At 64.6% G+C, this 115,343-nt stretch carries 78 protein-coding genes and 3 tRNA genes (2 of these 81 cut by a window edge); 31 read left to right on the top strand and 50 right to left on the bottom strand.

From position 1 onward, the window contains the following. Window positions 1-580 carry the start of a M1 family aminopeptidase gene (locus EJV47_RS12460; protein ID WP_126693481.1) on the bottom strand. It extends 941 nt beyond the left edge of the window, so only the first 580 of its 1,521 coding nucleotides appear in the window; it begins with the start codon at window positions 578-580; its stop codon lies beyond the left edge, outside the window. A 229-nt stretch (window positions 581-809) separates the two neighbouring features. Here EJV47_RS12460 and EJV47_RS12455 point away from each other — a divergent pair, with 229 nt between their 5' ends. Both EJV47_RS12455 and EJV47_RS12450 read left to right on the top strand, forming a co-directional pair. Next, a complete protein-coding gene (locus EJV47_RS12455) occupies window positions 810-1,979 on the top strand; it encodes an esterase-like activity of phytase family protein (RefSeq protein WP_126693480.1) in 1,170 nt (389 codons plus the stop codon). Between the two features lie 337 nt (window positions 1,980-2,316). After that, a complete protein-coding gene (locus EJV47_RS12450; protein ID WP_126693479.1) occupies window positions 2,317-3,366 on the top strand; it encodes an SDR family NAD(P)-dependent oxidoreductase in 1,050 nt (349 codons plus the stop codon). Window positions 3,367-3,372: 6 nt separating this feature from the next. Here EJV47_RS12450 and EJV47_RS12445 read toward each other — a convergent pair whose 3' ends face one another. After that, window positions 3,373-4,455: an aminotransferase-like domain-containing protein gene (locus tag EJV47_RS12445; protein ID WP_126693478.1), complete on the bottom strand. Its 1,083-nt coding sequence runs from the start codon at window positions 4,453-4,455 to the stop codon at window positions 3,373-3,375. Window positions 4,456-4,755: 300 nt separating this feature from the next. After that, window positions 4,756-6,252: a tail fiber domain-containing protein gene (locus EJV47_RS12440; RefSeq protein ID WP_126693477.1), complete on the bottom strand. Its 1,497-nt coding sequence runs from the start codon at window positions 6,250-6,252 to the stop codon at window positions 4,756-4,758. Window positions 6,253-6,593: 341 nt separating this feature from the next. On the opposite strand from EJV47_RS12440, the gene EJV47_RS12435 reads away from it, so the two are divergent. Both EJV47_RS12435 and EJV47_RS12430 read left to right on the top strand, forming a co-directional pair. After that, window positions 6,594-7,262, top strand: a complete 669-nt coding sequence (locus tag EJV47_RS12435; protein WP_126693476.1) for a pirin family protein — start codon at window positions 6,594-6,596, stop codon at window positions 7,260-7,262. A gap of 256 nt (window positions 7,263-7,518) precedes the next feature. Next, complete coding sequence (locus EJV47_RS12430; RefSeq protein WP_126693475.1) at window positions 7,519-8,508, top strand: dioxygenase family protein; 990 nt, start codon at window positions 7,519-7,521, stop codon at window positions 8,506-8,508. 448 nt (window positions 8,509-8,956) lie between these two features. Here the strand turns inward: EJV47_RS12430 and EJV47_RS12425 are convergent, their stop codons facing one another. Both EJV47_RS12425 and EJV47_RS12420 read right to left on the bottom strand, forming a co-directional pair. Further along, a complete protein-coding gene (locus EJV47_RS12425; protein WP_126693474.1) occupies window positions 8,957-10,576 on the bottom strand; it encodes a hypothetical protein in 1,620 nt (539 codons plus the stop codon). Window positions 10,577-10,828: 252 nt separating this feature from the next. Beyond that, window positions 10,829-11,536 carry a hypothetical protein gene (locus EJV47_RS12420; protein WP_126693473.1) on the bottom strand — a complete coding sequence of 236 codons (708 nt, stop codon included), beginning with the start codon at window positions 11,534-11,536 and terminating at the stop codon, window positions 10,829-10,831. Window positions 11,537-12,114: 578 nt separating this feature from the next. On the opposite strand from EJV47_RS12420, the gene EJV47_RS12415 reads away from it, so the two are divergent. Both EJV47_RS12415 and EJV47_RS12410 read left to right on the top strand, forming a co-directional pair. Continuing rightward, complete coding sequence (locus tag EJV47_RS12415) at window positions 12,115-12,345, top strand: DUF433 domain-containing protein (protein ID WP_126693472.1); 231 nt, start codon at window positions 12,115-12,117, stop codon at window positions 12,343-12,345. After that, complete coding sequence (locus EJV47_RS12410) at window positions 12,342-12,722, top strand: DUF5615 family PIN-like protein (RefSeq protein ID WP_165903733.1); 381 nt, start codon at window positions 12,342-12,344, stop codon at window positions 12,720-12,722. The genes EJV47_RS12415 and EJV47_RS12410 overlap by 4 nt, the downstream gene beginning before the upstream one ends. A 433-nt stretch (window positions 12,723-13,155) precedes the next feature. Here EJV47_RS12410 and EJV47_RS12405 read toward each other — a convergent pair whose 3' ends face one another. The 3 genes from EJV47_RS12405 to EJV47_RS12400 all read right to left on the bottom strand — a co-directional run bounded on the left by EJV47_RS12405 (window position 13,156) and on the right by EJV47_RS12400 (window position 14,313). Beyond that, window positions 13,156-13,878: a hypothetical protein gene (locus EJV47_RS12405; protein ID WP_126693471.1), complete on the bottom strand. Its 723-nt coding sequence runs from the start codon at window positions 13,876-13,878 to the stop codon at window positions 13,156-13,158. 68 nt (window positions 13,879-13,946) lie between these two features. Then, on the bottom strand, window positions 13,947-14,081 hold the full coding sequence (locus EJV47_RS28890) for a hypothetical protein (protein ID WP_279389060.1): 135 nt from the start codon (window positions 14,079-14,081) through the stop codon (window positions 13,947-13,949). 40 nt (window positions 14,082-14,121) lie between these two features. After that, window positions 14,122-14,313, bottom strand: coding sequence for a hypothetical protein (locus EJV47_RS12400; RefSeq protein ID WP_126693470.1), 192 nt, complete (start codon window positions 14,311-14,313; stop codon window positions 14,122-14,124). 418 nt (window positions 14,314-14,731) lie between these two features. Between EJV47_RS12400 and EJV47_RS12395 the strand changes: the two genes are divergently transcribed. Further along, on the top strand, window positions 14,732-16,000 hold the full coding sequence (locus EJV47_RS12395) for an AAA family ATPase (protein WP_165903732.1): 1,269 nt from the start codon (window positions 14,732-14,734) through the stop codon (window positions 15,998-16,000). Between the two features lies 1 nt (window position 16,001). After that, window positions 16,002-16,610, top strand: coding sequence for a DUF4276 family protein (locus EJV47_RS12390; RefSeq protein ID WP_165903731.1), 609 nt, complete (start codon window positions 16,002-16,004; stop codon window positions 16,608-16,610). 233 nt (window positions 16,611-16,843) lie between these two features. On the opposite strand, the gene mfd is transcribed toward EJV47_RS12390, so the two are convergent. Beyond that, window positions 16,844-20,410, bottom strand: a complete 3,567-nt coding sequence (gene mfd / locus EJV47_RS12385; RefSeq protein WP_243651136.1) for a transcription-repair coupling factor — start codon at window positions 20,408-20,410, stop codon at window positions 16,844-16,846. Window positions 20,411-20,608: 198 nt separating this feature from the next. On the opposite strand from mfd, the gene EJV47_RS12380 reads away from it, so the two are divergent. From EJV47_RS12380 to EJV47_RS12370, 3 genes are all read left to right on the top strand, one after another. Next, window positions 20,609-21,613 carry a LamG-like jellyroll fold domain-containing protein gene (locus EJV47_RS12380; protein ID WP_126693467.1) on the top strand — a complete coding sequence of 335 codons (1,005 nt, stop codon included), beginning with the start codon at window positions 20,609-20,611 and terminating at the stop codon, window positions 21,611-21,613. Between the two features lie 154 nt (window positions 21,614-21,767). Beyond that, entirely contained in the window at window positions 21,768-22,511 is a 744-nt protein-coding gene (locus EJV47_RS12375) for a metal-dependent hydrolase (protein WP_165903730.1), read from the top strand. A 400-nt stretch (window positions 22,512-22,911) separates the two neighbouring features. Continuing rightward, complete coding sequence (locus EJV47_RS12370; RefSeq protein WP_126693465.1) at window positions 22,912-23,892, top strand: NYN domain-containing protein; 981 nt, start codon at window positions 22,912-22,914, stop codon at window positions 23,890-23,892. Between the two features lie 113 nt (window positions 23,893-24,005). On the opposite strand, the gene EJV47_RS12365 is transcribed toward EJV47_RS12370, so the two are convergent. Both EJV47_RS12365 and EJV47_RS12360 read right to left on the bottom strand, forming a co-directional pair. Next, on the bottom strand, window positions 24,006-24,494 hold the full coding sequence (locus tag EJV47_RS12365) for a PaaI family thioesterase (protein WP_126693464.1): 489 nt from the start codon (window positions 24,492-24,494) through the stop codon (window positions 24,006-24,008). Window positions 24,495-24,577: 83 nt separating this feature from the next. Continuing rightward, window positions 24,578-25,036, bottom strand: coding sequence for a GNAT family N-acetyltransferase (locus tag EJV47_RS12360; protein WP_165903729.1), 459 nt, complete (start codon window positions 25,034-25,036; stop codon window positions 24,578-24,580). A 138-nt stretch (window positions 25,037-25,174) separates the two neighbouring features. Here EJV47_RS12360 and EJV47_RS12355 point away from each other — a divergent pair, with 138 nt between their 5' ends. Then, window positions 25,175-25,672: a YajQ family cyclic di-GMP-binding protein gene (locus EJV47_RS12355; protein ID WP_126693462.1), complete on the top strand. Its 498-nt coding sequence runs from the start codon at window positions 25,175-25,177 to the stop codon at window positions 25,670-25,672. A 102-nt stretch (window positions 25,673-25,774) separates the two neighbouring features. After that, window positions 25,775-26,542 (top strand): TerC family protein, encoded by a 768-nt coding sequence (locus tag EJV47_RS12350; protein WP_243651134.1) that lies wholly within the window; start codon window positions 25,775-25,777, stop codon window positions 26,540-26,542. Between the two features lie 78 nt (window positions 26,543-26,620). On the opposite strand, the gene EJV47_RS12345 is transcribed toward EJV47_RS12350, so the two are convergent. The 4 genes from EJV47_RS12345 to EJV47_RS12330 form a co-directional block, all read right to left on the bottom strand. Continuing rightward, window positions 26,621-27,574: a J domain-containing protein gene (locus tag EJV47_RS12345; RefSeq protein WP_126693461.1), complete on the bottom strand. Its 954-nt coding sequence runs from the start codon at window positions 27,572-27,574 to the stop codon at window positions 26,621-26,623. Further along, window positions 27,571-27,993 (bottom strand): hypothetical protein, encoded by a 423-nt coding sequence (locus EJV47_RS12340; RefSeq protein WP_126693460.1) that lies wholly within the window; start codon window positions 27,991-27,993, stop codon window positions 27,571-27,573. Before EJV47_RS12340 ends, EJV47_RS12345 begins: the two co-directional genes overlap by 4 nt. 88 nt (window positions 27,994-28,081) lie before the next feature. Next, window positions 28,082-30,721 (bottom strand): T9SS-dependent M36 family metallopeptidase, encoded by a 2,640-nt coding sequence (locus tag EJV47_RS12335; RefSeq protein WP_126693459.1) that lies wholly within the window; start codon window positions 30,719-30,721, stop codon window positions 28,082-28,084. 121 nt (window positions 30,722-30,842) lie between these two features. Continuing rightward, window positions 30,843-31,388 (bottom strand): RNA methyltransferase, encoded by a 546-nt coding sequence (locus tag EJV47_RS12330; RefSeq protein ID WP_126693458.1) that lies wholly within the window; start codon window positions 31,386-31,388, stop codon window positions 30,843-30,845. Between the two features lie 305 nt (window positions 31,389-31,693). On the opposite strand from EJV47_RS12330, the gene mutS reads away from it, so the two are divergent. The 4 genes from mutS to EJV47_RS12310 all read left to right on the top strand — a co-directional run bounded on the left by mutS (window position 31,694) and on the right by EJV47_RS12310 (window position 35,258). Continuing rightward, complete coding sequence (gene mutS / locus EJV47_RS12325) at window positions 31,694-34,372, top strand: DNA mismatch repair protein MutS (RefSeq protein WP_243651144.1); 2,679 nt, start codon at window positions 31,694-31,696, stop codon at window positions 34,370-34,372. A gap of 257 nt (window positions 34,373-34,629) precedes the next feature. Continuing rightward, a tRNA-Gly gene (locus tag EJV47_RS12320) sits at window positions 34,630-34,705 on the top strand. Window positions 34,706-34,860: 155 nt separating this feature from the next. Then, window positions 34,861-34,936, top strand: a tRNA-Gly gene (locus tag EJV47_RS12315). Between the two features lie 241 nt (window positions 34,937-35,177). Beyond that, window positions 35,178-35,258: transfer RNA gene (locus tag EJV47_RS12310), tRNA-Leu, on the top strand. Between the two features lie 45 nt (window positions 35,259-35,303). Here EJV47_RS12310 and EJV47_RS12305 read toward each other — a convergent pair. The 3 genes from EJV47_RS12305 to xrtX all read right to left on the bottom strand — a co-directional run bounded on the left by EJV47_RS12305 (window position 35,304) and on the right by xrtX (window position 38,172). Continuing rightward, on the bottom strand, window positions 35,304-36,932 hold the full coding sequence (locus EJV47_RS12305; protein WP_165903728.1) for an SBBP repeat-containing protein: 1,629 nt from the start codon (window positions 36,930-36,932) through the stop codon (window positions 35,304-35,306). Window positions 36,933-37,145: 213 nt separating this feature from the next. Continuing rightward, window positions 37,146-37,658 (bottom strand): XrtX-associated membrane protein, encoded by a 513-nt coding sequence (locus tag EJV47_RS12300; RefSeq protein WP_126693455.1) that lies wholly within the window; start codon window positions 37,656-37,658, stop codon window positions 37,146-37,148. After that, window positions 37,651-38,172, bottom strand: coding sequence for an exosortase X (xrtX, locus tag EJV47_RS12295; protein WP_126693454.1), 522 nt, complete (start codon window positions 38,170-38,172; stop codon window positions 37,651-37,653). The genes EJV47_RS12300 and xrtX overlap by 8 nt, the downstream gene beginning before the upstream one ends. Window positions 38,173-38,582: 410 nt before the next feature. On the opposite strand from xrtX, the gene EJV47_RS12290 reads away from it, so the two are divergent. The 3 genes from EJV47_RS12290 to EJV47_RS12280 all read left to right on the top strand — a co-directional run bounded on the left by EJV47_RS12290 (window position 38,583) and on the right by EJV47_RS12280 (window position 46,561). Then, window positions 38,583-45,143, top strand: a complete 6,561-nt coding sequence (locus tag EJV47_RS12290; protein WP_126693453.1) for an Ig-like domain-containing protein — start codon at window positions 38,583-38,585, stop codon at window positions 45,141-45,143. Between the two features lie 247 nt (window positions 45,144-45,390). Further along, window positions 45,391-45,921: a GNAT family N-acetyltransferase gene (locus EJV47_RS12285; protein WP_126693452.1), complete on the top strand. Its 531-nt coding sequence runs from the start codon at window positions 45,391-45,393 to the stop codon at window positions 45,919-45,921. Window positions 45,922-45,946: 25 nt separating this feature from the next. Then, window positions 45,947-46,561 (top strand): FMN-binding negative transcriptional regulator, encoded by a 615-nt coding sequence (locus EJV47_RS12280; RefSeq protein ID WP_126693451.1) that lies wholly within the window; start codon window positions 45,947-45,949, stop codon window positions 46,559-46,561. Window positions 46,562-46,624: 63 nt separating this feature from the next. On the opposite strand, the gene EJV47_RS12275 is transcribed toward EJV47_RS12280, so the two are convergent. Further along, window positions 46,625-46,843 carry a PID-CTERM protein-sorting domain-containing protein gene (locus EJV47_RS12275; protein ID WP_126693450.1) on the bottom strand — a complete coding sequence of 73 codons (219 nt, stop codon included), beginning with the start codon at window positions 46,841-46,843 and terminating at the stop codon, window positions 46,625-46,627. Window positions 46,844-46,916: 73 nt separating this feature from the next. After that, window positions 46,917-52,592 (bottom strand): fibronectin type III domain-containing protein, encoded by a 5,676-nt coding sequence (locus tag EJV47_RS12270; protein ID WP_126693449.1) that lies wholly within the window; start codon window positions 52,590-52,592, stop codon window positions 46,917-46,919. A gap of 376 nt (window positions 52,593-52,968) precedes the next feature. On the opposite strand from EJV47_RS12270, the gene EJV47_RS12265 reads away from it, so the two are divergent. Then, window positions 52,969-53,955, top strand: coding sequence for an AAA family ATPase (locus EJV47_RS12265; protein WP_126693448.1), 987 nt, complete (start codon window positions 52,969-52,971; stop codon window positions 53,953-53,955). A gap of 345 nt (window positions 53,956-54,300) precedes the next feature. Here EJV47_RS12265 and EJV47_RS12260 read toward each other — a convergent pair whose 3' ends face one another. Continuing rightward, entirely contained in the window at window positions 54,301-57,108 is a 2,808-nt protein-coding gene (locus tag EJV47_RS12260; RefSeq protein WP_165903727.1) for a fibronectin type III domain-containing protein, read from the bottom strand. A 212-nt stretch (window positions 57,109-57,320) separates the two neighbouring features. Further along, complete coding sequence (locus EJV47_RS28030) at window positions 57,321-58,382, bottom strand: sigma-70 family RNA polymerase sigma factor (protein ID WP_165903726.1); 1,062 nt, start codon at window positions 58,380-58,382, stop codon at window positions 57,321-57,323. A 388-nt stretch (window positions 58,383-58,770) separates the two neighbouring features. On the opposite strand from EJV47_RS28030, the gene EJV47_RS12250 reads away from it, so the two are divergent. Next, window positions 58,771-59,583 (top strand): class I SAM-dependent methyltransferase, encoded by an 813-nt coding sequence (locus EJV47_RS12250; RefSeq protein ID WP_165903725.1) that lies wholly within the window; start codon window positions 58,771-58,773, stop codon window positions 59,581-59,583. 163 nt (window positions 59,584-59,746) lie between these two features. On the opposite strand, the gene EJV47_RS12245 is transcribed toward EJV47_RS12250, so the two are convergent. The 4 genes from EJV47_RS12245 to EJV47_RS12230 all read right to left on the bottom strand — a co-directional run bounded on the left by EJV47_RS12245 (window position 59,747) and on the right by EJV47_RS12230 (window position 67,210). Beyond that, entirely contained in the window at window positions 59,747-61,018 is a 1,272-nt protein-coding gene (locus EJV47_RS12245; RefSeq protein WP_126693445.1) for a lipopolysaccharide biosynthesis protein, read from the bottom strand. Window positions 61,019-61,250: 232 nt separating this feature from the next. After that, window positions 61,251-62,483, bottom strand: coding sequence for a glycosyltransferase (locus EJV47_RS12240; RefSeq protein ID WP_126693444.1), 1,233 nt, complete (start codon window positions 62,481-62,483; stop codon window positions 61,251-61,253). Window positions 62,484-62,643: 160 nt separating this feature from the next. Continuing rightward, window positions 62,644-64,293 (bottom strand): T9SS type A sorting domain-containing protein, encoded by a 1,650-nt coding sequence (locus tag EJV47_RS12235; protein ID WP_165903724.1) that lies wholly within the window; start codon window positions 64,291-64,293, stop codon window positions 62,644-62,646. Window positions 64,294-64,417: 124 nt separating this feature from the next. After that, window positions 64,418-67,210 carry a TonB-dependent receptor gene (locus EJV47_RS12230; protein ID WP_126693443.1) on the bottom strand — a complete coding sequence of 931 codons (2,793 nt, stop codon included), beginning with the start codon at window positions 67,208-67,210 and terminating at the stop codon, window positions 64,418-64,420. A 147-nt stretch (window positions 67,211-67,357) separates the two neighbouring features. On the opposite strand from EJV47_RS12230, the gene EJV47_RS12225 reads away from it, so the two are divergent. Then, a complete protein-coding gene (locus EJV47_RS12225) occupies window positions 67,358-68,251 on the top strand; it encodes a YicC/YloC family endoribonuclease (protein ID WP_126693442.1) in 894 nt (297 codons plus the stop codon). A 321-nt stretch (window positions 68,252-68,572) separates the two neighbouring features. Beyond that, complete coding sequence (locus EJV47_RS12220) at window positions 68,573-69,115, top strand: hypothetical protein (RefSeq protein WP_126693441.1); 543 nt, start codon at window positions 68,573-68,575, stop codon at window positions 69,113-69,115. A gap of 189 nt (window positions 69,116-69,304) precedes the next feature. Here the strand turns inward: EJV47_RS12220 and EJV47_RS12215 are convergent, their stop codons facing one another. From EJV47_RS12215 to gcvH, 3 genes are read right to left on the bottom strand one after another with little or no spacing between them, the layout of a single operon-like run. Beyond that, a complete protein-coding gene (locus EJV47_RS12215) occupies window positions 69,305-70,618 on the bottom strand; it encodes a M28 family metallopeptidase (protein WP_126693440.1) in 1,314 nt (437 codons plus the stop codon). A gap of 10 nt (window positions 70,619-70,628) precedes the next feature. After that, window positions 70,629-71,015 carry a VanZ family protein gene (locus EJV47_RS12210; RefSeq protein WP_126693439.1) on the bottom strand — a complete coding sequence of 129 codons (387 nt, stop codon included), beginning with the start codon at window positions 71,013-71,015 and terminating at the stop codon, window positions 70,629-70,631. Between the two features lie 29 nt (window positions 71,016-71,044). After that, a complete protein-coding gene (gene gcvH / locus EJV47_RS12205) occupies window positions 71,045-71,425 on the bottom strand; it encodes a glycine cleavage system protein GcvH (protein ID WP_126693438.1) in 381 nt (126 codons plus the stop codon). 456 nt (window positions 71,426-71,881) lie between these two features. Here gcvH and EJV47_RS12200 point away from each other — a divergent pair, with 456 nt between their 5' ends. From EJV47_RS12200 to sov, 4 genes are all read left to right on the top strand, one after another. Further along, a complete protein-coding gene (locus EJV47_RS12200) occupies window positions 71,882-72,367 on the top strand; it encodes a hypothetical protein (RefSeq protein ID WP_126693437.1) in 486 nt (161 codons plus the stop codon). Between the two features lie 130 nt (window positions 72,368-72,497). After that, entirely contained in the window at window positions 72,498-74,771 is a 2,274-nt protein-coding gene (locus EJV47_RS12195; RefSeq protein WP_126693436.1) for an NADP-dependent malic enzyme, read from the top strand. Between the two features lie 238 nt (window positions 74,772-75,009). Next, window positions 75,010-75,615, top strand: a complete 606-nt coding sequence (gene ruvA, locus EJV47_RS12190; RefSeq protein ID WP_126693435.1) for a Holliday junction branch migration protein RuvA — start codon at window positions 75,010-75,012, stop codon at window positions 75,613-75,615. Window positions 75,616-75,653: 38 nt separating this feature from the next. Beyond that, on the top strand, window positions 75,654-83,225 hold the full coding sequence (gene sov, locus EJV47_RS12185; RefSeq protein ID WP_243651132.1) for a T9SS outer membrane translocon Sov/SprA: 7,572 nt from the start codon (window positions 75,654-75,656) through the stop codon (window positions 83,223-83,225). Window positions 83,226-83,595: 370 nt separating this feature from the next. Here the strand turns inward: sov and EJV47_RS12180 are convergent, their stop codons facing one another. The 4 genes from EJV47_RS12180 to tatA (EJV47_RS12165) all read right to left on the bottom strand — a co-directional run bounded on the left by EJV47_RS12180 (window position 83,596) and on the right by tatA (EJV47_RS12165) (window position 87,935). After that, window positions 83,596-85,698, bottom strand: a complete 2,103-nt coding sequence (locus tag EJV47_RS12180) for a LysM peptidoglycan-binding domain-containing protein (RefSeq protein WP_126693434.1) — start codon at window positions 85,696-85,698, stop codon at window positions 83,596-83,598. A 29-nt stretch (window positions 85,699-85,727) separates the two neighbouring features. Beyond that, entirely contained in the window at window positions 85,728-87,212 is a 1,485-nt protein-coding gene (gatA, locus tag EJV47_RS12175; protein ID WP_126693433.1) for an Asp-tRNA(Asn)/Glu-tRNA(Gln) amidotransferase subunit GatA, read from the bottom strand. A gap of 108 nt (window positions 87,213-87,320) precedes the next feature. Further along, window positions 87,321-87,716, bottom strand: coding sequence for a Sec-independent protein translocase subunit TatA/TatB (gene tatA / locus EJV47_RS29040; RefSeq protein ID WP_126693432.1), 396 nt, complete (start codon window positions 87,714-87,716; stop codon window positions 87,321-87,323). Between the two features lie 21 nt (window positions 87,717-87,737). Continuing rightward, entirely contained in the window at window positions 87,738-87,935 is a 198-nt protein-coding gene (gene tatA / locus EJV47_RS12165) for a twin-arginine translocase TatA/TatE family subunit (protein ID WP_126693431.1), read from the bottom strand. Window positions 87,936-88,225: 290 nt separating this feature from the next. On the opposite strand from tatA (EJV47_RS12165), the gene EJV47_RS12160 reads away from it, so the two are divergent. After that, a complete protein-coding gene (locus EJV47_RS12160) occupies window positions 88,226-89,164 on the top strand; it encodes a GAF domain-containing DNA-binding protein (RefSeq protein WP_165903723.1) in 939 nt (312 codons plus the stop codon). Window positions 89,165-89,440: 276 nt separating this feature from the next. Here the strand turns inward: EJV47_RS12160 and EJV47_RS12155 are convergent, their stop codons facing one another. The 7 genes from EJV47_RS12155 to EJV47_RS12125 form a co-directional block, all read right to left on the bottom strand. Then, window positions 89,441-90,871, bottom strand: a complete 1,431-nt coding sequence (locus EJV47_RS12155) for a murein hydrolase activator EnvC family protein (protein WP_126693429.1) — start codon at window positions 90,869-90,871, stop codon at window positions 89,441-89,443. Beyond that, entirely contained in the window at window positions 90,849-91,628 is a 780-nt protein-coding gene (gene lolB1 / locus EJV47_RS12150; RefSeq protein WP_126693428.1) for a lipoprotein insertase outer membrane protein LolB1, read from the bottom strand. Before lolB1 ends, EJV47_RS12155 begins: the two co-directional genes overlap by 23 nt. After that, window positions 91,621-93,444, bottom strand: coding sequence for a tetratricopeptide repeat protein (locus EJV47_RS12145; protein ID WP_243651130.1), 1,824 nt, complete (start codon window positions 93,442-93,444; stop codon window positions 91,621-91,623). The genes lolB1 and EJV47_RS12145 overlap by 8 nt, the downstream gene beginning before the upstream one ends. 96 nt (window positions 93,445-93,540) lie before the next feature. Continuing rightward, the gene (locus EJV47_RS12140) at window positions 93,541-94,551 is read right to left on the bottom strand and encodes a sugar phosphate nucleotidyltransferase (protein WP_126693426.1); all 1,011 of its coding nucleotides are present in this window, start codon (window positions 94,549-94,551) and stop codon (window positions 93,541-93,543) included. A 318-nt stretch (window positions 94,552-94,869) separates the two neighbouring features. Then, a complete protein-coding gene (dut, locus tag EJV47_RS12135) occupies window positions 94,870-95,304 on the bottom strand; it encodes a dUTP diphosphatase (RefSeq protein WP_126693425.1) in 435 nt (144 codons plus the stop codon). Window positions 95,305-95,333: 29 nt separating this feature from the next. Continuing rightward, window positions 95,334-96,842, bottom strand: coding sequence for a lipopolysaccharide biosynthesis protein (locus EJV47_RS12130; protein ID WP_126693424.1), 1,509 nt, complete (start codon window positions 96,840-96,842; stop codon window positions 95,334-95,336). 124 nt (window positions 96,843-96,966) lie between these two features. Continuing rightward, a complete protein-coding gene (locus EJV47_RS12125; protein WP_126693423.1) occupies window positions 96,967-97,755 on the bottom strand; it encodes an enoyl-CoA hydratase/isomerase family protein in 789 nt (262 codons plus the stop codon). A 270-nt stretch (window positions 97,756-98,025) separates the two neighbouring features. Between EJV47_RS12125 and mscL the strand changes: the two genes are divergently transcribed. Together mscL and EJV47_RS12115 are read left to right on the top strand one after the other, a co-directional pair. Continuing rightward, window positions 98,026-98,451 (top strand): large conductance mechanosensitive channel protein MscL, encoded by a 426-nt coding sequence (gene mscL / locus EJV47_RS12120; RefSeq protein WP_126693422.1) that lies wholly within the window; start codon window positions 98,026-98,028, stop codon window positions 98,449-98,451. Between the two features lie 292 nt (window positions 98,452-98,743). Continuing rightward, entirely contained in the window at window positions 98,744-99,190 is a 447-nt protein-coding gene (locus EJV47_RS12115) for a hypothetical protein (protein ID WP_126693421.1), read from the top strand. 249 nt (window positions 99,191-99,439) lie between these two features. On the opposite strand, the gene EJV47_RS12110 is transcribed toward EJV47_RS12115, so the two are convergent. The 10 genes from EJV47_RS12110 to EJV47_RS12065 form a co-directional block, all read right to left on the bottom strand. Then, entirely contained in the window at window positions 99,440-99,964 is a 525-nt protein-coding gene (locus tag EJV47_RS12110) for an OmpA family protein (RefSeq protein WP_126693420.1), read from the bottom strand. Window positions 99,965-99,989: 25 nt separating this feature from the next. After that, complete coding sequence (locus tag EJV47_RS12105; protein ID WP_126693419.1) at window positions 99,990-100,610, bottom strand: hypothetical protein; 621 nt, start codon at window positions 100,608-100,610, stop codon at window positions 99,990-99,992. Window positions 100,611-100,663: 53 nt separating this feature from the next. Beyond that, on the bottom strand, window positions 100,664-101,452 hold the full coding sequence (locus tag EJV47_RS12100) for a hypothetical protein (protein ID WP_126693418.1): 789 nt from the start codon (window positions 101,450-101,452) through the stop codon (window positions 100,664-100,666). 257 nt (window positions 101,453-101,709) lie between these two features. Then, window positions 101,710-102,147, bottom strand: a complete 438-nt coding sequence (locus EJV47_RS12095; RefSeq protein WP_126693417.1) for a hypothetical protein — start codon at window positions 102,145-102,147, stop codon at window positions 101,710-101,712. A 300-nt stretch (window positions 102,148-102,447) separates the two neighbouring features. Then, a complete protein-coding gene (locus EJV47_RS12090) occupies window positions 102,448-105,450 on the bottom strand; it encodes a 7TM diverse intracellular signaling domain-containing protein (protein WP_126693416.1) in 3,003 nt (1,000 codons plus the stop codon). 651 nt (window positions 105,451-106,101) lie between these two features. Beyond that, window positions 106,102-108,825: a T9SS type A sorting domain-containing protein gene (locus EJV47_RS12085; protein ID WP_165903722.1), complete on the bottom strand. Its 2,724-nt coding sequence runs from the start codon at window positions 108,823-108,825 to the stop codon at window positions 106,102-106,104. Window positions 108,826-109,421: 596 nt separating this feature from the next. Beyond that, window positions 109,422-112,529 carry a translation initiation factor IF-2 gene (gene infB, locus EJV47_RS12080; protein ID WP_126693414.1) on the bottom strand — a complete coding sequence of 1,036 codons (3,108 nt, stop codon included), beginning with the start codon at window positions 112,527-112,529 and terminating at the stop codon, window positions 109,422-109,424. A 147-nt stretch (window positions 112,530-112,676) separates the two neighbouring features. Next, the gene (gene nusA, locus EJV47_RS12075) at window positions 112,677-113,969 is read right to left on the bottom strand and encodes a transcription termination factor NusA (RefSeq protein ID WP_126693641.1); all 1,293 of its coding nucleotides are present in this window, start codon (window positions 113,967-113,969) and stop codon (window positions 112,677-112,679) included. 110 nt (window positions 113,970-114,079) lie between these two features. Next, complete coding sequence (locus EJV47_RS12070) at window positions 114,080-114,553, bottom strand: ribosome maturation factor RimP (RefSeq protein ID WP_243651128.1); 474 nt, start codon at window positions 114,551-114,553, stop codon at window positions 114,080-114,082. Between the two features lie 111 nt (window positions 114,554-114,664). Then, window positions 114,665-115,343 carry the final stretch of a DUF7948 domain-containing protein gene (locus tag EJV47_RS12065; RefSeq protein WP_126693413.1) on the bottom strand. It continues 2,771 nt past the right edge of the window, so only the last 679 of its 3,450 coding nucleotides appear in the window; the start codon falls outside the window, past its right edge; its stop codon occupies window positions 114,665-114,667.

Raw genomic sequence — 115,343 nt, 5'->3', positions numbered from 1 at the left:
CGTAGAGCGAGCGGTAAAACTCCGTCCAGAGCTTGCCGCGGAACGTCTGCTCGGTGGCGCCCGCGGCGAAGGTGTTGTGCAGCCGGAAATCCGGCGGAAAGCCCACCCAGCGCACGGTGGCCCGCATTTCCGGGTCTTCGACGGCCGTTTTGGTCAGAGCCTCGGGCACGGCAAACAGGGACTCGCCCAGCACGTGGAAGTAGGTGTCGGCCACGTAGGGACGGCTGAACTGCGCCTTGGTGTACTGCGCCGCGTCCTGCTTCACCCGGTACGAAAAGCGCACGTCGCGGCCCCGCGGGTGGTACACCACGATGCGGCTGCTGTCGGGCACCACGCGGAAACGGTAGCCGGGCTCCGCGCCCGTGAGGCCCGTGAGGCAGCGCAGCAGGTCTTTCTCGCCCCACACCTCGTTGGCGAAGTGGAAGTAGGTGGAGTCGGCGGGGCGGGTGGTGCGGGCCTGCACCTGCACCCGCAGGCCCTCCGCGGCCAGCTGCGGGCTGTAGTGCACCTGGTAATCGAGGCGGGACTGGGCCGGGGCCAGCAGGGGCAGCAGGCCGGCAAGGAGCAGCAGCAGTTTCATAGCAGGGCGGGTTACGGAGCGGGGGGAGCCCCAGCAGGGCGGGGGAGTGGGCGACGCCGGCAAAGCTAGGCTTCCCGGGCTTCGGTTGTTTCACACGTTGATGTGAGTCAGCGGCTTGCCGTTCGCAGATTAATGCCGGATTAATTTATAACATTGGCGTAACCGGCCCGAGGCGCTGCCGGGGCGTTCTTTGCCGGACTTTTCCTTCCCCTTTTTTTCTCCTCTCCCAATGGCTGCCCACACCTTCCGCGCCGCACTGCTGCTTCTCTCCCTCCCGCTGGGCCTCGCCGCCTGCAACGACGACGACGACAGCGGCAGCAACACCGGCCTGCCCACGCAGGTATCCTCGCTGCGCTTTATCGGCGAGAAAATCGTGCCCTACAACCAGCAGTACAGCAATACCCGGCTGGGCGGCTTCTCGGGCATCGATTACCGCGCCGACAACGACACGTACTACCTGATGTGCGACGACCAGGCCAGCGCGCCGATGAGCCGCTTCTACACGGCCCGGCTGACCTTCGACCAGAACAGCTTCTCGGACATCAGCTTCACCAGCGTCACGCCCCTGAAGCGCCCCGACGGCTCGGCCTTTGCCACCCTCGCCGCTGACCCGGCCAACAGCCTCGACCCCGAAGGCATCCGCTACGACGCCAGCACGAACCGCCTTATCTGGTCGAGCGAGGGCATCCGCAACGTCACGGCCTCGCCGGCGGTGCTCGTGCAGCCCTTCCTGCGCGAAGCCAACCCCGACGGCTCGTACGTGGGCGACTTCGCGCTGCCCCCGCTGTTCCGCATCCAGGCCACCGACAACGGCACCCGCTCCAACGGCTCGTTTGAGGGCATGAGCCTCACGCCCGGCGGCAAGTTCGTCTTCACCGCCTCCGAGGAGCCGCTCTACGAAGACGGCCCCCGCGCCTCCAGCACCCAGGCCGGCGCCACCATTCGCCTGCTGAAGTACGACCGCGCCACCCGGCAGCCCGTGGCCCAGTTCGCCTACAAGCTCGACGCGGTGCACGCCGCCCCGGTGCCCAGCACGCAGTTTCAGCTCAACGGCGTGGTGGAAGTGCTGGCCCTGACGGAAACCAAGCTGCTGGCCATGGAGCGTTCCTTCGCCGTGGGCGCCACGCCCGACTACAAGGTGAAGATTTACGAAATCGACCTGAGCGCCGCTACCGACGTGGCCGGCCTCACGGCCCTCACCGGCACCAACTACACGCCCGTCACCAAGCGCCTGGTGCTCGATCTGGCCACCACCGGCATCAGCCGCGTCGACAACCTGGAGGGCATGACCTTCGGCCCGAAGCTGGCCAACGGGCACTACTCCCTGGTAATGGTGTCGGACGACAACTTCGGTGCCACCCAGGTTTCGCAGTTCCTGGCTTTCGAGGTCATTCCGTAGTCCGATTCTCACCCCATATCTGCGCAAGCGGCGGCCGGTACTCCGGCCGCCGCTTGTTGCTTTTCGGGGCCGTTTGCGCACCAGGCAACAGCCGCCGCAAACGGGAAGCCGGGCGCCGCTCTGCTAATCGGCGGGTAACGAACCGGGGAAGAGGATGAAAAAGCTGAATCCGGCGCCGGATTCACTCGTGTGGAATAAGCAGTACAGCCCGAAGCTTATAAGGCCGGCGCTGACAAGACCGCGCCGCCCGGGCGTCGCGGCGACAATCTGGGCTATACCCCGGCGGGTGGGGGCAGCGTATGGAAGCAAGCCGCTCACGACTTCAAACCCGCTGATTATGCATCAACGCGTTACTTACCGGGCGGCTGCGACGCGGCTGGCCCTGGGGCTGTTCACTTGCCTGCTGCTGGGCTGCCTGGGCAGCTGCGCTACCCACCGCGTCGGGGCGGCGGGGCAGCGGCGCATTCAGGGCAAAACCTACGTCATCATCGGGGCCAGCAGCGGCTTCGGGCGGGGCATGGCCGAGGAGCTGGGCCGCTGCCGGGCCAACGTGGTGCTGGCCGCCCGCCGGGCCGAGCTGCTGGAGGAAGTGGCCGGCAAGGTGCGCGCCGCCGGCGGCACGGCCCTGGTGGTGCCCACCGACATCAGCCAGCCCGAGCAGGTGCAGCGCCTGGCCGAAGCCGCCGTCAGGCAGTACGGCCGCGTCGACGTGTGGGTGAACGACGTGGGGGTGGGGGCCATCGGGCGGTTCTGGGAAATGCCGCTGGCCGACTACTCCCGGCTGGTCGACGTGAACCTGAAGGGCATTATCTACGGCAGCTACGCGGCCGTGCGGCTGTTTCAGCAGCAGGGCGGCGGGGGCACCCTTATCAACCTGGGCTCGGTGGAAAGCCACGTGCCCCTGGCCTACCACGCCGTGTACGCCGCCACCAAGGGCGCCGTCCTGAACTTCGACCAGGCCCTGCGCCAGGAATTGCGCCTGGCTGGCCAGCGCAACATCGAGGTGGTGACCATTGAGCCCTGGGCCGTGGACACGCCCTTCTGGACGCACGCGGCCAACTACAGCGGCGGCACCCCGCGCATGGCCGCCATGGACCCGCCCAGCAAGGTCGTCAACGCCATGGTGCGGGCCTCGCTGCGGCCCCGGGCCGAGGTGCGGCCGGGCTGGAAGGCCCGCGCCGCCGTCACCTCGCACCGCCTGCTGCCCCACCTGACCGATCGGCTGTCGGCAGGCGTGGTGCACCGCTCCCAGATCAAGACCGCGCCGCCCGCCCCGGCTACCCCGGGCGCCGTGCACGCGCCCATACCTGCCGGCCGCGGCGTCGACGACGGGGTGCGGGCGCGCATGAAGGCCGAGAATAAGCAGCGCAAGCAGCAGAAACGCTAGGGCGACTTAGGGGGCGGTGGCTGGTTGCGGCAAAGCTGCCAGCTCCCGGGCTACGCGCCGCAGGCCCTCCGCCAGCTCGGCTTCGTCGTGGATGGCGCCCAGGGCCAGGCGCAGGCCCGGTTGCGGCTGCTCGGGGCTGACCTGGTAGCTGGCGCTGCTGAGCACTTCCACGCCCTGCGCCTGCAGCCGCGTCAGCAGGGCGGGCAGGTCGGTGCCGGCGGGCAGGGGCAGCCAGATATGGAAGCTGGCGGGGCGGGTGAGGTAGGGCAGGGTGCCGAGCACGCGCTGCACCACCGCCTGCCGCTGCCGGGCCACTTCCTGCTTGCGGGCAATAAGCCGGGCAAGGGTGCCATCGGCAAGCCAGCGGCTGGCGAGGCGGGCAAACAGCACGGCCGAGCCGCTGCTGGCGCGCATGGCATCGGTGAGGGCGGGGCGGTAGGCGGCGGGGGCCAGCAGGTAGGCCAGCTTCAGGCCGGGGCCCACCGGCTTGCTCATGCTGTACACGAAAAAGCCGCGCTCCGGGGCCAGGTGGGCCAGGCTGGGCAGCTCCCGGGGCTCCAGGAAGCCGTAGGCCCCGTCGTCGAGCAGCAGCAGATCGTGCTGCCGGGCTACGGCCACCAGTTCCTGCCGCCGGGCCAGGGGCATCACCGTGGTCAGCGGGTTGTGCAGGGTGGGCATCAGGTACACGGCCCGCACGGACTGCCGGCGGCACAGCTCGTCGAGGGCCGCGGGCAGCATCCCGTCGGCGTCCATCGGGCAGGGCAGCACGGTGATGCTGAGCTGGGCGGCCAGGCTCAGAAAGCCGTTGTAGGTCACGGCATCGGCTACCACGGTGCGGCCGGCCAGGCGGGCGGCCAGGGCCACGGCCAGCAGGGCCTGGTGCCCGCCGGTGCCCAGCTGCACCTGCGCGGCCTCCACCGGGTAGTCGGGCAGGGCAAGCCAGGTGGCCGCGGCCTGCCGGTCGGCGGGGTAGCCGTCGGGCGGGGCGGTGTCGAGGTAATCCGGGGCAGGGGGCAGGGCGGCCAGGGCGGCCCGGAACTGCTCGTGCTGCTCGGGCAGCACGGGGTAATTGTAGCGCAGGTCAATCATGGCGGGGCGGGGGCCGGGCAGCGACGGTGGCCCCGGCGCCCCGAAAGTAAGCGCGGCCGCGGAACCATCGGCGGGGCGCTGGGCGCGGGCCGGGGTAAGCGCAGCCGCCAACGCCGGCTGCGGGGCGGGCGCCGGGCTGGCTTTCCGGCTGCCGGCTGCAGGCCCGCACCACCGCGCGGGCGGCCGTTAAATGGCCAGCGTTGAACGGCAATCAGCCCGACGCTGTCGGGCGCACCCCGACGTACCAACAACGCCCGCGCGGTGGCGCGGGCCTGCGGGGCGGGGCGCCACCGCGCAGAACTACCGCCGGGCCTGGGGCGTGAGCTGGGCTTCGAGGCGGCGCAGGCGTTCCTCCAGGGCGGCCGTGGCCGCGGCGGTCTGCTGCACCTGCTGCTGGGTGGCCTGCTGCTGGCGCAGCCGGGCGTTTTCGGCTTCCAGGGCCAGCACGCGGCGGTACAGGGCCTGAATGGCAATCAGGTTGACCCCGTCGAAGTCGGCCTGGTTGATGGTAGAGTCGTTGCCGATGCGGCCGACGGCGTCGTGGCCGAAGGCCTGGTAGAAGTCCTGGGCCATGGGGCCGTAGTGGCGCATGGTGTCGGGGCTCTGGCCGCGGTAATTCCAGGAGCCCAGGCGCAGGCGGTTGATGCGGGCCAGGAACTGGTTGCCGTCGGCCAGCACCACGCGCTCCTTTTTGGTGGAATCGGAAATGACCTGCCAGGCGTTGCCGCCGGCCACCAGCTGCACGCCCACCGTCAGGGTGGGATTGGTGAACAGGCGGTAGCCGCCCCGGTAGCGGGCCGAAAACTGGTTGCTGGCCGTGGCCCGCAGCGAGTCGTTGACGGAGCCGTCGCCCAGGGTGAGGGTGCCGCTGTAGCCGGCGGCCGAGGCGTAGCGGCCCAGGGCAATGGCGTTGTTGGCGTTGGCAATGCACCGCTCGCCCAGGGCCAGGGCCGCCGTGCCCTGGGCCTTGCACAAGTAGCCCGCGGCCACGGCATAGGTGCCGCCGATGCGGCACTGGCGCCCCGCCGCCAGCCCGACCGAAGCGTCCGCCGCGTTTTCCCGGCCCAGGACCGTGTTGTAGGAGCCGCGCACCTCGTTATCATAGCCGCTGCTCAGGCTGTAGTTGCCCGCCACGAGGTTGTTGTAGCCGAAAGCCGCCGAGTAGAAGCCCATGTTGCCGGCGTCCCACTGGCTGCCGTCGACGCCGCCCGCCCGCAGGGAGCCGAAGTAGCTGGTCCACATCAGCCGGTCGCCGGAGCCGCTGATGGGGGGCACGGCGGGACCGTAGCCGATGCTGGTGCGCACCAGCAGGCCCGCGTCGGCGTCGAACAGGTGCAGGCCGGCGCCGTTGTCGTACGTGTTGGAGGGGCGGATGGCGGTGGAGAGGCGCACCAGCCCGTTGCCGTCGATGCGCAGGCCGTTGGTGCCGGGCGTGGTGGCCGAACCGCCCACCAGCCGGAAGGAGGCCAGGTTCAGGTTGCGGGTGAGGGTGTGGTTGCCGAGGTTGTCGCCGGCCTTGGTTTTGTCGGGGAGGTAGAGCCACTGGCCGCCCACGGCGTACCAGAAGCCCCGGCGGCCGTCGGTCTGGAACACCATCAGCCCGTCGGGCGGGCTGCTGATGCTGGCGCGCTGCAGCGAGTCGAGGCGCGGAATGAGCAGGCCCTTGTCGGTGCTGCTGATGTCCAGGGCCGCTTTGGCGTTGGGCGAGCTGGTGCCGATGCCGACGGCGCCGGTGGTTTGGGCAAGGGCCAGCAGCGGAGCCGCGCACCCGGCCAGCAGGAGTAACAGGTGTTTCATAGCAGTAGGAGGTTAGGCGGTTCGCTAAGCTACGCACACCCGCGCCATGCCGCGCCGCAATGGCTGCCAACGGCCCGCGGTGGGTGGTAAACGGCCGGATTTGGGCAGGAAGCCGGCCCCGCGCCCGGCTGCGGCGGCTGGGGGGCCGGGCGCGGCGGACCGGGGCCGGCCGGGGGCGTTGGGCCACGAGCCCAGGCGTTTAGTGCGGATTGGTCGAGGAAGATGGGGCAACCGTCGAGTGGGCTGGGGCGGGGGGGCGGGCCGGGCGCATCTTTGGGTAGCGGGCAAGGCTGCCCGCCGCCCCGGCCCGGCCCGGCGGGGCGTTCTAGCTGCCCGCCGCCATGCTGACATTTCCGCCCCTCGTCTACCATTCCCGGTTTCTGAAGGCCGACCGCCGCAGCCTCGTGCGCGGGGCGGGCAGCGAGGCGTACCAGACCGCCTTCGAGCAGTCCGCCCGCCTCGACGATTTGTTTCTGCGGCCCGGCGCCTCGGTGGAGGTAGACGCGGCGGGGCTCGGCGGGCAGCTGCTGGTGCTGCCCATCGTGGGCGGGGCGCTGCTCACGGCGGCCGGGGCCGCGGAAACCGCCCTGGTGCCGGGCGGCGTGTACGCGGTGCCGGTGGGGCCGGGCCAGGCGGCCAGGCTGACCAACCCCTTCGAGCACGAAACGGTGAACCTGCTGCTCATCCGGGCGCCCGTGCCGGCGGCCGCGGGGCCGGCGCTGCAGGAAGCCGAGCTGCCGCTGACGGCCCGCAACGTGCTGGTGGCGCCCACGCCCGCTGCCTGGCCGCTGCGGGTGGGCCTCTACGACAGCCGCGTGAAGGGCCGCATCCCGGTGAGCCGGCCGGCGGGTTTCGCGCTGTGCTACGTGCTCAACGGCTCGTTTGAAATCGAGGACCGGCTGGTGGAGCACCGCGACGCGCTGCTGCTCTGGAACACCGCCGCCGTCGAGTTTGAGGCGTTGTCGGAAACGGCCCTGCTGCTTTACCTGGAGTTCGGCGCTGGGCACTAGCGGGCCAGCGGGCCGCCACTGCTTTACGAATTACCGGGCAGCGCCGCGTCGAGGGCCGCCGGGCTGGCCCGGGGGCTGCCGGGCGGTAGTCGCCTGACCACGGAAACGACTTCCGGCAACCGTGGCTGCGCCTGCCTGCGGGGTGCCCCGGCTCCGCCCGGCCCGACGGTCGGCGGCGCCCGTTGACATCGACTTCCGGGTAACCCCCGGCACGGAACTTACTTTTTCCTTCACGTATGCCAACACCTTTCCGCGCATGAACAGAAAAGAATTCCTCTCCAAGAGTTTCGGCTTCCTCGGCATGGCGCTGGTGGGCCCCTCCTTGCTGGGGGGCAGCGACGCCGCGGCCTGCACGGTGGCCAGCACCGAAACGGCCGGGCCGTTTCCGACGATTAACCCGGCCAACCTTGTGCGCACCAACATCATCGGTACCCGCACGGGCGTGCCCTTTACCATCAACATCACGGTGAAAAACGTGCTCGGCAACTGCGCCGCCGTGGCGGGCCTGCTGGTGGATATCTGGCACTGCGACAAGGACGGCAACTACTCGCAGTACGGCGGCACGCAGATGCAGCAGGCCAACTACACCACCCAGGACTTCCTGCGGGGCCGGCAAATCACCAACAGCAGCGGGCAGGTCACGTTCACCAGCATCTTCCCGGGCTGGTACACCGGCCGCGCCACCCACATCCACGTGCACATCTACACGGCCGCGGGTACCAGCCTGCTCATCTCGCAGATTGCCTTCCCGGAGGGCGCCGGCTCGGCCGTGGCGACGGTGAATGCGGCCACCGCCTCCGGCTACACCAAGGGCATGAACGGCTACACCTACAACGCCCAGGACAACGTCTTCTCCGACGGCACGGCCACGGAAATGAGCACCATCGTGGGGAGCGTGGCGGCGGGCTACGTGCTCAACTGGGACGCGTACGTGTCGTCGGCGGCGCTGGCGACCAAGAGCGCGGCGGCCATCAGCCAGTTCCAGATCCGGCAGAACTTCCCGAACCCCTGCGCCGGCCTGACCAAGATTCCGGTAGTGCTGCGCACGCCCTCGCAGGTACAGGTGACGGTGGTGTCGCTGACGGGCCAGCAGGTGTTGCGGCAGCTGGCCGGAACACTGTCGGCCGGCGAGCAGATCATCGACCTGGACGTGTCGGGGCTGGCGGCCGGGGCCTACGTCTGCCACGTGCAGGTGAGCAACCTGGGGGGGACCTTCACCCAGTCGCAGCTGCTGCGCAAGGGCTAGCCCGCGCCGACCACCAGCCACCCCGCCGCCCGGCTTCCACTGCGGAAGCCGGGCGGCGGCATTATCGAAGCAACGGGGGCCGTGCGGGCCGCCTGGACCCCGCCCCCGCGGGCCCTTGAAAATGCCTGCTGTGCATCGGCCTTCGGGCAGCAGGCAGGGGAAGCCGGACGACGTGGGGGATGTAGCCGGTGGGGCTGCCGGGGTAGGGCGCCGGGCTGAGGACCCGGCGGACGGGGGAATGGTGGTGGCCCGGCTTCGCGCTTACGGCGCCACGCCTCGCGGCCGGCTTCTACGACCAGTCCTACTTCAGCCACGCCTTTCGGACGTCCAGCGGGCAGGCGCCGGGGCGTACTTCGGCGGATGGCCGGGGTGAGACGACGGCGCCCGGCTTCCGCGGGGAAGCCGGGCGCTGGTGGCGGGGGCAAGAAGGGAGGCGGGGCGCGGCGGCTTAGGGCTGCGGGCGCGTGGCGGGGGCGGGTGCCGGGGCCGCGGCGCGGGCGGGCGGCTGGTCGTAGCGCAGCTGCTGGCCGTCCCACCACAGGTACTGGGTGGGGGCGTTGGGGTCGGCGTCGCTGTGCATGAGGCGGCGCATGCGCGGGTCGAAGTCCCGGGTCAGCAGCTCGGGAGCCAGCGGGGCTTCGCGGGCGTCGCGGCGCAGGCCGGTGGCGGTCCAGTGCAGCGGGGCCTGGGAGTGGCCCTGCTGGTTTTCGCGCACGTAGAAGCCGGTTTCGGTGACGCGCTCCACGAACACGCCCCGGGTGTCGCCGGTGGGGGTGACGGTGATGGTGGCTTCCTGCGGATTGCCGAGCAGGGCGGCGAAGTCGGCGGGGAAGGCCACAAAGGCGGTGCCGTCGCGCAGCTCGGCCCGGCCCCGGGCGCTGACGTCGGCGGTGAGGGCGGAGGGGGCGTAGGTAGCGGCGCGGGAGCCGTCGGGGCGCTCGGCCAGCTGGGTGAGGGGCTGGTTGGTCAGGGCCGGGCCGTCGACGTAGAGGCTGTACCGCTCGCCCCGGGCGTGCAGGCCGTACACCTGCCCGCGCACCCAGCCGCCCATCACCCCGCCTTCCAGCCCCAGCCCGATGTGGGTATTGACCGAGGCGGGGCTGCCGGCGGCGCGGCCGCCGGTGGTGCCGACCGTCTGGGCCGTGCCGAAGCCGTAGAACGAGTAATCCAACAGGTTGTTCTGGGCGAAATAGCCCACGCTGCCCATGGCCACGCCGCCATCGTCGCCGAAGAGGCCGCCGGTGCGGGTGGTGACGCCGGGGCTGCTGCCCACCACGCCGAAGCTGTACGTGCCCGACTGGCTGAAGCTGCCGATGACGCCCGCCCGCGGGCCGGTGCTGGCCAGGAGGCGGAAGCCGGTGCCGGCGTTGGGGCTGCTGTTGGTGCCCCGCACCCCGGCCGTGTTCGGCCCGCCGGTGGTGGAGTTGTTTTCGCCCTGCACGGCGGCAAACTGGGTGGTGTTGCTGCCCTGGATGGCTCCGTACACCCCGCTGCCGTTGAAGGAGCTGTACCCGTTCAGGGCGAAGGGGAAGGTGGCGTTGCTGACGGCGTTGAACAGGTCGCCGGCCAGGGCGGTGCTGGTGGCGCCCCAGAAAAACTCGCCCAGGCTGCTCAGGCGCCCCCGCACCACGTTGTTGGTGACGAGGTCCACGTGGTGGTTGCTGGTGGTGCCCAGCTGGCCGGTGGCGGTGAGGGTGTTGCCGGTGGTGCGCCAGCTGGTGGTGCCCAGGCTGGTCACGGTGGTGTTGGTGGCGTCGAGGCTGGCCTGGGTGACGAGGCGCTGCCACTGCGGGGCGGCGCCGGTGCCGGCGTTGAAGTAGTAGCCCGCGCCGCCGCTCAGGGCGGCGTTGGTGTTGTACACGAGCAGGCTGGGGGCCGGGCTGCCGATGGTACTGGCGTCGGTGAGGGAGCTGAGGGCCACGCGCGGCACCAGCACCCCTTTGCCGCTGCTGCTGACCTCCAGGGCGGCGGAGGCGTCGGGGGTGGCGGTGCCCACGCCCACGGACTGGGCCGGGGCCAGGGATGCGGCGGCCAGCGCGAGGCCGGCGGTGAGTACAAGGTGTTTCATGCAAGTAGGGGAGGGGGTAGGGTGGGGGATTCGAAGGTCGGACAAGGTACTTGAAAAACAAGCAGGTAGGGCAGGGGCGGATAGCACGACGCCCGACTTCCGCAGGGGAGGCCGGGCGCCGGTAACAGGCGTTGCAATAGGGGCGAAGCGGATAGGGACGGGCAACGGGGGCGGGACCCCACCCCCCGGCCCCCTCTCCGAAAAAGGAGAGGGGGTGCGTTCTGACGGCTTGGGGGAGGTTTGGGGCCGGGGTTAGCCGGCGGGCGGGGTGGTGCCGGGGTCGGGCTTGTCGTTTTTGCCGGGGCGGGTGGCGGTGTTGATGGTTTGGCGGGCCGACTGGTAGGCGGTGTGGAACTGGGGCTGGCTGCGCCGGAAGCGGACCATGAACTTGTCGACGCGGTTCTTGAGCAGGGCAGTGGCCTGGCGCAGGTCGGCGTTGATGGCTTGCTTGTGGGCTTTGCCTTCGGCGACGGTGAGGCGCGGGGCGGCCTGCTCGGCCTTGAAGGCGTTGATGGCGGCTTGCAGCTCGCTCAGCTCGTCGGCGGTGACGTCCTGCTCGGCCAGGGCCTGGGCGTGGTCGGTGGCGCGGGCGTGCAGGTTCTGGGCGATGCGCAGCAGGTCGGCGTCGGGTTTGCGGGCGAGCTGGCTCTCGGTGTAGTCGCTGTCGGTGTGCAGGCGGATGTCGGCCAGCTCGTCGGCCAGGGCGAGGAGGGCGGCGGCCATGTCGCCGGCGCGCTGGGCCAGCAGCAGCCGGGTGGCCTTCTTGACGGCGCCGGGCTGCTCGGGCGTGACGGCCGCTTGCTGCCGCTCGGCGGTGGGGTCGAGGCGGGCTACCAGGGCTGATAGCTCCTGGTGGGCCTTGCCAAAGGCTTTGTTGGGGGTGAAGAGGTCGGCGTGGTCATCGAGGACGCCGAGGGCGGCTTGAAGCATGGTTAGCTTGGCCCGTTGCTTGTCATTCATAATGCGTGGGAAAAAGGATTTAGTGAGGAAGTAAGGTATGATTATCCGGGGTTCGTAGGAATGCGCGGCGTAACTATTTGTGCGGGTCTGCTACGGGCTTGGCGGAGCCTGCTACGCGTTTGGCCGAGCCTGCGAGGCGTTGGGCGGAGGCTGCTAGGGGCTTGGCGCAGCTTGTTACGCGTTGGGCAGAGCCTGTGATGGGTTTGGCGGAGCCTGCTAGGGGCTTGGCGGAGCCTGTGAGGCGTTGGGCGGAGGCTGCTAGGGGTTTGGCGGAGGCTGTTAGGAGCTTGGCTGGGCTTGTTACGGGCTTGGTAGGGCGCTGCACCCCCCGGCCCCCTACCTCGCTTGATGCGCGACATGAAGAGGAGAGAGGGAGTGGTTGATATCTGGCGGCAGGGTTGGGGCCGCAGGGTATCAGCGGCATCATTTTCCCATCACTGCCATCAGTGGTTAGGGGCGGGCTGCTGGGGAGGCGGGGGCCGCTTTAGTAGCGCGTGGAGCCGGCTTGCTGCTAGTGCGCTGTGGGGGCGAAACCGCTGAATTTCCCGTACTTTGATTTCAGTCCTCAACCCGGCGCTATGGTTCCCCCGACGTACCAGCACTACATCTCCATCGACCCCGAAATCCGCTTCGGGCGGCCGTGCCTGACGGGTACGCGCATTGCCGTAGCCGACGTGCTGGGCTGGCTGGGCGGCGGGCAGTCGGTGGAGGAAATCATCGAGGACTTCCCCGAGTTGAGCCGGGAACAAATCCAGGCCTGCCTGCTCTACGCCGCTGACCGGGAACGGCACCTGCGCATCGCCGGATGAGGCTGCTCCTGGACGAGAACATCTCCTACCGGGTGGTAGCGCTAATTGCCGCCGCCTTCCCTGGCTCGGAGCAGGTGCGCCGCCTGGGCCTGCTCGGCCGCCCGGACCGCCTCATCTGGGACTACGCCCGCCAGCATGATTTCGTCATCGTCACCCACGACGACGATTTCGCGGAGCTGAGCGCCCTGCGCGGTGCCCCGCCCAAAGTGCTGCTCTTGCGCACCGGCAACCAGCCCACCGCCGCGCTGGCGGCGCTGCTCCTGCGGCAGCAAGCTACCATTGAGGCGGAGCTGGCGCCGGCGACGGAAACGTATTGTCTGACGCTGGGCGCCTCACCCCCCGGCCCCCTCTCAGAAAAGGAGAGGGGGAGTGGTTAGTATCTGGCGGCGGGGTTCGGGCCTGCACGGTATCAGCGCTATCATTTCCCATCACTGCCATCAGCGGTCCGGGCGGGCGGCTGGGGAGGCGGGGGCCGCTTGAGGTAGCTAGGTTGGGCAACAGCTATACTTTAGCCGCAGTAAAGCAGTCACGAAAATTGATTCGATCCACGAATGAATAGAAATCCGTAGGATCAGTTTTTCATCAAATTTCGACCATAATGCGAGTTCAACTTCAAAAAGCCTGTCCCGCTTGTGGGCACAATAGGTTTTATGGCCTGTCTATCGGTATTAGTACTTATCGTTTGGGCTTAAATGGAGCAGTACTAGTAGAAACAGATGACAGTGGCGATGTAGAAAGAGTAGAATGCGCAAGCTGTGGCCAGAGCTTCGCTGTTGATGCCTTCATTCTCGAAGGCCGTTTGGTTATTTCTCAGAAACCTGATGGTACGCTATTCTGACGAACACTTTCACTACTGTGCCACTGAGCTACTTGTTCATAGCTGATGAATTGCACAAGCGGCCGTAGAGGCTCAAAAGCAGTACGCGTCAATTTATCTGCAAACTCGCGTTGTTTGACAGAGGACGCCACTAAGCAAAGCTGCGCCCGAAAATCTTGTAGGTCGAGATATTTAGCAAAGGAATTCTGAAAGTCAGTGCTATGCTCAACCTCAAACATAGCTGCTGGTAGCTGTCGGGCATTGAACCAAAGAACATCTACAGTAGCCGCTCGGCGCAACACATGAGGATAGCTAAATGCAGGGAGGTTAGATAATGTGGTGACCTCGCGTAATGGCTGTCCTAAGAAAGGTCGATTACCGTCTTGAGCAGGAACATAGGTATCTAACCCACGCCATTGGCCGATTTCGGCTAGCAATCCTTGATAGTAAGTATGGTCAAATTCGGCCTGCTGATATTCATTTGCTTGTGGTTGTAGCTGGAGGTATTGTAGGACTAATTCGCGCATGTCACTCAACGCCCAGAGTCCTGGGCGAATCTTAAAGAAGTCGGACGAGGTTTGCACAATTCGACGGATACTCGCAAAAGGAGTACGTGTAGCCCACTTACTTACATCTGTATGTTGATTCAGATATTGTAAGGTTGCGAAACCACCATTGTGACGCATGACTTCAATAACCTGATTGCGTTGGTTCATTTCGAACAGGGTTAATCATTAATCGACTTGAAAGGCAAATCAAAACTAAAATTTAATTCTAGCGCCGCCTACCCCTCATCCTCGTCATCCGACACGGCAGCCGCGGCTACCACCGGCGGCATGGATTCTACGGGCGGCTCGTTCAGCAGCTGGCGGGCGGGCAGCACGCCGGGCACTATTGGCGAAAACAGAACGGCCGCCATTTGCTGGGGCGGCCGTTTCGTTTCTAGCAAGTCGGCAAGTCTACGCGGCGTTTTTGGGGTCGGGGTTTTCGAGGTTGCCGAGGCGGGTTTCGTGGTCGGCCAGCTTGCGGAGCATGGCGGCGTTGGTTTCGGTTTGCTGCATCAGGGCGCGCAGCATCACCTGTTGCCGCTCGTCGGAGAGGCGCAGCTGTTCCAGGGTAGAGTCGATACGCTTGAGGGCTTCGGACATCATTTCTTCGAGCTGGCTGAACCGTTCGTTGTTGGTCAGGATTGCGGCGGGCTGAGGTTTACGAAGATACGAAATGCATGGGCTGGGTGAGAATTGATTTTACTATCTGGTGTCAGCACGCGAGATGCCTCGACAAGCTCGGCATGACGTGCTGTATGGTGCTTATCACAAAGCAGACACGGGCGGCCATCATGCCCGCCCGTGTCCGCTTATGTCCCTTCATGTCCGCCGCTTACCCCTCGTCCTCCTCATCCGACACGGTAGCGGCAGCTACCACCGGCGGCATGGATTCTACGGCCAGCCCGCTCAGCAACTCGCGGGCGGGCAGCACGCCGGGCACGCCGGTGATGGTGACGAGAGGCCGGCACCCTGCACCATTCGGGACAAGGCGCGTACTTTGTGGCAAACCCCGCTACCCACCATGTCCGAATCCGAAGCCCCGCCCCAGGTGCCGCGCCTGACGTACCTGCGCATCCGCAACTACCGCGCCCTGCGCGACGTGGAGCTGCGCGACCTGACGCCGCTGACGGTGCTGGTGGGGCCAAACGGCAGCGGCAAGTCGACGATGCTGGATGCGCTGGCGTTTCTGGCGGAGGCGGTAGCGGGGAATCTGCAGCAGGCCTGGGAGAAGCGGAACCGCTTCGCGGGAATGCGGACGCGGGGAAGTGAGGGGCCGATTGAGTTTGAGGTACATATTCCGTCGACCAATAATCCGACTACTCAGCTTGCGTACACACTCGAATTTGTAGAAGCACGAGAAAAGGTGTTAGTGCTTAGTGAGCGTCTGTCTCATAAAGACGAACAAGGAATTGAACGCCTGATTTTTGATGCAGAAGGAAGTCCAGAAAGTGTCAATGACACGCTGGATGAGAGTTCGATGGTAGATGTTACCATCTATCCCAGCCAGCTAAATGGGAATCTAAATCAGTTTGGTACTGATGCAAATAGTTTAAGTCTGCCTTTCATCAGATTCTACAGCGGCGGTAGTGAGTTTGAGGAAGTCGTCAACCAAGTTTTTCTTTTTATAAAAGCTTACCGCTACATCCACCTCACCGATAACCACACCAAAGGCGTAGTCGATGCCGGGCCGCGGGAGCGGCTTTCCCCCAGCGGCGACAACCTGCCCAACGTGCTCTATTACCTGCAGCAGAAGCATCCCGAGGTGTTGCAGGGTCTCATCGGGGAGCTGCGGCGGCAGGTGCCGGCGCTGGCGGAGGTGCTGACGGAAGTAACTTCCGACGAGCGGCTGCTGCTGCGCTTCCGGGACGCGCCGTTTGAGAAGCCGCTGCCGGCGCAGTACATGTCGGATGGCACCTTGCGGCTCACGGCGCTGCTCACGCTGCTGCGGGAGCCGGAGGCGGCGGGGCTGCTGGGGCTGGAGGAGCCCGAGAACGAACTGCACCCGCGGCTGCTGCCCCGGCTGGCAGAGGAGCTGCGACGGGCCACCGAGACGCGGCAGCTGCTGGTGGCTACCCACTCGCCGGCGCTGCTGGATGCCCTGGAGCCGGCGCAGGTCTGGATTCTGCACCGGGGGCCCGACGGCTACACGCAGGCCACGCGGGTGGCCGACCTGCCCGACGTCGTGGCGATGGTGGAAGAAGGCTCCCCGCTGGGCTACCTCTGGGAGCGTAATTTCTTTGACGTGGGCGACCCGCTGGCCCCGCTTTCCCCGCAGCCAATCCGGGAGTAGTATGCGGGTCGAGTTTCTGTTGGAGGAGGAATCGGCGGAGGCGGCCCTACGCATTCTGCTGCCCCGGCTACTACCGGCGCATTATACCCCCAAGCTGCGGGTGTTCCGGGGCTGCCAGGATTTGCTCAAGCAGCTGACGACCGTGCTCAAGGGCTATAAGCGGCGCCTGGAGCAGCCGGGCCAGCAGGACTTGCGCGTGGTGGTGCTGGTGGATGCCGATGGCATAGCCGAGCGCCGGCGGCAGGAGCTAGAGCAGGCGGCTACGGAGGCGGGGCTGCTAACGTACGCGCAGGCGGCCGGGCAGCAGCCGTTCTACGTGGTGAATACCCTGGCCGTGCAGGAGCTAGAAGCCTGGTTTTTGGGTGACCCGCTGGCTATTCAGGCGGCCTACCCCCGGGTGCGGCCCCAGCACTTCAGCGGTCTGCCCGACAACCCCGATACCGTGGCGGAAGCCTGGGAAACGCTGCTGCGGGTGCTGCAAAAAGCCGATCCGAAAGCTACGAAAGCGAAAGTGCGTTGGGCCGAAACTATTGCCCCGCACCTGGATATAGCGCGGAACAGTTCACCCAGCTTCCAGTACTTCCGGCAGTGTTTGGCAAGGCTGGAATAGACGGAGGCCTTATGGGACCGTCATGTGACAACAGAATAGAAAAGCGGCGTCTGCAGGGTGCAGACGCCGCTTTTTATGTGACTGGGTACTCTCGGACTTCAGCCCGCGAGATGCCTCGACAAGCTCGGCATGACGTTCTTAGGGCTGTTCTAGCATCGGGTCAACCGCCCCTAGCCCCCCGCCGCTTGATGCGCGGAATCAGCTGAGGAGGGGAACTAGCCTGTAGCTCTAGCTTAGTCTTCGTCATCATCCGACACGGTAGCGGTGGCCACCACCGGCGGCATGGATTCCACGGCCAGCTCGTTCATCAGCTCTCGGGCGGGCAGCACGCCGGGCACGTCGGTGATGGTGACGATGAGCTGCTCCTTGCGCTCCTTCATGCTGGCGCGGCGGGGGTGGGTTTGGACGTAGTTCAGGATCTGGCCGAACTGCTCGCCCTGGAAGTAGGGCTCGTGGCCTTCGCCCGCGTCGAGGTAGCCCTTGAGGGTGTCCTTCTTGAGCGAGACTTTGCTGAAGCCCACGCGGCAGGCCTGCCAGCGCAGGCGCACGATGTCGGCCAGCTGCTCCACCTCGGGCGGCAGCGGGCCGAAGCGGTCCACCATGCTGGTGAGCAGGCGGCGCAGCTCCTCGGGCTCCCGGGCGCGGTCCAGCTTGCTGTAGAGCTGCAGGCGCTCGGAAACGGAGGCCACGTAGTTGTCGGGGATGAGGATTTGCAGGTCGGTTTCCACGTTGCACTCGCGGGGGCGGGCAAAGTCGGCAGCGTCCTTGAGGCGGCCTGTCGTGTCGCCCAGGAACAGGTCGCGGAACTCGGTTTCCTTGAGCTCCTGCACGGCTTCGTCGAGAATCTGGTGGTAGGTTTCGTAGCCCAGGTCGTTGATGAAGCCCGACTGCTCGCCGCCGAGCAGGTTGCCCGCGCCGCGGATGTCTAGGTCGCGCATGGCCACGTTGAAGCCCGCGCCGAGGTCCGAAAACTCTTCCAGGGTGCTCAGGCGCTTGCGGGCGTCGGAGGGCAGGCCGGCCACGGGCGGGGTGAGCAGGTAGCAGTAGGCTTTCTTGTTGGAGCGGCCCACGCGCCCGCGCATCTGGTGCAGGTCGGAGAGGCCGTGCATGTGGGCGCGGTTGATGATGATGGTGTTGGCGTTCGGGATGTCCAAGCCCGACTCGATGAGGTTGGTCGACACCAGCACGTCGTAGTCGTGCTCCACGAACTGCATCATGCGTTTTTCCAGCACGTCGCCCTCCATTTGGCCGTGGATGCTGGTGATGCGGGCGTCGGGCACCAGGCGCTGAATCATGGCAGCCTGCTCGGTGAGGTCCTTCACGCGGTTGTGCACGTAGAACACCTGCCCGCCGCGCTTCAATTCGCGGGCAATGGCGTCGCGCACCAGGTGCTCGTCGAACACGGCCAGCTCCGTTTGCACCGGCTGGCGGTTGGGCGGCGGCGTGCTGATAACCGACAGGTCGCGGGCGCCCATCAGGGAGAAGTGCAGGGTGCGCGGAATGGGCGTGGCGGTGAGCGTGAGCGTGTCCACGTTCACCTTCAGCTCCTTGAGCTTGTCTTTGGTCTTGACGCCGAACTTCTGCTCCTCGTCGATGATGAGCAGGCCCAGCTGCTTGAACTGCACGTCCTTGTTGGTGAGCCGGTGCGTGCCGATGAGGATGTCGGTCTTGCCCTCGGCCACCTTCTGCAGGGTGGCCTTGGCCTGCTTGGTGGTCTTGAAGCGGTTGATGTAGTCGACGGTGACGGGCAGCTCGCCCAGCCGGTCGCGGAAGGTCTTGAAGTGCTGCATGGCCAGGATGGTGGTGGGCACCAGCACGGCCACCTGCTTGCCGTCGGCCACGGCCTTGAAGGCGGCGCGGATGGCCACTTCCGTCTTGCCGAAGCCCACGTCGCCGCACACGAGGCGGTCCATGGGGTGGGGCTGCTCCATGTCGTGCTTTACGTCCTCGGTGGCCTTGGCCTGGTCGGGCGTGTCCTCGTAGATAAAGCTCGATTCCAGCTCGGCCTGCATGAAGGAGTCCTTGGCGAAGGCGTGGCCGGGCGCCGTCTTGCGCTTGGCGTAGAGGCGGATGAGGTCGGCGGCAATGTCCTTGACCTTCTTCTTGACCGCCTTTTTCTTGTTTTCCCACTCCGGCGACCCAAGCTTGGACATGGTCGGCGGCGTGCCCTCGGCGCCCGAGTACTTGGCAATCTTGTGCAGGGCGTGGATGCTCACGGTCAGCACGTCGTCGTCGCGGTACACCAGGCGGATAGCCTCCTGCTGGTGCCCGTTGATTTCCACCTGCGTGAGGCCGGCGAAGCGGGCAATGCCGTGGTCCTGGTGTACCACGTAGTCGCCGGGCTGCAGGGTGCGCAGCTCCTTGAGGGTAAGGGCCTTTTTCTTGCTGAACTTGCGCTTCTCCTGGGCCCGGTAGTAGCGCTCAAAAATCTGGTGGTCGGTGTACACCAGCAGCTTCCGTTCCTCGTCGATGTAGCCCTCGCGCAGCCCCAAAGCCAGGTGCTGAAAGCGGATTTCGCGGCCCAGCTCGTCGAAGATGGTGCGCAGCCGGTCGAGCTGCCGCATGGATTCGGCGGTGAGGATGGTGGTGAAGTCGCGCTGCTGGTTTTCGAGCAGGTTCTTGGTCAGGCGCGAAAAGTCCTTGTTGAAGGACGGCTGGGGCTTGGAGGTAAACTGCACCTGCTCGGCTTCCTTGTAGTAGAAGCGCTTGCCGAACTCCAGCACCGGAAACCGCTCCAGGTGCTTCTTGAGCGCCTTGGTCGTCTCGAACAGCTCCTCCGGCTTCGACACGATTTTGACGCCGTGGCCTTCTTCCAGCACGGTTTTGAAGTTCTGCTCGGCCTTGTCGAACTGCTCGCCCACCACGTCGAGCAGCTGGCGCACGTCCTTGGTCCAGATGGCGGTATTGGCCGGCAAAAACTCCAGGAACCCCTCGCGCTTCTCGGTGAGCAGCTTGGTTTGCACGTTCGGCACGATGCTGATCTGCTCCTTGCGCTCCACCGACAGCTGCGACTCGGGGTTGAACGTGCGGATGGAGTCGATTTCGTCGCCGAACAATTCGATGCGGTAGGGCAGCTCGTTGGCGTAGCTGAACACGTCGACGATGCCGCCGCGCACGGCGTACTGCCCGGCCTCGTACACGAAGTCGGTGCGCTCGAAGTCGTACTCGGCCAGCAGCTCGCCCAGGAAGTTCACGTCCAGCCGGTCCCCGACTTTGGTGCTGAACGTATTCTGCACCAGGCTCTGGCGGTTGATGACCTTCTCGCTCAGCGCCTCGGGGTAGGTGACGATGAGGGCGCCGCGGACCTCACCCCCCGACCCCCTCTCCAAAAGAGAGGGGGAGCCGGGCGACTCTTTTTTATCCTTTTCGTTCGTTGATTTTTTTCCGTCAGAACGCACCCCCTCTCTTTTGGAGAGGGGGCCAGGGGGTGAGGTTTTGCCGCTGAGGCGGTTCAGCACCTCGGCGCGCATGAGCACGTTGGCGTTTTCCGTCTCGTCGAAGGAGTAGGAGCGTTTGTAGGAGCTGGGGAAAGTCAGCACTTCCTCCCGCTCGCCCACCAGGTGCTGCAAATCGGAGGCGAAGTAGGCGGCTTCCTCCCGGTCGTGCAGGATGAAGACCAGATGCTCGTCGGGCCGCTCCAGGTGCAGGGTGGCGGCCACCACCGCGTCCTGGCTGCCGACGAGGCCGCGCAGGTGGAAGCGTTGGCCGGCCGCGTCCTCGACGCCGGGCTTGAGGTTCAGGGCCAGGGTCTGGATGTCGGTGTCGAGCGAGTAGAGGCGGAGGAATTCGGAGGTCTGCACGGCGAAGCGGCTAGGGGAGGGGCAAAGGTAGAAGCCCGGCCGGATGGTATTCCGGTCGGGCGCGTCTTACCATACCACGGCGGCGGGGCGAAAGTTTCCGGTAAGAGCGGGGCCGCGGGTTATATAGTTCGGGCACGATTTTGGCGCCCGATCGGTCTGTGTTCATCGAGTTCTGATTCAGACTTTTACCCTCCGCGTATGCGCCGACTACTACCATTTCTGAGTTTGCTGTTGTTGCCCATGAGCCTGCCGGCCCAAGTCAACCTGCAGCAGGGCCTCGTGGCCCATTACCCCTTCGATGGCGACGCCCGCGACGTCAGTGGCAACGGTAACCACGGTACATTGACGGGCCTAGTAATGCCGACCCTCGACCGGAACGGCTCCATCGGGCGAGCTATGCTATTCAACTCCGGCATGGGCGGGTATATCACCATGCCACATTCAGCCTCCCTCGCTACCCCAACTACGCAGCTCAGCATTGCGGTTTGGATACGCATTACCGGGGCTAGTTACGGCAGCAGCCAGGCGCTATCAGACCCCATTCTGGAAAAAGCAGATGTCGCAGGCTCTGTGAGTCAGTACGGAATGGGCTTGTATTTCAGTTGGACGGCCCGCCCTGGCTGCTACGGCATTGCGGCGAACGGCTTTGCACAGTCGCAGTGCGCCGATTTGAGTGGCGGCCAGCCGTGGAACCATACTGCCCCATGGACGCATGTAGTGCTGAGCTACGATGGTAGTATAGTTCGGCATTATTTCAATGGGCAACTACTAAGCCAGCAGGCTGCCAACGTCCGCTTTATCCCCAACACCCTACCGCTGCAGATCGGTACTATGCGGGGCGGCAGCCTGTTGGGCGTGAGTTACCTCAACGGCATTCTGGACGAGCTGCGCATCTACAACCGGACCCTGAGCGACGCGGAAATAGCTACGCTGGCCGGCGCTACCCCTACAGCTACGCGCCCAAGCCCGGGGCATTTGTCGTTGAGCGTGTATCCTAACCCGGCCGCGGAGGGCACCTGCTACCTGCAGCCCGGCCCGGAAGCCCGCGGCACCGCCAGCCTCAGCATCACCGACGCCCTCGGGCGGGTGGTGCGGCGGCAAGCGGTGAGCGTGACGCCCGGTGCAATCCTGCCCGTACCCGTTGCTGGCCTGCCCGCCGGCCTGTACGCAGTGCGGCTGCAGGGTAATGGTTGGGGCGGGTAAACGCAGTTGCTGCTACAGTAGCTTCTGTGCCAAGAATCCATTAGGCGACCTTTCCGCCCCATCCGGATGGAAAACGCCGGGGTTGGTCGGAAATACTTGCGGCCATAGCCCCGCCCGGCCGTACCTTCGGCCCATACTTCACCCAGCTCCATTAGTGCGCGGTTCTTCTCACTTAGCTATTGGCCTGATTACCGGCGTCGGCATTGCGGCCGTCGTGCCCGATGTGCGCTTTTCCCTGCCCGGCATTGCCCTGGCCGGCTTTTCCTCCCTCGCCCCCGACCTCGACCACCCCAACTCCCGCTTGAGCAAGCGCATGGGCTTCATGCAGAACTACGTGCGCTGGGCCTTTGCCGCGGCGGCCGTGCTGCTGGCCGTGTACGCCTACCTGAACCTGCCGCCCGGCCCCAACCAGCGCGTGGCCTTCACCGGCGCCCTGTCGATGTTCCTGATCGGCATGGCCATGCAAAACCAGTCGGCGCGCAAGCTGGCCCTGCTATTCACGGGCGTGGTGGCGGTGGGCGCAGGGCTGTACTGGCAGTTTCTGTGGCTGAGTTTGCTCGGCGCTTTTGTGGCGGCGGCACCATTTACCTCGCACCGCTCCTTTACGCACACCATCTGGGCTGCCGCGCTCTGGACCTATATCGGCCACCTGGCCAATAAGGATTTGGGCTGGCACGGCGTGGCTGCCTACGCCGGCGCTGGTTACCTCTCGCACCTGCTGGCCGACACGCTTACCAAATCGGGTGTGCGCTACTTGCTGCCGTTGTCGGATTACGCCGTCAAGCTGCCGCTGATATCGACCGGCTCGGCGGCGGGCAACCTGCTGGAAATCGGGATTTGTGCCGGTTACGGGTTGCTGATAGCCTTGTTGTGGTGGCAGCGCTACCAACTGGGCTGAGATTCCCTTTTTGGGAAAAACACAAACGTCGCGTCGGTTAAACCGGGCGGCAATCAACAAATTCGCCGGTTAGTGGTTGCGTATTGGCTGGGTTTTGTAACATTGCACCCTCAGGCGGAATCGTGACGAGGCTGTTAGCTTAGGCCGCAACGGGCTACTACCGGGTAGCCTGGCCCCGGCTGCAACCTTGCCCTGATGGAAGAGTCAGTAGCTAACTATCAGCCGCAAGCGCTACTATTCTTGGTATTATTCAGGGATAAATCATGGTATTTCGTTTTGAGTATCTTGCACCCCTAATCCATCCAAACTTCACTATGTCTTTGTACCTTTGGCCACTTCCGGCTACCGGGCCCGGAACCTCCGTCCTCTCCTCTTACCCTCTTGCACACACCTCGCAATCATGAGTCACATTCATAGCCCGCTGATCCGGATAGGCGTCTTTTACGACGGCAACTATTTCCTCAAGATCAGTGATTACTACTACTTCCAGCACGACCGGAAAGCCCGCATCAGCCTGGAAGGCCTGCACGAGTTCATCCGCCACCAAGTGGCCGAGGACGAAGATGCAGATGTCCGCCTGACCCAAATCACCGAGCCACACTTCTTCCGCGGCCGCCTGTCGGCCACCGAAGCCCGCGACAAGGACCGCCTGTTCCACGACCGTCTGCTCGACGATATTCTGATGAACATGTCGGTGCAAACGCACTACATGCCGCTGAAGACCCGCGACGGCCGCCTGCAGGAAAAAGGCGTGGACGTGTGGCTGGCCCTCGAAGCCTTCGACCTGGCCATGCACAAGCACCTCGACGTGGTGGTGCTCATCGCCGGCGACTCGGACTACGTGCCGCTGATCAAGAAGCTGAACACGCTGGGCACCCGCGTGATGCTGCTGAGCTGGGACTTCAAGTACACCGACTTCAAAGGCGAAAACCGCGTAACGCGCCCCTCGCAGCTGCTGCTCGAAACGGTGAACTACGCCGTGGCCATGAACGAGGTCATCGACAGCAACCGCGGCGGCGAGCTGGTGGACAACCTGTTCGTGAACCAGCCCGAGCCTTCGCCCTTCCCGAACGTGGCCACGCCGAAGCCCTACGTGCCCTCGGCCGCCGGGCCGGAAGGCTCCATCGGCATCAGCACCATCAAGAACCTCAAGAACGGCTACGGCTTCGTGGTGATGCCGCCCAACAACCTGTTCTTCTCGTACGCGGACATGGCCGACGGCCAGGACTTCAACGAGCTGCACGAAGGCGACTGGGTGGAATTCACCGTCGGCCGCAACCACCGCAACGAAGACTGCGCCCGCAACGTGCGCAAAGTCGAAGCCCCCGCTGAGGGCGAATACTCCCACGAGCCGGAATCGGCCGAGTCGGAGTCGCTCTAAGTTACACCCGCCCTTTCCAGCCCGGTACATAGCCGCCGCCGGACCGGCCCGTTTCCTTCCGCAGGAAACGGCCGCGTCCGGCGGCGGTGCGTTTGGGCGGGTACGCGGGGTGGTTATACCTCGTCGGACTTGGGCAAGCCCAGCTGTTCGGCCATGGCCTGCACAAACTCGCGCTTGGTGGCGGGGTAGCGGTTGAAGGTGCCCAGCCCCAGTGCCACTACCACGCCCCGCGCCGGGCACTCGATGCGGCCGTTGACCACCACCAGGCTCTTGCCGTGGTGCTCCACTTCGGCGTGGGCCAGCAGCTCGTCGTGGGGCCGCACGGGGTGCAGGAAGTTGAGCTTGAACTCGACGGTGGAAACAAATTCCTGGTCGATAAAGGCGCGGGTGAGGGCGGCGGCGCCCAGCACGGCATCCATCAGGCCGGCAATGGCGCCGCCGTGGGCCGCCCCGGGCGAGGACAGGTGCTGCTCCTGCACCTGCATGCGGTAGCTCACCGCGCCGGGGCGGTGCACGGTCAGGCGCATGCCGTTGGCGCGCCCGTAGTGGTTGATTTGCTCGTAGAGGGCCACCAGCGTGGCGACGTCGGGAAGCTCGGGCATGGGGTAGGGTAGGAGGGGGTGCGGGTAAGAGGGTAGGAGTCGGGCAGGGGGGCGCTGAGCCCGGGGCCGCCCGGGCAGACTGGCTAGAGCGTTTTCTGCATCAGGAAGTGGTGAATCACGCCGAACAGCGTGTGCGAAGGCTCGACGACGCGGTAGCCCAGCCGCTGGTAGAAGCCTACCGCCGCTTCGCGGGCGTGCAGGATGATTTCGGCGTAGCCCTGCTGGCGGGCGGCGGCCTCCAGATACTGCAGCAGTTGCCGGCCCACGCCGTGGCCCTGCCAGGTGGGCTCCACGGCCATGTAGCGCACCTGCGCCTGGCCGGGGCTGCTGCCGGGGCTGAGGCGGGCCACGCCGCCCACGGCGCCGCTGGGGGCACGCCAAAGGGCGTGGATGGTGGTGGGCGCCTCGTCGTCGGGGGCGCGCTCCGAGCCGGGAGGCTGCTGCCAGGGCTGGCGCAGCACGCGGTAGCGCAGCAGATAGTAGGCGGCCCAGTCGGCGGGGCTGCGGGGCGGCTCGACGGGGGAAGGAGGCTGGGTAGTCACGACAGTAACCGGGGAAAGGCAGTTGCGTATGCCCGCCGGAGGCGCGGCGCTGGTGCTTTAAGGCAAAATAGCCAACTTTGCCGGCCCAACGGCGCGGCCTGCGCCGCCCGCCACTTTTCCCACTAGCTTCCCCCGCGCATGGCATCCTTCGACATCGTCAGCAAAGTAGACCCGCAAACCCTGGAAAACGCCGTCAACAACGCCAAAAAGGAGCTGCTGACGCGCTACGACTTCCGCGACACCAAGGGCGGTATCGAACTGGACAAGGCCAACAACATCATCACCATCTCGTCGGAAAACTCGATGAAGGTGAAGTCTCTGGAGGACATTCTGATGGGCCGCATGGTAAAGCAGCAAATCGACCCGACCAGCCTGGACTTTTCGGCCGAGGAGGAAGCGTCGGGGGCGCTGATCAAGAAAAAGCTGAAGGTGCGCGCCGGCATCGACAAGGACCTGAGCCGCAAGGTGCAGAAGCTCATCAAGGACTCCAAGCTGAAGGTGGAGGCCCAGATTCAGGGCGAGCAGCTGCGCGTCACGGCCAAGAAAATCGACGACCTGCAGGCCGTCATTGCCCTGCTGCGCCAGAACGCGGCCACCATCGGCCAGCCCCTGCAGTTCGTGAACATGAAAAGCTAAATGGTCAAATGGCTGCATGGCTGAATGGCTGCTCGTTCAACGTCAGCCGGATGCTACATGGGGCCAACCATTTAACCATCTGACCATTTAACCGCCAACAAGGTGTTTGACTTCTCCGTTTTTAGCTCCCCGCAGGCGTGGGTGAGTCTGCTGACCCTCACGTTCATGGAAATCGTGCTGGGCATCGACAACATCATCTTTATTTCCATCGTCGTCAACCGGCTCGACCCGGCCCAGCAGAAGCAGGGCCGCACCATCGGCCTGGTGCTGGCCCTGCTGATTCGCATCTGCCTGCTGCTGAGTATTTCGTGGATTGTGGGCCTGAAAACCCCGCTGTTTTCCATCGACGTGCCCTGGGCCGAGCACGATTTCGGCGTGACCGGCCGCGACATTATCCTGTTCATCGGTGGCCTGTTCCTGATTGGCAAGAGCACCACCGAAATACACACCAAGCTGCAGGGCGAGGAAGAACACGGCCCCGAGGGCAAGGCCTACAGCTCCATGGGGCGCATCATCGTGCAGATTGTGCTCATCGACATCGTCTTCTCCTTCGACTCCATCCTGACCGCCGTGGGCCTGGTCGACAACGTGCTCATCATGATTGTGGCCGTGGTGCTGTCCATGGGTGTGATGCTGGCCTTCTCGGGCAAGGTGTCGGATTTTGTCAACCGCAACCCCACCATCAAGATGCTGGCCTTGTCCTTCCTGATTATGATCGGGGTGATGCTGGTAATGGAGTCCTTCCACAAGGAAATCGAGAAAGGCTATATCTACTTTGCCATGGCCTTCTCGCTGGTGGTGGAGCTGCTGAACATGCGCCTGCGCAAGCAGGCGGAGCCCGTGCAGCTGCGCGACTCCCGCTTCGACTAAGCCCGCCGGTAGTCCAAGAAACAGCGCGGCCCGCTCCGATACCTCGGGGCGGGCCGCGCTGTCGTTGGAGCCTGCCTGTCAGAGCACCGTGAGCAGGTAGAAGGCAATCAAACTTAGCATCGTGCTGATAATGGCGCAGTCGACGGTGCGGCGGGCGGAGCTGCGCGGCCAGCTGCCGAGGCCGGCGCACAGGCCCATCACCAGCGGAAACAGGAAGGCAAACCCGTAGATGGTATTCTCGGAGTAGTCGACGTAGTCCTCGCGGCCGCCCGCGGCCAGACGGCGCTGGTAGCCGCGCACTTTGCGAAACAGGGCGCTGCGCTCCACGTCGAACCGGTCGGTTTCGCTGGCATCCCGCACTTTGAACGTGGCATTGGGCGTCTGCACCCAGCAGTAGGAGCTGGATTCGCAGCGCAGCTCCTGCACCGGCTCGTTGGGGAAAGATACGGTGAGGTTACGGTCGACGACCAGCAGCAGGAAAAACGCCGCCAGCGCCCAGCACACCGGGCGGGCGTAGGGTAGCAGCCGCCGGTACGCCTGGGCGTAGGGGTCGGCGGCGGGCCGGGGGCGCTGCCCGCGCACCCGCGCATCGTGGGCGGGGCGCAGCTGCGGGCTGCTGAGCGTGGCGTAGGCGTGCTCTACTTGATGCAGGTAGGCGCGCAGGCCGGGGTCGGTGGGCACGGCGCCCAGCTGCTGGCGCAGCCGCTGGTAGGCCTGCTCAATCTGGGTGGGCGTGGCCGAGTAGGGCACACGCAGTACCTGGTAGGCATTGCCGCCGAAGGGCTGGGCAAAGCGGGGCGGGGCGGGGCGCGGCGGCTGGCGGGCGGCGGCCAGGTTGGCGTCGTAGCGGGCCCGCAAGTTGGGCTGGCGCAGCGTGTCGTAGGCCTCGTTGACGAGCAGGTAGCGGCGGTGGGCCGTCGGGTCGGGGGTGCGGTCGGGGTGGGTGAGGCGCACCAGCCGCAGATAAGCCCGGCGGATGTCCTCGGCCGAGGCCTGCTCGGGCAGCTCCAGAATCTGGTAGTACGTCGTCACGGCGTTCCGGCTTCGGCCGCCAACGCTACCACCGCGGCCGTTTGGCTGAGTACGCGCTGGCGCAGCAGCTCCAGCAGGCGGCGGTGTACCTCGGGGCGGTACTGGCGGTAGTAGGCGTACTCCTCGCTCGTGAGCAGGGCCGTAACCAAGCCGGCGGCGGTGTGCTGCAGGCGGGCGTTGCGGCGCAGCAGCTCATCCAGCAGCCGCTGCTGGTCGGCGGGGGCAGCCGTAGCCAGGGGCAGGCGGTAGTCGCGGGCAAAATCGGCCACCAGCTGCAGCAGCCGTTCGTTGTGCAGCTTCAGGATGGGGCGCAGGGCCCGGTGCAGCAAATCGTCGGCGGGCGTTTCGGGGGCCAGGGCCACAGCGGGGCGCAGCTGCCGCAGTGCGTCGTCGAGGGCAGGGGTAGCGGAATCAGGCATGGGTAACGGACCGCCCGGGGGCGGAATAAAACAACAAACGCCCGACCCGCGAGGGGCCGGGCGTTTGCCAAACAATAAGCGGGGCCAATTAGTGGCTTACCACCAGCTTTTGAGCGGCCGTGCCGGTCGAGCCGGTCAGGCGCACCACGTAGATGCCGGCGGGCAGCGCGGCGGTGCTCAGCTCCACGCCGTCCTGCTGCAGCTTGGTAGCCGCTGCCGACGTGCGCAGCACCACCTGGCCGATGTTGTTCACCAGCTCGATTTGCACCGGCTGCTGGCTGCTGGCCATCAGGCGCACCGTCACGCGGTCTTTGGCCGGGTTCGGGAATACGGCCAGGGCCTCCACGGGCAGCTTGGTCTTGGTAGCCAGCACGGCGGGCAGGTTGTAGGCGGCCGTCTGGTCGCTGATGCTCTGCGAGGAGCCCTGGCTGGCGCTGGCGCCCATGCCACGGCGGGCAAACACGCGCCAGATAAGCGCCGAGTTGGCGGCGTTGTTCAGCACCGAGTCAGCCTTCAGGATACCGTCGCGGCCCGAGATGAAGCCCGGCTCACAGCCCTGGTACTTGCAACCTTCCAGCACCAGCTTCAGGGCAATGTTGTTGCCGCCGGTAGCGGAGTAGATGTCCGGGTTGTAGCCGTACTGATCAATCAGCGCCCAGTTCAGGTCCCACAGAGCCGAGCACCAGATTTCACCGATATCGTGGGCACCCGTGTAAGGCGCAGTACCCACGTTGGCGTAGGTCAGGTTGTTGACCGAGAAGTTGGTCGAGTAGCGCATCGTGCGGATGCCCTGGCCCGTGGGCAGTTCCGAAATGGCGTAGGTTCCGATGCCGCGGGGCGTGGTACCCAGGTCACCGGGCTTGGTGGTCATCCACAGCGCGAAGAAGTCGCTCCAGCCTTCGCCCATCTGCTCGGCGTTGCCGAGGCAGCTCGAGCCGGTGCCGGTGAGGCGGTTCGACACGCCGTGGCCGTACTCGTGGGCGATGATGCCGTTGTCCAGGTCACCGTCGCGGTCGAGCAGCGAGGCCGAGCCCGTGGTGGTGCCGGCGGCCAGGGCCAGGCGCAGCTGCTCCCCGTCGGCTTTGCTGATGAAGATGGCCGGGATACGCACGCCGTTCGAGTCCGGAGCCGAGCCGCTCATGCTCACCAGCTGGGTAGCGCCCACGATGCTGTCCATCACGATAACCAGCTTGGCGCCGGCCGTCTGGGCGTTTTTCACTTTCTCGGTGAAGTTGCAGCCACCGCGCTTAATCAGGGCAATTTTGCCGTTGACCGCAGCCGGGTTAGGCAGAGCCGTGCCGCAGCCCGGGCCGGCGTACACCACCTGCGCCGTTACGGGCGACACCGTGGCGAGGCGACGACCAAAGGCGGCCGGCGCAAACGTGAACGGCCCGAGGGTGGTGCCGTTCGACAGCGAGAAGGTCAGCGACTGGTTGTTGGTTTCCCACAGGAACATCTGCATGCGGGGCTGACCACCCTCGGCGGGCGAGGCGAAGTTTGCGTTGTTCAGCCCGCGGCCGTCCTGAGCTTCGGCGCGCACGTAGTCGGAGCCGCGGCCCTGGCCGGAGTAGTTGCGGAACTGGAAGTTACGGGCCGCCTCGGTGAAGCCGTGGCGCTCCATCACGTCGTGCATCACGTTGTTCATGTAGAACAGGTTGGTGATGGCAGCGTCCTCGTTGGAGTTGGCCGAGTTGGTGGTCACGTAGGGAAAGTCGAAGCTCAGCTGCGCGCCGCCGTCCGGGTTATAGCCGGGCGTGTTGCGGTTGCGGCGGTCTTCGTAGGCGTGCACGTTGTTGCCGCGGGTGATGGTGAATTCCGCGCCGGCCACGCCGTCGGTGTCGTGCCAGCCGAAGGGCGAAGCCGTGGTGTTAGCCACGTTGGCCGTCACCTGCCGGTTGCCGTGGTTGGGGCTTTCGGCCGGCAGCGTCCACACGTTGTAGCTGTTGGGCACGTTGGTACGGCCCGCTACCGTGGGCTGAGCGGCCACCGGGGTGGTGCGCTGGGCCGCGGCCGGCATGGGCGCCGTCTGCTGGGCGCGGCGGCGTGCCAGGGCCGCAAAAGAAGCTTCCTCACGCACTACGAAGTCGGAGCTTTCCAGCAGCTGGCCGGTGCTGGCGTCAATGCGGGCGTCCCAGTAGTGCTCGGCGTCGAGCGGGTACAGGGTCACGCTCCAGGCCAGGGCCAGGCGGCCGGTGGGCAGGCGCACGTACATCAGCTTCACCGGAATTTTTTCCAGCGAGATGCCGGCCTCCGAAAAGGTCAGGCCCTCGGTGGCGGTGCCTTGCTCCACGCGCGTCAGGCCCTGCGGAGCGGGCATGCGCATGGCGCGGGCGGCAGCGGCTACGGCCTGCTCCGGCGAGAGGCCGGGCGTGGGCGCGTTGGATTTGCTGGCCGCGTCGGGCACGAAGGTGTTGTGCGACTGCACCACTCGGCCGTTGCGGTCGAAGTGCACCTCAATGACGGCGCCGTACACTTCCACGCCCTGCACGCGCTGGCGCAGGTACAGGTGGGTTACGCCGGCGTCGGCGTCGGTGTATTCCGAGGCCACGGCGGGGTTGCGCAGGTCGGCTTCCGTCAGGCCCAGCTTCACGCGGCGGGCGTTGAGGTATTCCAGGCCGCGCGTCAGGGCCGAGGGAGAGGGGGTTTGCTGCGCAAAGCCCAGGCCCGGCAGGGCCAGCAAGGCGGCCAGCGTGAGCGTCCGGCCGAAGTGCGTAAAGGAGTGTTTCATGCAGAGAACAAGAGGAAAAGCAAAAATCAACGGCCCCTTCGCCAGGTAGCTGGTGAAGGGGCCGTTAAAAATACAACTCCGCCGGGGAATTTCCGAACGGATGTTTGTAGAAGTGAAGAATTTAACCCGGCAAGGTGGTCACGCCCCACTTCGTCAGCACGTCCCACACCAGCACGCCCACCGTCACCGATACATTTAAGGAGTGCTTGGTACCGAACTGCGGAATTTCCACCGCCGCGTCGCAGTGCTGCAACACCGCGTCGTCTACCCCGAATACCTCGTTGCCGAATACCAGCGCCAGCGGCCGGTCGGGGGCGGGCTGAAACGCGGGCAGCGCGACCGAGCCGGTCGTCTGCTCCACGGCCACCACCTGCCAGCCCTGGGCCCGCAGCTGCGCCACCAGCGCCGGCACGTCGGGGGCGTGCTCCCAGGGCACCGACTCGGTGGAGCCCAGCGCCGTTTTGGTGATTTCGCGGTGCGGCGGCCGGCCGGTGATGCCGCCGAGCCACAGCTTGCTCACCGCGAAGGCGTCGCAGGTGCGGAAGGCCGCGCCCACGTTGTGCAGGCTGCGCACGTTGTCGAGCACCACGCACAAGGGGAATTTCTCCGTATTTTTGAAGTCCTCGACCGTGAGCCGGTTCAGCTCGTGGATGGTTAGTTTCCGCATGAAAGTGGCATAAGCTTGACTTCGTCGACCTTTGGTTTAGCTTGTGTGGCCGGCAGAACGAGGCCTTCCGCATAAAAACCGAACGAGCAGCCCACGAAACGTTCCGGCCCCGCCGCGCTGTTCAGATGAAGGCGCAAGCTACGGCCTCCCGCTCTTTTTTGCCCGATCTGCGGGCCGCCCGCCGGCTCCGCTCCCTACCTATTGCCGCTCCGCTACCCGTGAAGACAGCTACTGATAAGCCCGATAAGAAAGCCGTCCGCACCCACGGCACCCTCGGCCCCGCCCCCGTGGCCGATACCCCGCTGATGAAGCAGTACCACCAGCTCAAGCAGCAGCACCCCGGCGCGCTGCTTTTGTTTCGGGTGGGCGACTTTTACGAAACCTTCGGCGAGGACGCCGTCACGGCCGCCCGCATCCTGGGCATCGTCGAAACCAAGCGTGGGGCCGGCACCGCCGCCGAAACCGCCCTGGCCGGCTTTCCCCACCACTCGCTCGATACCTACCTGCCCAAGCTGGTGCGCGCCGGCCAGCGCGTGGCCATCTGCGACCAGCTCGAAGACCCCAAGCAGGCCAAGGGCCTCGTCAAGCGCGGCATCACCGAGCTGGTGACGCCCGGCGTGAGCTTGCACGACAACGTGCTGGAGCGCCGCGCCAACAACTACCTGGCCGCCGTGCACTTCGGCCGCCAGCAGCAGGCCGGCATCTCCTTCCTCGACATCAGCACCGGCGAATTTCTGGTGGCCCAAGGGGATATGGGCTACCTCGGCAAGCTGCTGCAGAACTTCGCACCCTCCGAAGTGCTGCTTTGCAAAAACAGCCGCCAGAGCTTCGAAACCGCCTTCGGCCCCGATTTCTGCACCTACGCGCTGGACGAGTGGGTCTTCGGCAACGACTACGCCCACGACACGCTCACGCGCCACTTCAAGACCACCAGTCTGAAGGGCTTCGGCGTCGACAACCTCACCGACGGCATCATCGCGGCCGGCTGCATCCTGCACTACCTGGCCGAAACCAAGCACAACGACATCGGCCACATCAACGGCATCGGGCGGCTGGAGGAGGACAAGTACGTGTGGCTGGACCGCTTCACCGTGCGCAACCTGGAGCTGCTCGCGGCCCAGCACGCCGGCGGCGTCCCGCTCATCGACGTGCTCGACCAGACCCTGACCCCGATGGGCGCCCGCCTGCTGCGCAAGTGGGTGGTGCTGCCCCTGAAGGAGCCCGCCCAGATTCAGCGCCGCCTCGACACGGTGCAGGCCCTGCACGAGCAAGCCGAGCTGCTGGAGGCCATCCGCGACCAGCTGCGTCAGATCAATGACCTGGAGCGCCTGATATCGAAGGTGGCCGTGCGCCGCGTCAACCCGCGGGAGCTGCTGCAGCTCAGCCGCGCCCTCGAAGCCCTGGCCCCGATGCGCGAGCTGCTGCACGCCACCGACGTGCGCGCTTTGCAGAAGCTGGCCGACCAGCTCAACCCCTGCGACACCCTGCGCCGGGAAATTCAAAGTAAGATCCGCCCGGACGCCGGCGTGCTCACCAACCAGGGCAACGTCATCATGGACGGCGTGGACAAGGAGCTGGACGAGCTGCGCGCCATTGCCTACTCGGGCAAGGATTACCTGCTGCAGCTCCAGCAGCGGGAGCAGCGCAACACCGGCATTTCCTCGCTGAAAGTGGCCTACAACAAGGTATTCGGCTACTACCTCGAAGTCACCAACGCCCACAAGAATAAGGTGCCCGCGGAGTGGATTCGCAAGCAGACCCTGGTGAATGCGGAGCGCTACATCACCGAGGAGCTGAAAACCTACGAGGAGAAAATCCTGCACGCTGAGGAGCGCCTGTTCGTCATCGAGCAGCGCATCTACGACGAGCTGGTGCTGACCGCCAATGAGTTCGTGAGCCAGGTGCAGCAGAACGCCCGCACCGTGGCCGTGCTCGACTGCCTGGCCTCCTTTGCCGCCACGGCGCGCCAGCACCGCTACGTGCGCCCCACGGTGGACGACGGCTCCCTGCTCGATATCCGCCAGGGCCGCCACCCGGTGATTGAGCGGCAGCTGCCCCCCGGCGAGCAGTACATCCCCAACGACATCCGCCTCGACCGCGACGAGCAGCAAATCGTCGTCATCACCGGCCCGAACATGGCCGGCAAATCCGCCCTGCTGCGCCAGACGGCCCTCATTGCCCTGCTGGCCCAGATCGGCTCCTTCGTGCCCGCCGAAGCGGCTCACGTCGGCGTCATCGACAAGATTTTCACCCGCGTCGGCGCCTCCGATAACCTCTCCAAGGGCGAGAGTACCTTCATGGTGGAAATGACCGAAACGGCCTCCATCCTGAATAACCTCTCCGACCGCAGCCTGGTGCTCATGGACGAAATTGGCCGCGGCACCAGCACCTACGACGGCATCAGCATTGCCTGGGCCATCGTGGAGCACCTGCACAACCACCCCAAGGCCCGCGCCAAAACGCTCTTTGCCACGCACTACCATGAGCTCAACGAGTTGGCCGAGCAGTGCCCCCGGGTGCGCAACTACAACGTGGCCGTGAAGGAAGCCGACGGCCGCATCCTGTTTCTGCGCAAGCTGCAGGAAGGCGGCTCCGAGCACAGTTTTGGCATCCACGTGGCCCGTATGGCCGGCATGCCGCCCGCCGTGGTCTTGCGCGCCAACGAAATCATGCACCACCTGGAGCAGGAGCGCGCCAGCGTGGGCGCTGAAGACGGTGGGGCAGGAGAGGAGCTGGTTGAAGCCGATGCCGCCCCGCAACCGGCCCCGAATGGCAAAGCCAAGGCGGTTCAGCCCCATGCCCGCCCGGTGGCCACCGCCACGGCCCCGCGTCCCACGCTGCAGCTGAGCATGTTCGAGCCCGCCGACCCGGTGCTGGAAAGCATCCGCGAGTTGCTGCAGCACCTCGACGTGAACACGCTCACGCCCATCGAAGCCCTGCTGAAACTGAATGAGCTGAAACTGGCTTTGTCCCGCAAAAGCTGACCATTGATGAAGGTGATGATTCGTTGACAGCCCCAGTTGGCTGTGGCTGAAATTGCCGGGTTGCGAGTCGCCGGACAAGCTTCCGGCTCGGTGGCAGCCTTATCAGCGAATCATCACCGCTGGTATTGATGAAAAAAAGTGCCTGAAAATGAAGCCAAAGCGGTTTTTAATCCGCGGATTTTAGAACAAGCTCTTGACATAGGCGTAACATAGTATACCTTTGTGCCATCAATCGCCGCCATGGCGAAAGACCTCAAGCGAGAGTAGCTCAGTTGGTAGAGCGCGACCTTGCCAAGGTCGAGGTCGCGAGTTCGAACCTCGTCTCCCGCTCCAAGAAAAAGACACTGCCCCGGTAGTGTCTTTTTTTATTGCTGAAAATCAGCCCCAAGAGCGCCTGCGTAATTTTTTTTTCAGCGCGGCTCTTGACAAGTAGAAATTCATTGTTGTACCTTTGTGCCATCAATCGCCGCTACGGCGAAAGACCTCAAGCGAGAGTAGCTCAGTTGGTAGAGCGCGACCTTGCCAAGGTCGAGGTCGCGAGTTCGAACCTCGTCTCCCGCTCCAAACAAAAACAGGACGTTGCCCCGGCAGCGTCCTGTTTTTGTTTTTAGGCTATGTATTCGGGGAGTCTGTTCGTTGCGCTACGTGTGGGCTGGATGAAGGGCAAACGCAGCCGATACCGGTGGAATTGCGTTACCGAATCGGGGTAAACAACGGCCACTGAATCGAAAATTTGCAGTTACTTTGTCCTTACTGCCTGGGCTTAGCCGGGAGCTGTCGACGGAAAAACAAGCCAAACAGTTGAGCCAGAGTGGTGTAATGGTAGCCACGAGGGACTTAAAATCCCTTGCCCTTGGGCGTACGGGTTCGAGTCCCGTCTCTGGTACGCAAAGCAAGCGGCCGTTCCACTGCGGGACGGCCGCTTGCGGTTTTAAGGGGCTACAATCAGCGGGTAGCTGCTGCTGTGCGGGCCGGTGAGGCGCAGGGTGTAGCGGCCGGCGGGTAGCGCCTGAGTACTCAGGCGCGTTTCCGGCGTGGTCAGGGTCTGCTGATGAACGAGGCGGCCCAGGCCATCAAGCAGGCTGAGCTGGACGGGTTGCGTAGAATTGGCTTCGGAATAATACACAGTGCATTGGCCGGAAACCACGGGGTTGGGAAAAATGCCGGCGGAGGCTATGGCCGCCGAAGAGGCGGGGCGCCCGTCGCCGGGGTAGCCACCGAAGTAGCAGGCCAGAAAGCCGCTGCCGGCCGCCGCTGGGAGCGTGTGGGGGCCAAACTGGCAGCTGCCATCGTAAGCGCCCGTGACGTAGAGGCGGAACTGGGCGTCGAGGGTACCGCCGGTACCGGTGACCAGCGCGTTGCCTGCGACGGTGGTAGCCCAGCCGGGCGTGCCGCCTGCACTGATAGTAGCCAAGGTTAGATTATTCACCACGGCCAAGCCACTGCCGCGGTTGGCGTCGGCGTTGTTGAGCAGCACGTAGCTGGTGCCCGCGGCGTCGCAGCGCACAGCGGTGGGAGAATCGTCGCCGGGGGTGGCGGGCAAGGAGCGGGCCCAGCTGACTGCGCCAGCAGGCGTGAAGCGGGCCAGAAAAGCATCCTGACCGCCGGTAGCGCCGAGGGCTTTGCCCCGGAAGCTGGTATGGCCCTGGTAGCTACCGGCCAGCAGCAGGCCCTGGTCGTCGGCGGTGAGGGTGCTGAGGTAGCCCACGCTGCTGCCCAAATCCTGTAGCCACTGCAGGCCACCATCCTGCTGGCGGAACCGGCCCACGAAGCCCATGGTGCCGGGCCCGCTCAGGGTGCTGCCGGCCAGCGCCAGGCTACCGGTGTAGTAGCCCGAGGCGTAGCAGTAGCCTTGCTTGTCGAGGGTAATGCCCTGGCCGCCGTTGAACATAGTCGGGCTCTGACCAATGTTGGCCCAGCGCAAGCCGCCCTGCCCCGAGTAGCTGGCCAGGAAAAACTGGTACCGCAGCGGATTGCTAGTCGGGACGCCCGCCGCCAGGGGCGTGGTGACGGCCCCGACCACGTAGCAGTTGCCCTGCTTATCGGCGACGATGCTGCTGCCGCCCAGGCTGGCGTAGTCCGTGCTACCGTCGCGGCGCAGCCAGCTGATCTGGCCGTTGGGGCTGCAGCGGCCTACCAGCAGCCCCGGCCACTGCTGCACGCCGGCCAGCGTCTGCCCGTTGCCGTAGCCCACGGTGCCGCGCACCGTGCCGGTGAAATAGCAGTTGCCGGCCCCGTCGAGGGCAATGGCGCGGGGCCGCACGCTGGCCCAGGCGCCGCCGAAGTAAGTGGCCCAGCGCAACGTGCCGTTGGGGGCGAATTTGGCAATGAAGGCGTCGGTGTCGCCGGGGTAGAGCGTGTGGCTGACCAGCTGGGTGGAGCCGAGCTGAACGGTGCCTTGAAAGCCGCCGATGACGTAACTATTGCCCAGCGCGTCGGTGGCAATAGCGTCGGGGCGGACGCTGAGGGCGGCGGCCCACTGCCACTGCGGCGTAGCGGCCACAGCCAGGCCGCGCAGGCCGACCAGCAGCCAGAGCGTGTACCAAAAACGGGAATGCATGGAGTTGGGGGAGGGAAATGTGTAAACGGTGCTGCACGAGCCCAGCGGGCCATCCTTCAAGGGCATTATCTACCCGCTCCGGGGTGAAAAGCCCCGGCTGCCTAACCACTCTGTTGCCCTATAAAAGAGCCAATGTGCAATTGCCAGACTTAAGTAAGCATAAAAAAAGGCCAAGTCAATGGCCTTTTTGTTAAAAAATTTATTGGAACAAGTCTATTGATGGGCTTGAGAAGTTGATTGGGCGCCCGCGTAGTACCAGCGGAGCAGCGGTACCAGGGCTGCCACCGGCAGCGGCGACACGATAAAGTCGATGAGCTGGCGGCCCAGCTTATAAAGCCAGGCCACATCGCCCGCAGCCTTGCCGACAAGTACCAGCACGGCGCTGGCCGCGAAGACGCCGCCGTACAGCCAAAAAGCCGTGCGCAACGCGCGGCGGGGCACCAGCAGGCCGATAATGAGCAGGCAGACGCCGGTATAAGCCAGGCTGTAGGTAATAACGGTGGGCAGGCTGCGCTTGGTGACGAGGCCGCTGGTGCCCTGTTGCAGGCGGGCCGCCAGCCCATCGAGGCCGAGGGCGGCGAGCAGGCGCTGCCAGGCAGCGCTAAGCCAGGCGAAGACCGGCTCGTCGTAGGTGCCGACCCAGAAAAGCAGCAGCAGCAGCAGGGCGGCCAGCAGCAGGCGGGGCCAGGTAAGGGCCGCGGGGGCGGCAGCGGCGGGCTCAGGCATCGGGCTGGGTAGCGTAGCGGCGCACCCACAGCATCCAGAGCAGGAAGATGCAGCCGTACACCACGAACGTAAACGTGTAGTGGTGGTTGAAGTCGACCGTGCTGTGGGAGTACAGGTGGTTGAGGGCCAGGGCGCCGACGCGCACGATGTTCAGCCCGTAAATGACCAGCAGGCCCGCCGCAATGAAGGGCAGCTTGCGCCGCCAGCCGCCGCCCGGAAACGCCAGCACGAAGCCCGCAAACAGGGCGTAGAGCACCAGTCCGTTGCAGGCGTCGCCCACGATGACGGCGCGCTGCCCGTTGACCGACACGGTGCGCTCGGCCGCCGAGCCTACCAGCCCGATGAGCCGCAGGGCCGCGGCGCTGACCTGGGCAATGTTGAGCGACAGCACTTCGTCGAGGCGGCCGAGGGGGCGCAGCCACAGCTCGTAGAGGAAAAACCAGAGCAGGTAGAGCCCGGCCGCCGTCAGCAGAAAGCGGCGCAGGTGCCGGGGATGGGTAGCGTAGGCTTGCATACGGTAAAAGTAGTGCCAAAATGGCCGCCGTGGGTGCCCGGGGCAGGGCATAATAGGGTGAGGCGGCGCGGCGCTGGTCGAGGAATAAACCCCAACGGCCGGGGAAGCGGGCGGCAGGGTCGATTCATAAGCAGTGAATATTGCCAGATAATAGTAGAATCAAAAAGCATTTTGTAGTTTTCAGAGAAATTTTCGGCTCCCGCACCCACGGCGCTGAGGCTTTCTTTTACAGTGCTTTACCAAGCTGGCTGACCGCTGCTTTTCCCCGTGCCACCGCGCTGGGCGCAAGCCTGGCGCGGTGCCTCTACCTGAGTGCGGCCAACCAGTTTTCCTTCTTTTTACCACCTAACCCCCTTTTCATGCACACACCTTTACGTGCTGCACGGCCCGCCGGGCCGCGTCAGTTCGCTGTGTCCCGTCCGAACAGCTGGTGGCCCCGGCTGCTGGCAGCGCTGCTGCTGGTGCTGGCCGGCACACCGGCCGCCTGGGCGCAGCTGACGGGCAGCAAAGCCATTCCCGGTGACTACGCCACGCTGAGCGCGGCCATCACCGACCTGAACACCGCCGGCGTGGGCGCCGGGGGCGTGACGTTCAACGTGGCCGCGGGCTACACCGAAACGGCCGCCAACCTGCTCATCACCGCCACCGGTACGGCTGCCAACCCGATTGTCTTCCAGAAATCGGGCACCGGGGCCAACCCGCTGATTTCGGCCGGCGTGGGCACGAGCACCACGCTCGACGGCATCATCCGCCTGAGCGGCTCCGACTACGTGACCTTCGACGGCATCGACCTGGCGGAAAACAGCGCCAACACCACCGCTACCACGCAGACGGAGTTCGGCTACGCGATGTTCCGCGCCTCCGTCACCGACGGCTGCCAGAACAACGTCATCAAGAACTGCGTGGTGACGCTGAACAAGACCAACCCCAACAGCATCGGCATCTTCGGCGCCAGCTCGCTGGCTACGGCCACGACGGCGCTGACAGTGACGGCTGCCTCGGGCATCAACTCGAACAACAAGGTGTTCGGCAACGTGGTGAGCAACGCCGCGACGGGCATTCAGTTCTCGGGCAGCTCGGCGGCCGGTTTCCTCGACTCGGGCAACGAAATCGGGGTGACGGCCGGCAACACGGTGGGCAACTTCGGCAGCTCGACCTCGAACTGGGGTGTGGGCGGCTCGAACCAGATCAGCTTCCGCATCACGGGCAACACCATCAACAGCACGCTGAACTACACCTCGGCTACGGCCTCGACGCCGGTAGCGGCCTCGACGGTGACCAGCACCCTGCGCGGCATCTACGTGGCTTCGGGTACCTCGGCCAACATCGACATCACCAACAACACCATCACGCTGGCTAGCGGCGCTACCACCAGCCAGGTGTCGGGTATCGAGAACGGGGCCGGCAACACGCCCGCCGCCAACACGGTGAACATCACGGGCAACACCCTGCGCGACTTCACCTACGCCTCGGGCACCTCGGCCACCACGTACTACATCTACAACAGTGCGTCGCCGGCCACGGTCAACATCAGCAACAACACGATTTCGAACTGCTCGGCCACCTCGACCAGCAGCAGCTCGGCCATCATCTACAACAACAGCAGCGCGGCCACCATCACGGTGCAAAACAACCAGGTGAGCGGCATCACGCGCGCCGGCGCTTCGGGCACCCAGTACGGCTACTACAACAACGGCTCGGGCACGGGCACGCAGACGCTGACCGGCAACGTGTTCAACAACATCACGGTAGCCGGCTCGACCACGTTCTACGGCCTGTACTCGACTACGGCCTCCGGCGAGACGCAGGTGCGCACGAACAACACCATCAGCAACGTGACGGGCGGCACGGGCTCGTTGTACGGCCTGTTCACGAGCTATGGTGCGGCGGCTTCGCAATTCAACGGCAATACCGTCAGCGGCCTGGCTTCGGGCGGCTCGGTGTACGGGCTGTACTTCAGCAACAGCTCGTTTAGCGGCTACAGCGCCTACGACAACGTGGTCAGCGGGCTGAGCAGCACCGGCACTTCGAGCGTGGTGTACGGCATCTACACCTCGCCGACCACGGTGAGCCTGTACCGCAACAAGGTGTACGATTTGTCGGGCACCGGCACGGGCGTGGCCGTTTACGGCATCTACACCATCGGCGGCACCACCATCACCATCCACAACAACCTGGTGGGTGACCTGCGCGCCCCGGCCGCTACCGGCCTGAACGCGGTGACGGGCCTGTACTTCAGCTCGGGCACCACCATCAACGCCTACTTCAACACGGTATACCTGAACGCGAGCAGCGCGGGCGCCACCTTCGGCACCTCGGGCATCTACTTCAGCACCACGCCCACCACGGTTGACTTGCGCAACAACATCGTGGTGAACAAGTCGACGGCGGCGGGTACGGGCGGCTACACGGCCGCGCTGCGCCGCGCTTCCGGTACGGCCGGCACGGTGCCCGCCAACCTGGCCAGCACCACCAACAACAACCTGTACTACGCCGGTACGCCCTCGGCCACGAACCTGATTTACGTGGAGGGCACCACCACGGCCACCAACGCCCAGCAGACCATTGCCGGCTACAAGGGCTTCGTGGCGCCGCGCGAGACGAACTCCGTTTCGGAGGACGTGGCTTTCCTGAGCACCACCGGCTCGGCCGCTACCTTCCTGCACATCAACCCGGCCACGGCCACGCAGGTGGAGTCGGGCGGGCAGCCCATCAGCGGCATCACCACCGACTTCGACGGCGACACCCGCAACGCCACCACGCCCGACCTGGGCGCCGACGAGGGGACCTTCACCCCGCAGGATTTGAGCGGCCCGAGCATCGTGTACACCGCCCTGGGCAACACGCCCAGCACCGCCAACCGCACGCTGGACGTGACCATCACCGACCCGAGCGGCATTGCCACCGCCGCCAACGCCCCGCGCCTGTACTACCGCAAGGCTGGCAGCAGCACCTACGCCTTCGTGAATGCCACCAGCGTGAGCGGCAACGTGTACACCTTCACGTTTGACTTCGCCGCCATCGGCGGGGTGACGGGCTTCGACCAGATTCAATACTACGTAGCGGCCCAGGACAACTCCCCGAACCAGAACGGCTCGTCGAGCCCGGTGGGCGGCACGGGCACCAACCCGCCCGGCACCACCTTCAGCGGCACGCCGAACTCGTTCTTTATCCAGGGCGCGCTGAGCGGCACCTACTACGTGGGCACCAGCACCTCGCCGGCCCCGGCCCGCACCTACGCTACCCTGACGGCCGCGGCCACCGCCTACAATAACAACACCCTGGGCGGGGCGGTGACCTTCGTGCTGCTCGACGCGGCTTACTCGGCCACTACCGGCGAAACCTTCCCGGTGGTCTTCACGGCCAACGCCGCGGCCAGCGCCACCAACTCGCTGACCATTAAGCCCAACACGGGCGTAACGGCCACCATTACGGGCAGCAGCAGCGCCAGTGCCGTGCTGCAGCTGCTGGGCACCGACTACCTGACCGTGGACGGCTCGGCCAGCGGCACCAGCTCGCGGGAGCTGACGCTGACCAGCACCAACACCGGCGGCTCGGCCGTGGTGTGGGTGGGCAGCCTGGGCGACGCGGCCGGCGCTACCAACGTCACGCTCAAGAACCTGAACGTGGTGGGCGGCAGCGTGACCAGCACGACGGCCTTCGGCATCTACGCGGCGGGCACCAGCCTGAGCACCAGCGGTACCGGCGGCGACAATGACAACCTGGTTATCCAGAACAACGTCGTTAGCTCGGCTTACCAGGCCATCTACGCCCGCGGCACGACTACCGGCGTACTCGACGGCCTGCAGGTAACCAGCAACCAGATCGGGGGCAGCACTGCCGCTACCACCGTGACCTACCGCGGCATTGACGTGGCTTCGGCCGCCGGCGCGGTTATCAGCCTGAACCGCATCGTGGGCATGCAGACGACCGGCAGCATCAGCATCTCGGCCATCGAGCTGGGTACTACGGTAAGCAACGCCGCGGTGAGCCGCAACTACATCAGCAACCTGCGCTCCACCAGCACCAGCGGCTACGGCGCCTACGGGATTAACTTCTCCAGCACCACCAATGTGACGGGCAACGAAATCAGCAACAACATGATTTCGGACCTCATCACCGACGGTGATGGTACCTCGACGACCTTTAACCCCTTCGGCATCCGCCTGACGGGCGGCACCGGCACCAAGGTGTACTACAACTCGGTAAACCTGGCCGGCGCCTTCACCAACCTCACGACCGGTGACCTGAGCGCCGCGCTGCTGGTGACCAGCAGCTCGGTAACCGGCCTGGACCTGCGCAACAACGTGCTGGCCAACTCGCTGACCGGCGGCTCGGGCACCAAGAGCTACGCGCTGTACCTGACCTCGGCCGCCAGCGTGGGCACCTTCAACTACAATGACTACTACGTGAGCGGCGCCAACGGCGTGCTCGGCTACGTGGCCGCTGACAAAGCTGACCTGGCCGCCCTGCGCGCCAGCACCACCCAGGACGCCAACTCGGTGTCGGGTAACCCGCAGTTTACCTCGGCTACCGACCTGCACGTGACCAACTCGGTGGATCTGAGCAACTCCGGTACGCCCGTGTCGGTGACGGTGGACTACGACGGCGACGCCCGCTCGGCCACCACGCCCGACATCGGCGCCGACGAGTTTGTGCTGCCCCCCAGCATCGACCTGGGTCCGGTGGCCCTCATCAGCCCGGCAGCCGGCGTGAGCTGCTACAGCACCACCGAAGCCGTGACCGTGGCCATCCGCGCCATCGGCGGCTCGGCCCTGAACTTCGCCACCACGCCCGCCACCGTGACGGTGGTAGTGACGCCCCCGAGCGGCACGGCCCAGACGCTGACCACCACCGTGAACACCGGCACGCTGGCTAGCGGCGCCGTGCAGAACGTGACTCTGCCCGGCACCATCGATATGTCGGCCGTCGGCGCTTACACCTTCGCCATTACGGCCACGGTGCAGGGCGACGTGAACACCGCCAACGACGTGCTGGCTACCGTGACGCGCACCGTAACGGCCCCGGCCGCCGGTACGCTGGCCACCAACGCCTCCTCGTTCTGCGTGAGCGGTACCGCAACGCTGACGCTGACCGGCTCGGCCAACGGCAGCATCCAGCTGCAGCAGAGCACCGACAACGTGACCTTCACCGACGTGCAGGGCGCTACCGGGGCCACCTTCACCACCCCGCTGCTGACGCAGACGACCTACTTCCGCGCCCGCACCACCTGCAACACGAACGTGGCTACCTCCAACGTGGTAACCGTGACCGTGACCAACCCGCAGGTAACCGGCACGAACTCGCCGGTGACCATCTGCTCGGGCAGCACCGCCACGCTGACGGCCACGGCCGGTACCGGCGCCACCATCCGCTTCTACGACGTGGCTACGGGCGGCACGGCCCTGGCTACTGGTACCAGCTTTACCACCCCGGCCCTGACGGCTTCGCGTCAGTACTTCGTAGAAGCCACCAGCACCTTCGCCGAAACGGCGGGTAAAGTGACGCCCAACACCAACGGGACGCTGAGCGCGGCTTCGGGCCTGATCTTCAACGTAACCACCCCGGTGGTGCTGCAGACGGTAACCGTGTACTCGGCCGGCGCCAGCGGTACGGTGTCGATTCAGCTGCAGAACGCGGCCGGCACGGTGCTGCAAACGGCTACGGGCACGGTAACGGCCGGTACCTCGGCCGCCCCGGTGGCCTCGACCATCACCCTGAACTTCAGCATCCCGGCCGGTACCGGCTACAAGCTGGTGCAGGGCGGCGGCACGAACCTGGCCCTGGTGCGCGACGACGACACGGCGGGCAACAACAGCTTCCCGTACACCTCGCCGAGCGGCAGCGTGTCGATTACGAACGGCACCCTGGCCGGCTACTACTACTACTTCTACAACTGGCAGGTAACCTCGGACTGCGTGGGCACGCGTACGCCCATCCAGGTGAACGTGACCCAGCCGGCTACGGCTACGCTGCCGGCCGCCACGGCCACCAGCTGCGGTACCTCGGGCTTCCAGCTCGGCGGCACGGTGGGCGGCTCGGCTACGGGTGGCACCTACACCACCAGCGGCACGGGCACCTTCGCGCCCAACGCCACCACGCTGAACGCCACCTACACGCCCTCGGCTGCTGACCTGGCTGCCGGCACGGTGACGCTGACGCTGACCACCTCGGGCCCGGGTGCCTGTGCCCCCGCTACGGCTCAGGTGGTGCTGACCCTGGGTACGCCGGCCACGGCCGGCTTCAGCTACGCCAATGCCAGCTACTGCAGCAGCGCCGCTGCCGCCACGCCCACGCTGACGGCCGGCGCCACCGCCGGTACGTTCTCCTCGACGACGGGCCTGACGATTAACGCCACTACCGGCGCCATCACGCCCTCCACCTCGACGCCCGGCACGTACACCGTGACCAACACCGTGGCGGCCACCAGCACCTGCCCGGCCGTAACGGCTACCACCACGGTGACCATCAACGCCGCCCCGGCTCAGCCGACGGTAACGGTGGCCTACGGCGGCCCGGGCACGGCCACGCTGACCAGCTCCTCGGCCACCGGCAACCAGTGGTACCTGAACAACCAGCCGATTCCGGGGGCTACCGGCCAGACCTACGCCGTCAACGGGGTGACCAACCCCGGCGCCTACACGGTAATCGTGACCGGTGCCAACGGCTGCGCTTCGCCCGCCTCGGCCCAGCTGACGATAACCAAGTCGCAGCAGCCGCTGACCGGCACCACCCTGCGCGTGTTCCCGAACCCGACGCCCGACGGCAAGCTGACGCTGGAACTGACCGGCTACCGCAAGGCCGTGGACGTGACGCTGCTCAACGCCGTGGGTCAGGTGGTAGCCCGCTACCACTTGCCGGCCGGCCAGACGACGCAAGCCGTTGACCTGACTGCCCTGCCCGCCGGCGTGTACACGTTGCGCGCCGTGACCGAAGGCGGCACCGATACCCGCCGCATCGTGCGCGAGTAACGGCGCCCCGGCGCTCATGCCTCAACCGCCCCGTCGGCTTTGCCGGCGGGGCGGTTTGCGTTTGGGGCGGTCCGCAGTCGGATGATTCAGTAGCCGGGGCCGGCGAGCTTATTTTAACATTGGTAAAAAGAACCGTCCGGCCCCGTCCTGACCTTTGCGGCACGCGTTGCGGCCCGGCTAGTGGAAGGTTTCGTTGACCACTGTCACCCGATTAAGGGTCGGGGCGCAGATTGTATATCCCCTGAACATGGAGCACCTTATCATCAGGCCGGCCGGCATAGCGGATGCCGAACAGTTGCAGCAGATTGGCCGCCAAACTTTCCAAGAGACATTTGCGGCCAGTAATTCCGAGGAAAACATGCGGGCCTACCTGGCCACCGGCTTTGCCCTCGACAAGCTAATGGCGGAGCTGCAGCACCCCGGCTCGGCCTTTTATCTGGCGGAGTTGGCCGGCGCCGTCGTCGGCTACCTGAAAGTGAATACCGGGGCGGCCCAAACGGAGCTGCAGGCCGAAAATGCCCTGGAAATTGAGCGCATCTACGTGCTGCAGCAGTACCAGGGGCAGCACGTCGGGCAGCGGCTGTACGAGCAGGCCTTGGCCCTGGCTCGGCAGGCCCGCGCCGACTACGTGTGGCTGGGCGTGTGGGAAGAAAACCGCCGCGCCATCCGCTTCTACCAGAAAAACGGCTTCGTCGCGTTTGATAAACACGTATTCTGCCTCGGCACCGACGAGCAAACCGACCTTATGATGAAGCTGCCCCTGACTGCCAGCTACTGATACCCTGTACTTCGCCCAACCACCCATGTACATACCCGCCGCTTTCCAGTTCACCGACTCTGCGGAGGTGGTGGCTTTCATGCAGCGCTACAGCTTCGCCACCCTCGTCAGCCACGGCCCCGACGGCCTGCCCCTGGCCTCGCACCTGCCGTTCAGTGTAGCGGCCGACGAGGCCGGCCTGCGGCTCACGTCCCATCTGGCGCGGGCCAATCCGCAGTGGCAGTCCTGGGCCGGGCAGCAGGTGCTGGTCATCTTCACCGAGCCGCACGCCTACGTGTCGCCCACGCTCTACGAGAAGCGGGAAAGCGTGCCCACCTGGGACTACATTGCCGTGCACGCCTACGGCCGGGTGCGCCTGCTGGAGGGCGAAGCCGAAACCGCCCGAGCCCTGGAGCAGCTGGTAGCTACCTACGAGCCGGCCTACCAGCAGCAGTGGGAAGGCCTGTCGGAGCAGTACAAAACCGGCATGATGCGCGGCTTGGTGGCTTTTGAGGTGGCCGTGACCCGGCTGCAGGGCCAGCAGAAGCTGAGCCAGAACAAATCGGCGGCGGAACGGGCGGCCATTGCCGCGCACCTGGCCGGCAGCCCCGACGCGGCCGCCCGCGAGCTGGCTCCCTACGTTACCAGAGCGGCCCGCTAAAAGCACAAACGCTCCGACCTGATGGCCGGAGCGTTTTTTGATTAAGCCCGGAAGGCAGCTGGCTTATGCCCGTCGCCGGCGCAAGCGGTTGAGGGCGTAGGCCGCGCCACCGGCCAGTAGCAGCGAGGCGCCGCCATCAATGGGCACGGCCGTGGGGTCGGGCTGGTTACCAGGCACGGGGCCACCCGAGCCGGGGTCGGTTTGGGCCTGGGCGGGAGCAGCCAGCAGAAGCAGGGCGCCAAGCAGCGCGGGCCGCCAGGTAAAGGAGAAAAGGTACTTCATGGAACAAGGAAGAAAAAAAGACGCATCGATTCGGTTGCGGGGCCGGCAGTAGCGCCGGCCCCGGTCCGAAGGCTTATTCTACCACCAGGCGCTTGGCCACGGTGGCGTCGCCGGCCTGTAGGCGCACGGTGTACACGCCGGCGGCCAGCGGGGCCACCTCAAACGTGAGCCGGGCGCCGGCGGCGGGCAGGGCCACCGTCTGGGTAGCCACCACCTGGCCCAGGCTGTTGAGCAGCGTAGCCCGCACCTGCTTGGCCGTGGGTACGGCCGGCACCAGCACGGTCACGTGCTGGTGGGCCGGGTTCGGGAACAGCGTCACGCTGGCGGCCGTCAGGCTCGGGGTGCTGGCCGTGGGGCGCTGGGGCGTGAAGCGCAGCTCGAAGCGGCCGGGCAGCGCCGTGCTGGCGGCCGTGAACGAGTACGTCGGCTGCTGGTGCAGGTCGATGTCCTGGCCCGTCACGGCGTCGTGCAGGTACACGACGGCCGTGCTCAGGTTCAGCAACTGGGCCGTCTGGAAGGTGTAAGTGCCCACGGCCGGTACGTTCACGCCCAGCGGCACCACGGTGTTGCTGGTCAGCGCGGGCAGGCCGTTGATGCTCAGCTCGGTGCCGGCCGCCAGCGCGTACACCGACGGCATGCCGCCCGAGTTGTGCTGCAGCTTCAGCGCGTCGTAGCGGCTGTCGACGCCGGCCGTGGCGCCGGCTTCGAAGTACACGTACGTCTCATCGGCCAGCGCGCTGCCGGCGCTGCGCAGCGTCAGCTGCACTACCGGGCGGGTTTCCGCGCCGCGGTTGAAGCTCTGCTGCGTGCTGTACGACAGCACCCGCGCCGCGTTGGTGAAGCTCAGCTGGGCCGAAGAAGCCCCTGCCGACAGGCGGACGAAGAAGCCCTGGCCCGAGCTGATGAGCGGGTTGCCGAAGCCGTTCACGTACGAGCGGTAGGCGCCGGTGTACTGGCCGGTGCTCTGGTACACGTACATGGCGTTGTCGAGGCCGGCCGGCAGCGTCATCTGCGTCCAGTCCAGCGGCGAGGGGTAGGGGTTGCCCACCAGGTGCAGCCCGCCCTGGGCGCCGCCGGCGCGGGTCAGGGAGCGGTTTACCGGCCCGTTGACCAGCGTACCGCTGAAGTCCACCTTCTGCGAGGCGGGAATGTTCACGGTGTAGCCGCGGCCCACTTCCATCGGGCTGCTCAGCGCCGAGGGCGAGAACCAGCCTTTGTCGAAGGCCGAGTACGTGGTGGCCGGGGAGGTTAGCACCCGGCTTTCATCGTAGCCGAACACGGTGGGGAAGGGCGTCACCAGGTTCGGGGCCGACGAGGAGTTGTAGTTCAAATTCACCGTGGGCGTGAAGCCGCCGGTGGCCAGGTCCGCTACGGTCGTGTTGCTGATCGGGGCCGCGTAGTGGCGGTAGCCCGCGCCGGCGTTCAGGCTCGGGTCGATGTAGCGCTGCACCGTGGCCGTGCCCAGCACCTCGCCGCCGAAGTTCTTGACCAGGGCCGTGCCCGTGGCGTCGGAAAGCAGGGTCAGCGGCTGGCCGTTGGTGTTCAGGTTGCCGTTGTTCAGCGTCAGCTCCTCCTTCACGGCCAAGGCCTGGCTGAGCGTGAGGGCTTGGCTGCCCGTCGTCAGGTTGCGCACCTGCGTGGGCAGGCCCGGCCCGGTTACCTGGGCCGTTGTCTGGCTGTTGTAGATGTAGGTGGCGCCGGGGTTGAAGGAGCGCGTACCGGTCACCTGCACCGAGCCGGTGGCACCGCTGCTGCTCAGGCCGTCGGGCGAGCAGATGCCGAGGGCGGCCCCGTCCTGCAGCGTAAACGAGCCCGGCCCGCTGATGATGGCGCAGCCGCCGGGGCTGCTGGTACCCAGCACGCCGCCGGTCTGCACCACCAGAGCGCCATTCACCACCAGGTTGCCCGACAAGTACAGGGCGCCGGTGCCGGTGATGGTCACGTTGTTGTAGGTGCCGCCCGCCAGGTTCTGCGAGCTGCTGACCGTCAGGTTCGGCGCATCAGTCTGGGCGCAGATGGTGAAGGTGCCGGTTTCGTCGTTGCTGTACTCCCACACGCGAACGTAGATGGTCGAGTTCGGCGTCAGACCGGTGGCACGGATCAGCGAGAAGGCGTTGGGGCCCGAGTCGTCGTCGCAGCCGATGAGCGTGAGGGCGCCGCAAGAGCCCGAGTACAGGGCCAGGCCCGTATCGGAGAGGCTGGTGCCGCTGCCCTGGCCGGTGGCCACCTGCACGATGCCGTTGGCGGGCACCGTCAGGGAATACCACACGTCGCCGCCGGCGTAGCTGGCGCAGCCCGGGGCGGGCGTACCAGCCGTCGGGGAAGCGGTGGCGCCCACGTTGGTGCCCGCTACAGCGGTGCCGCAGGTGCCCACGCCGATGCTGGTGATGGGCGTAGCCGAGGCGCACTCGTCATTGGCGGGCGGCGGCGCCAGGGTGGTGAACGTGGTGGTGGCCGCCGCGGAGGTTGTGCTGCCCGCGCAGTTGCCCACGATGCTCACCGTGTACTGAGTATTGGGTGTCAGGCCGGTCAGTGCCACCGGCGACGCCGTTGGGGCGGGCGAGACGGTGGTAGCCGAGCCACCCTGCGGGGTGTAGGTGACGGTGTAGCTGGTGTTGCCGTTGCCGGCCGTAAAGCTGATGCTGGCCGAGGTGCTGGTGAGGCTGCCGGCCGCCAGGGCCGTGGGCGGCGCGCACGGCGCATCGGTCTGGGCGCAGATGGTGAAGGTGCCGGTGGCGGCGTTGTTGTACGCCCACACGCGGGCGTAGATGGTCGAGCCCGGGGGCAGACCGGTGGCGCGTACCTGCGAGAAGGCGTCCACGTTCGTGTCGTCGTTGCAGCCGATGAGCGTGAGGGCGCCGCAGGAGCCCGAGTACAGGGCCAGGCCCGTATCGGAGAGGCTGGTGCCGCTGCCCTGGCCGGTGGCCACCTGCACGATGCCGTTGGCGGGCACCGTCAGGGAATACCACACGTCGCCGCCGGCGTAGCTGGCGCAGCCCGGGGCGGGCGTACCAGCCGTCGGGGAAGCGGTGGCGCCCACGTTGGTGCCCGCTACAGCGGTGCCGCAGGTGCCCACGCCGATGCTGGTGATGGGCGTGGCGCCCGCGCAGTCGTCGTTAGCCGGGGGCGTCGGCGGGGCCTGCGAGGTAAAGACCACCGTTACCGGGTTCGACACCCCGCCGTTCGAGCAGTTAGTAGTAATGGCAATGGTGTACGAGGTGTTGGGCGTCAGACCCGTCAGGTTGACCGGGCTACCCGCTACCGTAGCCGTAGACGTGTTGCCGCCGGCCGTGGGGGTCAGCGTCAGGTAGTAGCTGGTGGCGCCCGCGGCCGCGTCAAACGTCAGCGTACCCGTGCTGGCCGTAGTCGTCGAGCCGGTGTTCGTCACGAGGGCGTTGGTGACCTGGGCGCAGGGGACGTTGGGCGGCGTGGTGATGCAGATGTCAAAGTTGCCGCTGCCGGCGCCGGCCACGGCGCTGTACACGCGCACCAGGTAAGTCTGGCCGGGCGTCAGGCCGGTGGCTATCAGGGCTTCGGTGCCCGCCCCGCCGCCGCTGCTGGAGGCGTTTTGGCAGCTCACGCTGGTACCCGGGCAGCTGCCGCTGCGCAGCTCAATGACGGCGTCGAAATCAAAGGTGGGCACTACCGTAATGGTGTGCCGCGGGCCGCCGGCCACGAAGGAAAACCACACGTCGCCGTCGGCAATGGCGGTGCAGGAGCTGGTGACGGTGGAGGCCGTGGCGCCGCTGGTGGTGTAAGTAACGGCGCTGCAGGCGTCGCCGGGCTGGCCCACGGTCAGGGCCACCGCCCCGCTGCACTCGTTGTTGCCGATGGCGGTGCGGAAGCTGGTGGTAGCCGTGCCGCTCTGCCCGCCGCCGCAGTTGGTGGTGACGGTGACGGTGTACACCGTGTAGGGCAGCAGGCCGGTCAGCGTCACGGCGCCGGCGCTGGTAACCGTCTGCGAGCCGCCGCCGGGCGCGTAAGCCACCGTGTAGCTGCTGGCGCCCGGCACCGCCGCAAAGTTGATGGTAGCGCTGGTGCTGCTGATGTTGGTGGTGGGCGAGAAAGCCACGCCCGGGCAGCTCGGCGTTACCTGCAGGCGCAGGTTGTCGATGCCGATGTCGTCGTTGCCGAAGTCGGAGGTAGCCTGCAGGCGCACCACGCTGGTGGCCGAAGTGCCGCTGAACGTGACCGACTGTCCGCCGAAGGCCGAGGCCGTGCCCAGCGTCAGCAGCGGGGTGGTGCTGAACGTGGCGCCGCCGTCGGAGCTGAGCAGCACGTCCAGCTTATCGGTGCCGGTGGGGTTGATGTAATCGAAGGTCAGCGTCTTGGTGCCGGCCGCGCTCAGGTCCACAAACAAATCCAGGGAGCCGGTGCCGCCGCTGGTCGTGCCGTAGGAGTGGAAGCGGGCCGAGTAGCTGCCCTGGCTGCTGCTGATTTGGTAAGGCGCCGGCTCGTCGTTGATGTAGCGCCAGCCGCTGGTGCTGTGGCCCTGGTCGTTGCGGCGCCAGGAATTGTCGCCGCTGGCGGGCGTGTTGCGCCAGTTCGGGCCGGGTACTTCCTGGTTGTTGCAGCGGCTCAGCCAGCTCTCAAAGCCCTGCGTGACGGGCAGCGTGGCGTAGGGCACAGCCGTGGGGTTCACGGTTACCTGCACGGGCGCGGAGGTAGCCGACTGCCCCGAGCAGGTCACAATGGCCTGAAAGTAAGTGGTCGAGGTGAGGCTGGAGGCGGTGTAGGTGGCGTTGGTGCCGGTTCCGCTCACGTTGGTGAAGGAGCCGGCCGCCCCCGTGGCCGACTGCTGCCACTGGTACGTCAAGCCCGAGCCCGTGGCCGAGCCCGTCAGCGACAAGGTGGTGCTGCTGATGGTGCCGCAGCCGTTTGATACGCTGGCCGCGGCCGTGCCCGCCGTGGGCGGCGCCGTGCAGGGCACCGGGGGCGTGAAGGTGTACGTGAGGCCGCTGACCGGCTTTACCGTGCTGCTCAGCGTCATGGTGGCCGTATTGGTCGTGCCGGGCGTGCTGGCGCTCCAATTGGTGGTGGTGGTGCGGTTAACGTATACCGTGTTGCTCGCGCCGCGCAGGCCTACCTGGGGCAGGCCGGTGGCCGTAGCCGCCACGGTGGGCATGTTGTAAACGAAGTTGACGGTATTGCTCGTCTCGTTCAGCCGGATCTGGAAGTTCAGGTTGTCGACCTGAATGGCCGAAACGTAGCGCTTGAAGTTGGTGTACTGAATGACGAACGAACGGTTCGGGGCCGAGCCGACCGTCTGGTAGCGGATTTCGCCCAAACTGCCGGTCGTGGCGTCGCCCACCAGGTCCTGCCCTACGGCCGCTGCCGCGCCCGCGTAGCCCGTTGCGGACGACAGTGGGGTGTAGCCGCTGACGCTTGGGGCGGTAGCGCCGAAGGTGACGTAGCCGTTGCTGTTGATGATTAGCCCGGTGTAGTTCGTGCCCCCAAAGTTGAAGTTGAAGGGGATGGTGCCCGCCGCCAGCGAAAAGTTGTTGTCGTCTAGCGAGAAGTTGCTGCCCGCCGTGGCCGTGCCAGCCACCACGCCCCCGGTGATAGGCGTGTAAGTGCCCGTTGTCTGGCCGAACGTGTACTGGCTGACCTGGGCTCGGGCTGGCCGGGCTGCTGCCAGCAGCCCCACGGCGGCCAGCGCGGCCAGCAGCGCAGGTCTGGCCCGCCACCGCGTTGTCTGGAAAGGTGTAGGCCAGGGTGTGGGCTGGCCCCTTAGTAAAGCTTTGAGCATACAAAAGGAATTAGGGAGAATGAAAAAAAGCAGGGCTAGTCAGGCCCACGAGAAGCAAGAGAAGCAAGAGAAGCAAGAGAAGGAAAGAAGAAAGCTACCTAGCTATAGTACCACGAGCGGCAAAGGCCTATTTCCGGAATTATGCTTTGGAATACAACTATTTGCAGTCTTATTTCTGGCGGGTTCGATGAAGGCTGGATCAAGAGTGCTGACAGCAGTCTTGATTAAATGCTGTGAAAACAGCAGATGTATATCCTAATTCATTGATATTATCTAAATCCTCACCGAGCCAAAAAATCGTGGTTGCCGCGTCGCTGCCCGCTGCTGCCTTCCGGCCGCTGCTCGTACCTTTAGCGTCTTGCCAGCCCGTCTTCCCATGCCCGCTTCAAGCTCCCAGGACCTCACCCAGCACTACCAGCAGAAAATCCGGCAGGTCACGGCCGAAGTCGGTAAGGTCGTCGTCGGGCAGCAGTACATGCTGAACCGCCTGCTCATTGGGCTCTTCACCGGCGGGCACATTCTGCTCGAAGGCGTGCCGGGCCTGGCCAAAACGCTTACCATCAGCACCCTGGCCCGGGTGCTGCACCTGCACTTCCAGCGCGTGCAGTTCACCCCCGATCTGCTCCCCTCCGACCTGGTAGGCACCATGATTTACAACCAGGCCCAGTCGGATTTCGAGGTGAAGAAAGGCCCCATCTTCGCCAACCTGGTGCTGGCCGACGAGGTGAACCGCTCCCCGGCCAAGGTGCAGTCGGCGCTGCTGGAGGCCATGCAGGAAAAGCAGGTCACCATCGGCGAAACCACGTTTCCGCTGGATCTGCCCTTCCTGGTGCTGGCCACCCAGAACCCCGTGGAGCAGGAGGGCACCTACCCGCTGCCCGAGGCCCAGGTCGACCGGTTCATGATGAAGGTGTTCGTCGACTACCTCAAAAAGGCCGAGGAGCTGGAGGTGATGCGCCGCATGGCCAACCTCTCCTACAGCAGCGAGGTACAGGCCGTGCTGACCAAGGAGGACATCTTCGGCGTGCGCGGGCTCATCAACCAGGTGCAGATTTCCGACACGCTGGAGAAGTACATCATCGAGCTGGTGTTTGCCACCCGCAAGCCCGCCGAGTACGATTTGGCCGAGTTTGCCCAGTACGTGCAGTACGGCGTGAGTCCGCGCGCCAGCATTGCCCTGCACCGGGCGGCCCGCGCCGTAGCCTTCTTCGACGAGCGGGACTACGTGCTGCCCGAAGACATCAAGGACGTGGCCGCCGACGTGCTCAACCACCGCATCCTGCTCACCTACGAGGCCGAAGCCGACGGCGTACGCACCCAGGACCTCATCGAGGCCATGCTGCGCAAGGTGCCCATCAGCTAGGGGAACATAGGTATTAGATAATTATGAGTAATAGAACGTCATCCTGAGCCTTGGCGAAGGACCTTCCTCCCACCCCGCACCGCCGCTGACAACAACGCGCCGACGCCACTTCGTCAAAACGATACAAGCGCAGCCACCATGCCCGTACAATGGGGCGTCGGGGGCTGCGCTTTTTCGTTGGTGCAGCGCTGCGTTTTTCCATTGGCAGTAGCGGCGGTGCGAGGTGAGAGGAAGGTCCTTCGCCAAGGCTCAGGATGACTTTTTATTTCCCATAATCACCCACTTAGCAAAAAAAGCCGCCCCTTCCATCGAAAGGGCGGCTTTTTTATTGCTGAGCGGTGATGCTTACTCCACCACCACGCGCTTGGTAACCGGGCCGGCGGCCGTGGTCAGGTGCAGGGTGTACACGCCGCGGGGCAGGCGGCCGACTTCCACCTGGGCCTGTAGCCCTGCGGCCGCCGGTGCGAAGTGCTGCTGCTGCACCGGCTGGCCCAGGGCATTCAGCAGGGTCGCCTGCACGCCGGCGCGGCTGAGCTGAGCCGGCAGCGTGAGCTGGAACGACTGCTGCGCCGGGTTCGGGTACACGCTCACTTGGGCCGCCAGGGCGTTGGAACGGACGGCCAGGGCCACGTCGATGGTAACCACGTAATCCTCCGTTTCGCCCGAGCCAACCTGCGTGCAGGCGTCGCCAGGTCCGAGGCCCGCGCCCGGGATGCGGGTGCGCACGCGCATGCCCGTCGGCCCGAGCTGGGCGGTAGCCGGCACGGTGAAGTTGGCCACCGCCGGTACGTTGCTGGCGCCGGCCAGCACCACTTGGGTGCCTTCCGAAGCCTCGAACTGGCCGTTGCGGTTGAAGTCAATCCAGGCCATGATATCAGAGTCGGAGCCGCTGGGCGTCACGCTGAACTGGTAGCTCTGGCCTTGCCGCAGAATGGTGGTGGTGCTGCCGCTGGCCGGGTACAGCATGTAGTAATTGCCGCTGGTGCCCGCGCAGCCGGTGCTGGGGCTGTTGAGCGTGGTGCCGGGAATGGCTACCGTGTTGATGCTGGGCGGGCAGCTGCCGCCGAGCCCCGTCGCGCAGTACGGCAGCCCGGTGTACACCGTCGTGGCCGGCTGCGAAGCCAGGTTACCGGTGCACAGAGTCGTTACCGTGATGGTGTAAGCTGTCAGCGGCGTGAGCGACGTAATCAGCACGGGCGAAGCCGTTACCTGCAGGTTGAGGGGCGTACCGCCGCCCACGGGCACGTACGTTACTACGTAGCCCGTAGCGTTGGCGGGGCCACTGAAGCGCACCGTGGCGCTGCTGGTGGTGGTGGGCGTTACCGTCAGGCCCGTTACGGCCGGGCAGGGCGCGCTGCTGCTGAAGGTCAGCGTTGCGGGCTGCGAAGTCAGGCTTGCGCCGCAGCTGGCCACCACGCTCACCGTGTACTCGGTGCTGGGCGTCAGGTTCGGGAGCTGCACCGGCGAACCATTGGCGGTGATGGTTACCGGCGTGCCGCCCTGGGGCGTGAGCGTGATGGTGTAGCCGGTGCCGTTCGAGGGGCCGGTGAAGTTTAGCTGGGCCGAGGTCGTGGTGACGTTCGTCACGTTCAGGCCCGTGGGAGTCGGGCAGGCGGCGAGGGTGGTGAAGCTGGTGCACACCGGCGGTGCCTGGCCGCCCCCGGCGCAGTTGCCCGCTACGCACACCGAGTAGGTGGTGCCGGGCATCAGGCCCGTCAGTGTGGCCGGACCGCTGGGCACCTGCACGGTAGTAGCCGTGCCGCCCTGCGGGGTGTACGTTACGGTGTAGCTGGTGGGCGCGGGCGGGGCGTTGGGCGTGTTGAACAGCACCCGGGCGGTGGTGCTGGTGATGCTGGTAGTGGTGGGTGCCAGCGTCAGCGGGGGGCAGGGCGGCACGCTGGCCACGCAGATGGTAAACGGCCCTTCCGTACCGGTGGTAAAGAAACCGGTATTGTCGACCAGCAGGTAGTAGGTCGTGTTTGGCGTCAGGTTAGTGGCGTTTAGCACGGGGGCCGAACCAGCAGAGCCCGCATTGATAACGCAGGCCAACTGCGTGAAGCTGCTCGAACAGGAGGCCGCGCTCAGCAGCAGAATGCGCTTGGCCGCTTCGCCGTCCACCGTCACGTAAAAGCTGGTGCTGCCAGGGCCGCTGGCTGCCGTAGTCACCTTAAACCACACGTCGCGGCGAGCAGACGGCTGCCCCCCGCAACCCATCAGGAAATTGGAGTTTGCGGAGGCCGTAGCGCCGTTGTTGCTGGCCTGGGTAGGCGTGCACACGGTGCCATTCAGCGGCAAATCAATGGCCCCGCAGCTCTCGTCGTTGGGAATTGGGACCCGAATGCTGTAGGAGGATGTAGACTGCCCCCCCGTTGGGCAGGTAGCCGTGGCCTGGATCCGGTAGTTGGCGCCCGGCGTCAGGCCCGTCAGCACCAGCGGGGCGCTGCTGTTCACGGTGTAGGTGGCAATGGGGTTTTGGTTCGGCAGGGTCTGAAGGACCACGGTGATGGGGAAAGCGTTGTTCAGGCCCAGGGTGATGGGTATCTCGCCGCTGGTCAGCCCGGTGCTGACGAACCCGCCGATTTGCGGAACGCCGCAGGTAGGCGTGGCCGGGCCATCGGTGAGGCAGATGGTAAACTGGCCCGGCGTGTCGGCGTTGGTGGAGCCGGCCACCTGAATGTAGTAGGTGGTGTTGGCCGTGAGCGAGCCGGTGGTCAGGCGCGGGGCCACGGTGTTGGGCGTGGTAGCGGCGCTGCAGACGACAGCGTCAGTGAAGGGCCCGCTGCACGAGGGGGCGCTGAACAGGCGTATAATGCCGGCCGGATTGCCCGTCACGGTAATGGCCACGCCGAAGCTGGAGGGCCCGCTGGCGCTGGTGGTGAACTTAAACCACACGTCCTTGGGCTGGGAGGCGGTACCGCAGCCGCTGGGCAGGGTATAGCCGTTGGGCGTGGTGGTAGTGGCGCCTACGTTCGTGCTCAGCGTGGGGCTGGTGCACAAGGAGCCGTTGGCGGTGAGCGTGACGGCCCCGCAGGGGTCGTCGTTGGCCGGGGCCTGGGCCCGGGCGGTGAAGCTACCCAGCAGCAGAAACAGCAGCACCGCCAGCAGCGGCCCCGGCGCGAGCCGGCGGGCACGAGTTAGTAATGATTCTGGCATAGAGAGAGAAATGAGAGGAAAGAAAAAGGCGCAAACGCCGAAAAAACACGCGGGACAGAGGGCGTAAAAAATGCCGCTCTTCATAACTTTTCCAATAATAGCGCTTAACCCGAATAAAGCACAAAGCCGCGCCAGATACTTGGCGCGGCTTTGTCATCTGTAATCCTCTTGCACTAATCATGCAGCCCGAACGATAGAAGGTCAGCAATAGGTTATTGGCGTAAAATGCCCCGGCTGCCCAGCAGCCCGGCGGCCGTGCGCAGCTGCAGGTGGTAGAGTCCGGCGGGCAGCGCGCGCACGTCCAGCGTTTGGCGCAGGCCGTCGGCGGGCACTACCTGCTGCTGCTCGCGCACCAGCCGGCCCAGGGCGTCGCGCAGCTTCACCGTCACCGGGGTGTCGGCGGGCAGCTCGGCCGTCACCGTCAGCTGCTCGGTGGCGGGGTTGGGGTAGGCGCTCCAGGCGGTAGCCAGCTGGCCGGGGCGGCTGGCCGTGGGCAGCAGCACGGTGGTGGTGGCCGTGTTGGTGCGCAGCGGGTCGTTGTAGTCGAAGGTGATGTGGGCGCAGCTGGGAATGATGGCGCCCGGCTGTAGGGTGCTCATCGGCAGCACCCGGAAGCGCACGAAACCCTGCGAGGCAATGACGTTGATGCTGCGGGGCGGCAGCTTGGCGTCAGCGAAGCACATCGTCAGTACGCCGGTGTGGCTGAGCATCCAGGTGCAGTTGTGCGACTGGGCAATGAGCTGCAGGCTGCCCAGTTGCAGGAGTTGTTTGCGCGCCTTGCTCAGCTGCGCCTTCGAGGTGCTTTCCTGGATGCCCAGCATCTCGCTGATTTCGGCGTGGGTGTACCCGTCAATGGCGCAGAGCAGGAGCCCCGGCCGGGAGCCGTCGGGCTGCCGCTCGATGAGGGCTAGCACCTCGGCCACGCTCAGCCGCTCCAGCGAGTCGGCCGCCAGGGTGGCTGGCTCGCTCACCTCGTCGAGCTGCAGCTGCTGGCGGCGCAGCTTGCCGCTCTGCCAGTGGTTGATGGCCGTCGTGACGACGATGCGCCGCACCCAGCCTTCCAGGGAGCCTTCGCCGCGGAACTCCGCCAGCCGCGTAAACACCTTCACGAAAGCATCCTGCAGGATGTCCTCGGCCTCGGCCTGCGAGCGGGCATAGCGGCGCGCCACGCTCAGCATCTTGCCGGCGTAGCGGGCATACAGCGCCCGTTGGGCCGCCGGCTCGTGCCAGAGGCAGCGGGCCAGCAGGTCAGGAAGGTCGGTGGAAGGCGGCATGCGAGGCGGGCGCCCGGGCAGGGCGTTCGGGGCGCAGGCAAGCCGACGGCCCAAAAGGCTGCCGGCCTCAGTCCGAATTTTTAAAAATAATCAACGCACACGGCAGCTCAGCCCAGAGCTAAGCCTAGTACCCCTCCTCAGCTGAGGCCAAGTATCAGAACGTCATTCAGAGCATTCTGCGCCTCAAGCAGAGACGAAGAATCTCGCGTGCTGACGCCGGCTAGTAATTTCTAGCTCTAACCTTTCAACCACCCCCAACCCGTCCTCCGCTGAGGAGGGGAACTAGCCTCTAGCCTTAGCTGGGTTCTGCCAGGGAATTGACTACCTGGCTCCGCGAAGCCGGCGGCCGGTTAGCTTTGCAGCTTCAGCTTCAAACCCTCCCGCTCGCGTGTCCCGCTTCTCCGTTGCCCTCCGCGCTCTTGCCAGCATCGTGCGCACTCCCTCGCTGCTCACCGTGGTAGTGGCCGCCGACGAGCAGCAGTGGCAGCGGCAGGCCCTGCGCCACGCCGGCCGCTGGCCCCTCACGGCCGCGGGCCTGCCGGTGGTGGCGCTGCCGGCCCTGCTGCCGCCCCAGGGCGACACGCTCCGGCCCTTTGCCTTCGGCGAAGGCGCTTCCCTGCCCACCGACTTGCTGCTGCTGCGCGCCCTGGTGCGCCGCGCCGGCTCGGCAGCCCGCTACTTCGAAATCGGGACTTGGCGGGGCGAAAGCGCGGCGGCCGTGGCCGAGCTGGCCGCCTCGGTGCACACGCTCAACCTGTCCGACGAGGAGCTGCGCGCCCTGCAGCTGCCCGAGGACTACATCGGCCTGCACGGGCACTTCTCGCGGCCCCTGCCCAACGTGACGCACCTGCACGGCAACTCCGCCTCGTTCGACTACCGCGGCCTCGGCCCCTTCGACGTGGTGTTTATCGACGGGGACCACCGCTACGAGGCCGTGCGCGCAGATACCGCCCGCGTGTTCCGGGAGCTGCTGCACCCGCAGTCGGTGGTGGTGTGGCACGACGCGGCCCGGCAGCCCGGGGTGCCCCGTTGGGAGGTGCTCAGCGGCATCCTCGACGGCCTGCCCGCCGATGCGCCCGGGCAGCTCTACGCCGTCGGCAATACCCTGTGCGCCCTCTACAGCCCCACGCCGCTGCCCGCCGCCCCGCCCGTGCGCTTCGCCGCCCCCGCCGCCTTCGAGGTGACGGTGCGGCCGGCGTAGAGGCGCACCGCCGGGCGGGCCTTGTCGAATGACGCGCCCGGTGCCCTGTGGCCACGAAAATATGTTTCGCGGTTACAGGCGCCAATGCGGCACCGCGCAGACGCCAGAACCCGCCTGTAGCCCAGCGCGAATAGTCAAACGGATAGGCTTTGCCCCAGATAGGCTACTGCCCCTTATTTCGGCCCGGCAGGCGCAGACCCGCTACGTCGCTGCGTTGGGGGAGCAGGGCTTGCAGCAGGCTCATGCCCGAGGCCCGCCGGAAGGCGCGCAGCAGCCAGAGGGTGGAGGCCAGGTAGCACAGCGAGGTAGCCAGGGCCGCGCCGGCCGGCCCGAAGCGCGGAATCAGCAGGGCGCAGGCGGCTACCGTCACGCCCAGGCCCAGCAGCGTGGCCAGGTTGTTGACGCGGTAGCGGGCCAGACCGGCAAAGTAGGCACTCAGCTGCATGGCCCCGCTGTAGGCCACCACGCCCGGCGCCAGCAACACGATGATGCGCTGGGCCCCGCCAAACTCCGGCCCGAACACGGCCTGCAGCAGCGCGGCCGGCAGCAGCGTGAGCACGGCCACGGCCAGGGTAGTCAGCAGCAGGGTCAGGCGCAGGGCGCGGGCGGTGCCCTGGGCGGCGGCCCGGCCGTCGGCGCGGTGAATGATGTCGACGTACTGCACCTGCGAGATGCTGCGCGGAATCAGCCAGATGGCCTCGGCCAGGGCCACGCCCACCGACAGCACCCCCACCGCCGCCGTGCCCGACCAGTCCTCGATGAGGTAGTAGCTGAGCCGGTAGTTGGCAAAGGCCACGATGTTGGAGAAGTGCGCCCCGCGGCTGTGGCGGGCAAGCTCCCGGGCCGTGGCGCGCCAGCGGCGCCGGGCCCCGCCGGGGCGGTCGGCCTGGCGCAGCAGGGCGGGCCAGGTCAGCAGCCAGATCAGCCCGAACATCAGCACGCTGGCGGCATAGTAGGCGGCCGGCTCGCGCCAGTGCAGTCCGAACAGGCCCACCAGCAGCCCACCGCCCAGCAGCAGGCCCTGCACCAGCGTGAGGGCGTTGAACAGCCGCTCGTGGCGCCGGCCCAGCAGCAGCAGCTGGTTGATGGAGCCGAAGGCCTGCAGCAGGGTGTTGGCCAGCAGAAAGGCCGCGTAGGCCGGGCCGGTGTCGCGCCAGAGCCACACGGCGGCGGTGCCCGCCAGGCACACGGCCGCGGCCCAGCAGTAGGCCGGCGCCAGCAGGTGCCAGAGGTTGCGCCGCGGCACCAGGTACATCAGCGAGGAGCCGCCCACCAGCCCGATAAACAGCAGCAGGGCCGAGGTATCCGTCACGAACAGGCTCACCTGCCCGCGCCCCGTCGCCCCCAGCCAGCGCGCCGTCAGCCACACGATGCCGAAGTTCAGCAGGGCCGAACCGAGGCGGGTGGTGAAGGTGAACAGGATGCGACGAATCAAGGCAGGAGGGCAGGGACAGAGGTGAGTGCGGCGGCAAAGCTACGAGCCGGCTTTTCGTTCAGCAGTCAACAGAACGTCATGTCGAGCCCCGCGAGACATCTCGCTCGATAGTAATTCCCTCGTTGAACGAAAAGGATACTATCTGGCATCAGCCCGCGAGATGTCTGGGTTCCTTGCTTGATGCGCGACATGCTCGACAGGACGTTCGGTGAAGACAGAACCTACCGCCCGCTTACGCCTCCTGCCCCAGGATCTGTCGGTACACGCGGCGGAAGGCCTGGCCCACGGCGGGGTAGCTGAAGCGGTTTTCGGCGGCGGCGCGCAGGATAGCCGGCTCGAAACGGCCGGGCGGGGCCTGCAGCACCGTGAGCAGGGCCTCGGCCAGGGCCGCTTCGTCGCGGGGCGGGACCAGCAGACCGCAGCGGCCGTCGGGCGGCAGCAGCTCGGGCACGCCGTTGACGCTGGTGGCCACGGCCGGCAAGCCGCTGGCCTGGGCCTCGATGAGCACGCAGGGCAGGTTCTCGTAGTTGGAGAAGAGCACGAAGGCCTCGGCCCGGCGCATTTCGGCGGCCACCTGCGGGGAGGTCAGCTTGCCCAGAAACTCCACCGTGCCGTCGGCGAGCAGGCCGAGGTCGGCGGCCAGTTGGTGCATGTCGGCCTCGGCGCGGCCGTAGCCGGCAATGCGCAGGTGCAAACCCAGCCCGGGGTGCTCAGCGCGTAGCCGCGCCACGGTACGCAGCAGCCCGCTCAGGTTTTTGGCCTGCTCGTTGAAAGCGGCCACGTTCAGCAGCCCGCGGCGCGGGGCCTCGGCCGCGTCGGGCAGGTGAAACAGCTCGGTATCGACTACGTTCGGAATGATGGTAGTGCGCGGGGCCACGCCGCCAAGCCGGGTCAGGTTCTGGCGCAAATCCTCCGACACGGGCGTGAAGGCCGCCGCTTCGCGCACCAGTAGCCCGGCCACGCGCTGCCGCAGGCGGCCCAGCTTCCACACGTTCTGGGGCGAGAAAATCGTCCAGTTCTCCGTTATCAGATACGGAATGCCGCGCCACTTCTTCAGCAGCAGGGCCAGGGCCGCCGGCCGCAGCAGGATGTGCGCGTGGATGATATCGGGCCAGGCGCCGCCCCAGTGCCGGCGCACCGCTTGCAGCCCCCTGCGCATGCACTCCAGCCACAGCAGCAGCTTCAGCAGCTTGTCCAGGGGTGCCCAGCCGGTGGGGTGGGCGCGGTAGTAGTAGCGCCAGGCGGGCACGGGCCCGCTCACGTCCGCTTCCACGTCAATCAGCCGGGGCAGGGGGCCGCGGGCCACCGCCGCAAACACCACCGCCGACTGCAGCGGGGCCTGCGCCGTGGCGGTGCGGGCCACCGCGTCGATGTGCCGGGCCACGAAGTCGCCGTCCTGGTCGTCGTAGCGTTGGGGAAACCACTTGGGCAGGTGCAGCACGCGCAGCGGCGAGGGGTGAGGCATGGGGCAAGGTGAGGCGGAAGCCGCAAGTTCGGCAATCCGGCAGGATTGAGGCCACTAGGCGGGGTAGCTTAAAGGCCGGCGCCAATGCAAGCGGCCCGCCTCCTTTCGGAAGCGGGCCGCCGCGCATGGTAATGATAGAGTAGCGGGGTAAAGTCGGAGCTTACTTGCTTACCTCGAAGCGCACGGCCTGCGAGGTTTCCTCGGTTTGCACCGCGGCCGTGTACAGGCCGTTTTTCAGCGTGGCGGGCAGCTCAATGTGCTGCTGACCGGCGCCCAGCTTCAGGTTTTCCTTCACCACGGCCACCGTGCGGCCGGTCACGTCCAGCACGCGCACCGTTACCGAGCCCGGGCGCTTCAGCTCGAAGCTCACCTTGGCGGCACCAGCCGCGGGGTTCGGGAACACGCCCAGGCCCTGCACCTGGTCCGAGGCCGACTTGGCAGCCAGCGTCTGGGCGGCCACGTTGTAGCAGGTCACCTGGGGGTTGAAGTTGGTCCAGCCGGCGGCCCAGTTGGTGGTACCGGCCGGGCCGAAGGCGCCGCGGTAGGCTACGTTGTCGAAGAAGCCACCAGCCAGCTTGGCATCGGCAAAGGCCGCGCCCGACACCAGCGGCGAGGCGGCCGGCAGCGTGAAGTTCGGGGCGTAAAACTGCTGGAAAACGAAGTTATCGGCGTTCAGACCCAAATCCGAGGCGTTGGTGTAGGTCGTGTTGGCGTTGCTCGTCCAGAAGCCGGCCACGTCGTAGGTGCCACCCGACTGCTGCGAGTAGGGGGTAGCCATGGCGGCCATGACGTTGTTTTTCAGCACCAGCGTACCGGCCGTGGCGTTGGCTTGGGTGGTCGAGCCGTCCAGGGTCAGGCCCTGGGGCCAGCCGCTGAATACCGAGTTGAAGATGGAGATGCTGGTGTTGCGCCGCAGGTGCATGGCCCGGGTGAAGTTGGCCGTGGCCCCGATGGGGTTCGGCAGGATGGCCGTCACGTTCGAGAAAACCGGGGCCGTGCGCGGCGTCAGCGTCGAGCTCTGCCCGTCGTTGTCCGACTCAAACGCGGTGGAGCCCGACACGTCGGCCGAGTTCGGGTCGCGCAGGGTCACGGCGTACTGCACCTTGCCGGTGAAGCCGAAGTCGGTGTCGAAGTCGTCGTCGGTGGCCGCAATGGCTACCAGGTGCTTGGCATTTACCGTGCCGCCGAACCACTCGAAGGAGTCGTCGCCGGAGTAGGCCACCTGCACGTAGTCGATGGTGGTGCCTGCGCCCACGCCGCCCAGGGTCAGGCCGTTGATTTCGGAGTTCGGCTGGAAGGCAATGCCCGGAAACTCAATGCGCACGTAGCGCAGCGTACCGGAGTTGTCGTTGGGGTCGGTGCCGCCGTACACGGCCTGCACCCCGCCCTCGATGGTGGGCGTACCGGCCTGGTTTATCGGGGCGCGGCCGCACAGAATCAGGCCACCCCAGTCGCCGCGGGCGCGCTGCCCGGCCGGCTCGTTGGAGGTAAATACGATGGGCTGGGTGGCCGTGCCGTTGGCCTCGATGCGGGCACCCTGCTTGATGATGAGCGTGCCCTTGGTCGATTTCTCGCCCTTGATGATGGTGCCCGACTCGATGGTCAGCGTCGCGCCATTCTCCACGTACACGAAGTCGCGGAGCAGGTACACGTTGTTGCGGGTCCAGGTGGTGTTGGTCGTGATAGTGCCCTGCACCACAATCGGGGCCGGGGCGGCCGGGCAAACAGCTTGGGCTACTGCGTCAGCAGTCGGCAGTACCGCGGCAGCGGCAGTGCAGGCCAGCAGGGCGGGAAGTAGAAGCTTTTTCATGGTCGTATCGCAGTGAAAAAAGAGGTCCGGTTTCGACGCTGCGAAGGTCCGAACGCAAAACGCCTACCCCGGCAGGGTAGGCGTTATGCTTTCGTTAGGCCCGTGTTACGTTATTGTTGGGCGCTTAGAAGTTGTAGGTCAGGCCCAGGGTGGAGTAGCGGCCGCGCAGGTAGTTGTTGAACGACACGCGCGGCTCGTCCTTGGTAATCTTGCCGTCCCGGTTCAGGTCGTAGTAGTAGCGGTAGCGCTGGTTCAGCACGTCCTGCATGCCGGCGCGCAGCTGCAGGTGCTTGCCGATGCCCTGCGTCAGGGCCAGGTCCACCACGTGGCGCGGCATCTCGATGGAGGAGTAGTTCTGCGTCTGGTCGCCCACGAAGGCAATGCGCTGGCCCACCACGTTGTACTGCGCCGAAACCTGGGTTTTGTGCTCGTCGTCCTGATAGAACAGGCCGGCGTTGACCACGTAGGGCGCCTGGCCCTGCAGCGGGCGGTCGAACAGGGCAAAGCCCTCGGTGCTGGCGTTGCGCTTCAAATCCACCCGGCTGCGGATCAGCGAGGCATTCAGCACCACGCCCAGCTTCTGCAGGAAGGCGTTCTGGCTCAGCGTCGCGAATCCCTGGCGGGCTTCCAGCTCCACGCCGAGGTCGTAGGCCTTGGCCGCGTTCTGGTACTCCAGGTACAGCTGCGAGGTTCCCACCGACTGCGTCACCTGCTCGATGGCGTTGCGGAACTGCTTGTAGAACACGCCCACCGAAATCATTTCCGCCTTCGTGGGGTAGAATTCGTAGCGCAGGTCGGTGTTGTAGATGGTAGCCGTGCGCAGGTTCGGGTTGCCGGTGATGATGGCGTTGTTGCTGAAGTCGAAGTAGCTCAAATCAGCAATTTCGCGGAACTCCGGCCGGTTCACCGACATGCTGGCGCCCATCCGCAGCATGGAGCGCAGCGAGAAGTTGTAGGTGGCGTTCAGCGAAGGCAGCGGCACGGTTTTCAGCTCGCGGTACAGGCTGGCGTTGTTGGGCGTGCCCAGGTAGCGGCGGTTGTGCTCCACGCGCACCCCGCCCGAGAGGTTCAGCTTGTCCGACAGCGGCGCTACCACGCCCACGTAGCCGGCCAGCAGGGTGTTTTCGGCGTTGTAGGCCTCGTTGCCGCGGCCTTCCTCCAGCTTAAAGCCGTTGTTCGGGTCCAGGTTTTCCGGCGCGAAGATCTGCTCGATGGGCAGGGACAGAATGCGGTTGGCGCGGGCCTGGTCGCGGTAGAAGGCGCCCGGGTTGGCTACCACGTAGGAGAAGTAGCGCTGCTCGTAGCGGCGGTCCTTGCGCTCCGTGTAGAAGCCCACGCGCAGCTTGTACTCGCTGGCTTTGGTGGTGTCGCGGCCAGCAATGCGCCGTTCCCACTGCCCGCTGCCCATGTAGGTGTTTTCGCGCAGCTCAGAGAAGAAGCGGCTGGCGTCGAAGGGGTTGCCACCATTGGGTACCACCACCGTGAAGGGACGGTCGAAGCCGGTGGAGCGCACGCTGCGGTAGCGGCTGTAGTCGGGCTCGTCGCGGAATACGTAGTTGTAGCCGCCGGCCCAGCTCACCGTGCTGCGGCCGCTGCCGCCCACTTCGTGCGTGCCCTGCAGCTGCCCCGAGTAAATGGTGCGGCTCTGGTAGTGCAGCGCGTGGTCCTTGCGCTCCTGCTGGTCCACCAGGTCCTCGCCCTGGCGCTGAATCACCTCGTCGGTGCCGTACTGATTCAGGAAGTTGCGGAACTCCAGGCGGTTGCGGTCATTGAGGCGCACCTGCCAGTTGTGAATCACGCCCAGGCGCACGGCCGTTACCGAGCGCAGATCTTTGTAATCGTACTGCAGCGGGTAGGTCTTACCGATGGAATCGTAGGCCAGGGCGCGCTGCCGGCTCTGCACGTACTGCTCGCGGGTGTTGGAGTACGACACCGAGGTGACGTTGCTCAGGTAAGCCGAGCCGATTTCAAACTTGCGGTTCAGGCCCAGCGAGAGGCGGATGTCGGGCCGCGCCGTCGAGAGGGTGGGCGTCCACTGGTTGCGCAGGCGGGCCGAGGCTTCACCCACGTTGCCGGGCAGCTGCCGGTCGCCGCTGTCGAAGCCCAGCCAGTCGGTGCGGCTGGGGTTGCTGCGCTGGTAGCCGCCCTCGAAGGTGGTGCCCGAGCGGGCCCAGCCCGAGGCCGTGAGGCTGGTGGTGTTGTCGAGCACCGAGTTCTTGGTGTACACTTTCACCACCCCGCCGCCGAACTCACCCGGCAGCTCCGGCGAACCGGACTTGAAAATCAGCACCCGGTCGATAACCGAGGAGGGCAGCACGTCGAAGGAGAAGGAGCGCGTATCCACCTCGGCCGAGGGCGTCAGCGCGTCGTTGAGCAGCACCGTGTTGTAGCGCTCGGCCAGGCCGCGGATAACGATGAAGTTGTTGTTCTGAATGGTGACGCCCGGAATGCGCTTCACCACCTCGGCCGCGTCGCGGTCCAGGGACTTCACAATCTGGTCGTTCGACATCCCGCTCACGACCACCTCGCTCTTGCGCAGGTCCTGAATCAGGGCAATTTCCGTCCCGGTCTGGCGCTGGCCCGTGATTGTCACGTCGCTCAGCGAAATAGCGTTTTCCTCCAGCGTGCCGTTGAGCGTGGTTTTTTGGCCGGGCTTGACAACGATACCCGTAAACGTCAGGGCTTTATAGCCCAGGTTGGTAATCGTAATGCCGTAGGTGCCAGCGGCCAGCTTCAGCTCGTAGCTGCCTTCCACGTCCACGGGCGCCGCCTGCGTGGTGCCGGTCACCACCACCGTGGCACCGATGACCGCCTCCCCGGTTTTTTTATCAAGGACTTTCCCCGTGAGGGTGCCTTGTTGGGCGAAGGTCAAGCTGCTGATAAACAACAGCAAAAAGAGTAAAAAAGAACGGCGCATAAGCGAGTTGCTGGTTGGCGCCGCAAAAGTATTTTGACCCTGTTACGCTAATGTGACGGGCGGATTATGCTTATGTTATTCCACATGTAACTAACTGAATATCTGAATTAGCTGTACTTTTGTCGCCCCGTTCACCAATCTGCCCCCATGCTGCTGTCCATGACCGGCTACGGCGTCGCCCAGCGCGAAACCGAGCATTACACCGTTGTAGTCGAAATTAAGTCGCTGAATTCCAAAGGTCTGGACCTTAGTCTGCGCATGCCCCGCTCCCTGGCGTCCAGCGAGCTGGAAGTGCGCAACCTCGTCGGCCGGCAGCTGGTGCGCGGCAAGGTCAACCTTTCCATCGATATCAGCCGGCCCACGGCCACCCGCTCCCGCGCCACCCTGAACCGCGAGGCCCTGACGGCCGCCTACCAGGAACTGCAGGCCGCGGCCCAGGAGCTGGGCGCCCCCACCGATAACCTGCTGGAGCTGGCCCTGCGCCTGCCCGGCGTGGTGCAGTCGCCCACCGAGAGCAGCGCCCCCAGCGAGGAGGAGCCCGCCCTGGCCTGGCCTGATCTGCAGCCCATCGTGCAGGAGGCCCTGGACCGGGCCGTGGATTTTCGCCGCACCGAGGGCCAGGCCCTGACCACCGAAATCCTCAGCTACATCGACCGCATCCGCATCCTGCTGGCCGACGTGGACCGCCATGACCCGACTCGCCTGGAGAACGTGCGCCGCCGCATGCACGATGGCCTGGCCGAGCTGACCCAGAGCGACCAGTTCAACCCCAGCCGCTTCGAGCAGGAGCTGCTCTACTACATCGAGAAGCTGGATATCGCCGAGGAAAAAGTGCGGTTGGTCAGCCATTTGCACTACTTCACCGAAACGGTGCACCTGCCGGAGTACAGCGGAAAGAAACTAGCGTTTATTTCGCAGGAGATTGGTCGCGAAATCAACACCATCGGCTCCAAGGCCAACGACTCAACCATTCAGCATTTGGTGGTTGGAATGAAGGAAGAGCTGGAAAAGATCAAGGAACAGCTCAATAATATTCTCTAAACGCAAAACTGTGTTTCTACATATATCGTAAGTGCAATTGAACATTCTCAATACAATCTGGCATAGCAGTATGCAAATGCTTGCCCGCAGGCACTGCAACTGCCACGGATGATGGAGAATGAGTCAAAAACATCGATTAAAGCCCGGAAACGCCGTTTTTACCGCTTTTGCTTGCGTCGTTGTTACTTGGACTAAATTATTTTTGTATAAAGTTCTTGTACAACCAGCTTTTCTTCCTAAATTGTGTTATCCAAACAGATAGGCCCCTGTCTACTTGGTAGTTAACCCAGAATGAATGTTCACCTTTTTTTGGCCCTGGTCATGAAGAAAGTTCTACTCGCCCCGTTGCTCTGCCTGGCAGTGCTGCTGATGGCCGCCCGGCCGTTTGCCGAAGTGGAGCTGATCAAGAAGCGCGTTCTGAGCGAACGGGTGGAAATCCTGATTCCGAAAGGTTTTGAGGTGATGAGCGAGCAGCAGATGGACTTCCTCTACGCGAAGTCGCAGAGCCGCCCGAGCGTCATCTACACCAACACCTCGCACGCCAGCCTGTCCTTCTCCTACACCGATAACACGGCGGACCAGGACATGGTGGACATGTACGCGGCCAACTTCATGAAGACCTACCGCAAGCAGTACTCTGATGCGACGTTCTTCTCGGATGGCGTGAAAGAAATCAACGGCCGCAAAGTGGGCTACATCGAGATGATGAAGCCCGAACTCGGCCACCAGGTTTACCAGCTGCTGTTCTTTACCGACGTGGAGGGCCGCCTGCTGATGTGCACCTTCTCCTGCCCCGACCGCCAGAAGCCGGAGTGGGAATCGGTAGCCAAGCAGGTAATGGGTTCCTTGCGCAGCAACGGCTAAACAGCGCGGCGCCACCCGCCTGTTTTTCTACCATCCCGGAATCTTCCGCCTCCACCGCGGCAGATTCCGGGATGATTGTTTTTAGGACGGTCTATCTACACGGGGCTTTTGCTGCCGCTTAGTACCCGGCCGCCAGTGCCAGCCAGCAGCAGGCAGGCGCCGCAGAAACGTTCGGGTCAGGCCCGGGCTTTAGGGCCGGAACGGGTGCTCCAGGGTGCGGCAGTACGCCACCAGCAACTGGAACAGGCCTGTGAAGCCCGTCAGCGGCAGGGTCTCGGCGCGGTCGTGCACATCGTGGTAGTGAGTGGGGGCGCCGCGCATGTAGAGGAAGAAGGCCGGTACGCCCGCTTCGGAGAAGGGGTAGTGGTCGGAGTTGGCGGCGCGGCCGCGGGGTGCCAGGCTAGGCAGGTAATGGCCCGCCGCGTTCAGCTGTTCGAGCCGGCGGTATTCCAGCTCGTGCACCTTGCCATTGACCACGGTAGCGCCCTGCTGCCCGGTGCCTTCCAGATCGAGGTTGAGTAGGAAGCGGATGCTGGGAAGCGGTAGCAGCGGGTGCGCCACAAAGTAGCGGGAGCCAATCAGGCCTGCCTCTTCGGCCCCAAAGGCCAGGAACGCCACCGAATAGCGGGGGCGGTGGGCTGGCTGGGCGTAGTACGCGGCCAGCTCCAGCAGCATAGCCGTGCCGCTGGCATTGTCGTTGGCCCCCGGGAAATAAGCGCGGCGGCCCATGCGGCCCAGGTGGTCGTAGTGCGCCGTGAAAACCAGGAAAGAATCGGGGCGGGCGGTACCGGGCAGGTAGCCGACGACGTTCTGGGTAGGGTAGGCCTGCTGCAGCTTGGCCTCCACATCAAGGCTGATGGCGGCGGCCGGGGCAATGCCCGTCCAGCGGGCGGCCAGCACCTGCAGCTGAATCTGCCGGGCCTGGTCCGGCGCCAGCGAAGCCGTCAGCTTGCCGGGCACCAGCGTGAGGCGGGCAGCGGCCGAAGCCAGGTGCTCGGCAAACCCGGCGGGCAGGGTGCGCATCCGCTCGGCGTCGCGCTGGCGCAGCACTACGATGCGGCCCGTCAAGGGCTGCGCGAGAAAACGCTGCCCGGCGGCTTCGTTGGTGAATATCAGCGAATCGAGGTAGACAGGCTGGCCCGTAAGCCGGCCGCCCCCGGAGCCGGGTTCAGCAATAAAGTCCCGACCTGGCACAAGCTCCTGCTTACCGGCGCGCAAGCTAAAGCGGCCCGGAAAGGTATTGACGTCGAGCGGAAAGGGCTGCTGGTAGTCGGGAGCCAGGGGCTGCAGGCCCAACTGGCGGAAGCGGCGCTGCAGGTAGGTGGCCGCCCGATGCTCGCCCTGGCGCACGTAGCCGCGGCCGTGCATGGCGGGGCTGGCCAACTCCTGCACGGTACGCCGGGCCCGGACGGTATCCTGCGCCTGCGCGGTGGCGGGCAGCAGCAATACGACCCAGGCGGCGGGGCTGGCGAAGCAACTTAACAGGCGGAGCGAGTAGGCCATAGTACGGGCATCAGGCAACGGCCGCCGGGGCGTCCCACCAGCGCCGGGTCAGGTGCATCAGGCCCACGCCGGCCACAGTGCCCAGCGCGTCGCTGATCATGTCGGTCCACTCGCCCATGCGGCCCAGCTCCATGAAGGTTTGCGTCAGCTCGATGAAGCCGCCCAGCAGCAGGCACACGACGAGCGTCCACAGGAAAGCCCGGCGGCGCAGGCTCGGGAAGAGCCGTTGCCACCGGGCTGCCAGGATGTAGAGTACGGCCGTTACGACGAACATGCCCGCGTGGGCGGCCGTGTCGAAGGACAACAGCTCCCAGTGGGGCAGGGGCGGTAGCTGGTCGAGCGGGCTGAGCGTGCCCCAGAGCATGAAGGCCGTCCAGGCAAAAGCGAGAAAGGCCAACAGAAACCGGACCACGGCAGCCAGCGGAATTAGGCGCCTACCAGCTCGCCGTAGGCCTCAGCCGACAGCAAATCGGCCAGCTCAGCCTGGTCGGCAATGCTCATTTTGATCATCCACCCGTCGCCGTAGGGGTCGGAGTTGACCAGCTCGGGCGAGTCGCCGAGCTTGGGGTTGACTTCCTGCACGGTGCCGCTGATGGGGCTAAACAAATCCGACACGGTTTTAACGGCTTCCACGGTGCCAAACACCTCGTCGCGGCTCACGTCCTTGTCCAGCGAGTCGATGTCGACGTAAACGATGTCGCCGAGCTCTTTCTGCGCGAAATCGGTGATGCCCACGTAGGCTACATCACCTTCGATGCGGATCCACTCGTGCTCTTTGGTGTACTTCAGGTCGGCGGGGAGGTTCATATCGGGCAAGCGGGGAGGTTTGGGGTGTATGCCGGCAGACCGGCGGCCAAAGGTACGCAAAGGGGAAATTGCGCGGGGGGAATTTGTGCGCGGAAATGCGCCAGCAGGGCCGGTTCAGGGTTTGGCCCGAGGGCCCCGTTTGGCGCGGCCCGGCCGAACGGAGCCTGAAGCAGCGGCCGGGGCTTGCGCGGGCGTCATAGCAAACGGAGGGCGGACAGTCAATCACATCTTTTGAAGCGTCTGTCATTCAAATGCTTGTGGTTTTGCTGCAACGCCGGGCCAACGTTGCGGCCGGGCTGGCATCCTGTTAGGAAAGCTTCCTCCAAACAAGCCATCCAGCCATGAAAAACCTGCTTTTGCTGCTCGGGGCCGCCCTTAGCCTCACCGCCACGGCCTGCCACGACCGGCCCGAGACCGAGCCCCAGCCCGCTGCGGCGCCCCCGGCCAATTTCGCGTTTGCCCGCTCCTTATTATTACCCCAGCACCACGGCGTTCAGCGGCGTGAGCTACCCCACGCCGGATTTGCACGGGCACAGCTACCAGAACCCGCAGGGCCTGCACTTGCAGTTCAACACGCGCGACCGGCGCGAAACCATGTCTTTGTCAATCGACCGCTCGGCCTTGAGCACTGGTTTGCTGGGTACTTACGCGCTGCGCTCGGTGCGCGACAGCCGCCACCCCGCCGTGGCCCGCTACGGCTACAACTATAAGATAACCGATAGCGGCACGGCCGGCAGCTACTACACCAGCGACCTGTCGGAGCTGCAGGGGCAGGTGCGTATCACGGCCTACGACGCCGGGCGCCACCTGATCAGCGGCAGCTACGAAGTGCGCCTGCCCGACGAGAGTGACCCCACCGACTCGGTGCGCACGCGGGCCAATCAGCTGCGCTGCCGCCTGACGCTGGGCGGCAGCTTCGAGAATCTGCCGCTGGAGCCCTAGCTGCGGTCGGGGGGGTACTCAGAGGCGTGCGAACGGCGGCGGGGTTTTGATTCCGCTTAATTTCGCGCCAACTTGCTTAACGGCGGTGCCTTCAGTGGGCGCGGCCGTTAAGCATCTGATTTTCCCCCGCATGCTAAAAATAAACAAGGAAGACGCGCTTAACTACCACCAGCAAAACCCCGCCGGCAAGATTGAGGTGGTGCCCACCAAGCCCGTCAGCACCCAGCTCGACCTGGCCCTGGCCTACTCGCCGGGCGTCGCCGAGCCCTGCAAAGCCATTGCCCAGAACCCCGACGACGTCTATAAATACACCGCCAAGGGCAACCTGGTAGCCGTTATCAGCAACGGTACGGCGGTGCTGGGCCTGGGCAACATCGGGCCGGCCGCCTCCAAGCCGGTGATGGAGGGCAAGGGCGTGCTGTTCAAGAAGTTCGCCGGCATCGACTGCTTCGACATCGAAATCGACGCCACCGACCCCGAGGAGTTTATCCGGGTGGTGAAGGCTCTGGAGCCCACGTTCGGCGGCATCAACCTGGAAGACATCAAGGCCCCGGAGTGCTTCGCCATCGAAACCGCCTTGCGCGAGCAGATGAACATTCCGCTGATGCACGACGACCAGCACGGCACGGCCATTATTTCGTCGGCCGCGCTGCTGAGCGCCCTGGAAGTTGTCGGGAAGAAAATCGACGAGATTCAGGTGGTGGTGAGCGGGGCCGGCGCCGCCGCCGTGAGCTGCATGCGCCTGTACCTGGAGCTGGGCATGAAGCGCGAAAACATGGTGGTGTTCGACAAGGACGGCGTCATCAACCAGCAGCGCACCAACCTGGCCCCGCTGCAGATGCAGTTTGCCACCGAGCGGCCCGTCACCACGCTGGCCGAGGCTATGGAAGGCGCTGATTTCTTCCTGGGCCTCTCGGCGGCCAACGTGCTGGCGCCCGAGCTGCTGCTCACGATGGCCAAGGACCCTATCGTCTTTGCCCTGGCCAACCCCGACCCCGAAATTGCCTACGAGCTGGCTCTGAGCACCCGCGAGGACATCATCATGGCCACCGGCCGTTCGGACCACCCGAACCAGGTCAACAACGTGCTGGGCTTCCCCTACATCTTCCGCGGGGCCCTGGACGTGCGCGCCACCGAAATCAACGAGGCCATGAAGCTGGCCGCCGTGCACGCCCTGACGGAGCTGGCCAAGGAGCCCGTGCCCGACATGGTGAACAAGGCCTACGGCGACAATACCCTGAGCTTTGGCCGCAACTACCTGATTCCGAAGCCGCTCGACCCGCGCCTGATTACCACCCTGAGCCCGGCCGTCGCCAAGGCGGCCATGGAATCGGGCGTGGCGCGCATCCAGATTACCGACTGGCAGGGCTACGAGGACGAGCTGCGCGCCCGCCTCGGCGTGAACCAGAAGCTGATGAACCGCATCACCTCGCGGGCCCGCTCGGCGCCGAAGCGCGTGGTGTACCCCGAGGCCGATAACTACAAAATCCTCAAAGCCGCCCAGATTGCCCACGACGAGGGCATTGCCCTGCCCATCCTGCTGGGCCGGCGCGACCGGATTGAGAAGATTGCCCGCGAAAACAACCTCGACCTCGACGGTTGCCAAATCGTCGACGTCATCAACGACGAGGAAACCCGGCGCGACGAGTACGCCGAGCTGCTGTTCCGCAAGCGGCAGCGCAAGGGCATGACCCTGTATGAGGCCAAGCGCCTGCTGCGCGAGCGGAACTACTTCGGGGCCATGATGCTGGAAACCGGCGAAGCCGACGCCTACATCACCGGTCTGACCAAGGACTACGGCAAGAGCATTTTGCCCGCCTTCCAGATCATCGGGGTGGAGGACGGCGTGCAGCGCGCCGCCGGCATGTACATCGTGCTGCACCGCAAGGGGCCGTTCTTCTTCGCCGATACCACGGTAAACGTGGAGCCCACAGCCGAGCAGCTAGTGGACATCATCGGCCTGACGGCCCGGGCCGTGCGCTTCTTCGACACCGAGCCGCGGGTGGCCGTGCTGAGCTACTCCAACTTCGGCTCGAACACCGGCCCGCTGCCCGACAAGATGCGCCGCGCCACCGAGCTGGCCAAGCGCCGCTTCCCCGATTTGATTCTGGACGGCGAGATGCAGGCCAACACGGCCCTGAACCGCAACCTGCTGCAGGAGCACTACCCCTTCTCGGAGCTGGCCGAAAAAGGCGCCAACACCCTGATTTTCCCCGGTCTGACTTCCGGCAACATCGCCTACAAGGTGCTGCAGGAAATCGGGGGGGCCGAGGTTATCGGGCCGGTGCTGATGGGCATGCGCAAGCCGGTGCACATTCTGCAGCTTGGCGCTTCGGTGCGCGACATCGTCAACATCACGGCCATTGCCGTGTCGGACGCGCAGACTTACAATCAGCCGCTGTAATGGGGTCTTGGGAACTTAGGGGCTTGGGGTCTTGGGACGCGAAGCCCCTAAGCCTAAAAAGCCTTTCCCGCTATATAGAAGCACATTTTTGCTTCTGTGTATCCCCAGAAAAAGTTGTTTTTCGGGGATAAATTCGGTGGAGTCTGCTGTTGACTTTGACACCCAAATTGGCTAGGCCCTAAGGTGAACAGACCGGCGGCCAAGTCCCCAAGACCCTAAGCTCCCAAGACCCCAACGCATGATTGCCTACCTCGACGGTAAACTCGCTTATAAAGACCCCACCCAAGCCATTATTGATGTGCAGGGCGTGGGCTACGAAGTAAAGATTTCGCTGGCTACCTACTCCAAGCTGCCCGCCGACGGGGAAAAGGCCAAGCTCTACACCTACCAGCACATCAAGGAGGACGGGCAGGCCCTGTACGGCTTCCTCGACCCGAACGAGAAGGCGCTGTTTATGCACCTGATTTCGGTGTCGGGCATCGGGCCGGGCACGGGCATCGTCATCGTCTCGTCGATGTCGGTGGGCGAAATCCGGCAGGCCATCGTGCAGGAAGACGTGCGCTCCATCCAGGCCATCAAGGGCGTAGGGCCCAAGACGGCCCAGCGCATCGTGCTGGACTTGCGCGACAAGCTGCGCAAGGATGAGTTGCTGGCCAAGGCCGGCGTGGACACCGTGCCGCTGGCTCGTCAGCACAATACAAACCGCGCCGAAGCGTTAGCCGCGCTAGTGACGCTGGGCTTTGCGCGGGCCGCGGCCGAGAAGACGTTGGATGGCATTCAGCAGAAGCACGGCAACGACCTGAGCGTGGAGGATTTAATTAAATTTGCTCTTAAGTCGAATTAGGTTTTCGCGGGCCGCAAGGCCCTTTCGTTTCTGCTTGCTTGACCACCGGTACTAAGTCCCTCACCACCCTTTCCTCCGTCGTTGTTGCGTCGATGCTGACGTGGTGGTCCCAGGCCGAACCGGCCGGAAAACCGTCGTTTGCCTTTTCGCAGCTCTGGAGCTGGATGAAAGCCCATCCGCACGCCCCGCTACTGGCCCCGCCGGATACTACCCGGCCGGTGCCCGGCGATACCGTGCGCTACCGGCCCGGCCGGCGCCCCCGCGTGGCCCCGCAGGACCGCAAAGGCAACTTCCTGACCGACCGGCAGCACCGCTCCCCGCTGATTTTGCCCTTGCCGGGCAACGTGAAGCGGGAAGTAACGCTGGGCGACTCCCTGGATTACGTGGACCTGGAGGAAAATGTTGGCGCCGACATCGACTTCCGCGACCCGGCCCGCCTGAGCTACGCCGAGTTTCAGAAGCTGCAGGAGCAGCAGGCCATCCGCAATTACTTCCGCAACAAGGCGGAGGGCGGGGTAGCCGGCGCGCCCGGCACCACGGTGGCCAAGCGCCTGATTCCGAAGATTTACCTGGCCCCGGGCCTGGGCCGCATCTTTGGCGGCGAGTTTATCGACATCCGGCCCAACGGCTCGGCCACGGTGTCGCTAGGCTGGCGGCAGAACTTCAACGACAACCCCAACCTGACGCTGCGCCAGCGCCGCAACGGGGACTTCAACTTCCAGCAGAACTTCAACCTGAACCTGACCGGGCAGATTGGGGACAAGCTGAAAATCCTCTTCAACTACGACACCCGGGCGGCTTTCGACTTCGAAAACCAGATCAAGGCCGATTTCACGGGCTACGACACCGACATCCTGCGCAAGGTGGAGATGGGCAACGTGTCGTTGCCGCTGAACAACTCCCTGGTGCAGGGCGGGCAGAACCTGTTCGGGGTGAAGACGCAGATGCAGTTCGGGCGGCTGAGCGTGACCAGCGTGGCCGCCCAGCTGCGCGGCACCGCCGACGAAGTGACCGTGCAGAACGGGGCCCAGTCGCGCAACTTCGAAATCAAGGCGTCGCAGTACGAAGCCAACCGCCACTTCTTCCTCTCGCACTACTTCCGCGACCGGTACGACGGGGTGCTGCGCAACCTGCCCACCGTGCAGAGCGGGGTGGAGGTGCGCCGCGTGGACGTGTACGTGACCAACGACAACCGCACCACCGAGACGCTGCGCAACGTGGTGGCGCTGCAGGACGTGGGCGAGCCGCGCCGCCTCTACCGGCGGCCCTTCGTGAAGCCTGGTCGCCAGAACCAGCCGGCCGACAACAGCGTCAACTCCCTGTTCGAAATCCTGCCGGCCACCAATTCAAGCAACCGCGACGTGCAGGCGGTGGACGGCTTCCTGCAGGGGCAGGGGCTGGCGAAAACCGTGGACTATGAGCGGGTGCGGGCGCGCAAGCTCGACCCGCGCGAGTACACCTTCAACGCCCAACTCGGCTACATTTCGCTGAATACGCCGCTACTGCCCGAGCAGGTGCTGGCCGTGTCGTACGAGTACGTGTTCAACGGCAAGTCCTACCGCGTGGGGGAAGTGGGCAACGACAGCTACGGCAACGTGGCCGACAACGGGGTGGTATTCCTCAAGCTGCTGCGCGCCACCAACCCCGGCGTGGACCTGGTGGACCCGCTGAGCAACGACCCGTCGATAAACCTGCCTTCGCCCACCAACCCGAATGGCAACGAGCGGCTGCTGACCGGCAACCTGCCCACCTTCGACCTGATGATGAAGAACATCTACGCGCTGAATGCCTCGCAGCTCAGCCGGGACCAGTTCCGCCTCGACATCATCTATAAGGACGACGTGACGGGCGTCGACATTCTCTCGCTCAAGGAAGGGCGGGAAAACATCCTGAAGAACATTCCGCTGACCCAGGTGCTGAACCTGGACAACGTCAACCCCAACAACGACCGGCCGGCCGACGGTAACTTCGACTTCCTGCAGGGCCTGACTATCGACCCGGAGCTGGGCAAGATCATCTTCCCGGTGGTGGAGCCCTTCGGCGCTTACCTGCAGAACAAGTTCGACCCGGCTACGGAGGAGGACTTGATTCGCAAGTACGTATACAACGAGCTGTACACCGAAGTACAGAGCGACGCGCAGCAGCGGCAGGAAAAGGATAAGTTCTTCCTGAAAGGCCGCTACGCCGCCACCGCCACCGACGAAATTACCCTGCCGGGCATCCGCATTCCGGAGGGCTCGGTGCGGGTGTACTCGGGCACGACGCTGCTCACCGAGGGCCAGGACTACCAGGTATTCTACGACCAGGCCAAGGTCAAGATTCTGAACGCCAGCTACCTGAACTCGGCCGCCGAGCTGCGGGTGGAGTTTGAGCGCGACGCCGTGGTGCAGGTGCTGCCCCGCAAGCTGCTGGGTACCCGCTTCGACTACAAGGTGTCGGACGACCTGAACTTCGGTAGCACGGTGATGCACCTGATTGAAAATCAGGCGCCGGGCATCAACCGCGTAAACGTGGGCGACGAGCCGAGCAACAACACCATCATCGGGCTGGACATGAGCCTGCGGCGCGAGTCGCGGGTGCTGACCAAGTACATCGACGCGCTGCCCTTCGTCAATACCAAGGCGCCTTCGTCGGTGGCCTTTAGCGGGGAAGTGGCGAAGTTTATCCCGGGCCGCTCGCGCCTGGGCCGTGGCGAAGACGGGGTGTCGTACCTCGACGACTTCGAAAACGCCCGCACGCCCTACACCCTGGGCAACAACAATACGACCAACCCCTGGCGCCTCTCCTCGACGCCGACGCCCTTGGGCGGGGATGCGCCCGGCCGCGCTTCGGCCGACCGACGCGCCAAGCTGGCCTGGTACACCATCGACCAGACCTACTTCACCAACGGACCCTCGAAGCCCGGTAATATTCGGCCCGAAACGCTGCTGAACCACTACACCCGCGGCATTACCCGGGCCGAAATCTACCCCAACCGCGACAACGGGGCGCTGGGCAACACCTACGAAAACACCTTCGACCTGGCCTACTACCCCAACGAACGGGGCCAGTACAACTACTCCCCGAACGTGGACCCGGCCTCGGGCGGGCGGCGGCTGTTGGGCGATGCGCGCCGCAACTACGGCGGCATCTCGCGCGAAATCACCTTCGACACCGATTTCGACAACGCCAACGTGGAGTACCTGGAGTTCTGGATGATGGACCCCTTCATCAAGAGCACCCGGAGCGGGCAGAGCAACATCGACGACTCGGAGAATACGCCGGTGGACGCCGGCGACAATAACGTGGGCGGGGAGCTGTACTTCAACCTGGGCTCGGTGTCGGAAGACGTGCTCAAGGACGGCGTGTACGAGTTCGAGAACGGCCTGCCCGACAACAACAACCTGCCCAAGGACCAGAACCCCGATCTGCAGACGACCGCGTGGGGCCGGGCCACGCGCCTACAGTTCCTGACCGACGCCTTCAGCACCGCCCCCGGCGGCCGTGACCTGCAGGACGTGGGCATCGACGGGCTGACCTCCACCGAGGAGCAGCAGTTCTTCAACACCATCCCGGGCTACGCCGCCTTCGATGACCCCTCGGCCGACAACTTCCTGCACCACCTCGACCCGTTCTACGACAGCAACGTGACCGGCGGCACCCAGATTCTGGGCCGCTACAAGAACTTCAACGGCATGGAGGGCAACTCGCGCACCAGCGGGACGCAAAGCTCCACCGCCTTCCCCGACAAGGAAGACCTGAACCGCGACAACGTCATTACCGACACGGAGCGCTACTACGAGTACCGCGTGCCGCTGCGGCGCGGGCAGCTGGAAGTGGGCAGCAACTACATCGTGGACAAGGTAACGAACCCCATCAACGGGGACGACGTGTCGTGGTACCTGTTCCGCATTCCGATTCGCGACCCCAACAAAGGCGTCGTGGGGGCCCCGGGCGAGTTTGGCTACAAGTCCATCCGCTTCCTGCGCATGTACCTCACCGGCTGGGACCGGCCGGTGGTAATGCGCTTTGCGCAGATGCAGTTCATTGCCAACCAGTGGCGCCGCTACCTGAACGTCATCACCCAGCCCGGCGCCCAGCCCTGCGTCAACTGCTCGACCGACGCCAACTCCTTCGCCATTTCGACGGTGGGCATCGAGGAAAACGGCGCTTCCACCGGCGGCGCTATTCCCTACGTGACGCCCCCCGGCATTGAGCGCGACCGGGAATACGGCTCGACGACCACCCTGCGCCAGCAGAACGAGCAGTCCTTGCGCCTGTGCGTGGAAGGCCTGAACGACGGCTTCGCCAAGGCGGCCTACAAGAACGTGAACCTGAACCTGCTGCGCTACAAGAAGCTCAAGCTGTTTCTGCACGCCGAAAGCGTGGACCCGAACCTGCGCGACAACCAAGCCCAGGGCTTCGTGCGCGTCGGTACCGACTACACCCAGAACTACTACCAGTACTCGCTGCCGCTGACCATCACGCGCAGCACCTCCACGGACCCCGAATCGGTGTGGCCGGCGGCCAACCGCGTGGAGCTGGACCTGGAAGCCTTCGTGAACCTGAAAGCCCAGCGCGCCCGCGCCGGGGCCAGCCTGCTGGTGCCCTACTCGACCACCTACGAAGTGAAGGGCAAAAACGGCGAAATCATCAGCACCGCCACCATCACGGTGGTCGGCAACCCCGACCTGAGCGCCTTGCAGGGCCTGATGATCGGGGTGCTGAACCCCTCCGACGGCGGCCAGGGCGCCGACCAGACGCTCTGCCTCTGGGCCGACGAACTGCGCGTGCAGGACTTCGAGAACCAGGGCGGCTGGGCCGCTACGGCCCGCTTCAACACCCGCCTGGCCGACGTGGCCAACATCACCGCTACCGGCTCGTTTACCTCCGTGGGCTTCGGCGCCCTGCAGGACCGTCCCTCGCAGCGCTCCATCGACAACATTGCCCGCGGCGACGTGAATGCGGCCATTGCGGCCGACAAGTTCCTGCCCGAGAAGCTGGGCCTGCGCGTGCCGGTGCTGCTGCAGGCCGGCATCGAAAGCCGCTCGCCCAAGTACGACCCGCTCGACCCGGACATGGAGCTGAGCAAGTCCCTGGAAAGCAAGTTTGCCTCCGACGGCGACCGGGCGAACTATAGGCGCGAAGTCACTGACCAGACGCGCAGTAAGTCGATAAGTCTGCTGAACGTGCGCAAGGAGCGCACCAACCCGGAGCGCAAGCCCAAGCCCTACGACATCGAGAACCTGGCGCTGAGCTACTCCCTCACCGAGCGTCTGCACACCGATATTCAGACCGACCGGGACTTCACGCGCACCTACACCGGGGCGCTGGCCTACACCTACCAGCCCACGCCGAAATCCTTCGCGCCGCTGAGCAAGGTGAAGGCCCTGAACTCGCCCTACCTGAAGCTGCTGCAGGAGCTGAACTTCACCCCGCTGCCCTCGCGCTTCGCCTTCCGCGCCGACCTGGACCGCCGCTACAACGAGCGGTTCCTGCAGCGCACGGCGGGCATCGGCGAAGTGCCCACCACCGACGGCATTCCGGGCGTGTTCCAGAAAAGCTTCTTCATCAACCGCATCTACGACCTGAAGTGGGATTTGACGAAGAGCCTGATTCTGGACTACACCGCCACCAACCGCAGCAGCGTGGACGAAGGCCGGGGCCGCACCATCGGCGACTCGGACGAGGCCCGGCGCAACCGCCAGTTGCTGAAAGATAACCTAGCCGAGGGCGGGCGCACCACCAACTTCAACCAGACGGTGGCCGTGACTTACCGCCTGCCCCTCGACAAGTTCCCGCTTACCGACTGGCTGTCGGCCGACGCGCGCTACGCGGCCAACTACAGCTGGCAGGCGGCCTCCACCGCCCTGCGCGCCCCCAACCCGACGCTGCTGCCCAACGGCACTTTCGACCCGACTGACACGGCTTCCACCAAGGTGAACGTGGGCAACACCATCCAGAACAGCCGCGACGTGAGCCTGAACGGCCGCATCGACCTGGTGAAGCTTTACAACAAGGTCAAGTTTCTCAACATCATCAATAACGCCCCGGCCGGGGGCGCGGCTGCCGGCAAGCCCGCCCAGAGCACCATGGACCGCCTGCGCCGCGGCCCCTCGGAGCTGGCCGGCGCCGCCGGTCAGGGTGCCAAAACCGATGCCCCGGCCGATACGGCCAAGGGGCCGGAGCTGAAGGTGCTCAAGGCCGTGCTTCGCTCCCTGATGACGGCCCGCTCGCTGAACTTCACCTTCACCCAGACCTCGGGCATGCTGCTGCCGGGCTACCTGCCCAAAACGCGCTTCTTCGGCCTGAACGACGACTTCACGGCCCCGGGCGTACCCTTCATCCTGGGCCAGCAGTACCAGCTGCAGGACCTGTACGACCGGGCCCGCCGCAACGAATGGTACACCGACCGCAGCGACCTGCTGAACACGCCGCTCAGCTCCCTGAAAACCCAGAACCTGCAGATTCGCACGTCGCTGGAGCCCATCCGCGACTTCAACATCCAGCTGGAGGCCAAGCAGCAGCAGGTGCGCAACCGCGAGGCGTTTTACCGCCTGGCCATCGACACGGTATCCTTGCTGCCGCTGCCCGGAGGGCAGCTGGCGCCGCAGCTGCCGTTGGGCTCGGGCTCGTTCAGCACCACGTTCTTCGCCCTGAATACCCTGTTCGGCGACCTGGACAAGGAGTACGTGTCGAAGTCGTTTAACCGCTTCGTGGAAAACCGCCAGACGGTGCGCAACACCCTGCAGAACGACAACACCGCGCAGAACGGCATCTACGGCTACAACTCGCAGGACGTGCTGCTGCCGGCCTTCCTCGACGCCTACCGTGGCCGCAGCTCCAACAGCTTCAAGTCGGAACGTTTCAACCCCTTCGGTCAGCTGCCCGTCCCGAACTGGCGCGTCGACTACAACGGGCTGTCGAACCTGGCCTTCGTGAAGCAGTACCTCCGCTCGGTGGCCATTACGCACTCCTATTCCTCGGAATACCAGATTCTGGGCTACACCACCTCCACGCAATACGGCAGCGAGCCGGATGGCTTGGCCACGGTAGTCAATCAGGACCGGCAGTATGTGCCGTACTACATCATCAACCAGGTGGTGATTACCGAGCGCCTGGCGCCGCTGGTGGGCCTGAACTTCCAGACCCTGGAGAAAGTGAACGGCCGCCTTGACTACGGCATTGACCGCAGCTTGGCTCTGAACACCACCAACGCTCAGGTGACGGAGCTGCGCAACAAGACGCTGACCGTGGGCTTCGGCTACACCACCAACCGCTTCCGCATTCCGTTCCGCATCAAGGGCGAGCAGCGGGTGCTGCGCAACGAGCTGAATGCCCGCCTCGACCTCTCCGTCCGCGACAACGTTACCATCCAGCACAGCATCGTGGACGTGGTGGCGCCTGCCTCCCGCACCGACGCGGGTGCCGTGGGCCGCCCCACCCGACAGGTAACCAACGGCAACCGCCAGTTCCAGCTGCGCCCGACCATCGACTACGTGGTCAACCAGCGCCTGAACCTGCAGTTCTACTTCACCCGCAACGTGTCGCAGCCCCGCGGCAATACCACCTCCTTCAAAAACGCCGCCACCGAAGGCGGCCTGCAGCTGCGCTACAGCCTTTCGCAGTAGGGCTGCGGAAGCCGGACGGATTTGTTGCCCAGCGGCTCCGCGTTCGGAGGGCAATCAGAGCCTGGATAGCGCGCAGTTCCGGCAACGGGGCTGCGCGCTGCTTTGTACCACCGATAATCAAGCCGGCCAGCGTTACCGTGGAAGTGGCGGAGTAGGGGCGCCCGGCCCCGGCCGCCATGTTGCCGGGCGTCCCCAAACCCGCCGAGGACTGACCCTGCTGCCAGTGCCTGGGACTGTATACCGTGGGCGGCGAAGGTGGTAAAGCGTATCACGCTGCTGTAACCGGGCAGTCGGCCGCCAGCTTGACCCAAAAAGCAAAAGGGCGCCATCCTCGCGAGGATGGCGCCCTTTTGCGTGCGGTTATTCCGGTTTAGCTGGCCACGATGAGCTTCTGGCCCGGCTTCACCTCGTCCGATTTGAGGTGATTCAGCTTGCGCAGCTGCTCCACCGTCAGGCCCTGATAGCGGCGCGAAATGTTGTAGAGCGTGTCGCCGGGCTGCACCACGTGCACGCGCTGCTGCACCGGCAGCGGCAGCTTCCGGCCGTCGGGCTTGGCAGCGCGGGCGGTGGCTTTTTCCGGGGCGGCTGGCTTTTCGTCCTCACTGGCCGCAGCCTCGGCCTCGGTCGGCGGCGTCAGGCGCAGCTTTTGGCCCGACGCTACCACTTCCGATTTGAGGTTGTTCCAGGCCACCAGCTGTTCCACCGATACACCCCGCTCCCGGGCCAGCTTGGTCAGGTAGTCACCCTTGCGGATGACGTACTCGGTAGCAGCGTCCTGCTGAGCTTGAACCGTGTTTGGGGCGCTGGCAATAGTAGTTGGTTCCGGCGCGGCTGGCGTCTCGGGCTCGGGGGCTTTCGTGGCTTCCTTGGCCGGCGCGGCCGCTACCGGGCGGGTCGGGCGGACCGATTTGCGCATTTCCGCTGCCGGGGTAGGGGCCGGAGCGGCTGCGGCTACCGTTTCGGGTTCCGATTCGGTCGGCTCCGGCTTGCTCACCGGGCGCACCGGCTGCTTGGTCACTTTCACGCCCATTTCGGCCGGGGTGCGCGGGGCCGCTGCTACGGCCGGGGCGGCGGTGGGCCGCACAGCCACGTTGTTCGGCGCCGGGGCATCATCCTTGGCCGGCAGGAATACCACCAGCTGCTGCTTGGGCTTCAGGGCCCGGCCCTTGGTCAGGTTGTTCCAGCGCCGCAGCTGCGTCTGCGACACCCCGTACCACTCCGCCAGCTCGGCCAGCGTCTGTCCGCGCTTCACGGTGTGCACCTTGCGGCGGGTGCGCGGGGCTTCGGCCGGCGCCGCGGCCACGGCGGTGGTCGAGGAGCGGCGGCTTTCCGTAGCCGCCATCAGGGCCGTGGGGAAGGGCTCTACGCCCTCCAGCCGGGGCGGCAGCGGGGCAATAGGCGTCGGCAGGGCCGACTGCGGCAGGCAGTAGGTGAATAAGGTGCTGCGGTCGACTTCCTGCAGCACGGGGCGCAGGCTGGCCGGAAACTGCACCGCGTAGCTGCGGTAGCCCAGCGGCAGGTAGCTGCGCTTCAGCTCGGGGTTGTAGCGCCCAATGGCGGCCGAATCAAGCCCCAGGGCCTGGCTCAGGCGCATCATGTCGAAGGGCTGCCCGTTGAGCCGCAGCGTATCCATGGGCTGGGCGTACTGGTACTTCAGGTCCGGGGAGTGCAGCTGGTGCTGCTGGGCGTACTTCATGGCGTACATGATGGCCGTGAAGCTGGGCACGTAGTTGCGTGTCTCCTTGGGCATGTAAGGGTACATGTCCCAGAAATTGCGCTTGCCCGATTTGCGCATTACCCGCTGAATGTTGCCCGCGCCCCAGTTGTAGGCGGCCAGCACCAGCTCCCAGTCGTGAAACACGCCGTAGAGGTAGCGCAGGTGCTTGCAGGCGGCTTCGGTGGCCTTTTCCGGGTCCATCCGCTCGTCCACCCACTCGTCGCGGCGCAGGCGCAAATCACCCGCCGTGGGGCCCATAAACTGCCACAGCCCGGTGGCGCCCACCCGCGACTTGGCCGTCGGAATCAGCGCTGACTCCACCACGGCCAGGTATTTCAGGTCGGGCGGCAGGTTGTACTTGGTCAGGTACTTCTCGAACAGCGGGAAGTACAGGTTTTCGCGCTCCAGCACCCGCTGCATGTAGTGGCGGTTGCGCAGCGTGAAGTAGTTGATGTGGGCCAGCACCGTGTTGTTCATGGCGTGCGGCACCTCGGTATCGAAGCAGCCCACCCGGTCACAAATCAGGTCCCGGGCTTCGGGCGGGGCCTGCAGCCAGGCCAGGCGCACCGAGTCAATCTGCACCGGTTCGGCTACCAGGGAATCGGGCTGCAGCTCCAGCCGCACGCGCACCGTGTCCGGCTCGCCCGCGCCGGCCTCCGGCAATACCACGGGTGGGTCCACGATTTGGGCCGCCGCGGGGCGGGCAAAGGCGGTGGCCAGCAACAGTAGAGCGGAGGCGCGGAGCGTTTTTTTCATCGACTTTCGGAGCTACTTCCCAACAGGCATCAGAAATACTCTTCAGTATCGTCTGATGATTCATTCACAGCCTCTTTACTTGCCAGATTTACCGATTCGGTCAGGTGCTTGGCAAAGGCCAGCATGTCGGCTTCGCGGAACGCACCGCTGAGCACCTGCAAGCCAATAGGCAGCCCCTGCGCATCGTGGCCGACGGGGACCGAAATGGCCGGTACGCCCGCCAACGAGGCCTGAACTGTAAAGATATCAGCAAGATACATGGCCAGCGCGTCTTTCGTATTCTCCCCGATGCGGAAAGCCGTAGTCGGCGCCGTGGGCAGAATCAGAAAATCGTACTGGCGCAGCAGCTCGTCGGTCTGCTCCTTGATAAGCCGCCGCACGCGCTGGGCCTTGGTGTAGTAGGCGTCGTAGTAGTCGGCCGACAGCACGAAGGTGCCCAGCAGAATGCGCCGCTGCACCTCCTGGCCGAAGCCCTGGCTGCGCGACTTCTTGTAGAGCGACTCCAGGTCGGTGGCGTCGGGGGCGCGGTAGCCGTACTTCACCCCGTCGTAACGGCCCAGGTTGGAGGAGGCCTCCGCCGTGGTCAGGATGTAGTAGGAGGGCACGATGTAGTCGAGGTAGGGGAAGTCCACCGCGTCGACCACGTGACCCTGCCCGCGCAGCAGCTCGATGGTCGTTTCCATGGCCTGCTTGATGTCGGGGGCGAGGCCGGGGCGTTCCACCGTGTCGCGGATGTAGCCCACGCGGTAGTGCGCCTTGGGCTCCAGCAGCTGCGAGTAGGCCGGCACCGGCTCATGGCTCACCGTCGAGTCGAACTCGTCGGGCCCGGCCATTACTTCCAGCAGCAGCGCGGCATCCTCCACCGAGCGGGTAATCGGCCCGATCTGGTCGAACGACGAAGCGTAGGCAATCAGCCCGTAGCGCGACACGCGCGAGTAGGTCGGCTTCAACCCGACTACGCCGCAGAAAGCCGCCGGCTGGCGCACCGAGCCGCCCGTGTCGGAGCCGATGGAAGCCAGGCACATATCGGCCTGCACGGCCACGGCCGAGCCGCCGGAGGAGCCGCCCGGCACGCGCTCCGGGTCGATTTCGTTGCGCGCCGGTCCGAAGTAGGACGTCTCGTTCGAGGCGCCCATGGCAAACTCGTCGCAGTTTTGCCGCCCGATCAGGATGGCATCCTCGTCGAGCAGCCGCTGCACGGCCGTGCCGGTAAACAAGGACTTAAACCCGTCGAGAATGTGCGAGCTGGACTGCAGGGCGTGGTCCTTGTAGGCCAGCACGTCCTTCAGCCCGATAACCATGCCGGCCAGCTTGCCGGCCGTACCGGCCGCCAGCTTGGCGTCAACGGCCTCGGCCTGCTGCCGGGCTTCGTCGGCCCACACTTCCAGGAAAGCGTTCAGCTGGCCGTTTTTCTTCTCGATGTTGTCCAGGTAATACTCAACGAGCTGACGGCAGGTAGTGGTACCGGCGGTCAGCTCGTGACGAACTTCCGTGAGGGAGTTAAAGCGTTTCATGCGGGTCTGAGGCCAATCGGCCGGCTCGGCGCGGCTGGGTTGGGGTGAAAAGGCTAGGCCGCCGCGGGGTGCGCGGCGGCCGGAAGAGCAAGGTACAAAAAGGCCGGGTTAGACGGGCTTAACCGACGTGTTCGATTCGTGGGGTAGGCCAGCGGGCGTCACGGTGGGCTGCTCCGGGGCCGGTACACCGGCGGTCTGGGGTGCCGCTTCGGGCTGGTCGAGGCCGGTGGGCTGGTAGGCTACCGGGGCCGTCGGGGTGGGCGGCGCGGGCTGGTAGCCGGGCTGCTGGTAGTTGTTCTGCGGCTGAAAGCCCGGCTGGCCGGCGCTTTCGATTTCGCTGCGAATCTCGCGGGAGGCGTCCTTGAACTCGCGGATGCCCTTGCCCAGGCCGCGGGCCAGCTCCGGAATCTTGTTAGCGCCGAAGAAGATCAGGATGACGACCATGATCAGCAGCATTTCGCTGCCGCCGATGTCGCCGAGGAAAAGCAAGAGGGGTGTTTGCATGACCAACGAAAGCTTAGGCGGTTAGGGGCGCGGCTGGTTCGGGTCGCGGTACTCGGGCTTGTTGTCCTTAGAAGCGTCCTTGAACTCGCGCATGCCCTGGCCCAGACCTTTGAAAAGCTCCGGAATGCGCTTGGCGCCGAACAGCAGGATGATGATGAACACAATCAGCAGAATTTCGGTCGTACCGAAGTTGCCAATCAGGAAAAGCGAATTGAGCATGGGAGTCCGCGGTGGGGTGTTTGAGTCTACTGCAGGCTTACGGGTAGGCCGGCCGTAGGGATTGTAAAGGTACCCGATTATTTCCAAACAGTGGTTTGGGCGCTTGGTTCCCAACTCCCGGAATATCATATTCAGCGAGGATTCAGCCGCGTTCGTCCCGTTCGCCGTACTATTGGGCGCGCATGTTGAATTTCTGCCTTCCCGGGCGGCAACCTTTGCGTCTCTGTACCGGCAGGGAACTTAGCTTAACAATTCCGTTCCACGCATCCCTCACCACCAACGCTGCGGCTATGACAACCCTTCGTGCTATGTACTCAACGGCTCCTTCCGAGGCAGATGCTGCCCCGAGAGCCGAGGAACTGCGCCTGGAAAATCTGCGGGCTTACCGCATTCTGGACACCCCGCCCGAAGAAGCCTTCGACGGGCTGGCGCGCCTGGGAGCCTTTATCTGCGGCACGCCCATTTCCATGGTCAACCTGCTCGATGCGGAGCGGGTATTTACCAAAGCCCAGGTAGGCGTGCCCGGCGTGCAGAACCTGCCCCGCGAAACCGTGTTCTGCCACCACACGCTGTTCAACGACGATATCCTGGAAGTGGAAGACGCTTCGCTGGACCCCCTGTTCCGGCAGACGCCGCTGGTGGCCAGCGCGCCGAACATCCGCTACTACGTGGGGGCCCCGCTGGTGTCGCCGGAGGGCTACCCGCTGGGCACCATGTGCGCCCTCGACGTGAAGCCCCACCGCCTCAACGAAGCCCAGCGCGACGCCCTGCGCACCCTGGCCCGCGAGGTAGTGTCGCACCTGGAGCTGCGCCGGGCCCGCCTGCAGCTGGAGCAGGAGCGCGTGAAGCTCGACGGGCTGCTGCGCATGGCCAACGACAAAGCCGTGTCGTTGTACTCAGCCGAGCAGCGGGAGGAAATCTTCGTGAAGCAGGACCACAAGCTGATCCGGCTGAACACGGCCAACATTTCCTACCTCGAAGCCTTGGGCGACTACGTCAACATTCACGTGGGCAACGAGCGGTACACGGTGTACACCACCATGAAGGACATGCTCACCCGCCTGCCCTCCCGCGACTTCGTGCGCGTACACCGCAAATACATCGTGCGCATCAGCAGCATCGTCGCCATCGACGGCGATTCGCTGGTAGTCGACGGCGGCCGGGCTTCGTCGGTGCCTATCGGCAACTCCTACAAGGCTGACCTGATGAGCCGACTGAACCTGGTGTGATTCCCGGTCTGGGAACCACTGCCGGAATAGTATTTGGCCGCTTTGGTCGACAAAATCGGCAAGTTGGACGAAAACCCTACCACCAAAATCCGTCAGACCTCGTATCTTTCGGATGTTATCGGGGGATTAATCCTTTGGCGAGTGGGCTTAGGCCCTGCCAAGGAGGGATTAACTGATAGCTAAGTTTGTTTTCATAGCTCAGAAAGGCACCGTACGCTGTACGGTGTTTTTTTATTTCTGCCTGGTCCGAAATTGGCAGTACCCGTGTAACTACAGCTATTTGCGCCCCAGCCACTGCTCCGGGTTGAGGTTGGTGCTGTTGCGCCAAACCTGGAACTGCAGCTCCGTGGTGCCCTCCGGATTGGTGTACACCGTGCCGATGGGCTGGCGCATCTTCACCATTTGCCCCTCGCTCACGCTCACGGTGCGCAGCTTGGCGTACACCGTGAAGTACTCCCCGTGCTGCACCATCACCACGTTGTTCATGCCGGCAATGTTGGCCACGGTCAGCACCTTGCCGTCGAAGATGGCGCGGGCGGGTTCCCCGGCTCCGGTCTGAATGTCCACGCCGCGGTTATCCACCGTCACGTGCTTGAGCACGGGGTGGGGGTGCCGTCCAAAGCGTTGTGACACGAAGCCCTTGGCCACTGGCCAGAGCAGCTTGCCGCGGTTTTCGGCGAAGGACGACGACAGCTCGGCCGTTTCGGGCGTGAGCGTAACGCGGTCGACGCGGGTAGTGGCTTCTTCGGCGGCCACGGCGGCTTCGGCGGCCTGCGCCGTTGCGGTGGCTTCGCGGTTGGCAGTGGCCTGCTCGGCCGCGGTGGCGTTGGCCCGTTCGGCAGCAGCGGCCCGCTCGGCGGCGGCTTTGGCGGCGGCTTTAGCCGCGGCCGCTTTGGCGGCGGCCTTCGCGGCGGCTACGCGGGCGGCGCGGGCAATTTCCTCGCGCACGCGCTGGGCAATAAGGTTGTCGAGCTGCCGCACGGCCTGCTGGCGCGCGGCCAGCTCCTGCTGCAGCTGCTGCTCCTGCTTGCTGAGCTGCTGCACCACCTGGTCCTGCTGGGTGCGCATGGTCTGCAGGCTGCGGCTTTCCTTCACCTGCGTAGTCAGCAGGGTGCTTTTCTCCTGCTTCTGCTCGGTGAGGGAGCTGAGCTGCTGGTTGAGCCGCTGCTGGGTGCGCAGAATGCTGCTCACTTGCTGACGGCGCACTTCGGCGTACTGGCGCACGTAGCGCAGGCGCAGCATAAACTCGTTGAACGACTCGGCCGCAAACAGGAACATGATGCGGTTGTAGGAGCTGGTCGTCTTCGAAGAGGCGTAAATCAGCTTGGCGTACTCCGCCTTCAACCGGGCCAGTTCGGCCTGGGAAAGCTGCACGTCGGTGGTCGTCTGCTTAACGCCCGTCTCGATGTAGCGCAGCTCCGAGGAGGTCGACTTGATGACCTGCTGCTGCACCGTAATCTTCTCTTTCAAGGCGTTGAGCTGGCCCAGGGTGCTCTGCTTTTTCTGCTGGGTTTGCTCCAGAATCTTGCTGGTTTCCTGGATGCGGCGCAGGTTGTTGCGCCGCTCCCGTTCCAGCTGGGCCTTGGTTTTGGGCGCTTGCTTGGCCGGCGCGCGGCGGCGCTGCTGAGCCGGCGCCGCCGTGAGGGCCAGCAGCAGCACGCCCGCCAGCAACCAGCGCCCGGTCTTACTTACGCTTGTTACGCCCATATTCGGCCGGCACGGAGAAGGGAAAGGACAGCTTCTCCTTGTCCAAATCTACGTTGCGGTAGCTGATGGTGACGGTGGCCGGCTGCCGCCCGGGCTGCTGGGCCTGCACCAGAATGCCGTGCGCGAAAGGCTGGGCGCTGGGCTGCAGGGGCTGAAAATCGGCGTACGTCACCGTCAGGGTGCTCTGCGACTTGGGGTCGGCCACGTTCAGCTTCTGCAGGCGTGCCCGGCTTAGCTCAATGAGCTGCTCCACCAGGATGCCCGCCTGCTGATACTTCACCGTCTGCGTCGGGCCCTCTGAGGTCACGCTCAAAGCCGTATCAGCGGGAGCAGGTACGTAGTCCCCAATCAGCATGGACTGCAGCTGCAGGAAGGTAATGGGCACGTTGAACTGCCGCCGCAGGTAGTCAAAGTTGCCGGCGTAGTAGGTCTTTTCCAGCTTGTTGATGACCTGCACCGAGTCGGGCGTGATGCGCGCCCGCACACCCTCGATGCCCAGCAACGAGGCCGATACCCAGATGACGCTGTCCTTACGCATACGCACGGCCAGGTTGGCCGAGTATTTCTCGCCGTTGGCGTCAATCTGGGCTTTGCCCTTGGCGGCGAGGTAGCGGAAATCCAGGTTTTTGGCGCGTACCTCCGGGGCCGGTGGGCGCACTGGTATAGTCGTCGTTTTCGTCGGAACGGCGCGGCGGTTACAGGCACCCAGGCTCAGGCTGCCGATGAGCACCAGCAGCAGCGGCCAGTGTCTATTCATAGAGTTTTCGGTCTTTGATTTTGCGGTCGAGCAGCGCGGAGGTGCCGCCGGCCTTTTTGGCCTGCTGCCACCGCTCTACGGCCGCTGGCGCGTCGCCCAACTGGTACAACACGTCGCCGTAGTGCTCCAGGACGGTTCCGTCCTTGCTGGTACGTACGGCTTTTTCCAGGTATTGGCGGGCGCCCGAGTAATCTTTTAGCTGATAGAGCACCCAGGCGTAGGTGTCGAGGTAGGTGTCGTTTTCGGGAAACAGCTTGACAAGCTTGCCGGCCATTTCCTTGGCCCGCGGCAGGTTTTTGCCCCGTAACGACAGGTAGTAGCTGTAATTGTTCAACGCCTGCGCGTTGTTGGCGTCGAAGGTCAGCGCGGCCTCGTAGGCGGCATCCGACTTATCAAACTCCTTCAACTCGTGGTAGGCGTCGCCCAGCTGGGTGTCAAACTGCGCGGCCAGCTCCGGGTCGGTGCTGGTGAGCTTCTTGCCCTGCTCGAAGGAGCGCACGGCCTTTTGCGGCTGCTTGGCAAACATGTGCCCCACGCCGTTGTAAAACCAGAACGAAGCCTGGTTCGGGAACAGCTCCAGGGCTTGGTCGGTGTGCCGGAGCAGGGAATCGGACTGGGCCAGCTCCGCGTCGATGAGCACCACCTGCTGCCAGATTTTGTAGTGCGAGTTGTCGAGGTGCAGGGCGCGCAGGTAATTCTCGCGGGCTTTGGGCTTCTGCTCCGACAGCAGCTGCACGTCGCCAGCCACCGAGTAGGCCTTGGCTTCCTTCGGGTGCACGCGGGTAGTAATGTCGGCCAGCTCCAGGGCGGTGTGCTGCACGGCCGGGTTGGGCAGCTGCTTGAGGTAGTCGACCAGGATGCGCACTTTCTGGTCGATGCTCAGCGCCGGGCTTTCGAAGGCCTGCTTGATCTGCTTTTCCGACTCCGTGGCGTTGCCCTGCTGCCGGTAAGCGTCGGCCAGAATCATGTGGGCCTGCGGATTGTCGGGCTCCTTGCGCAGGGCCTGCTGGGCCACCCGAATGGCGTCGGGCAGGCGGTTGTTGGCCGCGTACATTTCGGCCTGGGCCAGCACGTAGCGCACCTCGTCGGGGTTGGCCGAAATCAGTGCCTCGCCTTCCAGCAGAGCCTTGTCGAGGTTGTTCTGCTTGAGGTAAATCTGCTGCTTCTTGAACGACACCTCGTCCATCGGCCCGAATTCCTTCTCGGCCTGCTCGAAGGCGCCGAGGGCGTCGGTGAGCTTGCCCTGGGCCAGGTATAGCTCGGCCAAGTTGAAGAGGTAGGACTTGGAATCCGGAACGTCCTGAATCAGCTTGGTGTACACCTGCGCGGCCTCGGAGTACTGCTTCTGCGAAGCGTAAATCTGGGCCAGAATCAGGTAGTAGTAGGGGTTTTTGCCATCGAGGCGCACGGCGGCCTGGGCGAAGTTGGCCGCGTCCTTGAGGTTGCCGATGAGCAGGTTGTTTTCGGCAATCTTGTAGTTGATGGCCGCGTTGTTCGGGTCGAGCTGGTAGGCTTTCAGCAGCCGCTCCTGGGCTTTGGGGTAGTCCTCCAGCAGCATGAACTTCACCCCGTCGACGAAGTAGGCGGCGCTCAGCTCCCGGTCTTTCTCGGTCAGCTGGCTTTGCTGCTGGCTTTTGGCAGCTTCAAGGGCGGCCTGCCGCTGCATTTCTTTCTTCTCCCGGCGCGTGAGCTTGCGCGGCTTCTCCGGCTGGTCGGTCTTCTTGACCGGCGCCGGGGCCGCGGGCTGCTGGGCATACGCCGGCCCGCCAACGAGCAGACCAAGCGCGAGCAGGAGGGTAGAAGCAGGACGAATCATACGGACAAGACGCGGCGGAAAGAAAAAGGGTGGCATCAGGCGGCAGCCGCATCCGAACAAAAGATACGGCATAACCCTGAAACCACCCTTTGCGCCCTACAGTTTCAAGGCGTTATAATCGCCCACGCTCAGATCGGACGGCGTGCCGGTAAAGCTGGCGTGCGAGCCAATCATGGAGTTCGTGACGTTGGCGTTGGTGACCGTGGCCGACTTCTGAATGATGCTGTTGGCCACCACCGAGTGCTTCACTGTGGAGCCGTCGCCCACCGACACGTGCGGGCCGATGATGCTGTTTTCCAGGGTCACGTTCTCGCCGATGTACACCGGCGGCACGATGATGGAGTTGGTCAGCTTGGCCGATTTCGACACGGTGTCCTCACCGGCTTCCTGCAGGTACTCCAGGTAGCGCTGGTTGGTGTACACGGTGGCGTCCTTGTTGCCGCAGTCCAGCCACTCGGTCACGCGGCCCGGGATAAACTTGGCGCCCTGGTTTTTCATGTTTTCCAGGGCATTGGTGAGCTGGTACTCGCCTTTGTCCTTGATGTCGTTGTCGAGCAGGTACTGCAGTTCGCGCTTGAGGTATTCCCCGTCGCGGAAGTAGTAGATGCCGATAATGGCGAGGTCCGACACGAACTCCTGGGGCTTCTCAATCAGCTCCGTAATCTGGCCTTCCTCGTTCAGCTTCACCACGCCGAAGGGGCGCGGGTCGTCCACGCGCTGCACCCAGATGGTGCCGTCGGCGGAGGTGTCGAGGGTGAAATCGGCTTTGAACAGGGTATCGGCGAAGGCCACGACCACCGGGCCGGTCAGCGCGCTTTGAGCGGCCAGAATGGCGTGGGCGGTGCCCAGCGGCTCGTCCTGGTAATGAATAGTGCCCTGGGCGCCTACCGATTCGGCAATTTTGACCAGGCTCTGCTCGACTTCCTTGCCGAAGCGGCCGACGATAAAGGCCACTTCCGACACCGGCTCGCCGACCACCTTGGCAATATCTTCAACGAGGCGCTGCACGATGGGCTTCCCGGCAATGGGAATCAGCGGCTTGGGTACGGTGAGCGTGTGCGGGCGCATGCGCTTGCCCATGCCGGCCATCGGGACGATGATTTTCATACGGGTGATTTGGGAAAATTTGGTTTTGGGGGCGTATACGTAGGCGCAAGGCCAACCGCTGCGCAAAGTTGCGGCGCAGAGTTAACGGATTTTACTGATTTCGCAGAATTTTTTGGACCGCAGAAGGATAGGGGTTTTGAAGTGTAGGAGGGTGTGCGGGTAGGAGGGTAGGAGTTGATTTTGGCGGGCTTTCTATGCAGCAACGAGTTACGGCCGGGCACCGGGCCGCACGTCATGTACCCTCCTGCTTGCCCTGAAACTCTTTCCTAAACTCAAAACCATTTAACTCCTAAACTCCTACCCCCACGCCCTCATACCCTACCTTGTGCCCGTGCTGCCGTAGCCGCCGGCGCCGCGGCCGGTTTCGCTCAGCTCGGCCACCTGCTGCCACTGCACCGTCTCGTGGCGGGCGAAGACGAGCTGGGCAATCCGCTCCCCGTCCTGCACCACGAAGGGCTCATTCGACAGATTCACCAGCAGCACCTTCACCTCGCCTCGGTAGTCGGCGTCGATGGTGCCGGGGCTGTTGACGATGCCGATGCCGTGCTTGTAGGCCAGGCCGCTGCGGGGGCGCACCTGAGCCTCGTAGCCGGGCGGAATTTCCAGGTACAGGCCCGTTGGGATGAGGGCGCGCTCCAGCGGGGCCAGCGTGACGGCCGCGTCGAGGTTGGCCCGCACGTCGAGGCCGGCGGCGTGCTCGGTCTGGTAGGCGGGCAGCGGGTGGTGGGAGCGGTTGATGACGGCGACTTGCATAGGGGTCGGATGATTCGGGGAAGAAAAGGCTAGGCGGCGGCGCGGAAAGCCCGCGCGGGCCGTTCCACCAGCCAGATAGCGGCTATGAAAGCCAACGTCAGGCCCAGGTGCAGGGCGTAGTCGGTCCACTGACCCATGGAGGGCAGCCAGCGGCCCAGGGTTACTAAGGCTACGGCGGCGGCCAGCCAGGCCAGCAGCCGGCCTACGGGGTAGGGTACGGGGAAGTGTTGGTTGCCCAGCGCCCAGCATACCGCGGCCATCAGGGCGTAGCACACCAGCGTGGCAATGGCCGAGCCCATGTAGCCCAGCACCGGAATGAGCAGAAAGTTCAGGGCAATGGTCAGCACCGCCCCGCCGAAGCTGATATAGGTGCCGAAGTAGGTCTTGTCGGTGAGCTTGAACCACACCGAGAGGTTGTAGTACACGCCCAGAAACAGGTTGGCCAGCAGCAGCACCGGCACCACCGGCAGCCCCTCCAGGTACTCCGGCCGCTTCAGAAACAGCGGAGCAATCCAGTCCAGGTTCAAGCTCACGCCCACGAACAGCACGGCGCAGCACAGGGTAAACCACTTCAGCACCAGCGCGAAGGTGCGGGGCGAGTTTTTCTCGCCGCTTTGGGCGAAGAAGAACGGCTCGGCGGCGTAGCGGAAGGCCTGAATGACCAGGCTCATCAGGATGCTGAGCTTGTAGCAGGCCCCGTAGATGCCCACCGCCGCTAGGTTGCTGCGGCCGGGGTAGAAGCCCTCGGGCAGCCACTTCGGCAGCAGAATACGGTCCAGCGTCTCGTTGACCATGCCCGCCAACCCCATCAGCATAATGGGGTAGGCGTACTGCCACAGCGGCCGCAGCGGCTCCAGGTTCAGGCGCGGGCGGAAATCCAGCAGCTCCCGGCCCAGCAGCAGCAGCGTAAAAGCGCTGGCCGCCAGGTTCGACAAGAACACGTAGCCCACGCCCAGCGTCGGGTCGTACACGCGCTGCACCAGCGGCTGCAGCCCGGTCAGGTACTTGCCAGCCAGCACGTCGGGGCAGAGCACGATGAAGAACAGGTTCAGCGCGACGTAGAGCAGGATGTTTGCCAACCGGATGCTGGCAAACTTGACGGCTTTGTTTTCCAGCCGCAGCCGGGCAAACGGAATGGCCGCCACCGCGTCGAGGCCCAGAATCAGGGCAATCCAGATGGCGTACCGCTCGTTGCCGGGCGGCAAGTCAATCAGGCTCAGCAGCGGCCCGGCCAGTGCCGACAGCAACGCCGTCAGCACCACGCTGCTGAGGATAATGAGCGTCAGCACCCGGTTGTAGAGGTCCTGGCGGTCGGTGCCGGCGCGGTTGGCGAAGCGGAAATACGCCGTTTCCATGCCGTAGGTAAACAGCACGTTCAGAAACGACACGTAGGCGTACAGCCCCGTCACGATGCCGTAGGCCGCCGCCGCAAACCGCCCGGTATAGAGCGGCACCAGCAGGAAGTTGAGCACCCGCCCCACGATGCTGCTCACGCCGTACACGACGGTCTGGGAAGCCAGACGCTTGGCTATGCTCATTTAATTCAATTAAGAATTATCAATTAAAAATTAAAAATGAACCTTCCGCGCCTGGAAGCCCAATTGGCGGACACCCATGGTCCAGCTCATTTTTAATTTTTAATTCTCAATTTTTAATTCCGCCCTAGCGGCCCGTAAACGTCGCCGGGCGCTTTTCCAGGAAGGCCTGGGTGCCTTCGCGGAAGTCGTCGGAGGCAAAGCAGCGGGCGAAGGCGTTGGCCTCGGCCTGGTAGCCGTTGCGCTCCTTGTCGAAATAGGCGTTGACGCTGTCGATAACCAGGCCCACGGCCAGCGGGGCCTTGGTGAGGATGCGGCTGAGCAGGGCGCGGGTGAAGTCGAGCAGCTCGGCCTGGGGCACCACGTGGTTGACCAGGCCCAGGCGCAGAGCCTCGTCGGCCTTCACCAAATCGGCCGTCATCAGCAGCTCCAGGGCTTTGCCCTTGCCCACCAGCTGCGTCAGGCGCTGGGTGCCGCCGTAGCCCGGAATCAGGCCCAGGTTCACCTCGGGCTGGCCGAAGCGGGCGTTGTCGGCGGCCACGCGGAAGTGGCAGGCCATGGCCAGCTCGCAGCCGCCGCCCAGGGCAAAGCCGTTGACGGCCGCAATAACCGGCTTGGTGCTTTCCTCAATCGTGCAGAAGACTTCCTGCCCGCGCTCGGCCGCCCGGCGGCCCCGGTTTTCGTCCAGCGCCGCCAGCTCCGAAATATCGGCCCCGGCCACAAAGGCCTTGTCGCCCGCCCCGGTGAGGATGATGCCGTGCACTTGCGGGTTATCCAGGGCCAGCTGCATGGTCTGGCCCAGCTCCTCAATGGTCGCCGCGTTGAGGGCGTTGAGCTTGCTGGGACGGTTCAGGGTAATGGTCAGAATGCCGTTTTCGGCCAGGTCCAGGGCCAGGTTTTCGAGGGTTGGTAGCATGGTTCGGAGGGAATGTGCGGATACTGCTTGGCGGGCAAAGATAGAGACAATGCGCACCCACCGTCCAGCAGCTTCGGCGAGGCTGGCCGGTCGTCCGGCCAGTCAGCGGCGTGGTTGGTCGAACATAAGCAGGAAGAAATATACCGCCGGCCAAATTTGTACCCAAGAGGCCCAACCGGCATCCCCACGGCTGAAAGCTTGCCTGAAATGGCAGACTTCATATATTCAGCCCCAACGCTTGTTTTCACTCCCCCAAACCACCACATTACCATGGGCTTTGTTTCCGAATTCAAGGAGTTCATTTCAAAGGGCAACGTGCTCGATCTGGCCATCGGCGTTATCATCGGCGCCGCTTTCGGCAGCATCGTCAAGTCGTTGACCGATGACATTCTGATGCCCATCCTGAGTATTCCAACCAGAGGCATCGATTTCAAAAACTGGTTTTTGGCGCTGGATGGCAACAAATACGAAACCATCGAGAAGGCCAAGGAAGCCGGCGCTGCCACGGTCAACTACGGCAACTTCATCAACGCCGTCATTTACTTCCTCATCATTGCTTTCGTCATCTTCTGGGTGGTGAAGCTGGCCAACCGCTTCAAGAAGCCCGCCGCCCCGGTCGTCGTGGTGGACCCGGGGCCCACCAAGGACCAGGCGCTGCTGATGGAAATCCGCGACGCGCTGCGCAACCGCGCCTAATCTTACCCGCTGCTTTTTTCGACCCTTCCTACTTGCAACGCCCGGTTTGGCCGGCCAATGCGCCTTGCCCCGGGCAGCGCAAAGGCCGGCCTTGCTGTTGGGGTAACACTTTAATGTGGTGTCGGGAATTGGTTGTAATTCTGTAAATTGTAGGAGTAAGGTTTTTTATGTAACCTTGGCGGAGCGGAGCCGGTAAGTTCACCCACTTTTGAACTAACTTCCCGCCCCACCCGTTGCGCCGGCGTAGTTGCCACCCTGCTTGTTCACCGACGCGCACTTCAATTCATCCCCCATGAAACAATACGTTGCCGCTGCGGCTCTGCTATTCGGCGGGCTGCTGACGACTACGGCCACCCAGGCCCAGACTGCCACCCCCTTCACCGGCGGCGACAAGCCCAAGCGCGAGGCCGCGACCAAGAAGCGCAAGCAGCCTTCGGCCGAGGAGCTGGCCCGCATGCAGCAGCGCATGAGCATGAACCCCGACGAGGTGAAGCGCGACCAGCAGATAGAGGTGCTCGAAGCCCGCGCCGGCATCAGCAACAGCTCCCTCACCCGCGGCTCGTCCTCGGCCCGCACCTACGACCGCGCCTCCGGGGGCTTCGTAGTGCGCGAGTTCCGCGACAAGCGCAACGCCAACATGCAGAAGCGCGGGCAGACGCGCCCCGCCCCCGGCATCGACCCGCCCGGCAAGCCCCTCAAGCACAAAAAGCCCCATAAAGGCTTCCTGTTTTTCAAGTAAGAACCCACGAAAAAACCCCGGTGCAAGGCGCCGGGGTTTTTTACTTCTTCAGATTGTCGGGTCAGAGCCACCGTTCGCCTCTGAGCGCTGAAGAAAGTCGGGAATAAGGAGGAATGCGCCCTCTGAGCGGGCCGCGGGGCGCCGTCAACCAATGCTGAGGGCCAGCCCCAGCAGCGCAGCCAGCAGCAAACCGGCGCAGCGACTCAGAAAGGCGGATTTCATGGCAGTAGCGGTTGGGCAATGAAGCAGCTAGAGCTTGACGAACTCCACGCGCTGGTTCAGGGCGGCGTACTCGTCGTCGGGCTCGGAGTAGAGCGGCTGAGCGCTGCCTATGCCTTTGGCCGACAGGCGGGTGCCATCGATGCCCAGGCCGATGAGGGCAGCGCGTACGGCGTCGGCGCGGCGCTGGGCCAGCTTCTGGTTGGCCGTTTTGTCGCCGGTCAGTAGCGTATGGGCCTCGATGCGCAGGCGCACGTCGGGGTTGCGGCGCAGCATATCGGCCATGCCCTTCACGAAGGGCTGCGAGTCGGCCAGCAGCGTGGCTGAGCCTTCCTCAAACTGCATGCTGTGCGACACCACGCGGCCGTTTTCGAGCAGCTGCGAGTAATACGCGCCGGTTTTTTCCGTCACTTTCTTGTCGACGGCCTCGTTGATTTTGCGCTCGGCTACCCGGCTCACGGCCCGGTCGACGGCGCTGTTGAGCAGCCCGAACTGGGCCTGGCTGCGAAGTGGAAGCAGGCAGAGCAGGCTGCCGCAGAGGAAAAGAAATTTCATGGGAGTAGCGGAATAAGGAGGCGGACTACAACGTCGCCAGGGCGTGCAAATCCAGCGTCTGGGCCACAGCCTTTACCAGCCGGGTGTCGTCCTGCCCCGTCGATTCGACGGAGACGAAGAACCGGTCGCCGACGCCCAGGGCTACGGCGGCGCGGTGCTCCATTTTCTGCATGGTTTCGTAGCCGCGCACGCCGGGTAGGCCCAGGTTGCAGCCGCGCATGAGCTGTTCGTCGCTTTCCTGCCAGATGTTGTCGTTCATCAGGGCGGTAGCCCCGGCAAACAAGGCCTGCGCCCCGTTGTAATCGACAACCTGCACCTTCAGGTGCTGCTGGCCGCGGCGGTAGCGCTGTTCGCAGGTGGAGTAGCTAATGCCGCCCATCTGCACCGACTCGCCCTGAGGCTGCCCCTCCCGCACGAAGCCCTCAATCCGCGGCGGCAGGAATTTCTGCAGCTCCGCGTAGGGCAAGGACACCGTGTCGCCGCGCTGGGCCCGCGCCGCCCGCGCCAGCACCTCGGGGCTGCTGGCGGCGGGCAAGCTGGGGACTGGGCCCGGCGCGGAGGCCGCACCGGTGTTCGGCACCTGTCGGCAGCCCAGCAAGGCTACGAGCAGGAATACCCAGCCAGTAAAAAGGCGCGGGGCTTGCATGAAAAGGGTGGGGGAGGGCGGGAGGAAATACGGGCGGTAGCGGCGCGAAGCGCTTAGAATCGGGCGGTAAGGCCGATTTTCAGGTAGGACATATCGTAGCCCACCTCGCCAAAGCCGCCGAAATTGTCGGTCAGCATGTAGCGGGCCCCGATGAAGATGCCCGAAGTGAGGTAGGCGCTGCTCGACTTGTAGCCGCTCAGGCCGGGGGTGTTATCGTAGTAGGTATCCTTCCAGTTTTGCATCCGCACGCCCAGGCTCAGGCCGGCGTAAGTGTCCAGCTTGGGATTTTCGAGGATGTTGTAGTGGTAGGTGCCGCGTACGGATACCAGGATGTTGTTCCAGGTGGACTTGTAGCCGTTGCCGTACTTGTAGCTGTAGCCTTTGTAGCCCACTAGGCCCCCGATGCCGATAATGCCGGGGCCGACGCCCTCGATGGAGCCGCGCTCCACCGACAGGCTCATGGCCGGCGTCGCGTTCAGGGTACCGTAGTAGCCGTAGCCCACCCCGAAGCCGATACCCAAGTTGGCGGCAATGCTGCCCACGCCAAACTCATTGCCGGCAGACTTAGCGGACGGCTTGGCTTTGGTAGCCGCGGGTTTGGCCGCCGGCTTGGCTGGGGCCGCCGCCGTTTCCTCGGCTTCAGCTGGCGCCGCAACGGGCTTGGCAACGGGTTTGGCGGCCGTGGTGGCCGGTTTGGCGGCGGGCTTGGCCGTAGTCGTGGTTTTGCTGGTGGTGGCAGCCGGCTTGGCGGCCGGTTTGGCTACCGGGCGAGTTTGTGCGGTAGCGGGCACGGCAGCCAGCGTCGAGAGGGAGAGGAGGGCGGAGAGTCCAAGCGTTTTCATTGTTGTGCGGGGGTGAACGGTGTAAGGAAGAGTCAAGGATGCGCAGCTGCCAGTAGACCAGCCATCTGCGACAAAACTACCGTACCGAGCCCCCCACCGTCAATCGCATGATGATGTGACGAATGGATATATAATTGAATAATAGTCAGATGCAGGGAAACGAAAGCCGCCCTCGGCCTAGCTCACCAGAGCCGGACCGAGGGCGGTAGAGAAATAGCGTAATCTGGCGCAGATGCGCCGCCCGCAGGCTTCGTCGCTTACAAATCGGCGAAGAGGCGGCGGGCCAGACCACCCACCAGCGGTAGCGGCTCATGCAGGCCGCTCATCGCGGCCATTACCCCCAGCATACGGAGCAGCAGCATCAGGCCCAGGCCCACGCCGGCCACCACCAGGCTGCTCCAGCCCAGGAAGGGCAGCATGAGCAACTGGGTAAGCAGCAGGACGGCCGACATGGCAGTGACCAAGGTCATCTGCCGCAGGTGGAAAGTAGTAAGCGTACCGCGCTGCGCCCGCGGGCAACGGTAGGCCACCAGCCAGCCAAATACCGAGAGGTAGCACATGATAGCCATCTTCCGGTCGATTTGCCCCGCGTCGCGCCACTCGTCGGAAGTGCGGGGCGAGATGCCGACTTCCTCAAAGTCACCGAGCAGGTTACCCAGTCGGTTGCTGAAGCGCCACACGACATCTGCTTCCAAAATTCTACCCAAAGCAAGCATACCAGTGAAGGAAAAGTTGAACCTGAACTGCCCCGTTTCCCAGGGCGGCGAACAGCCGAGAAGCTTATGCTGCCAGGGCAGCCGGGCCGCTTAGTGGTCGACGGTTCAAAGGTGGGCTTTCCGCTCCGCGAAGGGCTAACACCAATGTTGCAAATCCTGACACTAATGTATCAGGCAGCGCAAAGCGCTGATAATCAGAGTGTAATTATTGTGTTAAAAGATGTATAAATGTAACTACATGAATAATTATTGGAGGAGTGAGAGCGAAAGTCCAGGCTTTCACACCGGCACGGGGGCTTGGGCGGCGTACTCCGAGGGCGTCATCAGGTACTGCTCGCGGAAGCATTTGCTGAAGTAGGAGAGGTTGCCGAAGCCGACCTGCTCGGCTACTTCGGCCACGTTGCCGGCCTGGGCCTGCAGCAGTGCCGCCGCCCGGCGCAGGCGCACCGTGCGCACAAACTCCGAGGTCGACTGGTCGGTCAGGGCTTTGAGCTTGCGGTGCAGCTGCACCCGGCTCATGGCCATGTGGTCGGCAAACTGCTCCACGCTGAAATCGGCGTCGGCCATGTGCTGCTCTACCACGGCCATGGCCCGGTTGAGGAAGGTTTCGTCGGCGGAGGTGATGCTGATGTCGCGGGGCTGCAGCGTGACGGCGCGGCCGAAGCGCTGCCGCAGCAGCTGGCGTTGGCGGATGAGGTTGTGCATGCGCACCCGCAGCTCCTCGGGCCGGAAGGGCTTGGTCAGGTACTCGTCGGCGCCCAGGCCAAAGCTGGTGAGGCGGGCTTCGTCGCCGGCGCGGGCCGTGAGCAGGATGACGGGAATGTGGCTGGTCCGCTCGTCCTCGCGCAGGCGGCGGCACAGCTCCAGCCCGTCCATGCGGGGCATCATCAAATCTGACACCACCAGATCGGGCACGGCGGCCACGATGCGCGCCAGCCCCTGTTCCCCGTCCTCGGCCGTCAGCACCCGGAACTCGGCCGCGAGGCAGCCGCGGATGTACTCGCGCATTTCGGGGTTGTCTTCCACCACCAGCACCAGGGGCTGCTCGGCGGCCTCCGCGGCTTCCGGCAGCGGGGCTCCTGCGCTCAGCTCGGGCAAACTCACGGCAGGCGGAGCCAACGCCGCGGCGGGTTGGTCGGCCGGCCGCAGCTCGTCGGCCTGCAGGTGCGCCCGGCCCAGCGGCAGTTCCACCACGAAGGTGGTGCCTTCGCCCAGCACGCTGGAAGCCCGAATGTGGCCGTGGTGCAGGGCCACCAGCTCCTTCACCAGCGCCAGCCCGATGCCCGAGCCTTCATGGCGGCGGGTGCGCGAGTCATCGACCTGGTGGAACCGGTCGAATATCAGCGGCAGGTGCTCGGCCGGAATGCCCACGCCCGTGTCGCGCACGCGCAGCACGGCGTGGCCGGCCTGCTGCTCCACGCTCACCGTGACCTGCCCGCCGGCGGGCGTGAATTTCAGCGCGTTGCCCAGCAGGTTGTAGAGGATTTTATCAAACTGGTCGGCATCAATGTATACCTCCAGCTCCGGCAGGCTACTCTCGAAATGCAGATTCACGTCGTGACTAACGGCCAGGGAGTCAAACGACAGCACGTTGGTGCGCACCGTCCGCACCAGGTCGGTGGGGGCGGCGGCCAGCCGCGTCTGCCCGGCTTCGAGGCGGGCAATGTCGAGCAGCTGGTTGATGAGCTGCAGCAGGCGGCGGGCGTTGCGCAGCATCAGCGCGTACTCGGGGCGGGTGGCTTGCGCGGGCTGTTGCCGGGCCTCAGTCAGCAGCTGCTCCAGCGGGCTGATGATGAGGGTGAGCGGGGTGCGCAGCTCGTGCGAAATGTTGGTGAAGAACTTGGTTTTCAGCTCGTCCAGCTCCTGTAGCTGGTGCGAAGTCCGGATGCTGGCCTGCAACTCCTGGTAAGCCTGCTGCAGCTCGGCGGCCCGCTCGGCCAGCTCCTGGTTGGAGCGCTGCTGCAGCTCCTCCTTTTCGCGCGACACCCGCAGGGCCTGCTCCTGGGCCGCCTGCTTCTCGTGCAGGGCCGCCAGCGCTTGGCCCTGGGCGGCTTCCTTGGCCTGCAACGCGCGCATGGCTTCTTCCTGGGCCAGCTGCCGGTCACGCTTGGCCAGGTTGATGCGGTCGGCCAGACCCAACGACAGCAGAATCATTTCCAGCGCCGAAGCAATGTGCACGCCGTGGGTGGTCCAGAAGCCAAAGTGCGGAATCAGCCCCACCTCGCTCAGGTAGTAGTTGACCACGGCCAGCAGCAGCAGCGTCCAGCCCACCATGTAGTAGCGGGCGGGGCGGTAACCGGCCCGCAAAGCCAGCGTACCGGCCGTCAGCAGCACCACGCTGGTCCACAGCGCCGTGCCGGCCTGCCACCAGGTGGCCGCCTGCGGGCTGGGCGTCAGGATGGTCAGGGCCGGCGCCCAGGCCAGCAGCAACGTAAGGCGCAGCAGCCGGTCGAAGCGCGGCAGCAGGCGCGGCGTTTCCAGGAAGGCCCGGGCCGTGAGCGTGCCGAAGAAGATGGTGCAGGCCAGTACCAAATTCTGGCGCACGTCCAGCTCAAAGCCCGTCAGCGGACTAGGCCAGAGCTGCCGCCAGTAGCCGGTCATGTCCAGCTGCGCGGCCGAAAACGCGGCCACGTAGAGCGAATAGTACAGGTAGCTTTTGTCGCGGACGGAGAGGTAGAGCAGCAGATTGTAGGCCAGCAGGGCCAGCATGATGCCGAAGTACGGGCCCATGGTCCAGTCGCCTTCCCGGGCCCACTGCAGCGCCGAGGCCTGCTCCGCCACGGCGAAGTACACCCGCCGGCCGGCCGGCAGCCGGGCGTAGAGCTGCAGGGTGTCGTCGGGCGTCAAATCCAGATGCAGGTTAAACGGGCGCAGCCGCAGGGCGTGGGTCTGCGCGTAGGGCAGCGTCGAGGTCAGCAGATGCCGCTTCACGGTGCCGTCGGGCCGCTGCAGGTACACTTCCAGGCCGTCGAGGTAATCAGTCTGGGCCAGCAGCAGCCAGCGGGTACCAGCCGGCGTACCCGAGCGGAGGCCGCAGCGGATCCACTGTTCCCCGGCTGCGGCGGCGGTTTCGGTTTCGGCAAACGGCCGGAACTGCCTCGCCCAGCGCGCCGACTGCACCTGGGCCAGCGTCAGGCCGGCGGGAGCCTCCAGCACCTGGGCATCCTCGTACAGCCAGTTCCAGGCGGCCGTGTCGCGCACCACCGTCACCGGCAGGGGGGCAGCCGCGGCGGAACCGGCCAGCAACAGCCAGCCCCACATGCAGAGTAACAGTTGCTTCATGCGGAACGGTGGTAGGAAAAAGAGCGCACCCTGAATATACAACCCATTGCGGCATAGATTCCGAAATACTGCGCCGCGTTGCTCAGGGCCCAAAAAAAGCCCCGGCCGTTTCCGGTCCTGTCCTTCCAAACCTTCTGCAAAGCGCTGGGCGGTAGGCCGGCGCTTTTTGGGTACAAGCAGTAGCTTACAGGCGTGTCGACCGGTATTGGTGAGGCACAACAAACAGTGGGCGCATTCGGGAGCATGCAATGAGGCGATATTCGTCGCAGCCGGCGGGTGGTACCTCTGGCGGTGGGCCCATGACCCGGGTAGGCCCTCCTGGGCGGGCGGTCTAATGGCGGCCGAGTTGCAAGTGCTACTTCATTAAAGTCCGCGCCACTCGCGACAGGCCATGACGTGTGCCGCGCTCTGGCTGCGCTGGGCGGGTACCTGGGCTGCTAGGGCGAGGGCTAGCCCGGCTAGCAAACCCTCTGGCTCGGACGTACCATCCGACGATTACTGGTTGAAGGCGTTCATCCTGCCGTCTTGTGGCGCGACGAAGATGCCTGGTAAAGAAGAAGCGCCGACCAGTAGGTCAGCGCTTCGCAAGTTTTGGGTAAAGACAAGAAACGCGCGTTCCAGCCAGGCTTACTGGTGTAATAACGCCTGACCTTAGTGGGCCACAACGATTTTTTGAGTTCGGGAAGCACTGCCCACCTGGACATGCAGGTAGTATATGCCGTTGGGTAGTTGCCGCGTATCCACAAACTGCTGGCTGGCTGACTTGCGCGTGCCGCCGGCTACCGTTCTCCCGAGCGCGTCCTGCAACTGGCACCGCAGGTCTGAAGCGTCGCCTTTGAGCTCGACCGTGAGCCCCGTGTTGGCAGGGTTGGGGTAGGCCTCGACGTCCACCAGCTGCTTGGGGCGGTGGAGCACCGGTTTGGAGGTAATCGTCAGCGGGACCATGCTGGGACGTGGTGACGGAGGATTCCAAGAGCACGTCAAATGGTCCCACCTCACGTAGCGTACTTCGCCCTGGACTCCTACGTAGTAAAGGCTGTTGTCGGCCTGACGGACCAAGCCCCATTGGCAATCATTAATGTCCGGGTAGTAGTAGTGGCCGCATTGCTGCATGCTTGTAATGCCGGTACCGCTTCGGTAAATAAAGGTGTTCTCGCCAGTGACTTGGATGTCACCCCAGGCAGCGGTGGCCCCATCAACGTCGCTCAGGCCGCTGACCCAGTGCCCGTTGTTCCATCCGTGATAGTATTTGGTCGCAGCAACACGCTGGTTCCACGTGATGCAATACACCTTAGCGTAGTCGTCGTTGTTCCGTTTTTCTATCGCAATGCCCTTGACCGCATCCAAGTTGATGTTGTATGAGTCGGCAATCGTCCAGCCAGAAAAGCCATGATGCACGGCCGTCAAACGTGGAGACCGGGTTGGGTCGGACGGTTGCGCAATGTAGATAACCGTTCCGGCAGTGGGGCAGGCAATGGCGCCTTCCACCGCTGCGACTGTGATGGGGTTGCCATTTGGATTTATCGGTGCCCACCCCCATACGTTACTTCCCTCAAAGGTCTCTTTGACGTACTCTAAGTGGTTGGTTGTCGCCGCCCGGTAATAGATGGCAAGGTTAGGAACACGCTCATACATAGGTCCACTGGCCTCGAATACCAGGGAGCCCGCCGCGTACACCGGACCGGTGTTGGTAGGCGTGACGGTGTATACAGTCCAAGCGCCCGCGTTATACTGGCAGTACTTGATCTGCTGCGACGTGCTGCGGTAAAATAGCCGGCCGCGCTTCTGAAACATCAGGTTGTCCGCCGCGTCGGTTACGTTGGGAATGGTGCTCATTACCCAGTGGGGGGTAGCCGCCTGGGCATCCCACTGAGCATGCTTAATCTGTCCAGTGGCGGCGTCAACCCAGTAAAGAGAGCCATCTTCCTCTATGGCAATATTGCTGAGGGTTCGGTGCAGTGCCGGCGCGGAGGCGTCGTACACCGCATCTGTTGTAGTATGCGAGGGCGGATTAGTAGACCACAGTTCACGAATGCTCTCCATTTCTCGTGTGGTCTGATTGTTGGGTAAATACTGACTGGTAATAGTTCCGCAAGTCGACCCATTATAAGGCTGGGCACTGCTTGCTACGTTAAATCTGTACATGGTCCCGATAGACGGAACTAAATTGTCATACAGTTTTCGGCGACCAGGCATTTGGAAATTAATATTAGGCGCATTGCATTTTAGCCAATTATACATATAGCGTAGCCAATCAGCGCGGTATTCACAAGGTTGTGCGGCGAACCAGGTGATTTCTTCAAATCCCCAGTTGATCATTGTCGGGTCAGGCACCGAGCTATCATTAAGGGCATTATCAAGCTCAACCAAAAACATGCGCGGATTGGAGATGCCCAAGGCATTTTTATCCGGTATATTACAGCTATTACTCATCGGCAGCGCCCCCCAGGTCGGAGACGTGTAAAAGCTGTTCGTGCCCAAACGACCTGCCGTTATGACTCGTTTCGCGTCGAGCGGGAAGGAATAGAAATCGAACAAGTCCACTGGGGCAGACATGGAGGCATTCTGGTATAGAAAGAGCTCCTTGCTGTGAGGATCCAGTACGACATACCCGTTTCGGGTTCCTTTGAAAGAAGTCAGTTGTAGACCCTTAGCCAATCCTAAGTCATTCGTGAAGTTAATTGAACCGTTGGCTGCAAATTCCCTGATTTTGTCAAACAGCACTTTGGTGTGGTGGTAACGCGGGTACAGCCCGCCCGAGGTCTCCGGTTTATCATTTGCAGCCATATAATCCCACGGACCCATGTGCAAGGCTTCAATGCCGCATGCCATGTACATGCATGCACGGTAATAAATCCACAGTTTTGCTTCGCGTTTGGTTACGTCGGGCGCCAGATTATTATTTGCGGTAGGATTATTTGGGTCGTTTGGCGTATACGTGATGCTGTCAGGGATGAAAGTACGGGCTGGCATTGGAGGAGTTAGCCCCCAATCTTTGTATACCCAGTCCGGAATGAGGATAGAACTTGCGTTGCTATGTAGGACACCTGAGGAATCACGGTAGCCGATATATTCAAAAATACCAGCCTGAACAATCCGGTCGTTCCGCGTGCAGGAAGCAAGCCCACCCGGGTTGCATCCCAAAAGAAGTCCGGTGTAGCGTAGCGTCTTTCGAAAATGCTCCTCCTCGGTATCGGTCGGAGGGTAAGGACCAGAATGTGGATCAAACGTCTCATAGGTCGAATTCCACCACCAAGCTGCTCTACCGATAAACTTCGCATCGATGGTGTTCAGATCCCTTATGTCTTGCTGCTTTTGTTGATCATCGTATCTGTCTGTGCATACGCCACTCATTGTAATGGCTTTGGCCAACATTGGTTTAAGGGTAGCATCCGGAATCCGGGTGACTGGCCGCTGCGGTTGCCCGACTTGGGCCCGAGCACCCAAGCTCAACAAGACGCAGAGTAGAAGAGATAGAAGTTTTGTTCGCATGCAGTTAGGATTAAGAGGTGATTAAGAGACTGTTGACAAGATATAATATTAGCTCCATTGCTGTATTGCGTGAAGAATGTTAAATTAAAAAGACACTCAACTCAGCGGAATGGGGTAAGCGGTATGTTAGGCATACAATCGTAACCATAGCGCAACGACTACGCAATGCCGCTATCCAACTTTGCCGGCGAAAGGTGACCAGGTGGCTACGCCCTCTTGGAAACAAGAAAGCCTCGGCGTAGGACCGAGGCTTTCTTGTTTCCAAGCTTCCGAGAACAAAGAAATCCCGACCGCAGAGTCTTGTCCCTGCCCAAAACTTTTTCTAGGTGTTCAAGTGTGAATTACAGCCCCTCCGGTTTTGGCCAAAGCGGTCCTGAAAGAAGTAAGGCTACTTGGCAACCACGCAAAAAAGCCCCTCCGGCCATGCAGGCGGAGGGGCTTTCCGGTCTGGGCTGTTCTGGCACTGCCAAGCCAGGGGCTTACAGCGTCCGTTTCACTTCTTTCTCGTCGAAGCCCTCGATGATGTCACCTTCTTTCAGGTCGTCGAAGCCTTTGATCGAGATACCGCATTCGTAGCCTTGGCGCACTTCCGAGACGTCGTCCTTGAAGCGTTTCAGGGCCTGAATGCCGCCGGTGTGCAGTACGATACCGTCGCGCACCACGCGCACCTTAGTGTTGCGGGTGATGGTGCCGTCCGTCACCATACAGCCGGCAATGGTGCCGACCTTGGTGATGTTGAACACCTGGCGCACTTCCACCGTGGCCACCGTGACTTCCTGCACCGTCGGGGCGAGCATGCCTTCCATGGCGTCCTTCACCTCGTTGATGGCGTTGTAAATGATCGAGTAGAGGCGGATGTCAATCTGCTCCTGCTCGGCCAGCTTACGCGCGCCCAGCGACGGACGCACCTGGAAGCCGATGATGATGGCGTCGGAAGCCGAGGCCAGCTGCACGTCCGACTCGGAAATGGCACCCACGCCTTTCAGCAGGATATTCACCGCAATTTCCGGCGTGCTCAGCTTCAGCAGCGAGTCCGACAGAGCTTCCACCGAGCCGTCCACGTCGCCTTTCACGATGAGGTTCAGCTCCTTGAACGAAGCCAGGGCCAGGCGGCGGCCAATCTCGTCGAGCGTGATGTGCTTCTTGGTGCGCATCGACTGCTCGCGCTGTAGCTGCAGGCGCTGGGTAGCAATTTCGCGGGCTTCGCGCTCCGTCTCCATCACCACTACCTTGTCGCCGGCCTGCGGGGCACCTTGCAAACCGAGCAGCTGCACCGGCGTCGAGGGGCCAGCCGTCTTCATCTTCTTGCCGCGGTGGTCCGTCATGGCCTTCACGCGGCCGTAGTGCGGACCAGCCAGCACGATGTCGCCGACTTCCAGCGTACCCGTCTGCACCAGGATGGTGGTTACGTAGCCGCGGCCCTTGTCGAGCGAGGCTTCGATAACCGAACCCACCGCGCGGCGGTCCGGGTTGGCTTTCAGCTCCAGCAGTTCGGCTTCGAGCAGCACCTTTTCGAGGAGGTCCTCGATGCCGGCACCGGTTTTGGCCGAAACTTCCTGCGACTGGTACTTACCGCCCCATTCTTCCACCAGGATGTTAATGGCCGACAGTTCCTCGCGGACTTTGTCGGGGTTGGCACCCGGCTTATCAATTTTGTTCAGGGCAATAACAATCGGCACGCCAGCAGCCTGCGCGTGGTTGATGGCTTCCTTGGTCTGCGGCATCACCGAGTCGTCGGCCGCCACCACGATGATGGCAATGTCCGTCACCTTGGCACCGCGGGCACGCATGGCAGTAAACGCTTCGTGACCCGGAGTATCGAGGAAGGTCACCTTGCGGCCCGAGGCGGTTTTCACCTCGTAGGCGCCGATGTGCTGGGTAATACCGCCGGCTTCGCCCTTGGCCACCTGCGCGTTGCGGATGTAGTCCAGCAGCGAGGTTTTACCGTGGTCGACGTGACCCATGATGGTCACAATCGGCGCACGCTCAACCAGAGCGTCCGGATCATCTTCCTCGACCACGGCCACATCCTGCTCGTCTTCTGCCGAGAGGAATTCCACGTCGTAGCCAAACTCGTCGGCAATGACGGTAATGGCTTCGGCGTCGAGGCGCTGGTTGATGGACACGAACATGCCCATGTTCAGGCAGACCTTGATAACCTCGTTCACCGACACGTTCATCAGCGAAGCCAAGTCGTTGGCCGAGATAAACTCGGTCAGCTTCAGGGTCTTCGAGGCCAACTCGCTCTGCTGGCGGGCTAGCTCCGTGGCTTCCGCAATACCGGCGCGCTTGTCGCGGCGGTACTTGGCACGGTTGCCCTGGTTGCCGCCGCGGCCGCCGCTCAGGCGGGCCAGCGTAGCCTTGATCTGGTCCTGAATCTGCTTGTCGTTCTGTTCCGGCGTAGCGGGCTGACCCTGGCCTTGGCCGGGCCGCGGGCCGCGGTTGTCGCCGGGACGGCCACCACCGGGGCGGTTGCCCTGGCCGGGACCACCCGGACGGTTGCCGCCGGGGCGGTTGCCCTGGTAGCCAGTGCCGGTCGGACGGTTGTCGCCCTGGCTCTGACCGCCGCCTTGCTGGCCCTGGCCGGGCACGGCAATGCGGGCGCGCTTTTTCTTGTCGCCGATGCCGGCTTTGCGCACGTCGGACGAGGCAACGGGGCGGGCCCCGCGGCCACCACCGCGGCGCGAAGCATCCACGGGCAGCTCAATCTTGCCGAGTACCGTCAGGCCTTTCAGCTGCTCGCCACGGGCTACGATGGTGCCCTGGTCGCCCTCACCACCTGCAGCCGGCGTTTCCGTCGGCGCGGCGGGGGCGGCGGGGGCAGCCGGAGCCTGAGCTACGGGAGCGGGGGCGGGTGCCGGGGTAGGAGCGGGCGCTGGTGCAGCCGGAGCAGCGGGCTTGGCCTCAGCGGCCGGAGCCGGAGCCGGCGTTGGGGCCGGAGCGGGCGCGGGTTCCGGCTTGGGGGCCGGAGCGGGCGCGGGCTGCTGAGCTACCGGGGCCGGAGCCGGAGTAGGTGCCGGAGCGGGCGTGGGTTCCGGCTTGGGGGCCGGAGCAGGCGCGGGTTGCTGGGCAGCCGGAGCCGGTGCGGGAGCGGGCGTCGGCTGAGCCGGGCGCGGCGGCACCGGCCGGCCCTTGGCGTCCAGCTCGATTTTGCCTAATACTTTCAGGCCCGGCACCGGACGACCGTTGTCGGCCGGCTGCTGGGCGGGTGCCTGGGGCGCGGCCGGCTGAGTCGGGGCCTGCGCTGCAGGGGCGGGAGCCGGGGCCGGCTGCGGCGCAGCCGGCTTGGCGGGCTCCACGGGTTTGGGGGCCGGAGCGGCGGCTTTCGCCGCGGCTTCTTTGGCCTGGGCGGCCTGTTCCAGCTCGGTGTGGCGCAGCGTCTGGCCGCGCTTGGCGGCTTCGGCCTTGTCCTGGGCCGATGAAGCAAACTCCTTATTCAGCAGCGCGACCTGATCGGACGAGAGCTTGGTGGTGGGTTTATTTTCAACAGAAATGCCCTTCGTCGCGAGAAAGTCCACAATTGTGTGGGTCCCGACGTTCAGGTCCGTGGCCGCTTGTTTCAGTCGTTTGCTTGCTGCTTCCGCCATTCTTGGGTTGCGCTCGATACTCGTAGTTGGGTGCAAAAGTACGATTTAATTATTGCCAAACGGCGGAAAACCCACCTATTCAGGCAGGTCTTCCGCCGGACTGTGCCCGAGCGGCTCCGGCCCTTACGTACAGGGCCGGGCCGCTGGTTACTGCTGCGATTCGGTTTCTTCGCCCTCAGCGGGCGTTTCTTCCTCGTCTTCGCCGTCAAATTCGGCCTGGATGATGCGGAACACGTCCTCGACGTTTTCCTCTTCCAGCTCGGTGCGGCGCACGATGTCGGCCTTGTTTACGGCCAGCACCGCCCGACCCGTATCGAGGCCGATTTTCTTCAGTTCATCGATGATCCACTGGTCGATTTCGTCGCTGAATTCTTCCAGCGTGATATCCTCTTCGTAGGAATCGGCTTCGCGGAAGACGTCGATTTCCATGCCGACGAGGCGGGAGGCCAGTTTGATGTTGGCGCCGCCCCGGCCGATGGCCAGTGAAACCTGGTCCGGCTTCAAGAACACCGAAACCCTACCGGTTTGTTCATTTATTTTCATCGTGCTGATGCGGGCAGGCGACAGAGCACGCTGAATGTAGAGCTCCAGGTTATCGGTGTAGTTGATGATGTCGATGTTCTCGTTCTCCAACTCGCGCACGACGGCGTGGATGCGGCTGCCCTTCATGCCCACGCAGGCGCCCACCGGGTCGATGCGGTCGTCGTAGCTTTCCACGGCCACTTTGGCCCGCTCGCCCGGCTCGCGCACGATGTTCTTGATGGTGATGAGGCCGTCGGCAATTTCCGGGACTTCCTGCTCCATCAGGCGCTCCAAGAAGGCCGGGGCGGCGCGCGACAGGATAATCTTGGGGGCGCCATTGAGCACGTCGACGCGGTGCACGACGGCGCGGATGGTGTCGCCCTTGCGGTAGCGGTCTTTGGGAATCTGCTCCGGCTTGGGCAGGCTCAGCTCGTTTTCTTCCTGGTCGAGCACGAGGGTTTCGCGGCCCCACACCTGGTACACTTCGCCGGCAATGATTTCGCCGACCATGTCCTTGTACTTCTGGTAGAGGTTGTCGCGCTCCAGGTCCTTCACGCGCTGAATCAGCGTCTGGCGGGCCATGAGCACGGCGCGGCGGCCAAAATCTTCCAGCTTCACCTGCTCCGACACTTCCTCGCCCACCTCGAAGTCGGGCTCGATTTTCTGGGCTTCGGCCAGCGGAATTTTGTCGTGGTCCCAGATATCCTCCGAGTCATCGTCCACGATTTCGCGGTTGCGCCAGATTTCCAGGTCACCGTTGTCGGGGTTGATAATCACGTCGAAGTTCGAGTCGTCGTCGTACTTCTTGCGGATCATCGTGCGGAACACCTCCTCCAGGATGCTCATCATCGTGGGGCGGTCGATGTTCTTGAACTTGGCAAACTCCGAGAAGCTCTCGATGAGGTTGAGGGTGTTCATCATAGTCGCTGATTGTTAAATTGTCGGATTGTTAAATTGTTGATTGTTAGATGCCTGGTGTTTTTTGTGCTTGAACGACCAGCCATTTAACCATTTGACAATTCAACAATTTATTTAAACGAAATGACCACGCGGGCTTCGCTGATGTCAGTGAAGGGGAACAGCGCGGCGGGCAGGGTTTTCTTCTTGTTTTTCTCTTTCACCACTTCCGAGAGCATAAGGCCTTCCGGGGTGGTTTCTTCGAGCTTGCCTTCCAGCTCGCGGCCGTCGGTGAGCTTGAGGGCGAGGGTGCGGCCGGCGTGGCGGGCGTACTGGCGCTGGTCGGTCAGGGGCTGGTCGGCGCCGGGCGTGGTGACTTCCAGGTTGTAGGCCGCGTCTTCGCCGTAGGCTTCATCGATCTGGCGGGTGAGGCGGCGGGTGGTGGTGCTCAGCTCGTCGATACCGATGCCCTCCTCACCGTCGATGGTGGCGGTGATTTTGGGGCGGGTGGCGGTGTTGCTCACCGTCAGGCTCACCACGAAGTACTCGGGGCCCGGCAGGCTGGCGTCCAGCATCTGCTGAATGCGGTTGCGGTCGAAACTCATAGGCAAAGCGGGTGGGTGGGAAAAGAAAGAGGGGACTGGCGTCCCCTCTCTGTAACTGAAGTAAGTGCGGCAAAGATACAACATTGCCGAGCCGGACGCAAGTCCCCCGGCTCAGCGCACGATTTCCAGCCAGCCCTTGAAGGTGCGTCCGTCGTCGGTTTGCAGGAGGTAGTAATAGGTGCCGGCCGGCAGGGTGCCGCCGGCCCAGTCGTTGGCGTAGTCGGCGTGGCGGTACACCTCATTGCCCCAGCGCGTGAACACCTTCAGGGACGCGTGGCAGCCGTACTGCTGCACAAACCGGTCGTTGAGCCCGTCGCCGTTGGGCGTAATGACGTTGGGCGGCGTAGCGGGCTGGCCCAGGCGCAGGGCCGGAAACAGCACCTGACCCTGGCAGCCGGGGCCGTAGCGCACGGTGAGCGTGGGCTGGTAAATGCCGGGCGTGAGGTACTCGTAGGTGTAATCCTCGGCGTAGGTGGTCGTGACGGTGGTGCCGTCGCCGAAGTCCCAGGTGGCCTGGGCGCCGAGGGGCAAGCCGAGGCCGGATTTCAACTGGGCCGGAAATGGAAACGTGATGGTGTAAGGGACCAGGCCGTTCAGCCGGTCATCGAAGGTGCAGGCTACCGGCGCCGGGGGCGGGGTGGGAGTGGGCTCGTCGAGGATGGTGATGCGGCGCGTAGCAGAAGGCGGGCACAACCCGGCGGGCAAGTTGACGCTGTAAGTCAGCGTATAAGAGCGCACCGATAAGCCATAGGCCGGCGGCAGGCTGCGGGCGTCAAACCAGCCATTGACC

It is taken from the genome of Hymenobacter gummosus, from assembly GCF_003970915.1.
Lineage (GTDB): Bacteria > Bacteroidota > Bacteroidia > Cytophagales > Hymenobacteraceae > Solirubrum > Solirubrum gummosum.
The sequence above is the reverse complement of the archived record's forward strand: the minus strand, read 5'-3'. Positions and strand labels throughout refer to the sequence as shown.

Coding starts and splice junctions, on each gene's coding strand:
- EJV47_RS12415 (WP_126693472.1), top strand. CDS start 12,115: ATGGTTCCCCCGACGTACCAGCACTACATCTCCATCGACCCCGAAATC.
- dut (WP_126693425.1), bottom strand. CDS start 95,304: ATGCAAGTCGCCGTCATCAACCGCTCCCACCACCCGCTGCCCGCCTAC.
- xrtX (WP_126693454.1), bottom strand. CDS start 38,172: ATGCAAGCCTACGCTACCCATCCCCGGCACCTGCGCCGCTTTCTGCTG.
- infB (WP_126693414.1), bottom strand. CDS start 112,529: ATGGCGGAAGCAGCAAGCAAACGACTGAAACAAGCGGCCACGGACCTG.
- EJV47_RS12370 (WP_126693465.1), top strand. CDS start 22,912: ATGAGTCACATTCATAGCCCGCTGATCCGGATAGGCGTCTTTTACGAC.
- EJV47_RS12305 (WP_165903728.1), bottom strand. CDS start 36,932: ATGCATTCCCGTTTTTGGTACACGCTCTGGCTGCTGGTCGGCCTGCGC.
- EJV47_RS12235 (WP_165903724.1), bottom strand. CDS start 64,293: ATGAAAAAGCTTCTACTTCCCGCCCTGCTGGCCTGCACTGCCGCTGCC.
- EJV47_RS12420 (WP_126693473.1), bottom strand. CDS start 11,536: ATGAATGACAAGCAACGGGCCAAGCTAACCATGCTTCAAGCCGCCCTC.
- EJV47_RS12090 (WP_126693416.1), bottom strand. CDS start 105,450: ATGAAGCAACTGTTACTCTGCATGTGGGGCTGGCTGTTGCTGGCCGGT.
- EJV47_RS12440 (WP_126693477.1), bottom strand. CDS start 6,252: ATGAAACACCTGTTACTCCTGCTGGCCGGGTGCGCGGCTCCGCTGCTG.
- EJV47_RS12395 (WP_165903732.1), top strand. CDS start 14,732: ATGTCCGAATCCGAAGCCCCGCCCCAGGTGCCGCGCCTGACGTACCTG.
- EJV47_RS12230 (WP_126693443.1), bottom strand. CDS start 67,210: ATGCGCCGTTCTTTTTTACTCTTTTTGCTGTTGTTTATCAGCAGCTTG.
- EJV47_RS12115 (WP_126693421.1), top strand. CDS start 98,744: ATGAAACAATACGTTGCCGCTGCGGCTCTGCTATTCGGCGGGCTGCTG.
- EJV47_RS12240 (WP_126693444.1), bottom strand. CDS start 62,483: ATGCCTCACCCCTCGCCGCTGCGCGTGCTGCACCTGCCCAAGTGGTTT.
- lolB1 (WP_126693428.1), bottom strand. CDS start 91,628: ATGAATAGACACTGGCCGCTGCTGCTGGTGCTCATCGGCAGCCTGAGC.
- EJV47_RS12100 (WP_126693418.1), bottom strand. CDS start 101,452: ATGAAAACGCTTGGACTCTCCGCCCTCCTCTCCCTCTCGACGCTGGCT.
- mutS (WP_243651144.1), top strand. CDS start 31,694: ATGAAGCAGTACCACCAGCTCAAGCAGCAGCACCCCGGCGCGCTGCTT.
- EJV47_RS12180 (WP_126693434.1), bottom strand. CDS start 85,698: ATGAAAAAAACGCTCCGCGCCTCCGCTCTACTGTTGCTGGCCACCGCC.
- EJV47_RS28890 (WP_279389060.1), bottom strand. CDS start 14,081: ATGGCGGCCGTTCTGTTTTCGCCAATAGTGCCCGGCGTGCTGCCCGCC.
- EJV47_RS12275 (WP_126693450.1), bottom strand. CDS start 46,843: ATGAAGTACCTTTTCTCCTTTACCTGGCGGCCCGCGCTGCTTGGCGCC.
- EJV47_RS12220 (WP_126693441.1), top strand. CDS start 68,573: ATGAAGAAAGTTCTACTCGCCCCGTTGCTCTGCCTGGCAGTGCTGCTG.
- EJV47_RS12125 (WP_126693423.1), bottom strand. CDS start 97,755: ATGCTACCAACCCTCGAAAACCTGGCCCTGGACCTGGCCGAAAACGGC.
- EJV47_RS12380 (WP_126693467.1), top strand. CDS start 20,609: ATGCGCCGACTACTACCATTTCTGAGTTTGCTGTTGTTGCCCATGAGC.
- EJV47_RS28030 (WP_165903726.1), bottom strand. CDS start 58,382: ATGCCGCCTTCCACCGACCTTCCTGACCTGCTGGCCCGCTGCCTCTGG.
- EJV47_RS12105 (WP_126693419.1), bottom strand. CDS start 100,610: ATGCAAGCCCCGCGCCTTTTTACTGGCTGGGTATTCCTGCTCGTAGCC.
- EJV47_RS12265 (WP_126693448.1), top strand. CDS start 52,969: ATGCCCGCTTCAAGCTCCCAGGACCTCACCCAGCACTACCAGCAGAAA.
- EJV47_RS12260 (WP_165903727.1), bottom strand. CDS start 57,108: ATGCCAGAATCATTACTAACTCGTGCCCGCCGGCTCGCGCCGGGGCCG.
- EJV47_RS12160 (WP_165903723.1), top strand. CDS start 88,226: ATGACAACCCTTCGTGCTATGTACTCAACGGCTCCTTCCGAGGCAGAT.
- EJV47_RS12110 (WP_126693420.1), bottom strand. CDS start 99,964: ATGAAATTTCTTTTCCTCTGCGGCAGCCTGCTCTGCCTGCTTCCACTT.
- nusA (WP_126693641.1), bottom strand. CDS start 113,969: ATGAACACCCTCAACCTCATCGAGAGCTTCTCGGAGTTTGCCAAGTTC.
- EJV47_RS12215 (WP_126693440.1), bottom strand. CDS start 70,618: ATGGCCTACTCGCTCCGCCTGTTAAGTTGCTTCGCCAGCCCCGCCGCC.
- EJV47_RS12390 (WP_165903731.1), top strand. CDS start 16,002: ATGCGGGTCGAGTTTCTGTTGGAGGAGGAATCGGCGGAGGCGGCCCTA.
- EJV47_RS12340 (WP_126693460.1), bottom strand. CDS start 27,993: ATGCCTGATTCCGCTACCCCTGCCCTCGACGACGCACTGCGGCAGCTG.
- EJV47_RS12355 (WP_126693462.1), top strand. CDS start 25,175: ATGGCATCCTTCGACATCGTCAGCAAAGTAGACCCGCAAACCCTGGAA.
- EJV47_RS12270 (WP_126693449.1), bottom strand. CDS start 52,592: ATGCTCAAAGCTTTACTAAGGGGCCAGCCCACACCCTGGCCTACACCT.
- EJV47_RS12070 (WP_243651128.1), bottom strand. CDS start 114,553: ATGAGTTTCGACCGCAACCGCATTCAGCAGATGCTGGACGCCAGCCTG.
- ruvA (WP_126693435.1), top strand. CDS start 75,010: ATGATTGCCTACCTCGACGGTAAACTCGCTTATAAAGACCCCACCCAA.
- EJV47_RS12285 (WP_126693452.1), top strand. CDS start 45,391: ATGGAGCACCTTATCATCAGGCCGGCCGGCATAGCGGATGCCGAACAG.
- EJV47_RS12280 (WP_126693451.1), top strand. CDS start 45,947: ATGTACATACCCGCCGCTTTCCAGTTCACCGACTCTGCGGAGGTGGTG.
- EJV47_RS12410 (WP_165903733.1), top strand. CDS start 12,342: ATGAGGCTGCTCCTGGACGAGAACATCTCCTACCGGGTGGTAGCGCTA.
- EJV47_RS12085 (WP_165903722.1), bottom strand. CDS start 108,825: ATGTTGGCCAAAGCCATTACAATGAGTGGCGTATGCACAGACAGATAC.
- EJV47_RS12365 (WP_126693464.1), bottom strand. CDS start 24,494: ATGCCCGAGCTTCCCGACGTCGCCACGCTGGTGGCCCTCTACGAGCAA.
- EJV47_RS12330 (WP_126693458.1), bottom strand. CDS start 31,388: ATGCGGAAACTAACCATCCACGAGCTGAACCGGCTCACGGTCGAGGAC.
- EJV47_RS12225 (WP_126693442.1), top strand. CDS start 67,358: ATGCTGCTGTCCATGACCGGCTACGGCGTCGCCCAGCGCGAAACCGAG.
- EJV47_RS12450 (WP_126693479.1), top strand. CDS start 2,317: ATGCATCAACGCGTTACTTACCGGGCGGCTGCGACGCGGCTGGCCCTG.
- EJV47_RS12400 (WP_126693470.1), bottom strand. CDS start 14,313: ATGATGTCCGAAGCCCTCAAGCGTATCGACTCTACCCTGGAACAGCTG.
- EJV47_RS12195 (WP_126693436.1), top strand. CDS start 72,498: ATGCTAAAAATAAACAAGGAAGACGCGCTTAACTACCACCAGCAAAAC.
- gcvH (WP_126693438.1), bottom strand. CDS start 71,425: ATGAACCTCCCCGCCGACCTGAAGTACACCAAAGAGCACGAGTGGATC.
- mscL (WP_126693422.1), top strand. CDS start 98,026: ATGGGCTTTGTTTCCGAATTCAAGGAGTTCATTTCAAAGGGCAACGTG.
- EJV47_RS12145 (WP_243651130.1), bottom strand. CDS start 93,444: ATGATTCGTCCTGCTTCTACCCTCCTGCTCGCGCTTGGTCTGCTCGTT.
- EJV47_RS12435 (WP_126693476.1), top strand. CDS start 6,594: ATGCTGACATTTCCGCCCCTCGTCTACCATTCCCGGTTTCTGAAGGCC.
- tatA (WP_126693432.1), bottom strand. CDS start 87,716: ATGCAAACACCCCTCTTGCTTTTCCTCGGCGACATCGGCGGCAGCGAA.
- EJV47_RS12140 (WP_126693426.1), bottom strand. CDS start 94,551: ATGAAAATCATCGTCCCGATGGCCGGCATGGGCAAGCGCATGCGCCCG.
- EJV47_RS12430 (WP_126693475.1), top strand. CDS start 7,519: ATGAACAGAAAAGAATTCCTCTCCAAGAGTTTCGGCTTCCTCGGCATG.
- EJV47_RS12130 (WP_126693424.1), bottom strand. CDS start 96,842: ATGAGCATAGCCAAGCGTCTGGCTTCCCAGACCGTCGTGTACGGCGTG.
- EJV47_RS12405 (WP_126693471.1), bottom strand. CDS start 13,878: ATGAACCAACGCAATCAGGTTATTGAAGTCATGCGTCACAATGGTGGT.
- EJV47_RS12300 (WP_126693455.1), bottom strand. CDS start 37,658: ATGCCTGAGCCCGCCGCTGCCGCCCCCGCGGCCCTTACCTGGCCCCGC.
- tatA (WP_126693431.1), bottom strand. CDS start 87,935: ATGCTCAATTCGCTTTTCCTGATTGGCAACTTCGGTACGACCGAAATT.
- EJV47_RS12425 (WP_126693474.1), bottom strand. CDS start 10,576: ATGAAACACCTTGTACTCACCGCCGGCCTCGCGCTGGCCGCCGCATCC.
- EJV47_RS12335 (WP_126693459.1), bottom strand. CDS start 30,721: ATGAAACACTCCTTTACGCACTTCGGCCGGACGCTCACGCTGGCCGCC.
- EJV47_RS12155 (WP_126693429.1), bottom strand. CDS start 90,871: ATGGGCGTAACAAGCGTAAGTAAGACCGGGCGCTGGTTGCTGGCGGGC.
- EJV47_RS12455 (WP_126693480.1), top strand. CDS start 810: ATGGCTGCCCACACCTTCCGCGCCGCACTGCTGCTTCTCTCCCTCCCG.
- gatA (WP_126693433.1), bottom strand. CDS start 87,212: ATGAAACGCTTTAACTCCCTCACGGAAGTTCGTCACGAGCTGACCGCC.
- EJV47_RS12445 (WP_126693478.1), bottom strand. CDS start 4,455: ATGATTGACCTGCGCTACAATTACCCCGTGCTGCCCGAGCAGCACGAG.